At 39.9% G+C, this 115,343-nt stretch carries 112 protein-coding genes and 1 pseudogene (2 of these 113 cut by a window edge); 33 read left to right on the forward strand and 80 right to left on the reverse strand.

The genetic code is table 11. The features are described 5' to 3' along the window. Nucleotides 1-11, forward strand: the final stretch of a protein-coding gene (gene rho, locus F936_RS02665; protein WP_003655059.1) for a transcription termination factor Rho. The gene continues 1,258 nt to the left of window position 1, outside the view; 11 of the gene's 1,269 nt are visible here — the last part of the coding sequence; its start codon lies off the left edge, out of view; it ends in the stop codon at nt 9-11. A 164-nt stretch (nt 12-175) separates the two neighbouring features. Here the strand turns inward: rho and F936_RS18565 are convergent, their stop codons facing one another. Beyond that, nucleotides 176-328 carry a hypothetical protein gene (locus tag F936_RS18565; RefSeq protein WP_080595450.1) on the reverse strand — a complete coding sequence of 51 codons (153 nt, stop codon included), beginning with the start codon at nt 326-328 and terminating at the stop codon, nt 176-178. Between the two features lie 94 nt (nt 329-422). On the opposite strand from F936_RS18565, the gene F936_RS02670 reads away from it, so the two are divergent. Further along, nucleotides 423-662, forward strand: a complete 240-nt coding sequence (locus F936_RS02670; protein WP_005044712.1) for a hypothetical protein — start codon at nt 423-425, stop codon at nt 660-662. A 167-nt stretch (nt 663-829) separates the two neighbouring features. Here the strand turns inward: F936_RS02670 and F936_RS02675 are convergent, their stop codons facing one another. The 3 genes from F936_RS02675 to pheS are packed head-to-tail and all read right to left on the reverse strand — an operon-like array spanning nt 830 to nt 4,517. Next, a complete protein-coding gene (locus tag F936_RS02675) occupies nt 830-1,126 on the reverse strand; it encodes an integration host factor subunit alpha (protein ID WP_000126166.1) in 297 nt (98 codons plus the stop codon). Beyond that, nucleotides 1,123-3,504, reverse strand: a complete 2,382-nt coding sequence (gene pheT / locus F936_RS02680) for a phenylalanine--tRNA ligase subunit beta (RefSeq protein ID WP_005044715.1) — start codon at nt 3,502-3,504, stop codon at nt 1,123-1,125. Before pheT ends, F936_RS02675 begins: the two co-directional genes overlap by 4 nt. A gap of 32 nt (nt 3,505-3,536) precedes the next feature. Continuing rightward, a complete protein-coding gene (gene pheS / locus F936_RS02685) occupies nt 3,537-4,517 on the reverse strand; it encodes a phenylalanine--tRNA ligase subunit alpha (protein WP_005044717.1) in 981 nt (326 codons plus the stop codon). A 158-nt stretch (nt 4,518-4,675) separates the two neighbouring features. On the opposite strand from pheS, the gene F936_RS02690 reads away from it, so the two are divergent. Continuing rightward, nucleotides 4,676-5,668 carry a hypothetical protein gene (locus tag F936_RS02690; protein ID WP_005044719.1) on the forward strand — a complete coding sequence of 331 codons (993 nt, stop codon included), beginning with the start codon at nt 4,676-4,678 and terminating at the stop codon, nt 5,666-5,668. A 6-nt stretch (nt 5,669-5,674) separates the two neighbouring features. Here the strand turns inward: F936_RS02690 and F936_RS02695 are convergent, their stop codons facing one another. From F936_RS02695 to rpmI, 4 genes and pseudogenes are all read right to left on the reverse strand, one after another. Then, entirely contained in the window at nt 5,675-6,178 is a 504-nt protein-coding gene (locus F936_RS02695) for a GNAT family N-acetyltransferase (protein ID WP_005044721.1), read from the reverse strand. A 56-nt stretch (nt 6,179-6,234) separates the two neighbouring features. After that, nucleotides 6,235-6,790, reverse strand: a pseudogene (locus tag F936_RS02700) (NADAR family protein). 90 nt (nt 6,791-6,880) lie between these two features. Continuing rightward, the gene (gene rplT / locus F936_RS02705; protein WP_000124858.1) at nt 6,881-7,240 is read right to left on the reverse strand and encodes a 50S ribosomal protein L20; all 360 of its coding nucleotides are present in this window, start codon (nt 7,238-7,240) and stop codon (nt 6,881-6,883) included. 11 nt (nt 7,241-7,251) lie between these two features. Further along, a complete protein-coding gene (gene rpmI / locus F936_RS02710) occupies nt 7,252-7,446 on the reverse strand; it encodes a 50S ribosomal protein L35 (protein WP_003655048.1) in 195 nt (64 codons plus the stop codon). Between the two features lie 236 nt (nt 7,447-7,682). Here rpmI and nreB point away from each other — a divergent pair, with 236 nt between their 5' ends. Continuing rightward, nucleotides 7,683-8,936, forward strand: a complete 1,254-nt coding sequence (gene nreB, locus F936_RS02715; RefSeq protein WP_005044727.1) for a nickel resistance MFS transporter NreB — start codon at nt 7,683-7,685, stop codon at nt 8,934-8,936. A gap of 44 nt (nt 8,937-8,980) precedes the next feature. Here the strand turns inward: nreB and F936_RS02720 are convergent, their stop codons facing one another. The 4 genes from F936_RS02720 to thrS form a co-directional block, all read right to left on the reverse strand. Next, entirely contained in the window at nt 8,981-9,409 is a 429-nt protein-coding gene (locus F936_RS02720; RefSeq protein WP_005044729.1) for a YqaA family protein, read from the reverse strand. Between the two features lie 57 nt (nt 9,410-9,466). After that, the gene (locus F936_RS02725; protein WP_005044731.1) at nt 9,467-10,087 is read right to left on the reverse strand and encodes a glutathione S-transferase N-terminal domain-containing protein; all 621 of its coding nucleotides are present in this window, start codon (nt 10,085-10,087) and stop codon (nt 9,467-9,469) included. A gap of 228 nt (nt 10,088-10,315) precedes the next feature. Beyond that, nucleotides 10,316-10,867, reverse strand: a complete 552-nt coding sequence (gene infC, locus F936_RS02730; protein ID WP_080631695.1) for a translation initiation factor IF-3 — start codon at nt 10,865-10,867, stop codon at nt 10,316-10,318. A 5-nt stretch (nt 10,868-10,872) separates the two neighbouring features. After that, on the reverse strand, nt 10,873-12,795 hold the full coding sequence (gene thrS / locus F936_RS02735) for a threonine--tRNA ligase (RefSeq protein ID WP_003655037.1): 1,923 nt from the start codon (nt 12,793-12,795) through the stop codon (nt 10,873-10,875). Between the two features lie 394 nt (nt 12,796-13,189). On the opposite strand from thrS, the gene F936_RS02740 reads away from it, so the two are divergent. Next, a complete protein-coding gene (locus F936_RS02740; protein WP_005044738.1) occupies nt 13,190-14,827 on the forward strand; it encodes an acyl-CoA synthetase in 1,638 nt (545 codons plus the stop codon). Nucleotides 14,828-14,874: 47 nt separating this feature from the next. Here F936_RS02740 and yjgA read toward each other — a convergent pair whose 3' ends face one another. From yjgA to mazG, 9 genes are all read right to left on the reverse strand, one after another. Further along, nucleotides 14,875-15,411 (reverse strand): ribosome biogenesis factor YjgA, encoded by a 537-nt coding sequence (yjgA, locus tag F936_RS02745; RefSeq protein ID WP_003655034.1) that lies wholly within the window; start codon nt 15,409-15,411, stop codon nt 14,875-14,877. A gap of 2 nt (nt 15,412-15,413) precedes the next feature. Further along, entirely contained in the window at nt 15,414-15,683 is a 270-nt protein-coding gene (locus tag F936_RS02750) for an HPr family phosphocarrier protein (RefSeq protein ID WP_013198928.1), read from the reverse strand. Continuing rightward, a complete protein-coding gene (rapZ, locus tag F936_RS02755; protein ID WP_003655028.1) occupies nt 15,680-16,531 on the reverse strand; it encodes an RNase adapter RapZ in 852 nt (283 codons plus the stop codon). Before rapZ ends, F936_RS02750 begins: the two co-directional genes overlap by 4 nt. Before the next feature lie 23 nt (nt 16,532-16,554). Continuing rightward, entirely contained in the window at nt 16,555-17,403 is an 849-nt protein-coding gene (gene panC / locus F936_RS02760; protein WP_005044741.1) for a pantoate--beta-alanine ligase, read from the reverse strand. Between the two features lie 3 nt (nt 17,404-17,406). Next, nucleotides 17,407-18,216 (reverse strand): 3-methyl-2-oxobutanoate hydroxymethyltransferase, encoded by an 810-nt coding sequence (gene panB / locus F936_RS02765; RefSeq protein ID WP_005044745.1) that lies wholly within the window; start codon nt 18,214-18,216, stop codon nt 17,407-17,409. A gap of 46 nt (nt 18,217-18,262) precedes the next feature. After that, complete coding sequence (folK, locus tag F936_RS02770) at nt 18,263-18,745, reverse strand: 2-amino-4-hydroxy-6-hydroxymethyldihydropteridine diphosphokinase (protein ID WP_005044747.1); 483 nt, start codon at nt 18,743-18,745, stop codon at nt 18,263-18,265. After that, nucleotides 18,742-20,205 (reverse strand): polynucleotide adenylyltransferase PcnB, encoded by a 1,464-nt coding sequence (gene pcnB, locus F936_RS02775; protein WP_005044749.1) that lies wholly within the window; start codon nt 20,203-20,205, stop codon nt 18,742-18,744. The genes folK and pcnB overlap by 4 nt, the downstream gene beginning before the upstream one ends. 125 nt (nt 20,206-20,330) lie before the next feature. After that, the gene (locus tag F936_RS02780; RefSeq protein WP_005044752.1) at nt 20,331-20,735 is read right to left on the reverse strand and encodes a ComEA family DNA-binding protein; all 405 of its coding nucleotides are present in this window, start codon (nt 20,733-20,735) and stop codon (nt 20,331-20,333) included. Next, nucleotides 20,704-21,510: a nucleoside triphosphate pyrophosphohydrolase gene (gene mazG / locus F936_RS02785; protein WP_005044753.1), complete on the reverse strand. Its 807-nt coding sequence runs from the start codon at nt 21,508-21,510 to the stop codon at nt 20,704-20,706. The genes F936_RS02780 and mazG overlap by 32 nt, the downstream gene beginning before the upstream one ends. A gap of 112 nt (nt 21,511-21,622) precedes the next feature. On the opposite strand from mazG, the gene F936_RS02790 reads away from it, so the two are divergent. Further along, entirely contained in the window at nt 21,623-22,396 is a 774-nt protein-coding gene (locus F936_RS02790) for an SDR family oxidoreductase (RefSeq protein ID WP_005044755.1), read from the forward strand. A gap of 48 nt (nt 22,397-22,444) precedes the next feature. Here the strand turns inward: F936_RS02790 and F936_RS02795 are convergent, their stop codons facing one another. Genes F936_RS02795 through cysM form a run of 4 tightly spaced genes read right to left on the reverse strand, consistent with a single transcriptional unit; the run spans nt 22,445 to nt 27,946 of the window. Then, a complete protein-coding gene (locus tag F936_RS02795; RefSeq protein WP_003655013.1) occupies nt 22,445-24,751 on the reverse strand; it encodes a RelA/SpoT family protein in 2,307 nt (768 codons plus the stop codon). A gap of 30 nt (nt 24,752-24,781) precedes the next feature. After that, on the reverse strand, nt 24,782-26,173 hold the full coding sequence (gene rlmD, locus F936_RS02800) for a 23S rRNA (uracil(1939)-C(5))-methyltransferase RlmD (protein ID WP_005044757.1): 1,392 nt from the start codon (nt 26,171-26,173) through the stop codon (nt 24,782-24,784). Nucleotides 26,174-26,182: 9 nt separating this feature from the next. Then, nucleotides 26,183-27,001, reverse strand: coding sequence for a 3'-5' exonuclease (locus F936_RS02805; protein WP_005044759.1), 819 nt, complete (start codon nt 26,999-27,001; stop codon nt 26,183-26,185). Between the two features lie 12 nt (nt 27,002-27,013). Further along, complete coding sequence (gene cysM / locus F936_RS02810; RefSeq protein WP_005044762.1) at nt 27,014-27,946, reverse strand: cysteine synthase CysM; 933 nt, start codon at nt 27,944-27,946, stop codon at nt 27,014-27,016. Between the two features lie 172 nt (nt 27,947-28,118). Between cysM and F936_RS02815 the strand changes: the two genes are divergently transcribed. The 6 genes from F936_RS02815 to F936_RS02840 all read left to right on the forward strand — a co-directional run bounded on the left by F936_RS02815 (nt 28,119) and on the right by F936_RS02840 (nt 35,054). Beyond that, nucleotides 28,119-30,926, forward strand: coding sequence for a GacS-like sensor histidine kinase (locus F936_RS02815; RefSeq protein ID WP_005044764.1), 2,808 nt, complete (start codon nt 28,119-28,121; stop codon nt 30,924-30,926). A gap of 94 nt (nt 30,927-31,020) precedes the next feature. Next, nucleotides 31,021-31,809: a crotonase/enoyl-CoA hydratase family protein gene (locus F936_RS02820; RefSeq protein WP_005044766.1), complete on the forward strand. Its 789-nt coding sequence runs from the start codon at nt 31,021-31,023 to the stop codon at nt 31,807-31,809. Between the two features lie 11 nt (nt 31,810-31,820). Then, the gene (locus F936_RS02825) at nt 31,821-32,690 is read left to right on the forward strand and encodes an NAD(P)-dependent oxidoreductase (protein WP_005044768.1); all 870 of its coding nucleotides are present in this window, start codon (nt 31,821-31,823) and stop codon (nt 32,688-32,690) included. Nucleotides 32,691-32,703: 13 nt separating this feature from the next. Next, nucleotides 32,704-33,498, forward strand: coding sequence for a hydroxypyruvate isomerase family protein (locus tag F936_RS02830; protein ID WP_005044771.1), 795 nt, complete (start codon nt 32,704-32,706; stop codon nt 33,496-33,498). Between the two features lie 81 nt (nt 33,499-33,579). After that, nucleotides 33,580-33,981, forward strand: a complete 402-nt coding sequence (gene rsfS / locus F936_RS02835; protein ID WP_003654998.1) for a ribosome silencing factor — start codon at nt 33,580-33,582, stop codon at nt 33,979-33,981. Nucleotides 33,982-34,232: 251 nt separating this feature from the next. After that, entirely contained in the window at nt 34,233-35,054 is an 822-nt protein-coding gene (locus F936_RS02840; protein WP_005044775.1) for an SDR family NAD(P)-dependent oxidoreductase, read from the forward strand. A 62-nt stretch (nt 35,055-35,116) separates the two neighbouring features. Here F936_RS02840 and F936_RS02845 read toward each other — a convergent pair whose 3' ends face one another. Genes F936_RS02845 through F936_RS02855 form a run of 3 tightly spaced genes read right to left on the reverse strand, consistent with a single transcriptional unit; the run spans nt 35,117 to nt 38,037 of the window. After that, the gene (locus F936_RS02845) at nt 35,117-36,571 is read right to left on the reverse strand and encodes an NAD(P)(+) transhydrogenase (Re/Si-specific) subunit beta (RefSeq protein WP_003654994.1); all 1,455 of its coding nucleotides are present in this window, start codon (nt 36,569-36,571) and stop codon (nt 35,117-35,119) included. Between the two features lie 12 nt (nt 36,572-36,583). Next, entirely contained in the window at nt 36,584-36,898 is a 315-nt protein-coding gene (locus tag F936_RS02850; RefSeq protein WP_003654992.1) for a proton-translocating transhydrogenase family protein, read from the reverse strand. A gap of 11 nt (nt 36,899-36,909) precedes the next feature. Continuing rightward, complete coding sequence (locus tag F936_RS02855; RefSeq protein WP_004641209.1) at nt 36,910-38,037, reverse strand: Re/Si-specific NAD(P)(+) transhydrogenase subunit alpha; 1,128 nt, start codon at nt 38,035-38,037, stop codon at nt 36,910-36,912. Between the two features lie 238 nt (nt 38,038-38,275). Here F936_RS02855 and F936_RS02860 point away from each other — a divergent pair, with 238 nt between their 5' ends. The 5 genes from F936_RS02860 to F936_RS02880 all read left to right on the forward strand — a co-directional run bounded on the left by F936_RS02860 (nt 38,276) and on the right by F936_RS02880 (nt 42,878). Beyond that, complete coding sequence (locus F936_RS02860; protein WP_005044777.1) at nt 38,276-39,202, forward strand: DMT family transporter; 927 nt, start codon at nt 38,276-38,278, stop codon at nt 39,200-39,202. Between the two features lie 67 nt (nt 39,203-39,269). Continuing rightward, nucleotides 39,270-39,677, forward strand: coding sequence for a RidA family protein (locus tag F936_RS02865; protein WP_005044779.1), 408 nt, complete (start codon nt 39,270-39,272; stop codon nt 39,675-39,677). An 18-nt stretch (nt 39,678-39,695) separates the two neighbouring features. Continuing rightward, nucleotides 39,696-40,886, forward strand: a complete 1,191-nt coding sequence (locus tag F936_RS02870; protein WP_005044781.1) for an MFS transporter — start codon at nt 39,696-39,698, stop codon at nt 40,884-40,886. Nucleotides 40,887-41,027: 141 nt separating this feature from the next. Then, nucleotides 41,028-42,032: a tRNA dihydrouridine(20/20a) synthase DusA gene (dusA, locus tag F936_RS02875; protein WP_005044783.1), complete on the forward strand. Its 1,005-nt coding sequence runs from the start codon at nt 41,028-41,030 to the stop codon at nt 42,030-42,032. Between the two features lie 333 nt (nt 42,033-42,365). Continuing rightward, on the forward strand, nt 42,366-42,878 hold the full coding sequence (locus F936_RS02880; RefSeq protein ID WP_004641199.1) for a hypothetical protein: 513 nt from the start codon (nt 42,366-42,368) through the stop codon (nt 42,876-42,878). An 8-nt stretch (nt 42,879-42,886) separates the two neighbouring features. On the opposite strand, the gene F936_RS02885 is transcribed toward F936_RS02880, so the two are convergent. Next, the gene (locus F936_RS02885) at nt 42,887-43,786 is read right to left on the reverse strand and encodes a LysR family transcriptional regulator (RefSeq protein WP_080595448.1); all 900 of its coding nucleotides are present in this window, start codon (nt 43,784-43,786) and stop codon (nt 42,887-42,889) included. 96 nt (nt 43,787-43,882) lie between these two features. Between F936_RS02885 and F936_RS18575 the strand changes: the two genes are divergently transcribed. Beyond that, a complete protein-coding gene (locus tag F936_RS18575) occupies nt 43,883-44,005 on the forward strand; it encodes a hypothetical protein (RefSeq protein ID WP_080547764.1) in 123 nt (40 codons plus the stop codon). Between the two features lie 51 nt (nt 44,006-44,056). Here the strand turns inward: F936_RS18575 and F936_RS02890 are convergent, their stop codons facing one another. The 7 genes from F936_RS02890 to F936_RS02920 form a co-directional block, all read right to left on the reverse strand. Next, a complete protein-coding gene (locus tag F936_RS02890) occupies nt 44,057-44,818 on the reverse strand; it encodes a tRNA threonylcarbamoyladenosine dehydratase (RefSeq protein WP_005044787.1) in 762 nt (253 codons plus the stop codon). Nucleotides 44,819-45,170: 352 nt separating this feature from the next. Continuing rightward, the gene (gene acnA, locus F936_RS02895) at nt 45,171-47,924 is read right to left on the reverse strand and encodes an aconitate hydratase AcnA (protein ID WP_005044789.1); all 2,754 of its coding nucleotides are present in this window, start codon (nt 47,922-47,924) and stop codon (nt 45,171-45,173) included. 124 nt (nt 47,925-48,048) lie between these two features. Continuing rightward, entirely contained in the window at nt 48,049-48,861 is an 813-nt protein-coding gene (locus F936_RS02900; RefSeq protein WP_005044790.1) for a TatD family hydrolase, read from the reverse strand. Then, entirely contained in the window at nt 48,861-49,802 is a 942-nt protein-coding gene (locus F936_RS02905) for an RsiV family protein (protein WP_017390093.1), read from the reverse strand. Before F936_RS02905 ends, F936_RS02900 begins: the two co-directional genes overlap by 1 nt. Nucleotides 49,803-49,893: 91 nt before the next feature. Continuing rightward, nucleotides 49,894-50,736, reverse strand: a complete 843-nt coding sequence (locus F936_RS02910; protein WP_005044794.1) for a hypothetical protein — start codon at nt 50,734-50,736, stop codon at nt 49,894-49,896. Nucleotides 50,737-50,805: 69 nt separating this feature from the next. Further along, nucleotides 50,806-52,398 (reverse strand): peptide chain release factor 3, encoded by a 1,593-nt coding sequence (locus F936_RS02915; protein ID WP_005044796.1) that lies wholly within the window; start codon nt 52,396-52,398, stop codon nt 50,806-50,808. Between the two features lie 232 nt (nt 52,399-52,630). Beyond that, nucleotides 52,631-53,494 carry a heme oxygenase-like domain-containing protein gene (locus tag F936_RS02920; RefSeq protein WP_004641184.1) on the reverse strand — a complete coding sequence of 288 codons (864 nt, stop codon included), beginning with the start codon at nt 53,492-53,494 and terminating at the stop codon, nt 52,631-52,633. A gap of 322 nt (nt 53,495-53,816) precedes the next feature. On the opposite strand from F936_RS02920, the gene F936_RS02925 reads away from it, so the two are divergent. Next, the gene (locus tag F936_RS02925) at nt 53,817-54,389 is read left to right on the forward strand and encodes a TetR/AcrR family transcriptional regulator (RefSeq protein ID WP_003654962.1); all 573 of its coding nucleotides are present in this window, start codon (nt 53,817-53,819) and stop codon (nt 54,387-54,389) included. A 273-nt stretch (nt 54,390-54,662) separates the two neighbouring features. On the opposite strand, the gene F936_RS02930 is transcribed toward F936_RS02925, so the two are convergent. The 5 genes from F936_RS02930 to F936_RS02950 all read right to left on the reverse strand — a co-directional run bounded on the left by F936_RS02930 (nt 54,663) and on the right by F936_RS02950 (nt 61,531). Beyond that, nucleotides 54,663-55,223, reverse strand: coding sequence for a TetR/AcrR family transcriptional regulator (locus F936_RS02930; RefSeq protein ID WP_005044800.1), 561 nt, complete (start codon nt 55,221-55,223; stop codon nt 54,663-54,665). Nucleotides 55,224-55,887: 664 nt separating this feature from the next. Beyond that, entirely contained in the window at nt 55,888-57,942 is a 2,055-nt protein-coding gene (locus F936_RS02935; protein WP_005044802.1) for a bifunctional diguanylate cyclase/phosphodiesterase, read from the reverse strand. Between the two features lie 325 nt (nt 57,943-58,267). Then, nucleotides 58,268-59,284, reverse strand: coding sequence for a ketol-acid reductoisomerase (ilvC, locus tag F936_RS02940; RefSeq protein WP_004641176.1), 1,017 nt, complete (start codon nt 59,282-59,284; stop codon nt 58,268-58,270). A gap of 31 nt (nt 59,285-59,315) precedes the next feature. Beyond that, complete coding sequence (ilvN, locus tag F936_RS02945; protein ID WP_001215920.1) at nt 59,316-59,807, reverse strand: acetolactate synthase small subunit; 492 nt, start codon at nt 59,805-59,807, stop codon at nt 59,316-59,318. Further along, nucleotides 59,807-61,531, reverse strand: a complete 1,725-nt coding sequence (locus F936_RS02950) for an acetolactate synthase 3 large subunit (RefSeq protein WP_005044804.1) — start codon at nt 61,529-61,531, stop codon at nt 59,807-59,809. Before F936_RS02950 ends, ilvN begins: the two co-directional genes overlap by 1 nt. Before the next feature lie 504 nt (nt 61,532-62,035). Here F936_RS02950 and F936_RS02955 point away from each other — a divergent pair. The 7 genes from F936_RS02955 to F936_RS02985 all read left to right on the forward strand — a co-directional run bounded on the left by F936_RS02955 (nt 62,036) and on the right by F936_RS02985 (nt 71,587). Beyond that, a complete protein-coding gene (locus F936_RS02955; RefSeq protein WP_005044806.1) occupies nt 62,036-62,371 on the forward strand; it encodes a DUF4124 domain-containing protein in 336 nt (111 codons plus the stop codon). Between the two features lie 184 nt (nt 62,372-62,555). Next, nucleotides 62,556-65,180: a leucine--tRNA ligase gene (gene leuS / locus F936_RS02960; RefSeq protein ID WP_005044807.1), complete on the forward strand. Its 2,625-nt coding sequence runs from the start codon at nt 62,556-62,558 to the stop codon at nt 65,178-65,180. 27 nt (nt 65,181-65,207) lie between these two features. Beyond that, a complete protein-coding gene (locus tag F936_RS02965) occupies nt 65,208-65,717 on the forward strand; it encodes an LPS-assembly lipoprotein LptE (RefSeq protein WP_003654946.1) in 510 nt (169 codons plus the stop codon). Between the two features lie 18 nt (nt 65,718-65,735). Next, nucleotides 65,736-66,725, forward strand: a complete 990-nt coding sequence (holA, locus tag F936_RS02970) for a DNA polymerase III subunit delta (RefSeq protein ID WP_003654944.1) — start codon at nt 65,736-65,738, stop codon at nt 66,723-66,725. Nucleotides 66,726-66,832: 107 nt separating this feature from the next. Then, nucleotides 66,833-68,173, forward strand: a complete 1,341-nt coding sequence (locus F936_RS02975) for a MacA family efflux pump subunit (RefSeq protein ID WP_005044810.1) — start codon at nt 66,833-66,835, stop codon at nt 68,171-68,173. A 2-nt stretch (nt 68,174-68,175) separates the two neighbouring features. Next, nucleotides 68,176-70,170, forward strand: a complete 1,995-nt coding sequence (locus F936_RS02980) for a MacB family efflux pump subunit (protein ID WP_005044812.1) — start codon at nt 68,176-68,178, stop codon at nt 70,168-70,170. A 22-nt stretch (nt 70,171-70,192) separates the two neighbouring features. After that, nucleotides 70,193-71,587: an efflux transporter outer membrane subunit gene (locus F936_RS02985; RefSeq protein WP_080592999.1), complete on the forward strand. Its 1,395-nt coding sequence runs from the start codon at nt 70,193-70,195 to the stop codon at nt 71,585-71,587. 69 nt (nt 71,588-71,656) lie between these two features. Here F936_RS02985 and F936_RS02990 read toward each other — a convergent pair whose 3' ends face one another. The 3 genes from F936_RS02990 to orn form a co-directional block, all read right to left on the reverse strand. Beyond that, the gene (locus F936_RS02990; protein WP_003654938.1) at nt 71,657-72,460 is read right to left on the reverse strand and encodes an enoyl-ACP reductase FabI; all 804 of its coding nucleotides are present in this window, start codon (nt 72,458-72,460) and stop codon (nt 71,657-71,659) included. Nucleotides 72,461-72,597: 137 nt separating this feature from the next. Next, complete coding sequence (locus tag F936_RS02995; RefSeq protein ID WP_004641163.1) at nt 72,598-73,329, reverse strand: Bax inhibitor-1/YccA family protein; 732 nt, start codon at nt 73,327-73,329, stop codon at nt 72,598-72,600. Between the two features lie 153 nt (nt 73,330-73,482). Further along, entirely contained in the window at nt 73,483-74,049 is a 567-nt protein-coding gene (orn, locus tag F936_RS03000; RefSeq protein ID WP_003654932.1) for an oligoribonuclease, read from the reverse strand. A gap of 125 nt (nt 74,050-74,174) precedes the next feature. Between orn and rsgA the strand changes: the two genes are divergently transcribed. From rsgA to secB, 4 genes are all read left to right on the forward strand, one after another. Next, nucleotides 74,175-75,236 (forward strand): small ribosomal subunit biogenesis GTPase RsgA, encoded by a 1,062-nt coding sequence (gene rsgA, locus F936_RS03005; RefSeq protein WP_005044817.1) that lies wholly within the window; start codon nt 74,175-74,177, stop codon nt 75,234-75,236. A 98-nt stretch (nt 75,237-75,334) separates the two neighbouring features. Beyond that, nucleotides 75,335-75,751, forward strand: coding sequence for a rhodanese-like domain-containing protein (locus F936_RS03010; RefSeq protein WP_003654928.1), 417 nt, complete (start codon nt 75,335-75,337; stop codon nt 75,749-75,751). An 11-nt stretch (nt 75,752-75,762) separates the two neighbouring features. Then, nucleotides 75,763-76,020 (forward strand): glutaredoxin 3, encoded by a 258-nt coding sequence (gene grxC / locus F936_RS03015; RefSeq protein ID WP_003654926.1) that lies wholly within the window; start codon nt 75,763-75,765, stop codon nt 76,018-76,020. Nucleotides 76,021-76,047: 27 nt separating this feature from the next. Continuing rightward, nucleotides 76,048-76,500: a protein-export chaperone SecB gene (gene secB / locus F936_RS03020; RefSeq protein WP_003654925.1), complete on the forward strand. Its 453-nt coding sequence runs from the start codon at nt 76,048-76,050 to the stop codon at nt 76,498-76,500. Between the two features lie 68 nt (nt 76,501-76,568). Here secB and F936_RS03025 read toward each other — a convergent pair whose 3' ends face one another. From F936_RS03025 to F936_RS03185, 33 genes are all read right to left on the reverse strand, one after another. Further along, nucleotides 76,569-77,225, reverse strand: coding sequence for a 4'-phosphopantetheinyl transferase family protein (locus F936_RS03025; RefSeq protein ID WP_005044819.1), 657 nt, complete (start codon nt 77,223-77,225; stop codon nt 76,569-76,571). Nucleotides 77,226-77,249: 24 nt separating this feature from the next. After that, entirely contained in the window at nt 77,250-77,684 is a 435-nt protein-coding gene (locus F936_RS03030) for a hypothetical protein (protein WP_005036894.1), read from the reverse strand. Between the two features lie 11 nt (nt 77,685-77,695). Next, entirely contained in the window at nt 77,696-78,922 is a 1,227-nt protein-coding gene (locus F936_RS03035; RefSeq protein ID WP_005044821.1) for a beta-ketoacyl-ACP synthase, read from the reverse strand. Further along, nucleotides 78,922-79,647 carry a 3-ketoacyl-ACP reductase FabG2 gene (locus F936_RS03040; RefSeq protein WP_005044822.1) on the reverse strand — a complete coding sequence of 242 codons (726 nt, stop codon included), beginning with the start codon at nt 79,645-79,647 and terminating at the stop codon, nt 78,922-78,924. The genes F936_RS03035 and F936_RS03040 overlap by 1 nt, the downstream gene beginning before the upstream one ends. A 23-nt stretch (nt 79,648-79,670) precedes the next feature. Beyond that, a complete protein-coding gene (locus tag F936_RS03045; protein ID WP_000762336.1) occupies nt 79,671-80,096 on the reverse strand; it encodes a hotdog family protein in 426 nt (141 codons plus the stop codon). Beyond that, nucleotides 80,096-81,298 (reverse strand): beta-ketoacyl-[acyl-carrier-protein] synthase family protein, encoded by a 1,203-nt coding sequence (locus tag F936_RS03050; RefSeq protein WP_005044824.1) that lies wholly within the window; start codon nt 81,296-81,298, stop codon nt 80,096-80,098. The genes F936_RS03045 and F936_RS03050 overlap by 1 nt, the downstream gene beginning before the upstream one ends. Next, on the reverse strand, nt 81,295-81,840 hold the full coding sequence (locus tag F936_RS03055; RefSeq protein ID WP_005044825.1) for a DUF3261 domain-containing protein: 546 nt from the start codon (nt 81,838-81,840) through the stop codon (nt 81,295-81,297). Before F936_RS03055 ends, F936_RS03050 begins: the two co-directional genes overlap by 4 nt. Before the next feature lie 2 nt (nt 81,841-81,842). Next, nucleotides 81,843-83,138 (reverse strand): NAD(P)/FAD-dependent oxidoreductase, encoded by a 1,296-nt coding sequence (locus tag F936_RS03060; RefSeq protein WP_005044827.1) that lies wholly within the window; start codon nt 83,136-83,138, stop codon nt 81,843-81,845. A 29-nt stretch (nt 83,139-83,167) separates the two neighbouring features. Then, nucleotides 83,168-85,483: an MMPL family transporter gene (locus tag F936_RS03065; protein WP_005044830.1), complete on the reverse strand. Its 2,316-nt coding sequence runs from the start codon at nt 85,481-85,483 to the stop codon at nt 83,168-83,170. Further along, nucleotides 85,458-86,087: a LolA family protein gene (locus F936_RS03070; RefSeq protein ID WP_005044831.1), complete on the reverse strand. Its 630-nt coding sequence runs from the start codon at nt 86,085-86,087 to the stop codon at nt 85,458-85,460. Before F936_RS03070 ends, F936_RS03065 begins: the two co-directional genes overlap by 26 nt. Further along, nucleotides 86,087-86,515, reverse strand: coding sequence for an acyl-CoA thioesterase (locus tag F936_RS03075; protein WP_003654902.1), 429 nt, complete (start codon nt 86,513-86,515; stop codon nt 86,087-86,089). Before F936_RS03075 ends, F936_RS03070 begins: the two co-directional genes overlap by 1 nt. Before the next feature lie 9 nt (nt 86,516-86,524). Continuing rightward, on the reverse strand, nt 86,525-88,060 hold the full coding sequence (locus tag F936_RS03080) for an HAL/PAL/TAL family ammonia-lyase (RefSeq protein ID WP_005044836.1): 1,536 nt from the start codon (nt 88,058-88,060) through the stop codon (nt 86,525-86,527). Nucleotide 88,061: 1 nt separating this feature from the next. Further along, nucleotides 88,062-88,988, reverse strand: coding sequence for an LpxL/LpxP family acyltransferase (locus F936_RS03085; RefSeq protein WP_005044838.1), 927 nt, complete (start codon nt 88,986-88,988; stop codon nt 88,062-88,064). A gap of 2 nt (nt 88,989-88,990) precedes the next feature. Beyond that, nucleotides 88,991-89,731 (reverse strand): glycosyltransferase family 2 protein, encoded by a 741-nt coding sequence (locus F936_RS03090; protein ID WP_005044842.1) that lies wholly within the window; start codon nt 89,729-89,731, stop codon nt 88,991-88,993. A gap of 2 nt (nt 89,732-89,733) precedes the next feature. Further along, the gene (locus F936_RS03095; RefSeq protein ID WP_005044845.1) at nt 89,734-91,392 is read right to left on the reverse strand and encodes an ApeI family dehydratase; all 1,659 of its coding nucleotides are present in this window, start codon (nt 91,390-91,392) and stop codon (nt 89,734-89,736) included. Nucleotides 91,393-91,401: 9 nt separating this feature from the next. Then, a complete protein-coding gene (locus tag F936_RS03100) occupies nt 91,402-91,956 on the reverse strand; it encodes a COG4648 family protein (protein ID WP_005044847.1) in 555 nt (184 codons plus the stop codon). Further along, nucleotides 91,953-92,207 carry an acyl carrier protein gene (locus F936_RS03105; protein ID WP_080595446.1) on the reverse strand — a complete coding sequence of 85 codons (255 nt, stop codon included), beginning with the start codon at nt 92,205-92,207 and terminating at the stop codon, nt 91,953-91,955. Before F936_RS03105 ends, F936_RS03100 begins: the two co-directional genes overlap by 4 nt. Nucleotides 92,208-92,212: 5 nt before the next feature. Next, a complete protein-coding gene (locus F936_RS03110; RefSeq protein WP_000067033.1) occupies nt 92,213-92,473 on the reverse strand; it encodes a phosphopantetheine-binding protein in 261 nt (86 codons plus the stop codon). Between the two features lies 1 nt (nt 92,474). Further along, complete coding sequence (locus F936_RS03115; RefSeq protein WP_080547762.1) at nt 92,475-93,278, reverse strand: lysophospholipid acyltransferase family protein; 804 nt, start codon at nt 93,276-93,278, stop codon at nt 92,475-92,477. Next, entirely contained in the window at nt 93,263-93,877 is a 615-nt protein-coding gene (locus tag F936_RS03120; protein ID WP_005044852.1) for a beta-ketoacyl synthase chain length factor, read from the reverse strand. Before F936_RS03120 ends, F936_RS03115 begins: the two co-directional genes overlap by 16 nt. Nucleotides 93,878-94,073: 196 nt before the next feature. Next, nucleotides 94,074-95,483 (reverse strand): ribosome biogenesis GTPase Der, encoded by a 1,410-nt coding sequence (der, locus tag F936_RS03125; RefSeq protein WP_005044854.1) that lies wholly within the window; start codon nt 95,481-95,483, stop codon nt 94,074-94,076. A gap of 187 nt (nt 95,484-95,670) precedes the next feature. Further along, the gene (gene bamB, locus F936_RS03130) at nt 95,671-96,816 is read right to left on the reverse strand and encodes an outer membrane protein assembly factor BamB (RefSeq protein WP_005044857.1); all 1,146 of its coding nucleotides are present in this window, start codon (nt 96,814-96,816) and stop codon (nt 95,671-95,673) included. Then, a complete protein-coding gene (locus F936_RS03135) occupies nt 96,816-97,514 on the reverse strand; it encodes a YfgM family protein (RefSeq protein ID WP_003654881.1) in 699 nt (232 codons plus the stop codon). Before F936_RS03135 ends, bamB begins: the two co-directional genes overlap by 1 nt. Before the next feature lie 28 nt (nt 97,515-97,542). Continuing rightward, the gene (hisS, locus tag F936_RS03140; RefSeq protein ID WP_003654880.1) at nt 97,543-98,835 is read right to left on the reverse strand and encodes a histidine--tRNA ligase; all 1,293 of its coding nucleotides are present in this window, start codon (nt 98,833-98,835) and stop codon (nt 97,543-97,545) included. Beyond that, a complete protein-coding gene (ispG, locus tag F936_RS03145; protein ID WP_004641112.1) occupies nt 98,832-99,947 on the reverse strand; it encodes a flavodoxin-dependent (E)-4-hydroxy-3-methylbut-2-enyl-diphosphate synthase in 1,116 nt (371 codons plus the stop codon). Before ispG ends, hisS begins: the two co-directional genes overlap by 4 nt. A gap of 21 nt (nt 99,948-99,968) precedes the next feature. Further along, nucleotides 99,969-100,760: a helix-turn-helix domain-containing protein gene (locus tag F936_RS03150; RefSeq protein ID WP_005044860.1), complete on the reverse strand. Its 792-nt coding sequence runs from the start codon at nt 100,758-100,760 to the stop codon at nt 99,969-99,971. Beyond that, a complete protein-coding gene (gene pilW / locus F936_RS03155; RefSeq protein ID WP_003654874.1) occupies nt 100,751-101,551 on the reverse strand; it encodes a type IV pilus biogenesis/stability protein PilW in 801 nt (266 codons plus the stop codon). Before pilW ends, F936_RS03150 begins: the two co-directional genes overlap by 10 nt. A 14-nt stretch (nt 101,552-101,565) precedes the next feature. Continuing rightward, nucleotides 101,566-102,801 carry a dual-specificity RNA methyltransferase RlmN gene (rlmN, locus tag F936_RS03160; RefSeq protein WP_005044862.1) on the reverse strand — a complete coding sequence of 412 codons (1,236 nt, stop codon included), beginning with the start codon at nt 102,799-102,801 and terminating at the stop codon, nt 101,566-101,568. Between the two features lie 123 nt (nt 102,802-102,924). Further along, the gene (gene ndk / locus F936_RS03165; protein WP_003654870.1) at nt 102,925-103,356 is read right to left on the reverse strand and encodes a nucleoside-diphosphate kinase; all 432 of its coding nucleotides are present in this window, start codon (nt 103,354-103,356) and stop codon (nt 102,925-102,927) included. Between the two features lie 113 nt (nt 103,357-103,469). Continuing rightward, nucleotides 103,470-103,670 carry a Fe-S cluster assembly protein IscX gene (gene iscX, locus F936_RS03170; RefSeq protein ID WP_003654869.1) on the reverse strand — a complete coding sequence of 67 codons (201 nt, stop codon included), beginning with the start codon at nt 103,668-103,670 and terminating at the stop codon, nt 103,470-103,472. 99 nt (nt 103,671-103,769) lie between these two features. After that, the gene (locus F936_RS03175; RefSeq protein WP_005044865.1) at nt 103,770-104,321 is read right to left on the reverse strand and encodes a phosphatase PAP2 family protein; all 552 of its coding nucleotides are present in this window, start codon (nt 104,319-104,321) and stop codon (nt 103,770-103,772) included. A gap of 24 nt (nt 104,322-104,345) precedes the next feature. Continuing rightward, nucleotides 104,346-105,635: a glycosyltransferase family 4 protein gene (locus tag F936_RS03180; protein WP_080595444.1), complete on the reverse strand. Its 1,290-nt coding sequence runs from the start codon at nt 105,633-105,635 to the stop codon at nt 104,346-104,348. Nucleotides 105,636-105,773: 138 nt separating this feature from the next. After that, the gene (locus tag F936_RS03185) at nt 105,774-107,957 is read right to left on the reverse strand and encodes a carboxy terminal-processing peptidase (RefSeq protein WP_005044868.1); all 2,184 of its coding nucleotides are present in this window, start codon (nt 107,955-107,957) and stop codon (nt 105,774-105,776) included. A 192-nt stretch (nt 107,958-108,149) separates the two neighbouring features. Between F936_RS03185 and nagZ the strand changes: the two genes are divergently transcribed. Further along, nucleotides 108,150-109,169, forward strand: a complete 1,020-nt coding sequence (gene nagZ / locus F936_RS03190; RefSeq protein WP_003654865.1) for a beta-N-acetylhexosaminidase — start codon at nt 108,150-108,152, stop codon at nt 109,167-109,169. Nucleotides 109,170-109,494: 325 nt separating this feature from the next. Then, nucleotides 109,495-110,337 carry a class I SAM-dependent methyltransferase gene (locus F936_RS03195; RefSeq protein ID WP_005044869.1) on the forward strand — a complete coding sequence of 281 codons (843 nt, stop codon included), beginning with the start codon at nt 109,495-109,497 and terminating at the stop codon, nt 110,335-110,337. Nucleotides 110,338-110,394: 57 nt separating this feature from the next. Here F936_RS03195 and F936_RS03200 read toward each other — a convergent pair whose 3' ends face one another. Continuing rightward, on the reverse strand, nt 110,395-111,708 hold the full coding sequence (locus F936_RS03200) for an alpha/beta fold hydrolase (RefSeq protein WP_005044870.1): 1,314 nt from the start codon (nt 111,706-111,708) through the stop codon (nt 110,395-110,397). Nucleotides 111,709-112,007: 299 nt separating this feature from the next. On the opposite strand from F936_RS03200, the gene F936_RS03205 reads away from it, so the two are divergent. Next, complete coding sequence (locus F936_RS03205; RefSeq protein WP_003654861.1) at nt 112,008-113,273, forward strand: glutamate-5-semialdehyde dehydrogenase; 1,266 nt, start codon at nt 112,008-112,010, stop codon at nt 113,271-113,273. A gap of 121 nt (nt 113,274-113,394) precedes the next feature. On the opposite strand, the gene F936_RS03210 is transcribed toward F936_RS03205, so the two are convergent. Together F936_RS03210 and F936_RS03215 are read right to left on the reverse strand one after the other, a co-directional pair. Continuing rightward, entirely contained in the window at nt 113,395-115,023 is a 1,629-nt protein-coding gene (locus F936_RS03210) for an NADP-dependent glyceraldehyde-3-phosphate dehydrogenase (RefSeq protein ID WP_005044871.1), read from the reverse strand. A 163-nt stretch (nt 115,024-115,186) separates the two neighbouring features. Then, a protein-coding gene (locus F936_RS03215; RefSeq protein WP_005036944.1) for a gluconokinase crosses the window boundary here: on the reverse strand, nt 115,187-115,343 show its 3' portion. 356 nt of this gene lie beyond the right edge of the window; 157 of the gene's 513 nt are visible here — the last part of the coding sequence; its start codon lies beyond the right edge, outside the window; it ends in the stop codon at nt 115,187-115,189.

Consider the following 115,343-nt stretch of genomic DNA (forward strand, 5'->3'; position numbering starts at 1 on the left):
CTTCAACTTAATCGATTAATCTTCAATAAAAAGCCGCTCTTTTGAGTGGCTTTTTATTTGGTTGACAAGCTTTACACAAAAATACATTTTGCAGTTTTTTATGTAAAATTATTTATAAGATTTTGATAATAAATATTTTTGAATTAAAAAAATTAAGTTTTTTAGTGGTTTACCCCTACCTTTCCCAATGTACTCGGGCTAATTGATTGTTTTTTTCTGTTAAGAAACAGACTTTTTTTCTCTTTTTCATACGTTTTTTTGACAGATGGCAGTAGTATTTCAGCATTTGCAGTGATAGCATAGCGGCAGACCAGTTAGACTGCTCCATGCGTTGTTACCTAGCTACGTTTTAGGAATAATAAAAGCAAAACAGTCCAACTTAGGTTTTTTTAATCTCAAATCTTTTTTGTGAGAGTGATGCCATGTTATTCAAAAAATTTGCTGTTGCTGCTGCTGTAGCTGCTACTTTAGCTTTCGTTGGTTGTTCTAAGAAAGAAGAAGCTCCTGCTGCTGCTTCTGAAGCTGTAGCTGCTGCTTCTGAAGCTACTACTGCTGCTTCTGAAGCTGCTACTGCTGTAGATGCTGCTGCTTCTGACGTTGCTGCTGCTGCTTCTAACGTTGCTGCTGCTGCTTCTGACGTTGCTGCTTCTGCTGCACACTAATCTATATTCTAGATTAGATAAAAAAGAGGACATTATGTCCTCTTTTTTTATGCCTAAATTTTAAGTTCTAACAATCCCTTCGCTTACAATACCAACCCAAAGCGGCACATCATTAAAGTTAAATAAGATTATATAAAGCCATTTAAAATATAAATAAAAAAAGCAGATCAATCGATCTGCTCATTTCCAACGCGTTGTCTAAATTTCTGACCCGCTCTGAAGGTCACTACACGGCGTGCAGAAATCGGAATTTCTTCGCCTGTTTTTGGATTACGTCCTGGACGTTCGCGTTTATCTCTTAACTCGAAATTACCGAAACCAGAGAGCTTAACCTGCTCCCCTGCAATAAGCGCTTGGCTAATTTCGTCGAAGAACAACTCGACCATTTGTTTTGCTTCACGGCGATTTAAGCTGGTTAACTCACTTAAATGATCAGCCATGTCTGCTTTAGTTAATGCTGTCATGAGGCCCTCAATGTCGCTTGATAAGTGTTTTCTAACACTTGGATAATATTGTCCATACCAGATTTAATTTCAGCATCTTCAAGCGTACGTGAAGGATGTTGCCACAATAGTGCAAACGCTAATGAGCGCTTACCATCTTCGACACCCTGCCCCGTATACACATCGAATAACCATGTAGAGTCTAAAAGCTCTCCACCAGTTTGTTCGATTAACTGCTGAATATCTCTAACATTTATATTATCAGAGATTAAAAGCGCAATATCACGTCTAACCGAAGGAAAACGTGATAATTCTGTAAAATTAGATACATAAGATTGCAAAACAGCTGTTTGATCGAGTTCAGCAACCCAAGTAGTGCTTAAATCAAGCTCATTTTCTAGAGATGGATGCAAACGGCCCAAATAACCGATTGACTTACCATCTACTAAAATGTCAGCCGATTGCCCTGGGTGCAACCACGTACGTTCTGAACGAACGTATTCAACACTTACACGCCCAGCAGCTAAAATCTCTTCTACTTCACCTTTGAAATCAAAGAAATCCATTGGTTGAGGCTTAGCATGCCAAGATTCTGGTGCTTGCGAGCCGACTGCAACAAGAGCCAAAGTAGGAGTCTGTTTTAAGTCTTCAATGTTCTTAGCATTTTGATAATCAAAACGCAGTCCGAATTCGAAGAAGCGAACACGACTTTGCTGACGGTTGAGATTATATTGTACACAAGGAATTAAACTAGAAAGTAAAGTACTACGCATTGCGGCCAAATCACTTGAAATTGGATTTGCGAGCATCAACGGTTTAACTTCGGGATTTAATTGCTTTTCAAGTTTAGCATCTGCAAAGCTAAAGCTAATTGCTTCTTGATAACCTAACGTCACGATCGTTTGACGCAGCTCAGCGAGTTCAAAGCGGTCTTGGTATTTAGCAAATTTAACATCCATGCTTGGTAAGCTAATCTGGATATTGTCATAGCCATCAATACGCGCAACTTCTTCAATTAAGTCTTGATAAATTGCCATATCGTAACGATGCGATGGTGGAACTACGCTCCACTCACCTTCAGCTTTAACAGTTACCTCACACCCTAATCGAGTTAAAGCATCTGTAATGAACTCAGCCGCCACTTGATATCCTAACAACTGGTCTACCTGAACTTGTTTCAGTTCAATGGCTTCACGTTTTGGAAGTAAGTCAGTTTTTTCAGCTACAGTAATTGGGCCAAATTCACCGCCCGCTAACTCTTGAATAAGCTGCGAAGCACGGTTCATCGCTATTAACGGCAATTCAAAATCCACACCACGTTCATAACGCTGCGAAGAGTCTGTATGTAAACCAAAACGACGAGCACGACCAGCAATAGCAAGTGGAGCGAAGAAAGCACTTTCTAGGAAGATATCAGTCGTGTCATCAGTTACACTTGATGCTAAACCACCCATAATTCCAGCAATTGCTAAAGCTTTTTGGTCATCAGCAATCACCATAATATCTTCTTGCAACTCAACTTCTTGATCATTCAGAAGTTGTAACTTTTCTTGTTGCGTTGCTTGACGAACGTGTACAGTCCCTTCGATTTTAGAAAAATCGAATGCATGCATTGGTTGACCCAATTCCATTAAGACGTAGTTGGTCACATCAACCAAAATACTATGAGTACGAATTCCTGAACGTGATAAAGCCTGTTGCATCCATTCAGGAGTAGCAGCTTTTACATTAACGTTTTTAACTACACGCCCTAAATAACGCGGAGCGCCTTCAGTACTGATAACTACTTTTTTCTCATCAGCGATGGTGGCAGCAACCGTATTAATTACAGGCTCATTCATTTGTAGCTTATTAATAACTGAGATTTCACGGGCAATACCACGAATACTAAAACAGTCACCACGGTTTGGCGTAATACTGATATCAATGACATTGTCATCAAGTTTGAGGTATTCACGGATATTTACTCCTACTGGAGCATCCGCTGGCAGTTCGAGCAAACCATCAATTTTATCTTCAAGATCAATCTCAGAAGCACCACAAAGCATCCCTTGTGACTCAACTCCACGAAGCTTACCTTTTTTGATTTTAAAATCGCCAGGCAATACAGCCCCAATGGTTGCAACTGGAGCTTTCATTCCAACGCGAACATTAGGTGCACCACATACAATTTGCAGAGGCTCACCTGAACCAATATTAATAGTTGTTACACGCAGACGGTCTGCATCGGGATGCTGCTCAACAGTTAATACCTCACCGATTACAACACCTGTAAATGGTTTAGCCACAGGTGCCAACTCATCAACTTCAAGACCAAGCATCGTCAACTGATCAGACAATGTATCACTATCAATTGCTGGGTTAACCCATGTGCGTAGCCAATTTTCGCTAATTTTCATCTTTATAAACCTTATTTAATCCTGAAAAACTGTTAGGCAAATTGGCGTAAGAAACGCACATCATTTTGATAGAACATACGCAAGTCATTAATGCCATAACGCAACATTGCAAAACGCTCTATCCCTAAACCAAAAGCAAAGCCTTTGTATTTATCAGGATCAATACCAGCAGCACGTAATACATTTGGATGTACCATGCCACAGCCTAAAACTTCTAACCAACGGCCACGTTCATCCATAATATCTACTTCCGCACTTGGTTCAGTAAACGGGAAATATGATGGGCGGAAACGTACCTTTAAATCTTTTTCAAAAAATTCATTAAGCAGATTAATCAATAAACCTTTTAACTCAGCAAAGCTGGTGTTCTCTGCAACGTATAGACCTTCGATCTGATGGAACATAGGTGAATGCGTTTGGTCTGAGTCACAACGATAAACACGCCCAGGACATACAATACGAATTGGTGGCTCACTTGTTTCCATTGTACGAATCTGTACACCAGAAGTATGCGTACGCAGTAAATGAGTGGCATCAAAATAGAAAGTATCGTGCATAGCACGCGCTGGATGGTGACCAGGAATATTTAATGCTTCAAAATTGTGATAGTCATCTTCAACTTCTGGACCAGTCGCGACTGTAAAACCAGCTTTAGTGAAGAACTGACAAATTCTTTCTTGTACTTGGGTAACAGGATGGACTGTACCAACACGCTGACCGCGGCCCGGCAAAGTAATATCAATCGTTTCACTTGCTAGCTTTTGTTCAAGTGCTGCCTGCTGTAATGCTGCTTGACGTTCTGTTAAAGCAGTATTAATTGTTTCTCGAACAGCATGAATCGCAGCACCTTGTACTTTGCGTTCTTCAGGGTCCATTTTCCCTAATGCTTTCGATTGTTCTGCAAGCTGGCTTTTTTTCCCTGTAAATTGCACACGTACCTGATCAAGTGCAACAAGGTCTTGAGCTGCTGCAATGGCAGCAAGCGCTTCTGTGGTCAGGGCTTCCAGTGACATATTAACTCTCAAAGCAACAAATTAAAAAAATATAATAAAACACTGCATTCTAACAGTTTTTCATCGAATTGATGAAGTTTATCCATCATGAAAAATGTATTAGGCAACAAAAAGATAAAACGTATAAGATAATAGCATCGTCAATGAGATCAACTATTATGGCGCTCAATCAAATTTGGAAACAACAACTTACGCTTGTGACGTATGGGAATGAATACCTCCGCCAGAATTTAAGCTTTAACCAATGGCGACAACATCATATTTTTGATCACCATAGTTTTCAATTTCGTGACTTAGCTTCTCAGCATTTGCTTGCCCAACACTTTCAAGTTTGGTTGGAAGCTTTAAAAAAACAAGGCACCACTCAGCTTAGCTTACATTTATCAAGCCTTCTAAATGAAGAGCAAAATCCAAACAGCAATGTTGAGCTTTTACCTTATACTCATTTTATTGTGAGCCATGAAAATAATAAGAAATTTGCATGGATTTTCGGCCATGAACTTGCTGAATGGTATAACAATGACAATGAGTTTGAAGCCCCTCCTTCACAAACCTGCGAACTTCGTTTAGAAACTTTCTGGCGTTTTGAACTAACTGAAAAATTATCAAAAAAAATTGAAGCAGATTTAAAAAATCCGCCATGGCAAGAAATAGCGGACTTTATGGATAGTGAATTATTTCGTAGTAAATATGCAGCAGGTTTTGAAGAACCAGAGTTTCAAAAAGCTTATTTTGATGGTACAAACATTACGAGCCAAGCACCAAAACTTGCTTTAATTCCAGAGAATTATCCTGCAGATTATGCTCACCAGCTTTTATGTCGTACTCAAGCATTAACCAACTATTTAGAACAAAAGAAGCGACTTGCAAATGATCCTTTAGGAGAAGAGCTAGACCAAGAACAACTCATTAATTTAAGAAATTTTACGCAAAAAACTGATGATTTGTTTGCCAAGCTTATTGTTAAGACTGCTAATCACTACCAAACAGCTCAAATAATTCCAGTCATTAAGGCTTCTCCGTTCGAGCAATCAAATGAAAATCCACAACATTTGAAATCTCACCACCATAAAGGCACTGGTTCAGGCGTTATTAAGCTGATTGTTTTAACGATTATTATTTGTGCCTTGGCCTATTATTTTGGCCTTTAATCAAGATTACAGTTCCCATTGATAAAGTAATTCTGTTATTTCGAAGCCGAACTCAGGTAGTTCGGTTTCGCCAATTATTTTGGCCCCCATTTTTTCATAGAAGAAACGGCTTGGATTTTTATTAAAAACTTCTAAACGAATAAAAGTGTAACCTTGATTTAATGCACATTGATAGAACTTTTGAAATAACTCACGACCTATACCTTGCATTTGAATTTCTTTCAAAAGATAAAAGGCAAGAATTTCAGCAATATTATTCTCAGGGCTCAGATAACCATCGAGAAAGCCTTTTACCATTCCATTTTCAGTATAGATAAATAACTTATGATCAGGGCTTTGGGTTATTTCTTTCCACAGTAGCTCCTTATCTAGTACTTTAAGCTCATCCAATATTTCTTGCTTAAGCATACCTGTATAAGTTTCTTTCCAACACTGTACATGCACTTCTGCAATAGATAATGCATCCTTAAAGGTGGCTATACGAATTTCTCTTTCATTTAATGATTTCAATTCGTTCCCCTCATGTCACAACTTTAAAGTGAAGCACCAATTTTTTTCATACAAACTTATTGAGCTAAAAGCTGCTCCCGAACATGCATTAAAGCAAAGCCCAATAAATTTAAACCTTGCCATTGAAATGGGTCTTGAATATGTAAATGATCTTGCGCCATACCAATTCCCCAAATTCTATCTACTGGAGATGCTTCAACCAAAATACGATCTTTCGTAGCTAATAAGAATTCTTTCAATTCAGGATGCTGAGAGGATTTAGCAAAGTTCGCCTGCACCACGATATCAAAACGTTTTTCTTGCCATATCTTTTCATCATAATTGCGCACTTTGCGACCTAGTTGTTTTGCTTCATTCGGATGTTTAACTTGCAAGATCTGTGCAAAGATTTCTTCATCATTAAATAATTTTGCTTTTTGCGCCATCATATAGGGCTCAGCAGTAAGGTATTCAATACCCTCATCTTTAAATTGCTGGATACCACTGACTAAAACAACTCTTATCAATAAGATCAATTTGCTTAGGAGTATGCCCCCAAAAATATAAATATTTAAACTGATCACCTTTTTGCACTTTTTGAATTAAGTCATCTAAAAATTTTTCATCTTTCATAATTTATCTCTGGTTATTATCTTTTTTAAAACAAAACCACTAAAAATAAAAAAGACCGCTAAAAAGCGGCCTTTTTTTGAATCTCTAAGCTTATGCAGCTAATGCACCTTTAGCTTTTTCAGCTAAAGCAGCAAATGCTACTGCATCATGCATAGCGATGTCAGCTAATACGCGACGGTCGATGATCACTTGAGCTTTTTTCAAGCCATCGATCATACGGCTGTAAGACAAACCGTTTTGACGAGCACCAGCATTGATACGCGCAATCCATAGAGCACGGAATTGACGTTTCTTTTGACGGCGGTCACGATAAGCGTATTGACCAGCTTTGATTACCGCTTGGAACGCTACGCGGTAAACGCGTGAACGAGCACCATAGTAACCTTTAGCGCGAGCAAGAATTTTTTTGTGACGACGATGAGCCACTACACCACGTTTTACACGAGCCATTTATAATCTCCTTAGATGTATGGGCACATACGACGAACTGAGTTCACGTCAGAAACATGAACCATTACACAGCCGCGTAATTGACGGATACGTTTAGCAGATTTTTTGGTCAAAATGTGGCGCTTAAATGCTTGTTTGCGCTTAAAACCGTGTGCAGTCGCCTTGAAGCGTTTAGCAGCACCGCGGCGAGTTTTCATCTTAGGCATAACAACCTCTTTTGAACACCTGTTCGGAACGTTTGCACCATTGCAAAAACGACCTGCAGGTAAGGGAGCCGATATTCTAAAGCATCCCAACTTAAAACAAAAGTAAAATGCTCATTTTTTGATATTAAATTGTCTATTTTATATAAACGTTATTTTCTATAATCAATTATCAAATTACGAGAAAATCCATAAAATCATCCCCTATAATAAGTGCAATTGCTTAAATTCAAAAGAATATGAATATACAAAATGATGCTTTCGCTGCATTACGGTATCGGGATTTCTCTATCGTTACGATCAATCAATTTTGCTTAACGCTCGCAATTTTGATTCAAGAAATTATTGTTGCCTACTCATTATATCAAATCACCAAAGATCCACTGACCTTAGGTTTAATCGGACTTGCAGAAGCAATTCCATTTATTGCCCTTTCTCTTTGGGGAGGTTATTTCGCAGATAGATTTAATAAACAGGTTATTATGAAAATCTGTTTATTTTTCTCAGTTCCCCTACCCTTAGTTTTATGGTTACTTTTCCATTTACATAGTTTAGGACACATTGGTGTCGACTTCCTTTCTTGGGGTATTTATGCAGTCATTTTTGGCTTAGGAACAATCCGCGGTTTCTACAATCCTTCTGCAACATCTTTAAAACCATTTTTAATTCCACGTGAACTCTATGCAAATGGTGCGACATGGACAACGATAGGCTGGCAAAGTGGTGTAATTATCGGACCAATGCTTGGTGGTTTTATGCTTGCTTATTTAGGACGGGAAACCAGTCTATTTAGTGTTGCGGCTTTACTCGGTATTTGCTTTATTTTAATTAATTTATTGCATAAACGTAGTTTCCCTAAAATTGAAACTGACAATATTTTAGAAAGTTTAGGAGAGGGTTTCCGTTTTATCTGGAAAACTAAAATTGTTCTTTGGGCGATTTCTCTTGATTTAGTTTCTGTTTTATTTGGGGGTGTCATCGCGTTATTACCCATTTTTGCAGAAGATATATTAAAAGTTGGTCCTGAAGGGCTTGGATATTTACGTGCGGCTCCATCTATTGGCGCACTCATTACCATGATTGCTTTGACTCGTTTTCCTCCAACTCAACATGCATGGCGTAACATGTTACTTGCTGTGGCAGGTTTTGGAATATTCACTATTCTATTCGCCTTCTCGAACAATATGTGGTTATCTCTCTTTGCTCTTGCCATGACAGGTGCATGTGACAGTATTTCTGTTGTTGTAAGACAAACCATTTTGCAAATTTTCCCACCAGAAAATATGCGGGGACGCGTAGCCGCTGTAAATGGCATGTTTGTGTCTTCGAGTAATGAATTAGGAGCTTTTGAGTCAGGCTTAGCAGCTAAATATTTGGGAACTATTACAGCGACTATTTTTGGTGGTTGTATGACGCTTGTTGTTGTGACTTTCTGTTGGCTCAAAACGAATGATCTATTTAAAGTAGACATTACCAAAAGCTCAGAAGATTAATTTAAATAGGTATAAATCAGAGCATCTTCGGATGCTTTTTTATTTTAAATAAAACCCATTACCACCCAGTAAATAAACAGATAGCGCCCTCCTTTGGCAATAATGACTATACCAAGGAAGCGCCAAAAATTTTCTTTGAACAGCCCAGCAACCAAAGTAATGGGATCGCCAACAATAGGCGTCCAACTCAAAAGTAAGGAGTAAAATCCATATTTATGGTAAAAGCTCTGCGCTTGTTGTAAACGCTTTTCAGAAACTAGAAACCACTTACGATGTTTAAATTGTTCTATCTTTAGGCCTAGCCACCAATTAACGCAAGAACCCAATACATTACCCAAAGTAGCTATGCTAATTAAAAGCAAAGCTGAATATTGCCCCTTTAATAACAAGGTCGCCAATACCGCTTCAGACTGTAGAGGTAGTAATGTCGCAGCGCCAAAAGCACTAATAAAAAGCAAAAAGTAACTCAGCATAATCAATCACACCAAACGACTTTTTGCTTTAAGTATTCACTAAATCCAAGCAAGAAATTAGGCCACTTTAATCGATAGTGCTTTCTGAACTGCAGGGCGTGCTGTTAAACGTACAATATATTCTTGTACGTATGGATAGTCTTCAATCTGAATACCTTGCCATTCATAACGTAAAATCCAAGGCAAAATTGCCATGTCAGCAATAGAGTATTCACCAGCGACAAACTTCTGACCAATGAGTTGTTTGTTAAGTACACTATATAAACGTTTAGTTTCATTAATATAGCGGTCTATCGCATAGGGGATTTTTTCTGGGGCAAAACGATTGAAATGATGATTTTGCCCAAACATAGGCCCTAAACCACCCATTTGCCACATGAGCCATTGCTCGACTTCAACTCGCTCTTGCTCATCAGTTGGATAAAATAATCCAGTTTTTCTACCTAAATATTGCAAGATAGCGCCTGATTCAAATATAGAAATTGGCTCACCACGGGGTCCATCTTGATCAACGATCGCAGGAATTTTATTATTTGGGGAAATTCTCAGGAAGTCTGGTTGAAATTGATCATTTTCTAAAATATTGATTGGATAAAGAGTGTAATCCAGTCCCATTTCTTCTAAGGCAATTGTGATTTTATGTCCATTGGGAGTTCCCCAATAATATAGATCAATCATTCTATTTTCCTATTCATCATTATCATGACTGCGTCTTGGTTTATATCATGTTTTAAGAAAGACTATGAGATTTCCAACACCAAAAAACACATAAAATTCGAGAATTGAATTTCATAGAAAAATATATTGATTGTCTTAAATGAAACTGAATAGAGAAAAATTAAATCATCTTTTTTATTTGTATTTAGTTATAAAAAAGCACTGCTTTTGCAGTGCTTTTTTTGAGTATTACTTTTTCTTTTTCGGTCCAAGTAACATACCCATTTGACGGCCTTCCATTTTTGGTGCTTGTTCCACAACCCCAAACTCAGCTACATCAACTTCAATTTTTTGCAATTGAGCTAAGTCAAGCTGTTGGTGAGCCATTTCACGACCACGGAAACGTAAAGTAATCTTTACTTTGTTTCCTTCTTCAAGGAATTTCAAAATAGCACGAAGCTTAACTTGATAATCACCAACATCAGTTGCAGGGCGCAGTTTGATTTCCTTCACTTGCACTTGATGCTGTTTTTTCTTCGCATCTTTTTGCTTCTGCTTCAGGTCAAACAAGTGCTTGTTGTAATCCATAATTTTACAAACAGGCGGCTCGGCGTTTGCAACGATCTCAACAAGATCAAGTTCAACCTCTTCAGCAGCACGCAGTGCTTCACTTAATGAAACAATTCCTTTTTGCTCACCTTCAGCACCGACGAGGCGTACTTCTTTTGCACGGATCTCATCATTAATTGCTGGACGGTTGCTTTTTGCACCTTGTTGTTGGTTACGGTCAGGCTGTTTAATCTTTCTTACTCCACAATATACCGGCCACGTTCGGCGACGGCAGACTTCACTAAGTCAATGAATGCATCTACTGACATAGTACCTAAATTTTTTCCTGAGCGGGTACGTACATTCACTGTACCTTCTTCAACTTCTCGATCACCAAGAACTAACAAGTAAGGAATACGCTCTAGAGTACGCTCACGAATCTTAAATCCGATTTTTTCATTTCTCAAGTCAGAAATGGCACGAAGACCATTTTCTTTGAGTTTTGCTACGACTTTCTCACAAGCTTCAGCTTGAGAGTCCGTGATATTCATGACACATGCTTGTAACGGTGACAACCAAGGTGGCATGAAACCAGCGTAGTGTTCAATTAGTATACCAATAAAACGCTCAAAACTGCCAAGAATTGCACGATGCAACATAACAGGCTGATCACGATCATTGTCTTCAGTCACATAAGACGCATCTAAACGCTCTGGTAAGTTGAAGTCACACTGAATAGTACCACATTGCCATACACGTCCGAGACAGTCTTTCAATGAGAATTCAATTTTCGGACCATAGAAAGCACCTTCACCAGGTTGTAATTCCCATTCTAATCCTGCTGCATCTAAAGCATCTGCTAAAGATTTCTCAGCCATATCCCAAAGTGCGTCATCACCCACACGTTTTTCTGGACGTGTAGAAAGTTTCATTTGCACTTCTTCAAAGCCAAAATCTTTATAAACATCAAGCGTCAGTTTAATAAAATCTGCAACTTCTTGACCGATTTGTTCTTTAGTACAGAAGATATGTGCATCATCTTGTGTAAAGCCACGTACACGCATAATGCCGTGTAAAGAACCAGATGGTTCGTTACGATGACAAGAACCGAACTCTGCTAAACGAATTGGCAAATCACGGTAAGACTTCAAACCTTGGTTGAAAACTTGCACGTGACATGGGCAGTTCATTGGTTTAACTGCATAATTACGACTTTCAGAATGAGTCGTAAACATGTTGTCTGCATAGTTCGCTGCATGGCCTGATTTTTCCCAAAGCGTAAAGTCTACGATTTGTGGTGTTTTAATCTCAAGGTAACCATTGTCTTGCTGAACTTTACGCATGTATTGTTCAAGAACTTGGTAAATCGTCCAACCGTTTGGATGCCAGAACACCATACCTGGTGCTTCTTCTTGCATATGAAACAAGTCTAGAGCTTTACCAATTTTACGGTGGTCGCGCTTTTCAGCTTCTTCAATACGTTTGATGTATGCAGCAAGCTGTTTCTTATCAGCCCATGCAGTACCATAAATACGTTGAAGCTGTTCGTTCTTCGCATCACCACGCCAGTAAGCGCCAGAGATTTTTGTCAGCTTAAACGATTTTAAAAATTTAGTATTCGGTACGTGTGGACCACGACACATATCTAAATAATCTTGATGGTAGTACAAGCCCATTTGTGTTTCTTCAGGCATGTCTGCAATCAAGCGTAATTTGTATTCTTCACCACGTGCAGTAAATTCAGCAATGACTTCATCACGTGGTGTCATTTTTTTAACAACATCGTAATCTTGATCGATGAGCTTTTTCATGCGCTCTTCGACAGCTGCCATATCGTCTAATGTAAAAGGACGTGGCATCCAGATGTCGTAGTAAAAACCTTCTTCAATGACTGGACCAATCACCATCTTGGCTTCAGGGAAAAGCTGTTTAACAGCATGTCCGACAAGGTGTGCACAAGAATGGCGAATAATTTCAAGACCTTCTTCATCTTTTGGAGTGATAATTTGTAAGGTCGAATCTTCGGTAATTAAGTCACATGCATCAACTAAGCGATCATTCACACGTCCAGCAACAGTATTTTTTGCAAGACCAGGCCCGATACTTTGGGCAACTTCCATAACAGATACAGCGTGATCAAAATTCTTTTGATCGCCATTTGGCAATGTGATAATTGGCATAAAAAAATCCTTAAGGAGTGATGCCCTGTACGAAGGAGCATTTCACCGCGAGATTATGATCGAGGCGAACCTCAAAATATAAAAACGGTGTAAATCAAAGTTTAAAAACCTGAAAGATTTTACACTTGTTCAAGCAAAGTGAAAACCTTTGAGCCCATAAAATCATAAATACATTTTGCTTATCAGGTAAACAGCAATAAATGACTTAAAAAACATATTGAGATTATTTTTTAAACATGTTCAACACAAGTGGTTTAAGATGAAGAAAATAGCATTTCTGCTCATTTTCTGACTGGAGGGTATTTCCCTTTAAGACTAAAGCATAGATGCTTTGATGAGTATTAAGTCATATTTTCAAAGAATGAATTAAAAATAGAACACGGAGTTGTTTCACATGGTTAGTGCTTATGATGAATTGCCACGCACACCCGCAAACTTTGTTGCGTTATCGCCTCTACGCTACCTAGAGCGTGCAGCTTATATTTATCCAAATCACGCTTCGATTATTCACGGTAAACGCCAAATTTCATGGAAAGAAACTTACCAACGTTGTTGCCAGTTTGCTTCTCAGCTCAAACAACTCGGAATTGGTAAAAATGATACGGTATCAGTTTTATTACCGAATGTGCCAGCGATGATCGAAGCACATTTTGCAGTACCGATGACCGGAGCTGTGCTCAATACGCTCAATACACGCTTAGATGCAAAAACAATAGCTTTTATGTTAGAACATGCTGAAAGCAAAGTACTTTTGGTTGACCCTGAATTTGTTAATCTGGCAAGAGAAGCCCTCTCTCTTATTCCCGACCAACACATTATTGTGATTGATGTAGCTGATGATGAATATGAGGGAGAGAATCAGTTTATTGGCTCTTTTGAATATGAAGAATGGATAGCTCAAGGCGACATTAATTTCGTATGGCATTTACCAGAAGATGAATGGGATGCAATTAGCTTAAGCTACACTTCAGGCACAACAGGTAATCCTAAAGGCGTCGTTTACCATCATCGGGGAGCTTATTTAAACGCTGCAAGTAACATATTGGCCTGCGGAATGAAACCTCGCGCTGTGTATTTGTGGACATTACCGCTTTTCCATTGTAACGGTTGGTGTTTTGCATGGAGTATTGCAGCCAGCGGTGGAACCAATATTTGTTTGCGCAAGGTCGACCCAGAATTAGTCATGCAACTCATTGCAAAACATAAAGTTGATTATTTCTGTGGTGCCCCTATTGTTCTTTCAATGATTATTAACTTACCTAAAGAAAAGCAAACTGACTTTGATCACCATGTTGAAGTAATGGTTGCCGGAGCCGCTCCTCCAGTTGCTATTATTGAAGGTATGCGCAATATGGGAATTAATGTAAATCATGTTTATGGTTTAACTGAAACTTACGGGCCTTCTGCCTTGTGCGCTTCGCAATCAGGATGGAATGAGCTCTCAATTGCCGAACAAGCCCAACTTCATTCCCGTCAAGGCGTGCCCTATCCATTACAAGACAGTATGCGTGTATTAGACCCAGAAACCATGCAACCCGTACCAAACGATGGACAAACCATGGGAGAAATCATGTTCCGTGGCAATATTGTCATGAAAGGCTATTTAAAGAATCCCAAAGCGACTCAAGAAGCTTTTGCTGGTGGATGGTTCCATACGGGAGACTTAGCAGTTTGCCATCCCGATGGTTATGCAAAAATTACTGATCGCTCGAAAGACATTATTATTTCAGGTGGAGAAAATATTTCCTCTCTAGAAATAGAGGATGTGTTGTACAGGCATCCAGCTGTTTTAACCGCTGCGGTCGTTGCTAAACCCGATGCTCGCTGGCAAGAAGTACCATGCGCATTTATTGAATTAAAAATGGGTGCTACAGCAACACCTGAAGAAATTATTGCACATTGCCAAAAAGAGTTAGCACGCTTTAAAGTTCCTAAAGATGTGATTATTACTGAAATTCCAAAAACATCTACAGGCAAATTACAGAAATTCATTTTGCGTGAATGGGCAAAAGAACGTGCTGAAAATATATAAATAAAAAAAGCGACGCCTTGAGCGTCGCTTTTTTTATTTAAGTGCATTTAGCCTTGATCGGACAATAATGCAATTTGCTGTACATAGTTAACAAATTTAACTTTTGATGCCTCAATATCTGCTTCACTCGCCTGTTGAGTTTTATCGCGGTTGATTCTCAACACATGCTGACGCAGGGTGTGACGTTCCGATGCATTATAAATTTTACTAAATTCAGTAATTGCAGGATCACCCTGTTCAATCATGCGGTCAACCCAACGCATTAATTGAGCCTGTCTTTTTGCGCCTTGCTGCGGGGTTAAATAAGACAAAATAATGGTCTCATCTTCATTGCGCAATAACTTACCAATACGTTGAAATTGGCGACGACGTGCTTCAAAAGAACTAATGTTCTGCACTTCCATTAAAGCATCAATTAAACGCTCATCAACTGGAAGTTTCTGAATTTGTTTAATAGAAAGTTGTGCGAGTTGCTCACCTAAAGCAGCCATACGTTGCACTGCTTTTTTCTGTTCGGTTTTACTTGCACGTCCTTCTAAAGAACCAAAATCTTCTTCACTATAACGTTGGGAACCACGTGCCACGATTAATCTGCCTCATAAAATTTTGCTGCGAATAACGCCAGTACTTCATTTAATGCCTGTTCTTCGTCGGTACCATCAATGACCAATCGCAAAGTGGTCCCTTTACCTGCACCTAACATCAGCAAAGACATAATATTTTTTGCATCTACCAAATGATCGCCTTTTCCTATCTGGATCGACGAACGAAACTTTGTAGTGACCTCTATCAGTTTTCCTGATGCACGAGCATGTAAACCGAGTTTATTAATTACATCAACAGTTGTGTCTATCATGACCAGTGCTTCATTTCTCTGTGTAAGACCTGAACAGACCATTCTGCCTCAAGTGCTTGTTTTAGTCTATCTACGATATAAACCGAACGATGTTGACCTCCAGTGCAACCAATAGAAATCGTCATATAGTGACGATGTCCTTCAGCAAATGCTGGAAGCCATTTTTTTAAGAAGTGAAGAATATCATCAAACATTTCGTTTGCTTGTGGACTTGCTTCTAAAAATTGTCTTACTGGCTCATCCAAACCAGAAAAACGTCTTAATTCTAAATCCCAATGCGGATTTGGTAAATGCCGTACATCAAAAACATAATCGGCATCTAAAGGAATGCCATGTTTATATCCAAAGGACTGCAATATGACAATAAGCTTATCTGACTGCCCCAATTTAGACAGTAAAATATGCTTTAAATCATGAACGCTTTTATCTGTTGTATCAATATGAACCGTAGCGCGGAACTGAATTGGAAGCAGCAACTGCTTTTCTTCATGAATACATTGCAACAGACTTTTAAAACGGTTGGCTAATGGATGTGGACGACGCGATGCACTAAAACGCGCAATCAGATCCTGATCTTGCGTAGTAAGATAAATAACATCAACCGTGCCATGTCTTTGTAATTGCTCAAAAACATGATCGAACTCTTGCATATCTGCCCGAGTACTTCTTACATCCACACCTAAAGCCAATTGCTCTAGGTTATTTTCATGATCTAGCTTTGCCACAATTTCAGGCAGCAATGCCAAAGGCAAATTATCAATACAGTAATAGCCCAAATCTTCTAATACTTGAAGGGCTGAAGATTTTCCTGAACCAGACTGTCCTGTCACGATAAGTATACGCTTCATGGCATGGCTGTCCTTTGATCTATTTATTGGGGTGTAAAGGCAACTTCTAAATTGTCAATCAAACGGGTTGCCCCCAGTTTTGCCGCGACAAATAACACAATATCACGATCAAATTGAGTAACAGGTAACAAATTTGTCTGACGAGCTTCGACATAATCCACAACAAAACCATTATCTGTCAACTGAGTTTTGATATCTTCTACAACTTGTTGCAAATCTTTGCCTTGATGTAACTGCTGCTCAGCCTGCTTCAAACTTTGATAAATAACCGGAGCCACCTGACGGTGCTCATCGCTTAAATAACCATTTCTTGAGCTAAGTGCCAAGCCATCTGCTGCACGAACAATTGGCACACCAATCACTTCTAAAGGAATATTTAAATCTTGTACAAACTGGCGAATAACTGCTAACTGCTGGTAATCTTTTTGTCCAAAGAAAGCGTAATTCGGTTGCACAATATTAAAGAGCTTAGTTACCACCAAAGCTACACCATCAAAGTGTCCCGGACGTGAACTACCACATAAAGCATCTGTAATCTGGTGTACACTTATGTTCGTTAAACGCGGTTGTGTACCGTACATCTGCTCAACTGATGGCGCAAAAATAATATCACAGCCTACATCAGCCAATAGACGACTATCTTGTTCTAAAGTACGAGGATAGTTGTCAAAATCTTCACCCGGTCCAAATTGAGTCGGATTTACGAAAATGCTCACAACCACAACATCACATAACTTTTTCGCTTCACGAACAAGTGTGAGATGTCCTTCATGTAGATTTCCCATTGTTGGGACAAAACCAATAATTTTACGTGCAGCTCTAGCAGGATTTAAAGAAGCTGCAAGACCTTGTATGGTGGTTTCTGTTTTCATGAATTACAGCTCAACGTGAAAAGTATGTTCTTTAGCAGGGAATGACTGATCAAGTACCGCAGCATGATAAGCTTTAAACGCATCTAAAATAGCAGTTTCACCTGATTGTTCTTTCATAAAGTTACGTACAAAACGCGCAACTCGACCAAAAGTTAAACCTAACATATCTTGTACAACCAATACTTGGCCATCGGTTGCATTACCTGCACCAATACCAATTACAGATGTATTTGGGAATAATTCAGCAATTTCTTGTCCCAACTGAGCAGGTACACATTCAAGTAATAACACCGATGCACCCGCCTCAACTACTGCTGTACAATCAGCAATGAGTTGATCTGCCGCTTCACGTGTTCTCGCTTGTAATTTATAACCACCAAATACATGTACAGATTGAGGTGTTAAGCCTAAATGTACACAAACAGGCACACCATTACGGGTTAAAACCTGCACGATTTCACTTAACCATGCACCGCCTTCGATTTTCACCATTTGAGCGCCAGCCTGCATGACTGTTCTTGAGTTCTGCAAAGCATCATTTAAGGTTGCATAACTCATAAATGGTAAGTCGGTCATAATCATTGCATGCTGATTACCACGACGAACCGCTGCCGTATGATAAGCCATATCTTCAACGGTTACTGGTAAAGTTGAATCTCGCCCTTGAATTGCCATTCCAAGAGAATCACCAATTAAGATTGTATCAACTTCAGCAAGTTCCATTGCTTTTGCCATGCTTGCATCGTAACAAGTCAGGCAAGAGAACTTGCGTCCTTCGGTTTTAAATTTTCTTAAGTCACTTAGACTAATCATGATGATATCCTCTACAAGAGTTCGCAGAACATAATGAATCGAGAGCTTAAGCCCAAGACTCATCAGCAAGTACAGTCAGTGTCGGCTGCTGTATCAGCTCTAAATCTTTGAGTGGCTGACCATTCAGTTGTAAATCTGCATCTAAATCTAATAAGGGAATTACAACAAAATCTCGTTGTAGAATTCCTATGTGCGGCACAGTTAAGCGCTCATTTTGAATTTTTTCATTGCCATATATAAGCAAATCCAGATCTAAGGTTCGCTCACCCCAACGGCGAAGTCGTACACGACCAGCCTCTTGCTCAAAACGTTGTAAATGATCGAGCAAATCTAAAGGCGCAAGAGCCGTATTTAATTCTGCAACTGCATTTAAATAGTTTGGCTGGTCTTGAGGCCCCATAGGTGGACTTTGATAAAGTCTAGAAACTTTAACCATTCCTAAGGTTTTAAGCTTGGCAATGGCTTCAGATAAAATTTGACGTGAATCGCCTAAATTACTTCCTAAACCAATATAAGCGGTTATTGTCATTGCGTTGGCCCAAAAACAACTTGGCTTAAATCGCGCTGTACCCGCTTACGTTTTAAAATTGGATGATCGCCCATCACGCCTGCGTCCAAAGCAGTCGCTTTTTCAACAAATCGGCTTACTGCCTGATCTTGTCTAGTACGTTCTTTTTTCCCACGGCGAGTGCGTGGTTCAGGAATATCAACCAAAGGTTCAATTTCCGTCTCAACTTTATTATTTTCAATAGGCTCAGCAGCAGCTTTACGACGGTTTCTAGCTTTCTGACGATTATATTGGCTAATAGCAGCTTCTTTTTCGTCATTTGACATTTCTTGGTAGGATTCCCACCAGCTTCCCATTCCTTGTGTTGTGTCATCACCTGACTTTTCACGGAGTAATAAGAAGTCAAAACCAGCGCGAAAGCGAGCATGCCCTGCCAATGCTTCTATTTGCTGTGGTTTTGGATTGAGCAAACGAGTCTGCATTTCCCAAACTTCACGAATAAAAGTTTCTGCAAAACGAGGAATCACTGTACGTGTCGCTTGGCGTTTTAAGACGTCTAAACCAGCCTGTGCACGCGCTTCGGCCGGCACAATACCTTTAGATAAATAAAACTCACAACGCTCTAAAAACGGCTGCCACAATAACACTGCATAGAAAAATGCAGGGTTAATTGTTTTACCCACTTGTATACGTTGATCTGTATTCTTTGCTGCTCTTAAAATAAATGCAGTGAGATTAGGCTGAATATCGGCAAAAAGTTGCTTCCAGACACCGAACTCAATCAACATTGGCAAAACACGTGCCAAATGTCCCATTGTGAAGAGCTTCTGAGACTCATCATATAAACGATGCGGCGAGACATCACGCAATAATTGCGTCATTTCAGCGTCAAATATATCGAGAATATTTGAATCAATTTTGAAATTTAACTTGGCTGCAAAGCGTAGAGTTCGCAGCATACGCACTGGGTCTTCTTCAAAACGCTGTGTTGGATCACCCAATAAACGCAAAGTTTTGTTTTTAACATCGTCAATTGCGTTGCAGAAATCGAGCACAATAGCCTTACGCGGTTGGTAATATAAGGTATTGATAGAAAAGTCACGTCGAGCAAAGTCTTGTTCGATGGTACCCCAGTTATTGTCACGTAAAATCATGCCTGAGGCACTCGTAACTGCTTTTTTAGGAGGGGCACGGAATGTTGCAACTTCAATCAGCTCACGCCCTGAATAGACATGTGCCAATTCAAATCGACGGCCAATGATTCGGCAACGTCGGCCAAAAACTTCTTTAATTTGAGCAGGTGTCGCATTGGTGACTGCATCGAAATCTTTAGGATTAAACCCTAGCATTAAATCACGGACACCACCCCCAACAATATAAGCTTCATAGCCAGCTTTAGTCAGGCTATCGATCACATCTAAAATCGAAGAAGGAAGTTGGGCTGTGGACAAACCACATTTTGACGCTCGCAAGGTTTGCAAAAGACGCTGTCTCCTACGTCAGGACGTAAATAACAAGTTGTCGCTAATCATAGCTCTAACGCACACAAAGGGCAATTTGATTCTCTGTAGTTTGCGCATGAAATGACAATTGACAAACACATGATTTATAAACTCAACCGCGTTTTATTCTTTTCAAAAATGGCTGGACCAATGCCCTTTACGTTTTTAAATTCATCAATATTTTTAAAACCACCATTCTTTTGGCGGTATTCTACAATCGCCTGAGCCTTTTTCTCACCAATCCCTTTTAGCTTTTGAAGCTCATCAATATTGGCTTGATTCAAGTGAACTTGCCCTGAAGAATCAGTCATTGTTGAACTTTTTGGGGCATTAGAGTGAGAGGAATGCTGCGTGCTTAACTTCTGATCATACATCTGCTGTTTAGCTTTCCACTCCTTAAAATTTTGATCAAAAGATTGGGCCTGAATCAATGTTGATGAAATCAGGCTCCAAAATAAAACAATAAAAATATAATACTTACTCTTCCAAAGATTCATGCTGAGCGGCATGTGTTTTTTCCCCTGATTTTAACTGCTGTTTTGCCTGATCCCACAATTCATCCATTTCAGACAAGGTCATGTCTTCTAATGTTCTTTGCTGTTTTTGCGCTTGATCTTCAATAAAAGCAAAACGGCTTCTAAATTTATGTATTGTTGATAAAAGTGATGTTTCACTTGAAATCGCAAGTTTACGTCCTACATTGACTAATGAAAACAGGCAATCTCCAAATTCATCTTGAATTTCATCAATATTTTGATTTCTTAGTGCTTGCTTGAACTCGTCTAGCTCTTCTTCTAGTTTTGTATAAGCATCTTCTACGGTTTCAAAGTCGAACCCAACTTTTGCTACATTTTCTTGAATTTCTTGTGCCTGTAACAGGGCTGGACCATGCTTTAGTTCATCTAATCGTGATTGCGGCTTGCCTTGCTTTTCTTGTTGTTTAATTTGTTTCCAGAGTTCACTTACTTGTTCTGGCGTTAAGTTATTAAATTGATCTGCCTGAAAAACATGTGGATGACGGCGAATTAACTTTTCGCTTATTGCTTCAACCACATCTTGAAAATTAAAAGCACCTTGCTCACTAAACATTTGTGATTGAAACACCACTTGTAATAGCAAATCACCCAGCTCATTTCGAATTTCACTAATATCGTCCTGACGAATAGCAGCCTCGACTTCGTAGGCTTCTTCAATGGCATATTTCGTAAGAGTCATAGGTGTTTGCGCCTGATCCCACGGACATTTTTGACGTAACTCTTGCATGATTTTAAGCAATTTCTCCATGGTAACCCTCAAGTTCAAAAAGTCGGTCAGTAAAACTAAGATCTTAATTTGTTATGATCAAAATCAAAGCGATTAAATCAGTCGCACTATTGTACTGACAAAGAGAAAAAAGATGAGACACAGTATTCTGATTAGTGGTGCCGCTCAAGGTATTGGGGCAGAAATTGCACGTGTATTTTACCAACAGGGATATAAAGTAGGCATTTATGATATTAATGAGTCGCTTGCTCAAAAACTGGCAAGTGACTTAGGGCCAAATGCATGTGCTGGCTATCTAGATGTAAGTGATTACAGCCAATGGCAGCACATATTAAAAGAATTTACCGACTGGGCTGGCGAACTTAACATCTTGGTAAATAACGCCGGTATTTTATATTCTGGTGCATTTGAAACGACTGATATTAAAGCTCATCAAAGAACAATAAATATTAATGTAACCGGTGTCATTAATGGCTGTCACGCTGCCCTACCTTATTTAAAGCAAGCTTCTTTTGCACGAGTCATCAATCTTTCGTCAGCTTCTGCAATTTATGGACAAGCCGATTTGATTTCTTATTCAGCCAGTAAATTTGCTGTTCGGGGGATTACTGAAGGCTTAGATGTGGAATGGAAGAAATACGGTATTCGTGTTTTAGATGTGATGCCGTTATTCGTGCAGACCGCAATGGTTAACAACATGGATGCAGGTACTATTCAAAATATGGGGATAGATTTAACACCAAATGATATCGCTCAACAGGTTCTTACGCTCGTAGAGAAAAAGGCTCATTTCTGGACTCCGACTCATACACCAGTTGGCATAAAAACCAAACTACTTTATCAACTTTCGACTTTAAGCCCACAGTTTTTAAATCGACTCACTAACATTTATTTATCAAGAAAGTAATCCATAATAAAAAAGGCTGTCATTTGACAGCCTTTTTACTCAATTTAGTTAAACACCTTGAATCATGCGTCTCGCACTAATGATTCCAGGTTGCTGCTCCAAGCGAGCCAACAAACGAGAAAGCTGCGCTAAACCCTTAACCTCAATTAACAACTTCATATTGGCAATACCATCTGCTTCAGAAATTGTATTGACCTGACGAATATTGATTTGGTCAGAGAAAATCACTTGAGTTAAGTCTTTAAGCAGACCACGACGATCATATGCTTCAACTACAATTTGAACACTTTGACCACGCGTTGGCTGCATTTCCCAATCGGCTTCAACAGCACGCTCTGGTTCTTGCTTAATCATACGCTGATAATCTGAACAAATGACTTTGTGGATACTGACACCACGGTTCAAAGTAATATATCCAGCGATTGACTCACCATGTACGGGCTGACAGCACTGCGCGATGTGCAGCTCTACATTGTCTAAACCATCAATTAAAATTCCGTGGGCCGATAACGTATGGCTAGCACGCGGATTTAATGCTGGTTTAAGCACTAGTTCAGGTTCATCCTGATCTAGATGCATTTGGCGGTTCACCTGATTAATCAAGGCATGTAAGCTAATATCACCGCTTACTAAACTCACCAAAATGTCATCACCTGTTTTTACATTAAAATGTGATGAATAATCATTTAGGTCGATACTTTTTGGGTGAATCGCTAGACGAGCTAACTCTTTATTAAGAAGTTCACGGCCAACTTCAAGATTTTTACTACGATCTTGTTGTCTAAACCAATGACGCAGCTTGTCACGAGCACGAGAGGTCTTAATATAACCTAAAGAATTCACCAACCAATCTCGGTTTGGATCACGATCTTTTTTAGTTAAAATCTCAACCTGTTCGCCAGTTTTTAAAGTATAGGTTAATGGCACATAACGCTGGTTAACTCGCGCTGCGTAGCACTTGTTCCCTACTTCTGTATGCACATGATAAGCAAAATCTAAAACTGTCGAGCCACGAGGTAATTCCTTAATATCACCATCACGACTGAAAACATAAATCTTCTCAAAACCTTCAAAATCTTGTAGTTGATCAAAGCCTTCTGTTTCATCTTCGTTTTGATGTACCGTCGTTTCATTGCGTTCTTGATAGTGTTCTAGAACAGCACGCAATGAATGCAAACGATGGTTAAAGGAATGGTCGGTATTCTTTGAACCTTCTTTATAGTTAAAGTGCGAACATACACCCAACTCTGCTTCATCATGCATCTCATGAGTACGAATTTGTACTTCAAGCGATTTATTTTCGGCAATTACAGCAGTGTGCAAAGAGCGATAACCATTTGCTTTTGGGTTGGTAATATAGTCATCAAACTGATGCGGAATATGACGCCAGATTTGATGAACAATACCCAAAGAGTGGTAACACTCTGGGACACTATTAACCAACACACGTAGGGCACGAATATCATAGAGCTGATCAAAACTCAGGTTTTTGCTTTTCATTTTTCGATAAATCGAATAAATGTGCTTTGCCCGACCTGTGATTTCTGACTCGATTCCGTAAGACGCCAACTCATTTTTTAAACGATCAATCACGAACTGAATATAATGTTCGCGTTCTAAACGTTTTTCATTCAGTAATGACGCAATTTCTTTATAACGGTCTGGAGCTAAATAGCGAAAAGCGAGATCTTCAAGTTCCCATTTAAGCTGAGCAATACCGAGTCGATGCGCCAATGGCGAATAAATAGTAAGAATTTCACGTGCTACGCGTTCTTGACGTTCACGAGAGGAATTTGCCAGCTCTCGTAAAGAATAGGTACGTTCAGCAAGTTTAATTAAAACAACACGAACATCTTCGGTGACCGAAATCAACATTTTATAAATGCCGCTTAAATGTTCTCGTTGATTGTTATTGAAGTGGTCTTCTAACCGCTTATTTTTTTCAATGAGTTCAGATAGTTTACCCATTGCCAAAGCGCCTTTGACAAGGTTATAGACCTGATCTCCAAATTTCTTTTTTACTTCTTCTATATCAGTAATGTCTTCACGCACACTACGATAGAGCATAGCTGCCGATAGAGTATCTTCATCTACATGGAGATGTGCCAAAATGTCGGCCATTCCAACGCCAGTAGCGAAAGTATTGGACCGATGATTAACCGTTGATTCTAACTCTTTTTGCAGGGTTTCATTCGCAACTTTTTCAAGCTGTTCAAGCTTCGCCCCATCTAATATTTCACGCACCCGATCCAACCATGAGGCTAAACCGATTTGCGTTTCGGCGGCATGCTCTACAGTCGTTTCCTCGGACAACTCAGTTAGTTGTTCAGGTAACTGTTCACGTACTGTGACCATACCATTCTCCTCAATATGTAACTCATGTTTTTAATCGTTTATCTCTTGAATTTTTTCAAATAGTGCAATGGATTCAACATGTTCTGTGTGCGTAAACATGTCCATCACAGCTGCTTTTTTTAACTGGTAACCATATTGGACCAAAACACCTGCATCCCTTGCCAGTGTAGCTGGATTACATGATACATAAACGATTCTTTTTGCTCCAAAATTTGATACATACTGCATAATTTCATATGCACCAGCACGAGGAGGATCAATCAATAATGCATCAAATCCTTGATTTGCCCAAGAATGATGCGAAAAATCTTTTGTTAAATCTTGTGAAAAGAAGGTTGCCTGCACCAAACTATTGCATTTTGCATTAGCTGTTGCGCGCTTCACCATTTCTTCACTCCCTTCCACACCAACAACCTGTCCACTCTCACCAACACATCGTGCTAACGGAAGCGAGAAATTGCCTAATCCACAAAATAGATCAAGTACTTTTTCACCTGATTGCAATTGAAGCAATTCACATGCCAATTGAACCATTTGTTCATTTACTGTGGCATTGACCTGTGTAAAATCCAATGGCGAAAAAGCAAAATTTACATTAAACCTCTCTAAAGCATAATGTAAACGTAAAGCACCTTTTTCATCATCAATACGATGAATACTTTCAGGACCCTTAGGTTGCAAATACAACTGCCACCCTTTGTCTAACGCAAATTGCTTTAATTGGTTGACATCAGAGTTGTTTAATTTTTCTACATGACGAACCAATAAAGAAATTTCATGATCACCTTTTGCTAATTCTACATGACCAATATGTGCTTTGCCTTTTAGACTTTGGAGTAAAATACGTAACTCAGGCAAACTATTTGATAAATTTTTATCCAAAACGCTACAGCTATGGATAGAAGTTAAGCGATTACTATGATGTTCACGAAACCCCATAATTAAGCGATCTGGCTTCGGCAAATAGCGCACACCAATTCGTGCTCGGCGGCGATAATCACTTTGTAAAGACCGAATCGGCTCTAGCCACTGTTCAGGTTGAATACCTGCAAAATGCTGTAAATGTGATTGGAGCACACTTTGCTTTAAACGGATTTGTTCATCAGGATGGATATGCTGCATGCTACAGCCACCGCAAATACCATAATGAGGACAAACTGCATCTATACGATGAGTTGACGGTTCTCCTAACAACTGCACCATCTCAGCCTCTTCCAGACGCTTTGCTTGATGGGTAATCTTGGCCTTTACAGTTTCTCCGGGCAATGCATAACGAATAAAAACTTTCTTGCCATGCTTATCTGCGGGATGATCAGGATGAGAACCATAATGCGCAATTCCCCGCCCCTCATGAGAAAGTGTTTCAACCTGAAAAATATATTCAGGTTGTTGGGGCTTGCGAGATTTGGCTTGTTGTTTCAAAGGATGAACCTAAAAATCTGAAGGATTAAAATAATGTGAAGTAAATTCAGTATGTTTTGAGGTACGTTCCCATACTTCAAGAAAATCTGCTTGCTGAGGAATATTTTTCAAGTAATCAATACTAGAGTTTACCCAATCATTATGCTCATCTACAGTTAATTGTCCTTTTAATAACAACCAACGTACATAGACGAACCATGTATTAAGTACATCTCCTTCACAATAGCTGGTCAGTTTTAACCACTGCTGCGTACGGACATATTCCGGCACATGATAACCCGACTCGCCGCGCTTACCTGGCAAACCTAAAATGCAGGCAATATCATCAAGCTTTTGAAAATTACGCCCGTTAAACATTGCCATCACATCCATTAAATCAATGTGGCGATGGTGATAACGGTTTTGGTAATTATTAAAACGCTTTTGGCTATCAATTTCACCTTGATCAAACAAGCCCGGTGCAGAAAGCCCATGATACATGGCACGGAATAGAATGACGGGTAAATCAAATTGCGAGCCGTTCCAACTCACTAAAGTCGGATGACGTTTATCAAAAATTGACAAGAATTTCTGTAAAATTTCGGCTTCAGAATAGTTTTCCCGACTAAAAGAAAACAATCTAAAACCAGACTCATCAATCCATAGGCCAGAAATACAAACAATTTCGTGCAAAGGTAAGCGCTGAAAATCCATGCCTGATTCTTGACGGCGCAGTTTAGTCAACGCTTGCTCTACATCAGCCTCTGGCAAATCAAGATGATATAAATGCGCTCCCGCTTTTAAATCAGTTAAAGTTTCAATATCAAAAACTAAGGTTGGGAAACGCATTATTTCTCTCAATTATGAGTTATCGTCCTGTACTGAAAACAGTCCTGTAGACAAGTAGCGGTCGCCACGGTCACAGATAATGCAAACAATAACAGCATCTGGATTTTCTTCTGCAATCTTGATGGATGCCCATACCGCACCACCCGAAGATGTACCAGCACTGATGCCTTCCATGCGTGCTAATTTACGCATGGTTTTTTCAGCATCAATTTGTGGGATATCAATGGTACGATCCACACGGCTACTATCAAAAATAGTAGGTAAATATTCTTTTGGCCAACGGCGAATACCAGCAATACTTGATCCATCTGCTGGTTGTAAACCAACAATCTGAATATCTGGGTTTTGTTCTTTTAAATATTTAGAAACACCCATAATAGTACCGGTTGTACCCATTGAGCTTACAAAATGGGTAATTTTCCCACCTGTTTGTTTCCAAATTTCAGGACCTGTCGTTAAGTAATGAGCTTCAACATTATCAGGATTACCAAACTGATTTAAAACGTGACCTTTACCTTCTTTTTCCATTTGCAAGGCTAAATCACGTGCACCTTCCATCCCTTGCTGTGACGTTACTTCAATCAGCTCAGCACCATAAGCCAGCATCGCATCTTTACGCTCCTGACTCATATTGTTCGGCATAATAAGTTTCATTTTATAGCCACGCATTGCAGCAACCATTGCCAAAGCAATACCCGTGTTCCCACTGGTTGCCTCAATCAAAGTGTCACCTGGCTTAATTTGACCACGTTTTTCTGCCTGCATAATCATGTTATATGCAGGACGGTCTTTTACAGAACCTGCCGGATTATTACCTTCCAATTTTGCTAAAACCGTCGCTTGCGTATGAGAAGCCAATCGCTGCAAACGAACTAGAGGTGTCTTACCTACATAGTGATCTAACAAAAATTCGTCGGCTAAAAAGTCAGGTTGTGTATTACTCATGATCAACACCTATATCGAGGTGGGCCTATTGTATGAAAAAATGCTCGGTACTGCACCCATTTCAATATGCTTTTTCATGAAAGCGATTAAAGCTCGGTCATTTATAAAATGCCGTCTGTTTTAAAATAAAGCGTGATAAGATGCCGTACAGAGAGATAAATCTGATGTAGCCATGTCTAATTTCAATAAAACCATATCGAAACGCTTACGTCTGAATCATGCATATGGGCAATTGATTGCTCTAATTTTTGTGCCGATTATGATTTTAACAGGGGTCGGTGCTTTTCTGGTTTTAACTGAAACGTCACATTCGGTAAAACAACAACAGCTACATCATGCCTCAGCAATTTTAGCTCGCTACAATCAAATTGCGAAAGATTTGTATACGCTGGTCGAACTACAGCCCGATGAATACGATCATGCTCAGCACATCATGCAAAGCATGTTTAGCGAAAAAAATCTTAAACGCGCGGTACTCATCGATAACAACGGACAGACTTATTTAAGTATTGGTTATCGTGATAATCGTTATTGGCCTAGCTTTCCCAGTAGTAATAATTTTTTTGGTCCAATCTCTTATAACCACAACAATATTTATGGACTACAGATTAGTAATAAAGCTGGAAAAGCGCCAGTCTGGTTAGTGATTGAAATGGATAACCAGCCTCTAGAGTTGGCACGTTATCGCATTATGATTGCCCTCGTCATTACTGGATTAATGACCTTACTGCTACTTTTACTATGCTTGAATTTTTATTCTCGTCGCTGGATTGCGCCGATGTATGAAATTCGCATGCAGTTACAACGTCTAAATGCAGATACTCTAGACCAGCACCTAGTCATTAATAGTACTGGGGAGCTACGCTTACTACAGCGAGACATCGCAAACGTTGTTAAGCGATTGCACTTTAGCTTTTTGGAATTAAAAGAACACACTGAACAAACAGAAGAAGATTTACGCAGAACATTAGATACCTTAGAAGTTCAAAACATTACCTATCGTCAAGCACGTGACCAAGCGATTTCATCAAATCAGGCAAAGTCAGTTTTCCTTGCCAATATTAGCCATGAGCTTCGAACGCCTCTCAACAGTATTGATGGTTTTATTCATTTATTGCTTCGTCAACAAAATTTAAATAACGAACAGAATCTTTATTTACAAACCATTCGCAAGTCATCTGCCCATTTATTGGCATTAATTAACGATGTATTAGATTTCTCAAAAATTGATGCAGGCAAGTTAGAGCTTGAAACAGCGCCCTTTGATTTAGAAGAAGCCATTTTTGATGTTATGGATATGCTGTCTCCTTTGGCCGCTCAAAAACATATTGCCATGGCTTTTTACTATGCGGACAACATTCCACAACAAGTGATTGGTGATGCTTTACGCTTCAAGCAAATTCTGACCAACTTGATTTCTAATGCAATCAAGTTCACTCCAGATGGTGAAATTATTGTCCGTGTTCGTATGGAACATGATGATATTGGGCAATGTCTGCTTCATTTTAGTGTTCAAGATAGTGGTATTGGCTTAAGTGGTACAGATCGTAAAAAATTATTTGAATCATTCTCGCAAGGCGATGCATCAGTTACACGTCAATTTGGAGGTACTGGTTTAGGCCTTGCCATCTCTAAACAGCTTGTTCATCTGATGCATGGTCAAATTGGCTTTGAGGACAATCAAGAACGTGCACCGACAGAAAAAGGCTCAACGTTCTGGTTTACCGCACAATTTGTGGTAGATGAAGATTACGAAATCGAACACCCGCACTTTGAGCATTTACAAGTGGTGTCTTATCTTGCTCACCCTGCTACAGCAAGTGTTTTACGTTATTACCTTGAAAACTACCATGTTCCTCATATCGAAACACAATCGATTCTAGACTTGTTTAGTCGTTTAAAACATCTTGATCAGAAAGATAATACATGGCTTATCGTTGATCATAGCGGTGATACAGAAGCATTATTAAAAGAAATCCGTAGCCGTTATCAAGGCAATTTAGCCGTCTATGGCTATCAAATGACGCTTGAACCAAACATGCTCAGTGAATATCGTGCTCGTCCTCTATATCAACCATTAAGCCGTAGTGGACTCATTCAATTATTAAGCAACCAACCTATTTTTGAAGAAGAACAGCAAGATTTTAATGGTCAGGGTTTACACATTCTGGCAGTAGATGACCATTTACCAAACTTAATTGTTTTAGAAGCTTTGTTGGGTGAACTAAACGTTAAAACAACTAAAGCGTTAAGTGGTCAAGAAGCGCTTAACCTTATTCAAGAACGAATTGACCAAAAACTCAAACCATTTGATTTGGTGTTTATGGATATCCAAATGCCAGTTATGTCAGGCATTGATACCACACGTGCTATCCGTTCTTTAGAGTCAACGCTCGATGGAGAAATGCAGCTTCCAATTATTGCGTTAACGGCCCATGCACTTGCCGATGAAAAGCAAAAGCTTCTTAAAGTAGGCATGAATGACTATGTCACCAAGCCAATTCAAATGGAGCAAATCATCCAGATCTTAACGCAATGGACTAAAAACAACTTTACAGCAAAAGCCATAGATAAAGACCACCTTGTAGTTGCAGAAGCTTTAGACCCACAAATTTTAAACTGGCAACAAAGTTTGCAACTCGCAGCAAATAAAGAAGACTTAGCACAAGATCTCCTCAAAATGTTAGTTGATAGTTTTCCAACTGAGCTAGACGAAATGCAGCAGCTCATTGAGCTTGAAGACTTCCCTCAACTTGAGCATGTTTTACATCGCCTGTACGGTGCCACTCGCTATGTAGGCGCCCCGAAACTACAACAAGTTACAGGTGACTTTGAACAATTTATTTCAATGCTACGTAAAGAACGCCGTATAGCAGATGAAGGCTTCATTGAAGAGGTTATACAGCGCTTTGATGAATTAGGTCTTGTCGTTAAAGAAGTAGAAAGTGCTGCTCACCAGATCTTGGTGATACCTGACTAACATATCGACCAAATAGGTATGACTGAGCTGTCATGTTTCCAGATTACAGCCATGTTATGCTCCGTTCATCTATAAAAAAAGAAGCGGGAATCTCATGGCACTCTTACGTATTGAAAAAAATAATGGCATTGCAACGGTATATTTAAACCGTCCAGACAAACGCAATGCGATGAGTTTTGCCTTATTAAAAGAGTTAGTTTCAACTGCAAAAGCAATTAAAAAGGATAGAGATATTCGCTGTGTTATTTTGACAGGCGAAGGAAATGTGTTTAGTGCTGGCATTGACTTATCTGACCTCAACAATCCCAAAAACTCTGCTTTTGCCATTTGGGAACTTGTAAAACCAAGACAAAGCCTTTTTCAAAAAGCATTTCTGACTTGGCAGAATTTACCTGTACCTGTTATTGCGGCATTAGAAGGATATTGTTTCGGCGCGGGTATGCAACTCGCCTTGGCTGCTGACATCCGAATTTCTCATCCAGAAACAAAAATGTCGATTATGGAAAGCCGCTGGGGTTTAGTTCCTGATATGGGACTTACTCGCTCATTAAAAGGTTTAATTAGCGTTGACCTTGCGAAAGAACTTACCTTAACTGCCCGTGTTTTTGATGGGAATTATGCAAAAGAAATTGGTCTTGTAACTCATTTAAGTGACACTCCTTTAGAGAAAGCAAATGAGATTGCATCTGAAATGTTGCAGCGCTCACCTGATGCCCTCACTGCGGCAAAACGTGTACTTGACGCAATGGAACATCAACCAGAAAAATCATTACGTCTAGAAAAAATCTGGCAACTTAAATTATTACTTGGTAAAAATAGCAAACTTGCTCGTAAAAAAGACAAACATCCGGAAGTTAATTTTTTGCCACGCCAATATAAATAAGAGCTTAGATTATGAATTTTGATCGCAACACCCCTATTGCTTTTTTAGGCATAGGGCTTATGGGAAGTCGAATGGCAACCCGCCTTATTCAAGCTGGCTTTCAAGTTGCTGTTTGGAATCGAACCGTCGCTGCATGTGACGAACTTATTGATATCGGTGCACAAGCTTTAGAACTTTCAGATATTGGTGAATATCCAGTTATTTTAATCTGTCTGGCAGATGACAAAGCAGTACAAGCTGTATTTGAGCAAATTCAGCCTAACTTAAAAGCTAAACAGGTTATTGTTGATTTCTCGAGTTTATCTGTTGCTGCAACGAAAACGCTTGCTCAAGCAGCTGCTACCCATGAGGTCACATGGATTGACTCACCTGTATCAGGTGGGACAGCGGGTGCAGAACAAGGCACACTTGTCATTTTTGCAGGCGGTGATGCTCAAACTATTACAGAATTAACTGCTATTTATAATGTTCTGTCTCAACGCGTGACTCGCATGGGAGATACAGGAACCGGCCAAGCCACCAAAATTTGTAACCAACTTATTGTTGCAGCCAACAGCGCTCTTATTGCAGAGGCTGTCGCACTTGCTGATCGAGCTGGTGTAGATACAACTTTGCTTGCTCCTGCCCTAGCCGGTGGATTTGCTGACTCTAAACCCTTTCAAATTCTAACTCCACGCATGGCAACTCATACCTTTGAACCAATTCAGTGGAAAGTTCAAACATTATCTAAGGATCTTAACAACGCAGTAACATTGGCTAACAATGTTAATTTAGACATCCCAGTTGCACAAAAAGCTCTACTACAGCTACAAACTCACCAAAAAAATGGCTTTGCTGAGAAAGATTTAGCTACTATGATTCAATTAATAGAGCAAAAATAAACGGAGTTTGAGTATGGGTCGTCTTGCAGTCAATTTATCCATGATTTTTACCGAAGTTCCTTTAATTGAACGCTTTGCTCTGGCGCATGCACAGGGCTTTGAATATGTAGAAATTCAATTTCCTTATGAATTGGCTATTTCCGATATTCAAACTCAACTCGAACGCTACAAACTTAGCCTCTGTCTAATCAATGTGCCTGCTGGTGATCTTATGCAAGACGGAAATGGTTTAGCTGGTGTACCCGGTCAAGAAACAGCTTTTCGTGAAGCATTAGAATTAGCAATTAGCTATGCCACTGCTTTAAAAGTTCCCCGTGTTAACATTTTGGCAGGGAAACAGCCCCTAGATGCCGACCTACTCCCTTGTTTGAAAACATTAGCAGCTAATTTAAAACTTGCCAGTAACTTACTTAGTGAACACGGTATAGAACCCGTTTTTGAAATGATTAACGGTACAGATATGCCACGCTTTTTGGTGCAGAACATTGCGCAAGGACAAGAAATGCTAGAAGCGGTCAATCATCCTGCTCTAAAAATGCAATATGACTGCTATCACATGGCGATGATGGGCGAAGATGTACTTGAGGGTTTGCAAGAAAATATTAACTTAATTGGACATATTCAATTTGCGGACTGTCCGGGTCGTCATGAACCAGATACAGCCCAAATCCCTTATGAACAAATATTTTCTTGGTTAAAGCAAAGCTCTTATCAAAACTATATTGCAGCAGAATATAAGCCTGAAAATACTTCAAATCAGTCATTTACTTGGAAGAAAAAGTATTTTTCCGATGATGTAAATATATAAACTGTTACGACTTCTGATTGAAATTTAGCGCGAAAACCACTATATTAGATAGTGAGTAATTGTCAGGAAAATATACCCTATATGAATTTAGAACCATCGCCCAGCGTGTCTAATTCTCACGATTTCGCAATGAACACCTCAAATAAAGACGTACAGACTTGTCTCAAAGTTGTTCATGACGCTTTAGTTGATGTAAAAGCAAAAGATATTCTCCAGTTAGATGTTAGCTCAATTAGCAATGTCTCTGATGCTATTGTAATTGCAAGTGGTACTTCTACTCGCCATGTCAAAGCACTCGCTGACAATGTTGCAGAAGAAGCTCGAAAAGCCGGTTTCCGCCCGATTGGCGTTGAAGGTGAACGAGATGCAGAATGGATCTTGATTGATCTCGGCTTTGTTGTAGTACATGTGATGCTACCAACAGCTCGTAAATTCTATGATTTAGAAAGCTTATGGCGTACCGCTCCAGAGTCGGTTGCTTAAAATTTTGCTTTTAAAAAAAGCGGCTCTTTTGAGCCGCTTTTTTAATTCTTTATAAAAAGTATGCCCCCTTCATAAAGTGGTATTTATATTTTTTAAATAACAAAATCTTTAAATTTCATCGAATGCTTTATTAGCCATTAAAAGCCAATCATCGTGCACTTTTAAATTTGACATGACAAATTGTCAGATTTGCAGCAATATACAAACTCTTGAAGTCCCCACCAATAAATAGCATAACCGGAGTACAGAAAGTGAGAATATTAATTACGGGCGCCAACACAGGTATTGGTTTCGCCACGGCAGAACAACTCGTTAAACAAGGGCAACATGTTATTTTAGCGTGCCGAAATCCAGAAAAAGCGCAAGATGCACAAAACAAATTACGCTCACTCAACCAAGGACAAGTCGATTTAGTTTCTCTCGATCTAAACAGTCTTGAATTAACTCGAAAGACAGCCGACGAGATTGCAGATCGCTATGGTAGCCTTGATGTACTCATTAACAATGCAGGGTTATTTGCCAAAACCAAACAACTGACTGTCGATGGTTTCGAACAGCAATTTGGTGTTAATTATTTAGGCCATTTTTTACTAACTCAAAAATTACTTCCAGTTTTACAACAATCGTCTGAAGCACGGATTATTCATCTCGCATCCATCGCACACTGGGTGGGCTCCATTAAACCCAACAAGTTTCGAGCAGAAGGTTTTTACAATCCCTTGTTCTATTATGGGCAATCGAAGCTTGCAAATTTATTATTCAGCAATGCTTTAGCAGAACAACTAGCAGGTAGTTCAATTACCAATAATGCATTGCATCCAGGTGGTGTCGCTTCTGATATTTATCGCGACTTACCAAAACCAGTTTATGCAGCAATGAAATTAGGCTTAGTCCCAACCTCAGTTCCAGCAAATCTCATTACAGAAATGGCAACTGGAGATGCATGGCAGAATCGTAATGGTGAATATGTCAGTGCGCATATGCCAGACTGGAAATCTTCACACGCAAAAAATCAGAAACTTGCACGTGACCTCTATCAACAGTCAATGGACCTTGTAGAAAAATTTCTTTAAACAAATAGGCCAAATAAAAAAGCCACCCGAGGGTGGCTTTTACAATCCTGATTAAGGTCAGATTAGTGACCGCCACCATTGATTGCTTTAGTCATATCTTCAACAACTTTCTTGGCATCACCAAAAATCATCATTGTTTTTTCGTTATAGAACAAATCGTTGTCCAGACCTGCATAACCTGTTGCCATAGAACGCTTAATCACCATGATCGTACGCGCTTTATGCGCTTCAAGAATCGGCATACCATAAATCGGTGAAGTTGGATCATCTTTCGCAGCTGGGTTTACTACGTCGTTTGCACCAATTACAAGCACCACATCAGTTGCAGGGAAGTCTGAGTTAATCTCATCCATTTCCAAGATGTCTTCATATGCTACGTCTGCTTCAGCAAGCAATACGTTCATATGACCAGGCATACGACCAGCAACTGGATGGATAGCAAAACGAACGCGAACACCTTGCTCTTTTAGAATTTCACACAATTCTTTTACAGCATTTTGTGCACGACCTTGTGCCATACCATAACCCGGTACAATCACAACGCTGTCGGCATTTGACATCAAGAAACCGGCATCATCAGCAGAACCAGAACGGTGATTACGCTGAACTTGCTCACCTTTAGCAGCTGTAGCAACCGCTGCACCACCCATTGCACCGCCAAACAATACATTGATGATCGAACGGTTCATTGCTTTACACATGATGTACGACAGAATCGCACCAGATGAACCTACGAGAGAACCCGCAACGATCAACATGTTGTTTTCAAGAGTAAAACCAATACCTGCTGCTGCCCAACCCGAGAATGAGTTAAGAAGCGATACCACTACAGGCATATCACCACCACCAACTGGTGCAATCCAAACCCAGCCAAATGCAAGTGCAAGTGCTGTCATCGCCCAGAATGCAGTCATATTATTCGTTAAGAAGAACATGATGCCTGCTGCAAGCATTGCAATAAATATAAGCGCCTGAACCGGTTTAACCCATGCACCAGAAATCGTTTTTGCCCATTTTTTTGCAGCCAATTTACCGTATGCAAACACTGATGCAGTAAAGGTAATCGCACCAACAAAACAACCCACAAACAATTCAAATAAGTGGACTTTGCTCATGTGCACATGTTGTACACCAGCCGCCGTTAAAGCTGCCTCATTTTGAGCAAACAATGCAGTGAGTTGGTTGTTATGCAAAATTGCAGCAATTGCAATTAGGACAGCAGCCAAACCAACTAACGAGTGCATCAATGCAACAGTTTCAGGCATTTGAGTCATTGGTACAGTACGAGCACGCGCAATACCAACGATTGCACCCAACACCATTGCACCAACAATCATCCAGATGACTGGGTTATTTGCAACAAAGAAGGTCGTAACTACAGCAATCGCCATCGCGATCATACCGTAACGGTTACCTTGAATTGCTGTTTTAGGGCCAGACAAACCACGAAGCGTCAAGATAAAGAGAATTGCGCCTACAAGGTACAACCAATTTGCATTTGCTTGAATAAATTCCATGTCAAAGCCCTCTTATTTCTTTTGCTTAGGCTTGAACATTTCCAGCATGCGTGCAGTTACTGCAAAGCCGCCGAAAATATTAATGCTTGCCAAAAATACCGCAATCGCACCCAGTACGCTCACCACATTCACACTTTGAAATGCAACGTTAGCATCTACACCCAAAATAGGCAGACCCACAGTTTGCAACATTGCACCCACTACAATAATAGATGACAACGCATTGGTTACTGCCATAAGTGGTGTATGTAAAGCTGGTGTAACACCCCAAACTACGTAATAACCTACAAAGATGGCAAGGACGAAAATTGTAATAGTTTCAACCATGAGAAATCTCCTTAACCACGCTTAAGCAGTACTTGACCGCCATGAGTGACCAATAGGGCTTTTTGGATTTCGTCTTCTTGATTAATCGCAAAGTTTTTCTCTTTGTCGAATAAAGTTTCTACGAAATTGAATACGTTACGCGCATATAGTGCGGAAGCTTCTGTCGCTACAGTTGCCGGAATATTTGGAACACCCAAAATTTTCACGCCATTTTCTGTAAACACAGTCTCGCCCACTTTAGAGCCTTCAACGTTACCGCCAGTTTCAACAGCCATATCTAAAATGACAGAGCCTGGTTTCATCTTGGCAACAGTTTCAGCCTTAATCAGACGCGGAGCATCACGACCCGGCAACAATGCAGTTGTAATCACGATATCAGCATTAGATACAGCTTTATCTACAATCGCGGCTTGGTCTTTGATGTATTGCTCACCCGGCATCCATCCATAACCATTTTTAGCGGCGTCAGCTGCACGTTGTTGCTCTTCTTCAGACATTGGTACGTCTAACCACTTACCACCTAAAGATTCAACTTGATCTTTTGCCGTAGGACGTAAATCAGTTGCTTCAACAATTGCACCTAAACGTTTTGCCGTTGCAATTGCCTGAAGACCTGCAACGCCCACGCCCATAATCACAACACGAGCAGGTTTTACAGTACCAGCAGCTGTCATAAGCATTGGGAACATGCGCTGATATTCAGCGGCAGCAAGCAAAACTGATTTATAACCAGAAAGGTTTGCCTGAGAAGACAATACGTCCATGTTCTGCGCACGAGAAAGCGTACGAGGAAGCAATTCCAATGCAAAAGCAGAAACTTGCTGATTCGCAAACTGATCTAGCTCGGTATTACGATAAGGATCAAACATTGCTACAACAGCAGTATTTGCTGGAAGTTTTTGAATTTCCCCGCCTTGTGGCGCACGAACTTTCAAAATAATTTGACTACCCGTATAGGCATCATCCGTAATGGTTGCACCGACCTGTTCATAAGCACTGTCAATGTACGCAGCCTTTACACCGGCACCACGTTCAATCACAACGCTATGACCAGCGCTAATCAACTTCTTTACTGTCTCTGGCGTAGCAGCTACACGATTTTCACCGACGACAGTTTCGGTTGGGATTCCGATTTGCATGAGCGTTCCTCAAGCTAATTTCTCATTGTCAAAAACATTGCAACCTGCAATGTTTCCCCCATGTGTATTCTTTGTACAGAATTTGGATTCTAATTGAACTTTTTTAAAATACCACCCAATATTTATTTAATAAATACCCATATTTTGAACTGATGATTCACGATATTTAATTTGAGGTGTAACATAGGAAGCTTTTTCTTTTTTTGCAGACAACAGTCTCTCTTATACAGTCTTGTATATGAAAATTTCTTTATCTTCGTTTCAAATCGGGTCTTTTTTTGCTCTTTGCTCTGCTTTTCTATTCAGTACAAAAGCAATCTTTATTAAACAGACTTATGCCCTTTCTCCATTAGTAGACGCCACAGTCCTGATGGCTTTACGCATGTTAAGCGCTTTACCGTTCTTTCTATTAATTTGCTGGTTTAACAGGCATCATAATCAGGGCATAAAAAAGAAGGATTGGCTAATTTTAATTTTTGCTGGTCTATTAGGCTACTACTTTGCCAGCTGGCTCGATTTTATGGGTCTGATGTTTATTAGTGCTTCACTCGAACGAATTATTCTATTTTTATATCCCACACTCACAGTCATTGTCTCAAGCTTGCTCTACAAACAAAAATTAGATGCAAAAAGTTTATTTGCCATTTTTCTTAGTTATGGTGGAACTGTATTGGTCATGCTTCAAGAGCACAACAATGCACCAATTCAGGGCAACTTCTGGTTAGGCACAAGTCTCGTGTTTGCGAGTGCTGTGGCTTTTGCAGGCTATTTACTACTGACCCCGCCATTAATTAAAAAATTTGGTTCTTGGAATTTCACAGGTTTAGCTTTAACAGTCGCTTGTATCGGTACATTAACGCACTATGTATTAAGCACTCCTCAGCCTATCCAACTTCTATTACAACTTCCATCTAATGTAATTTGGTACGGCGTCGGACTTGGCTTTTTGGTCACTGTTTTACCTACCGTTATGCTCATGCAAAGTATTGAGCGACTTGGTGCCTCTCAATCTGCCATGATTGCTTCAATAGGACCAGTTTTAACTATTTTGCTCGCGGTTACTTTTTTAAATGAACATCTCAATATGTGGCAATGGGTAGGCTGTATTTTAAATATTGCAGGTGTCATGATAATTACCCTCAGAAAGAAAAGATTAAAATACTAATTTCTCTTGACCTCAACTTAAGTTGAGGTTGGATACTCATCTAAATTTTACTGAACGGTTGAGTCTCATGAATCAAGAAACTTTTAAAATAATAAATCCATCAACTTTATACGACCCTACTCCAAATGCTTATAGTCATGTTGCTGTGGTAGAAAACTTTAAAAAGATTATTCATATTGCAGGTCAAGGAGGCGAAAACTCAAAAGGTGAATTAAGCCCAAACTTTGAAGAACAAGTTTCCCAAGCTATTGATAACATTAAACATGCTTTGATTGCTGCCGATGCAGAGCTTAGCAACATTGCCGTATTAAGAGTTTTAGTTGTTGACCATTCGGTCGAAAAACATGAAATTTTGATTAAAGTTATGCAGAATTTATGGAAAAATCATCCTTTTCCAGCCTGTACACTCATTCCTGTACCACGCCTTGCATTAGAGCATATGCTCATTGAAGTCGAAGCAACCGCATACACCTAATAAAATCGAGAGAACATCATGTCTACCCCTGAAGATATCAGTCAAAATAAACCTTTACTTTGGTTGATGGCAGCAGCATGTGGCTTATGTGCAGGTGTGAATTATTATTGCCAGCCTCTTATTCACTCCATTCAACAAGACTTTGCTGTTACTCAAGCACAAGCCGCATTGACCGTTACATTTGCTCAGGTGTCTTATGCCCTCGGACTGCTCTTTATTGTTCCGATGGGTGATATCGTCAATAAAGCCAAGGCTATTCCGTTTTTGATGGTGCTTTGTGCAGTTGGCTTATTTACTTCTGCTTTTGCTATTAACTTACCCATGCTATGGATCGGTACAATTTTAGCAGGATTGTTTTCGGTTGCAGCTCAAGTGTTGATTCCACTTGCCACAATGACGGTAAAACCTGAAAAAACTGGCGAGATCATTGGTTTTTTAATGAGTGGCCTATTGGTTGGTATTTTACTCTCTACCAGTCTGGCTGGCCTATTTTCTAACTTATTCCACTGGAAAGTGGTTTATGTGGTAAGCGGCATATTAATGCTTCTGTTGGCATATACCTTAAAAAGTCGCTTGCCTTATGTTTTACGCATGAAAATGAACTATGGGCAAATCTTTGGTTCCATGGGTCAGCTTTTAAAACAAGAGAAAAGACTATTATTAAGAGCGCTTACAGGTGCTTTCGCCTTCGCATCTGTGAGTATTTTATATTCCACCATCGCATTACTCCTCACCTCAGCACATCATTTACCTGATCTATTTATTGGACTAGTGCCTTTAGTCGGTATCTTTGGTGCCTTATCAACCCGTTATATTGGTAAATATGCTGATCAGGGACGTACCACTCTACTCACATGGATGGGCTGTGGTTTATTCCTGTTAAGCTGGCTCTGCTTTTATTATGGGCAAACTTTGCTTGCGAGTTATATTACTGGTTTTGCTTTAATTCAGTTAGCGCTAGCACTCGTACACACGAGCAACCAAAGCATTATTTTCCGTTTACGACCAGATGCTAAATCTCGTATTAATGCCATCTATATGACCACTTACTTTATTGGAGGCGCAGGAGGTTCAGCATTAGGAATTTTTGCGTGGAACCGTGGCGGATGGACCATGACTTGCCTTGCTGGTATTGGGTTAGTTGTACTTTGTATTTTGTTTAGCTTGTTTGATGCTATCTTACAAAAAAAGAAAATGATTTCCCAATAAGGTAACTTGTTATAAATCATCTTTCTATATCCAACACAAGGGTGGTTATAAATTACTCGGCTAAATGCCTCTGTCGATTCAAGCATAAACCTCGTATAATGCTGCCCTTTCATTAATTTAGCGACTTTTGGGCTATTGGTTATGCAATCACTTCAATCGTTACAACCTCGTATTTCTGTCGCACCCATGATGGATTGGACAACGAAGGATTATCGATTCTTTGCTCGCTTGTTTAACCCAAATGTTGTGCTATACACCGAAATGGTCACCACAGGTGCAATCCTATTTGGTGATGCAAAACGCCATTTAGACTACAGTGCACAAGAGCATCCTATCGTATTACAGTTAGGCGGTTCAAACCCGCAAGAGCTTGCGACTTGCACAAAAATGGCTGAAGACTGGGGTTACGATGAAGTTAACCTCAATGTAGGCTGCCCAAGTGACCGTGTACAGAACAATAAAATCGGTGCTTGCTTAATGGCAGAACCAGATTTGGTTGCTGAATGTATTCATACTATGCAAAAAGCAGTAAACATTCCGGTAACGGTGAAACACCGTATCGGGATTGATGATATGCACTCTTATGAAGAGATGCTTCATTTTGTAGATACTGTCGCAGCAACAGGTTGCACCCATTTCGTAGTTCATGCCCGTATTGCTATTTTGAAAGGCCTGTCACCAAAAGAAAACCGTGAAGTTCCACCTTTACGCTATGAAGATGTCTATCGTTTAAAACAAGAGCGCCCACATCTCACCATTGAAATTAACGGCGGGATTAAAACGTTTGCTGAAACTCAAACACATTTACAGCATGTTGATGGCGTCATGATTGGCCGTGAAGCCTATCATAATCCGTACTTACTCGCGGAAATGGGTCAGCTTTGGAATTTGGAAGCTCCAGATCGATTCGAGATTATGGAACAAATGCTACCTTATATTGAACAGCGTATGGCTGAAGGTGCTCCACTCTCCATCATTACACGTCATATTTTGGGTTTATTCCAAAATTTACCAGGTGCGCGTAAATGGCGTCAGGCGCTAAGTGGCGGAAATGCAAAAACTTTAGGTGATGTTGAACAGGCTATTAGCAACATGCAAGCAGCTTTAATTCGTACTGAGGAATATTTAAAAGAACATCAGGCTTAAGCATGTGATGGCTTCTTAAATTGTAAGAAAATGTGGCATTTTAAATCAGGGACTTAGATTTTGAGTATATTCGCAATGACTGAATTAAAATATTCAAATTTAAGCTCTGATTAATTATTTTTAAATAAAAATATCAATAACTTAAGTTAAATTTTTTTGTGTTTCATTTTAATGAGTATCTTTTTATCTCTAGGTAGCAATATTTGGAAAAAAGATACGTTATTACATAACGTAAACAAAACTTTTAAGGTACGCCTATTAGTATCTCTGAACGCCACAGGTAGGTGGTGATTTTTTTAATATGGATATAGATAGTACGGTAGAGATTTCACGATGATTATTTATGACGGACAAGTAGCTGATAATTATATGTATCAGGATTCAAATCAGGCAGCCATTGTTGTATCCCACAGCACTCCAAGTCTCCCTTATCCTTTCACCATGAAACCTAGTAATCATCAAACTGAAACTTCCGATACTCCAGCAATAGATGTTGATAGATTCGTAGCTAAATTAGAAAGTATTACCTCAAGACGCAGCAAAGCCCGTTGTGCACGTAGTATCCGCCTTGCTCTCGAATCTGCTGGTGCAGATATTCGGAATCACCCCATTGCAGCTTCAGACTGGGGAGACACTCTCAAAAAGATTGGCTATAAAGAAATTAATCCAGCCTTTGATGAACCACAAGAAGGTGACATCTATATCATTCACAGAACCCGCAACCATGTTTATGGACATATTGCTGGATACACAGGAAGTGAATGGGTCTCTGACTTCAAACAAAATAGCTATGATGTCTACAAAGATGATAGCGTCACTTATACTTACTATCGTTTAGAAGCTTAATCAATTTTCTAAGATTGAAACATTTGATGAATGAGTTCGGCACAATGCTGAATAATTTCATCGTTCTCTTTTCTATAGACTAAAACTACCTCTGAAAATAATAGAGGATCTGCCAACGGTAACAATTTTACATTGGCAGGCAAAATCTGCTCAAACTCTTCAGGAACAATGCTCACACCTAAATTTGCAGCAACAAGCTGCAATTGTGAGACCTTACGAGATTGGATAGAAGCCTTCTGAGGTGTAAACCCAGCAGCCAAGCATAGATTTGAGACCAAATAGCTTAAACCACCTCTTTTAGAATGTGGCGTAGAAACGAAATATTCATCTTTTAAGTCTTTAACTTGAATCTCTTGTTTATTTGCAAATTTAGCGTGATCAACATGCAGAGCTACCATTAAGGGTTCGTCATATAACTTAAGAACATTGATGTCATCTAATGTGTGCCGAACTGGTGGCCTGATAAAACCAATATCAATTTCTCCATTCATTAAAGCTAAGATTTGCTGCTCCGATGACAAGGTATTCACCTCAAAATTTATCTGCTTAGCTAAGCTAATTTCTTTTAATATCTGAATCTTTTTATGATCCATGACAATACTGCTTGAGTGAGCAATTTTAATCTGGCGGTTTTTCCCTTCCGAAACACTTTTAGAAAGATCAATAATTTCATTTAAGTAGAGCATGTTATCTTTTATTTTCTTATAAAAGACCTCTCCCGCTGTTGTAAGCTTTACTTTCTTGTCAGTACGATCAAATAGCTGAAATTTAATCTCTTCTTCTAATAATTTTATCTGCCTACTCAAAGCTGATTGAGCAATAAAGAGCTTTTCTGAAGCAGCCGTAAAACTGCCTTCTTCAACAATTTTTATAAAATATTGAAATTGTTTTAAAGTTAGCATTCCCATCTCAAAATTAGATCATTAAGCCTATTTTCTATATTAGATTAGATAGATTACCTTCGCTAGAATTTTATTAAGGCCATTCACTTAATTAAATTATTCATGAAGTATTTAAAAGGTTTCACCATATTCACTGTCGTTATTTTAATTTTATGGTGCTTTAAATTTTACGATCAGCAGCTTCCAACACAGCCCAAACACGACACGATAGAGTTATATGACTAAAAAAGAAAAAGGCATGCCCAAACATAAGAGCACGCCTTTTTAATATTTAAACTAAACTTTCTTTAAATCAAGTTTCTTTAAAACTTCAGCTACGGCAATCATGGCAAAACTTGAAGTCACCACTACTGCAGAACCATAGCCACCACAGCGTAAACCTGCCGATGGACACACATCTGCACTTGAGAATGGGTTATCAATCGAATAAATACAGGTAATTCCAAATTTCTCTTTTGGCTTTTTACAAATACCACGAGCTCGAAGTTGGCTACGTAACTTCGCCAACATTGGGTCTTGTTCGGTTTTTGATAAATCCGCGACACGAATTTTAAGCGGATCGAGCTTACCGCCTGCTCCACCAGAAACAATCAAAGGAATTTTGTTAAAACGGCAATGCAGCATTAAAGCCAACTTCGCTTTAACGTCATCAATACAGTCTAGAACAATGTCCGGTACAGGATTTAAAAGCTCTGTGACATTCTCAGGTGTAAGGAAGTCATCAATAATATTTACTTTAATACGCGGGTTAATTTGGCGACAGCGCTCCGCCATGATCTCCACTTTTTCAGAGCCTAATGTAGAGGTCATCGCTGGTAGCTGACGGTTCACATTTGATGCCGCAACAACATCCATATCCACTAATGTGATTTCCCCAATTCCGGTACGAGCCAAAGCTTCTACAGCCCAACTGCCCACACCACCAATACCAATCACCATTACATGACTTTGCTCGTAATGTTGAAACGAGGAATCACCATAAACTTTGGCTACACCTGCAAAACGACGTTCATATTCATCTTGTTGGAGATCGGTCATTGTTACTCTTGGGGGGATATAAAACACGGTGACTATTTTACTGCTTTTCAGAAGAAAGTGTATTTCAGATCAAAGAAAACTTGAGATCGAGATATTTGAATTCACGGTAAGTCTTGTCATTATAAGTCAAATTATATTATTTAAGATTTAATTCATCATTTACTAGCGTGACAGGCGGCATGGATGCCGCCCAGTTGGGCTGCGGTATAAGGACATACCGTCAGCCCGACAAAGGATTTTTGCCTTGCGCTGTTTTAGTCACAGCTCATTATCCTTAAAAAGTAAAGATACGCCTATAAATCCAATTTTGGCTAATGCACAGTCATTATAAGGCCGTGCTAAGTTTATCGATTTATGAAGCAATCAAATTCCGAAGTACATAATGCAAAATACCACCAGCCTTAAAGTACTCGACCTCATTTAACGTATCAATTCGGCACAACACATTAAAATGACTCGCTACCCCATCCGGTCCTTTTACATCAACTTCAAGAATTTGATGAGGTTGAATCCCGTCCAGTAAACCACGGATTGATATCACTTCATGACCCGTTAAATTAAGAGATTGACGAGTTTGCCCATCAACAAACTGTAATGGTAACACTCCCATACCGACTAGGTTTGAACGATGGATACGCTCAAAACTCTCTGCAATTACTGCTTTCACACCTAATAAATTTGTTCCTTTTGCAGCCCAGTCACGTGAAGAACCTGTTCCATATTCCTTACCTGCAATAATCACAAGAGGTGTGTTTTCTTGTTGATAAAGCATCGCTGCATCATAAATGGCAAGCTTTTCACCACTTGGAATGTAAATAGTATTACCACCCTCTTCACCACCAAGCATTTCGTTTTTAATACGAATGTTGGCGAAAGTTCCTCGCATCATCACTTCATGATTACCACGTCGAGAACCATACGAGTTAAAGTCTTTTGGATCGACCCCTTGCTCTTGTAAATACCGACCCGCAGGACTATCTTTTTTGATATTCCCCGCTGGTGAAATATGATCGGTTGTAACTGAGTCACCTAAAACAGCCAAAATATGCGCCTGTTCAATATTTTTAATTGGTTTCGGTGGCTCTCCAATTCCTTCAAAGAAAGGAGGATGGCGAATATAAGTCGAGTCATCGGCCCATTCATAAGTCTTGCTCTTTGGAATCTGAATCGCTTGCCAACTCGCGTCACCATCAAAGACCGCTGCATATTCTTTGTGGAACATCTCTGTATTTACTTTCTGCAAGACAACATCAATTTCTGCCTGACTTGGCCAGATATCTTTTAAATAGACGGGCTGTCCATCTTTGCCCTCACCAAGAGGCTCTGTTGTCAGGTCGGTACGAATATTCCCAACCAAACCATAAGCAACCACAAGAGGCGGTGAAGCTAACCAATTGGTTTTAACTAATGGATGTACTCTTCCTTCAAAATTACGGTTACCAGAAAGTACAGATGCAACATTCAAATCATGACATTGAATTGCATCTTCGACTGGCTCGGGTAATGGGCCTGAGTTACCAATACAGGTTGTACAGCCATACCCCACCAAGTTATAACCCAACTCATCTAAATACGGCGTAAGCCCAGCAGCCAACAAATAATCAGTCACGACCTTAGAACCAGGTGCAAGAGAGCTTTTCACCCATGGTTTTCGTTGTAAGCCTTTTTCAATAGCTTTTTTAGCAAGCAAGCCGGCCGCTAACATCACGCTTGGGTTAGAGGTATTGGTACAAGAGGTAATGGCTGAAATTACGACATCACCATGATTTAACGGATATTCTTGCCCTTCAATCACGCAAGATGGACTTTCATGTTGAATATTTGCTTTTTTTGCCTCTACAGCAGTACCACCACCTTCATTTTCTAGACGTTCTTTTGCTTCTTTTGCTGGTTTTAGCGTTAACTCCATGAGCGCATTAAACGTTTTAGGCACCTCTGATAACAGCACTCGGTCTTGCGGGCGTTTTGGTCCAGCCAAACTTGCTTGCACCGTGGTCATGTCTAAACTTAAAGTATCTGTGAAAACAGGTTCATCACCAACATTACGCCATAAACCTTGAGCTTTACTATAAGCCTCAACGAGCTCAATACGGTCTTCATGACGCCCTGTCAGTTTCAGATATCCTATAGTCACTTCATCTATTGGAAAGAAACCACAAGTTGCACCATATTCTGGTGCCATATTGGCAATTGTTGCACGGTCAGCAAGAGGCAAATCTGCTAAACCATCTCCATAGAATTCTACGAATTTACCCACTACACCTTTTTGGCGAAGCATTTGAGTAATGGTGAGCACCAAGTCAGTTGCAGTGATACCTTCTGGTAATTTTCCTGTAAGTTTAAAACCGATGACTTCAGGAATAAGCATAGAGATGGGTTGGCCCAACATTGCAGCTTCAGCCTCAATACCGCCTACGCCCCAGCCTAAAACACCCAAGCCATTAATCATGGTCGTATGCGAATCTGTTCCCACTAAAGTGTCAGGAAAAGCAAAAGTTTTGCCTTCATCCTCCCCCAACCACACTGCTTGGGCCAAATATTCTAAATTGACCTGATGGCAAATCCCTGTACCTGGCGGCACTACACTAAAATTATTAAATGCCGACTGTCCCCAACGTAGAAATTGATATCGTTCGCCATTACGCTGCATTTCAATATGTACGTTTTCTTCAAAAGCCTGATCATCGGCAAAATAGTCAACCATCACCGAGTGGTCGATCACCAAATCGACAGGAGATAAAGGGTTAATCTTCTCTGGGTCTCCACCAGCTTGAGCCATGGCTGCTCGCATTGCGGCCAAATCGACTACAGCAGGCACCCCTGTAAAATCCTGCATTAAAACTCGAGCAGGTCGATATTGAATTTCCTGTTCAGAACCTTTGGTTTTTAACCATTCTGCTAAGGCATAGATGTGTTCAGTTTTAACGCTAAGTTGGTCTTCGAACCGTAATAAGTTTTCCAATAATACTTTTAAAGATTTCGGTAGTTTGGCAATATCCCCTAGCGTTTTCTCGGCTTGGGCTAAGCTAAAAATCTGATAATTGCTGGAACCTACTGTTAGCGTCTGTAAAGCATTAAAACTATTGATATTGCTATACTTAGCCATTGGGTTATCCTCCCATGTCTGGCAATGTTATTTTTCACGTTTTTACATGTTGTTTTCTTACTTTAAGCTTCTTTTTTAATCGCTGTGTTTTGTTTTAGTTAATATTTCTAATCTTTGATTTTTATTACGATAATTTCAACGCCGAGAGCGAGTTTTCCCAAAGCTGTACGGCCAAATCTGACGCTGATATGTTTAAGTTTTCTGCCAAACTTTGCAAAACATAAAGCAAATTAACTGGGGTATTACGGGTACGCTCTTCAGTTGAGGTTTGGCAACAAAGTGGGGTCATATCGGGACAATCTGTTTCAATCACCAAGTGCTCTGCACCTATAGCCTGCACAACCGTATGAAGTTTTTTTGCATTCGGATTAGTAATTTGCCCTGTCACACCAATTTTAAACCCAAGTTTAATTAAGCCTTTCGCTTCTTCTATGCCACCACTAAAAGCATGGGCAATTCCACCCAGTTTGAATTTCTGAGCTTTTAACATTGCGAGTACATCACCATGTGCTTTTCTAATATGGAGAAGTACTGGTTTTTGATATTGGGTTGCCAGCTCTAACTGATCAGCAAAATATTGTTTTTGCTTCGCATAGATATCAGGGTGCTTATGCTCTTTTAAGAAAGTATCTAAACCAATTTCACCTACTGCCACACATTCTTCTTTCTGCAAAATTTGCTCAAGATGAGAAAGATGTTCTGGCTGATGTTGCTCAATATAAAATGGGTGTAAACCGGGTGCTAGATATGAAGTCGGTACATTTTCCCAGCTATTTAACTGATGATGGGTTTGTAGCAATTCATCAAAACGTGACTGCACAAAACCAATTAAAACCAGTGCATCAACCCCAGCTTTTTTGGCATTAAGCGCTAACTGTTGCCGATCTTCATCAAAATCGGCAACATCAAAATGCGTATGTGTATCAAACAGACGCATTAGCTTCCACTTTTTACAACAGGTGTTGAAGCTGGTTGCGCTTTAGGCTGCGGCAAATACTCTTTTTTCAAGACTTCCTGTAATTGATCATACGGAATGACTAATCGAGGTAATCCCACCACATATGGTCCAATTTCATATTCACCATATTGAAGAATTAAACCTTGTTCACCCAATAAGAAATTATCGGATAATTTAAATGGCCAAGCTTGTTCATAATCAGCGACATTATCAGCCAGTTTAGAGTCTGTAACCCAAGTCTTAAAGGCTTCATGCGCCAACTTCTCTAACGCTGCTTTTTGCTGTGGACGTAACAAGTCTTCAAGCTTGATCTGCTTTTGTTCTTTTAAATCAAAATTATAATAATGCTGTGCAGCAGAACCATGAGCACCACCTAAATAGCTACTGCTATTAAGTACAACAGTGACCACTTTACCTTGAGCCTGCAAGATCTTAGGTTTAACTAAAAGATTAATTTGATGACTACTACTTAAAGCTTTTAATTCATTGTCCAAACCAATAAATGAATTTGCATAACGTTGAACCTGGGCATCAAAGCTATTTTTTTGCTCTGCACCCGCAACCGCTGAAGCTTCTGTTTTTTGATCTGGTTGCTTCACTTTAGTATCAGGCTCAGCAATCTCTAAAATTTGATCTAGAGCCTTTAAGATTTGCTGATCTACAATTTTATCAATAAATGGAAAATTACTCTGTAAACGCTCAACTGTAAATTCGGGACAAGTTTTACCATCACAATCAGGTAAAGCAACCTTACTCGGAATTGTTTCACCCTTCAAAGTCAGTTCTACTGGCTTTTGTTCTTCGACTGCTGGTTTCTGCTGTTCTTGAGAATCCTTAGGATCGGCTTTAGGTTGGCATGCCACCAAAAATATAGCCGAAGCAAGCAAAGTTAATCGCAGTGAAACTTTAGAAGATAACATCATATTTTGCCTTTTATTCTAAGGAGATTACGCAGTGCCTTTTCTAAGAAATTAGCGCATATAAATAGAGGTTGCAAATTCTGCTACCATCTTAAAACATTTGTTCATAAACCTCGGGTTGTAATATTTTTTTTGTTTGTTCTGTAGATAAATAAATATCGAGCTGTGGTGCCTCTTTAGTAATTTGGTTTGCCTGATAATGCAGTCCAATGCCTTCACCATCAAAGAACCAATCCGCTTGCCCCCAATATAAAGTTTTTGGTGCTTCTTTTTTTATTTCAACAGTCTGCTTTTTTAACCAGTCTTGATAGGCTACCTGCACCATTTGATGCATAGCTGTTTGCTGATCTTTTTTTAAAACATCTAATAAACTTAAACTTTTATGCAATTTTCGGTCGGCCACGAAAAAGTAATAACGATCTTTAATCGTCAGCTCTTCTTGCTTGGTATCAAGCCCCAATTGCAATAAAACATATTGATTACGCTGCGAAGCAATACGTGTATGAAGATGCAATTCATAAGCCCGATTCTTTGAATATTTATCTTGCCACTCATCAGACTTTTTTACATAGGCATTAATCGCCTGCTGCAAGCTTAAGTCTTTTTTCAAATCAATTTGATCTTGAATCACTTTAGCCTGACTTTTGGCGATCCATTCATTTAACCATGCGTCTTGAGTCTTTATCGTTTGAATATCAACATCTATACAATTTTTCTTCTCACAAAATGGCAAAGCATAATCGGCTTTTACTTGTTGTAAGTTGAGAAATGGCAGTACTTCAGCTTTTTCAATATTTTGAGTTTGTGTACCGGCTAGTTTCGTTTGAGAAGAGGATGAAGACTGAGAGCTTTTCCAGACAAAAATAGAAATAGCAGAAATTAATGTTATGACTGCAACCACCAGCGCAATAATTGTCTTTTTACTCAAGTTCATTTCATCATCCTTTTTTATTTTTCAAAACAAAACAGCTTCTATTCGAAGCTGTTTGTCACATTAAAATGATCAGTGTTCACGTGTGTTACGGAACTGAATATCAGGCCAACGCTCTTGCATAATCTGCAAGTTCACTCGGCTTGGAGCAAGATACGTTAAGTGTCCGCCGCCATCGATAGAAAGTTGGTCATGTGCTTTCTTCTTAAATTCATTCAGAATTTTTTCGTCATCACAATGAATCCAGCGAACTGTATTAACGCTTACAGGCTCATAAACACAGTCAACCTTATATTCTTCTTTCAAACGATACGCAACCACGTCAAACTGGAGCACACCTACCGCCCCAACAATCAAGTCATTGCTGATTTGCGGCATAAATACCTGAGTCGCCCCTTCTTCAGACAACTCTTTCAAACCTTTTTGCAATTGTTTTGACTTCAATGGATCTCTTAAACGCACACGACGGAACATCTCTGGTGCAAAGTGAGGAATACCTGTGAAGTGCAGATTTTCACCACTTGTGAAAGTATCACCAATTTGAATCGTGCCATGGTTATGTAAACCAATAATATCGCCCGGCCATGCTTCTTCTAAATGTTCACGCTCACCAGCAAGGAATGTCAAAGCATCACTAATGCGGACATCTTTACCAAGACGCACGTGGTTCATCTTTAAACCTTTTTCATATTTACCAGAGCAAATACGCATGAAGGCAATACGGTCACGGTGTTTCGGGTCCATGTTGGCTTGAATTTTAAATACAAAACCAGAAAAACCTTCTTCTTTCGCGTCAACTACACGCTCTTGTGTAGGGTGCGCTTTAGGTTCAGGTGCCCAGCCCATGAAAGCATCTAGTACATGGTCAACACCAAAGTTGCCTAATGCCGTACCAAATAGAACCGGAGTTTGTTTACCTTGTAAAAATAATTCGCGGTCTAATGGCTCATTCGCCATTTGTACGAGCTCAAGCGACTCTTCAAAAGATGCCCAAGCCAAATCACCTACTTTTTCACGAATATCAGCATGATCATAGCCATCACGTACTTCAATATCTGTAATGGTTGAACCAAAACCTGCTTTATAGACATACAATTTATTTTCAATAATGTTGTATACACCAGCAAAATCACGGCCCATTCCTAATGGCCATGTAATAGGTACACAGCGAATATTGAGGACATTTTCAATTTCATCAAGTAACTCAAGTGGCTCACGAATCTCACGGTCCATCTTGTTTACGAATGAAATGATAGGCGTGTCACGCATACGACACACTTCCATCAATTTGATGGTACGTTCTTCGACACCTTTTGCACCATCAATCACCATTAACGCTGAGTCAACTGCGGTCAAGGTACGATACGTATCTTCCGAGAAATCTTCATGTCCCGGTGTATCGAGTAAGTTAATGGTATGACCTTTATATGGGAACTGCATAACAGACGTGGTAATAGAAATTCCACGCTCTTTTTCCATTTCCATCCAGTCAGATGTAGCTGCGCGGTCAGATTTACGGCTTTTTACCATCCCTGCAACCTGAATTGCTTTACCCCATAACAGTAATTTCTCTGTCATGGTGGTTTTACCGGCATCGGGGTGGGAAATGATGGCAAATGTGCGGCGTTGAGCAACCTGTGCCGCTAACTCATCTTTAAAACTCATGAAATACACCTACTGCGGAGATTGCAGTGCCAAAGATCTAAAGTCGATCAAAATAAAAATTGGCGTAATTGTAGCAGATTTATAGAACTGTTTAATGATTGTTGATATGCCATCAGTCACTCATAAGATTTTTGAACATTTTTTGAGAATACAACTTCGTTCATTAGAGATTTTACAATCAAAAAAGCCCATCCGATTGTGGATGGGCTTTTTTAGTACTTAGCGGAATATCTTATGCCAGTTTCTTTTCTTCAATAAATTGGACATCGGCAATTTGTACATCCCAGAACTCATTCCATAAAGCACAATAATCAATACATAGCTTGGTTAAGCCTTCATAATCATCTTTTGTAATCGCTTGCGCTAAGGTAAACCAGAGGTCATCCTGATGGTCATCATCAGCGGCCTCAGACGTTTCATCAGTAGATACACCATGCACATGGTAATATCCACCGCCTTCAACATCGATATTCACAAATTTAGTCGCTTCACGTAATGGAGGACTAAAAAGAATAACCTCTTCTTCGGCAACTGCTAACAATGCAACTACATTGATATAACTATCATAAGAAGATTCTAAGAATGAACGGACCTGATCTGCGGCTTTTGATGGTTTATAATTACGACGATCAGCCTCTGTCAAACCATAATCATTAAGTAAATCTTCATACAATGGATAATGAGCATATTCAGGATTCCCCAAATAATAATCATCTTTACCCAATCCCGGTCTAAAACCGAATTCATCAAGTACATTTAAACTTAATAATACCCGTGGAAACATTTTAGCTCCAGAATGGAGTTTTGGTTCCAGTTGTTTTGTTTGGAACTGCGCTTGTAATAAAGCATCAGTAAAAATCTGTACAATTGCATGACGATATTCTAAATGAATATGAGTTAAAGTATCCTTATCTAGATATCCATGATTTAACATTTCGATTGCAGGATGTTTACAAACTGGTAATTCTGCAATTTTATTTCTTAACTGTTTGAGAAAATTTAAATTTTCATCCCATTGTTTTGCAGGAATACTATTTCTCATCCCCTGCAATGCTTTTTGTCTTGGATTATTAAAATCTTCAAATTTTTTTGACATAATCATTCTCAATAAAAAGTTTTTTCTTATAGTTAAGCGGGGGATTCCCTTATTTCAATTTGCATTCAATTGCTAAAATAAAATCCATATACCCTTCCTTAACAACCTGATATTATGTCTATTAACTCAACAAATCAATGGATTAATTAATAATATTTAAAAAAGTAAATTATTGCCAACCAAATATATAAAATATTATTTTTTAAGATTAACCAAACTATTGAATAAATATAGTTTTTTAAATATTATAAAATAAGTTTTATTTAAGCTTTAACACTTACAATAGCAAAGTTAATCAAAAATATTCGCGACGGTGAACCCGATGACAAAAAGAGAAAATATTATAACAACAGCAACATCCCTTTTTAACCAGAAAAGCTATACATCTGTTGGTGTTGATAAGATTATTGCTGAGTCCAATGTGGCAAAAATGACTTTTTATAAGTACTTTTCTTCTAAAGAAAACTTAATTGAAGAGTGCCTTCATGAAAGAAATTTAGAAATCCAATCTTCAATATTAGGAAAAATTAATAATATTAACAATCCGTTAATTAGACTTAAAAGCATTTTCAACTGGTATATCGACTGGATTAATGCAGATGATTTCAATGGTTGTTTATTTAAAAAAGCCACCATTGAAGTTCTACAATTGTACCCATCTATTAAAGATCAGGTTAATAAATATAGAGAATGGATTTACAAATTGGTTTTCTCAACATGTGTAGAATTAGAAATCAAAGATGCCCATACACTTACCAGTCTTTTCCTTAATATTATTGATGGCATCATTATTGATGGCACAATAAATAAATCAAAAATTAATTCTGAACAAACATGGTCTTATATAACAAAGCTTATTAATTTTGAGGAAACTCAAGCGTGTTCCGCCGCTTAATATATCAATTTAATAGTTTTAGGTGTTTTGTAGAAGAATTAAAATATCATTAAAAAACGAGTAGAGCATGAATTACAGCTCTATTAATAAAATCTATCTAAATTATTGTTACACCCCTACAAAAGCAAAGCCCCTGCTGGTTTAACCACAGGAGCTGCTCTCATTTTATTTATTTTAATTTTATAATCTATATAAATTTAATGAGTTTTAATCAGCGGTTTATTAAGAATAACTACATTTTTACTGTGTATAACCCTGCACGTTAATATATTATTAATCCACCAAGATATTCTTTAAGAAATACTCCAATAATACATCTCTATCATCCACACTATTTTCACCTAAAAGCTGAACCATAGCCCCATCTACCACAAATAAAAACATATGTGCATCTTCTTTTGAGGCCTCTGAGCTCTTTGTTAAAAGCAGCCTATAAATCTCGCTAATGAGCCAGTTTCTGTACTCAACCACTACTTGATAGGCCTTTGGGTAAAGCTTTTCAATTTCAAAAATGGCTTTAAATAGCAGATGATAAAGGCCTTCTAAATCTGCATGTAAGAAGTAAATTTTGCGGAGTTTTTCAATTACGGTTAAGTCTTTCTGAACATAAATGATTGAAAGCACCTCTTCTTTTAAACCATCTTTTTGAAAGGCTAAGCTCATTTCAATGAGTCTTTCTTTTGAGTAAAAGTAATTATAAAAGGTAGCTTTGGGGAGTTTTGCTGCTTCAATAATTCGGTCTACCCCAACTTTGTGAAAACCATAATTATTAAAGAGATATCTTGCAGAATGAAGCACGCTTAAAGCACGAAATGGGAGATCTAAATGTTGCATAGTTTTACCGTTATAAAAATAAGTTCTTGTTGTGTCTCAATGAGATAAAACTGCCTAGGCTCTTGTTTTAAGCAAAAAAAGGCATGCAAAGGCCCTCGAAAGACTGCCTCAGCGCATCTCAAGTTTTATTGTTGATATGATTTTTTTGGTCGTGACGAGCTAATGCTTGAAAACCCAAAGGTCATCAAACCGCGCTAAAGACTAGTCTGGAGGTATAAAAATAGAATGCATAGCCAACTCCTTTATATTGGGAGTTCTGCCAAAGCATTAATTTAGAATTATGGTGGCAGAACGAGCAAGGGTTAGCAGACTGATAGTAAGAATCAGCACACCCGAAGGTGTCCCTCACTCGCCCTACCGCAACAAGCGAGGGACGATTGATAACATAAGACTACTCCTCAGAAGGAATAATCTGATGCTCTTACTATGCGGTCTGCTAAAACCGGCTGGCAATGTAGGCCAGCTTGCAAAGCTTAATCTGAGAGTTTAGAAGTGTCAATGTGGAATTTATAACAAGTTTTTAAATTTCTTATTGTTTTTCATTAGATTAAATAAATTATTATTTTAAATATTATATACAATCAAATAGTTTTAATTGAAAATTTATTAAGAAATCGGTCATCAGTCGTTTAAAAATTGGAGTAGCTTAATCTATCCATTAAGACTAAGCAAAATGAGCGCCTTGGGACTCAATGAGTTGATCAACTTGAACAGGCATTCCCAATAAATAACCTTGGAATTGCTGACAGCCTAAACGGGTTAAAATCTCAACCTGCTGCTGAGTTTCGACCCCTTCTGCCGTTACGGTTAAACCTAACTTTTTCGCTAAATGAATAATACTTTCTAGAATAACTTCTTCTTTTGAACCCGGTTTTAAATCAACAATAAAGCCACGGTCAATTTTCAGCTCATCTACGGGCAAATCTTTTAAATATAAGAAGCTCGAATGCCCTGTTCCAAAATCATCAATGGCAACACGAATTCCCATGTCACGTAATCGCTCACAAGCTCGGATACTCAAGTCTATATGCCGCATTGCAGTTGATTCAGTAATCTCAACAATTAAGTGATGAGGTTGAATTTGATATTTTTTTAATAATGCTTCGAGTGTACTAAATAACTTTTTATTTTCAAATTGTAGTGCCGATAAGTTCACAGCGACTGGATAAAATGGCGTGTTACTGCGCTCCCACTCCTGAATTTGCAGGCAAGCTTGCTCAAGCGCCCAATATCCCATTGGAATGATCAAACCCGTTTTTTCCGCACCTTCAATGAACATATGCGGAGTAAGTATTCCTAAAGCTGGGTGATTCCAACGGATTAATGCCTCAACTCCACAAACTTCAAGATTGGTATTAAATTTTGGTTGGTAATATAAGATGAACTGTTTTTCTTCTACGGCTTTATAAAGATCATTGATCAGTTTCGACTGACTTCTCGTTTCTTGTTGATGGGTTGAATAACTAAAGATGGTATACGTATTTCGGCCTTGCTCTTTAGACATGAGCATGGCGGCATCAGCGTTCATGAGTAAGTCCTGAACATTCTGTCCATGCTCAGGAAATAGCGCCACACCCAAACTTGCAGAAATATTAATTTCCTTGCCAGAAATTTGATAACTTTCCTGAATCAGTTGTAAAACTTTCTCGGATAAAACAACTGCTTCGTCTGCATTTGTATTTTCTGCAATAAGCAAAAACTCATCACCACCAATTCTAAGTAGCTTACATTTTTCATTGAGTTGCCAATGCAAACGGTTCGCCATTTGAATGAGTAATTGATCACCGACATGATGTCCAAAAGCATCGTTAACCGATTTAAACCGATCTAAATCAATATATAAAAAAGCAATTTTCTGGTCTTTATAGCGATGATCTGAAAGTAATACTTCTGCATAATCAACTAAGTAAAGACGGTTTGGTAGTTTAGTTAAATTATCTTGTATAGAAAGATTAGCTAATTCTTTATTTGCCTTACGCAACTCTAAATTTTGTTGAGTGAGGCGCTGTTCCAACATCGCGACAATAAAACTTGCGACCAGTACCAGACACGTGACCAAGATAATCGTAAATAATAATAGGTCATGTTCAGCCTGATATTGGCTAATAAATTTATCAGTAATATTCGTCGCAATGAGCGCTGTATAGTGCATTCCCATAATACTTAAGGTCATCATTACCGAAAATGCGATTTTCAAAGTTAGACGATGACGTTCGGTATCTTTTAATTTATAGGCTAATAAAAATGCCAGCCCTGAACCGCTCATCGCAATTAATACAGAAAATAATAGCAAGAAAGAGGTGTAATCTTTTTTGTAGATATTAATATTCCAGCCCAACATACTAATGTAATATGAAGCTGAAATTCCGATTCCCATAATAATAGAACTTAAAATGAGCCGGAATAAAGGTAGCGTAAAACGTGAAGTCAACCACATGGCGATGCACGATAGCAAAGCACTAATGGCAAATGAAACGGTAATTAAAGGAATATTTGAGTTGACTGTTTCAAACAGATGATAAGCTTGTATACCAATAATATGAACAATGCTAATTGCTGATGCCAGCAATAATCCATTGATAAATAAAATTAAAAACTCAAACTTTTTATAGATTTGCTTGAATATTAATTGTTCCATGGAAATTACAAGAAAGCAAATGATGCCAGCTGCAATAAAAGAGCCGACGATCAATGTGCTATCGTAATCAACATGACCCATATTGGACTTCCATGATTATTCAATACTTTTTTTTATTTTGTTCAACTCATTGCCCAAAATACAATTAAACATGTTAAAAAATTTAGTAAATTTGACTTATTCAGTCAGTTATAAACAATAACATTATCTATCTTTTGGTCAAGTATTTTTTACTTTATAAATCAATAGAGTAACCAAAAATTAAGCAGCCAATTATATGAAAAATATAGAATTTCTTTAATCCAATTGAGTTATTTCAATGACTCTTTTCATATTCAAACAAAAATAGTATAAAAAAAGAACCCTGCTTAGTGCAGGGTTCTTTTGAAGCTTTAGAAAAAGAAAATTAGTTCTTTTCTTTGTCTACGATTTTGTTTGCTTGAATCCATGGCATCATTGAACGTAACTTATTACCAGTTACTTCAATACCATGCGCAGCATTTTGACGACGACGAGCAGTCATAGATGGGTAGTTTAATGCACCCTCTTGAATGAACATCTTCGCGTATTCGCCAGATTGAATACGTTTCAATGCATTACGCATTGCTTCACGAGACTGTTCGTTAATTACTTCAGTACCAGTTACATATTCGCCATACTCAGCATTGTTAGATACTGAGTAGTTCATGTCAGCGATACCGCCTTCGAACATCAAGTCAACGATCAATTTAAGTTCGTGTAAACATTCGAAGTAAGCCATTTCTGGTGCATAACCAGCTTCAACTAAAGTTTCGAAGCCCATTTTCACGAGTTCAACCGCACCACCACAAAGAACTGCTTGCTCACCGAATAAGTCAGTTTCAGTTTCTTCACGGAATGAAGTTTCGATAATACCAGTACGGCCGCCACCTACACCTGAAGCATAAGAAAGAGCAACGTTACGTGCATTACCAGAAGCATCTTGGTGAATTGCAATTAGGTCAGGAACACCTGAACCACGTTGGTATTCTGAACGAACTGTGTGACCAGGTGCTTTCGGAGCAACCATGATTACATCTAAGTCTTTACGTGGAACAACTTGGTTATAAAGAATTGAGAAACCATGAGCAAATGCTAAAGTTGCGCCTTCTTTGATGTTTGGCTCAATCACGTCACGGTAAAGTTGTGATTGGAATTCATCTGGAGTCAAAATCATTACGAGGTCAGCTTGCTTAACAGCAGCAGGAACTTCTGCAACTTTAAGACCAGCATTTTCAGCTTTCTTCCAAGAAGCTGAATCTGCACGTAAACCTACAGTTACGTCTACGCCTGAGTCTTTAAGGTTAAGTGCATGAGCATGACCTTGAGAGCCGTAACCAACAATCGCTACTTTCTTGCCTTGGATGATTGATAAGTCACAGTCTTTATCGTAAAAAATTTGCATTTGTGTTCTCCGCTAAAATACTTTTAAAAAATTAAATGGCTAATACTTTTTCGCCACGGGCGATACCAGATACACCTGAACGAACGACTTCTAGAATAGTGTTTTCTGCAAGCGCATCGATAAAACCATCTAATTTTTCAGTTGTCCCTGCTATTTGAATGGTATAGGTAGTTGGTGTCACGTCTACAATTTGCGCACGGAAAATATCCGCTGTTCGCTTAATTTCAGCACGTGAAGCACCTAAAGCTTTTACTTTAATCAACATCAGTTCACGCTCAATATGTGAACCTTCTGATAAATCTACTACTTTTACAACTTCAACAAGTTTGTTGAGCTGCTTTGTAATCTGTTCAATCTTATGGTCATCGCCATAAGTAGTTAACGTCAGACGTGATAAAGTTGGGTCTTCGGTTGGAGCTACATTCAACGTTTCAATGTTGTAGTTACGTTGACTGAACAAACCCACCAAACGAGAAAGCGCACCAGCTTCGTTTTCAACGAGTACAGAAATAATATGTCTCATTATGTACGCTCCCCTTTACCTAACCACATATCCTTCATTGACTGACCTGCGATCAGCATTGGATAAACATGTTCTGTACGATCAACCATGACATTAATGAATACACATTTATCATTAATTGCCATTGCTTCAGCAAGCTTCGACTCTAGTTCATCAGCATGATCAATTTGGATACCAACATGACCATATGCTTCCATTAACTTGCCAAAATCAGGTAATGATTCAACATATGAGCTTGAGTGACGGCCTTCATAGTTCATATCTTGCCATTGTTTAACCATACCTAAAGCACGGTTATTCAAACACAAGATCTTCACATTCATACCGTATTGCTTACAAGTTGAAAGCTCCTGAATACACATCTGAATTGAAGCTTCACCGGTAATACAAACTACCTGTTGATCAGGGAAAGCTAACTTAGCCGCCATTGCATAAGGTAAACCTACGCCCATGGTGCCTAATCCGCCTGAGTTAATCCATTGACGTGGACGTTTGTACTTGTAGTACAACGCACCAAACATTTGGTGTTGGCCCACATCCGAAGTAATGATGGCATCACCATTGGTCGCTTTATATAAAGCTTCAACAACTTGCTGTGGCTTCATTGTGCCATCAGCCAGTGTTTCATACTTCAAACCATGAACTTTACGCCATTCATTAATTTGATCCCACCATGCAGCAATTGCTTCAGGGTTAGGCTTACAAACATTCAACTGTTTCAATTGCGTCAACATTTCCTGAAGTACAGGCTCAACCGCCCCTACAATCGGAATGTGCGCCATGATCGTTTTTGAAATGCTCGCCGGATCAATATCAATATGAATAACTTTGGCATTCACACAGAATTTTGCAGGATTATTGGTTACTCGGTCATCAAAACGTGCACCAATTGCAAGAATGACGTCAGCATTATGCATCGCCATGTTTGCTTCATAAGTACCGTGCATACCCAACATGCCCACAAACTGTGGATCATCGCCAGGGAAGCCACCAAGACCCATAAGTGTATTTGTCACTGGGTAGCCCAACAAATGAGCCAACTCAGTCAATAATGCAGATGCATTACCTTGAACAACACCGCCACCAGTATAAATTACAGGGCGTTTTGCACTTAAAAGTTCATCAATCGCTTTGCGAATTTGACCAGAATGACCACGTGAAGGTGGCTGATAAGAACGCATCTTCACTTTTTCAGGATATTCGTACGCAAATTTTTCCGCAGGATTTGTCGCATCTTTTGGAATATCGACTACAACTGGGCCAGGACGGCCACTTGAGGCAATATAAAATGCTTTTTTGATAATTGCAGGAATTTCACTTGCGTGACGAACTTGGAAGCTGTGTTTCACGATAGGACGTGAAATACCCACCATATCAGTTTCCTGGAAAGCGTCTTCACCAATAAGATGTGATGCAACCTGGCCAGACAAAATCACCATTGGGATTGAGTCCATATAAGCTGTTGCAATTGGGGTCACAGTATTAGTTGCGCCAGGTCCAGAAGTGACCAGTACTACGCCAGTCTTACCTGTAGCACGTGAGTAAGCATCTGCCATATGACCAGCAGCTTGTTCATGACGTACGAGGTAATGATTAATTTTGTCTTGTTGAAATAGCGCATCATAAATATGTAATACAGCGCCGCCTGGATAACCAAAAACATGTTCAACGCCTTCGTCCGCAAGAGCACGAACGAGCATTTCACCACCAGATAAAAGTTCCAACGTGATTCACCCTAAAATCTTTATCACTATTTATGGAAGGCACAAATAGTGTTTCATTCATTGAATTGTCTGCACTGTTATAGCACACATATTGTCTAGTTTTCGTTGCAATAGAAAAATTTCTGTTTTTCAGCCGTATAAGCTTTTTTAACATTAATAAAGCATGTCTGGATATACATACTTTAAGTAAAATCAATCTCTCGGCTAGAGAGAATGTCTATTACAAAACATGACGGTTATTCGAAGGGTGATCAAATAATCGCATATAAAACTAAAGGAAGCATTTTTGTTGTTTAATTCACTAAAGTCAAGATTAAAGAAAAAGTTTTTCCATAAAATTTTTTAGCTGCTTCTTTTTTAATCTAAAATTAAATCGTAAATTTGGTAGTTTCAATCCCTATTTATTAAATAATGATTATTCTTTTTTATATAAAACCATACATTGTAAATTGCTTATTTATAAACTTTATTTAAATATAGTCAGCTTTTTGGGGAAGATCCAATATGAATTTATCTTATTTAAAAACAAGCTTATATACAGCAGTAACAACAGTAATTTTAATTTGCCCAAGTCAAAGTCAGGCACAGCAATATTATAAATGGATGGATAAAAGTGGCTCTACACATTACACCACGACTTCGCCACCTAAGAGTGCAAAACATTTGAACAAAGTTTCAACTTACGGCAGCCAACCATCCGTAAAAAATTCGACACCCACCTCAGAACAACAACCTCCGGATAAAACAGATAAAGTAGTGCAAGAAACAGCTAACGTAGAACAGGAAAAAGGTGTACCCGCTGTACCAGTTCCACTCGCCCCATCCGCAGCAGCACGATAACCAAAATGAGAGTGGTGAATATTTTCACTACTCTTCTATTATTTAAAATGAAGAATAGATTGAGAAATGTTTATTGCTCATATTAAAAGATAAAATCCTGATCTAAAAACTGACATTTCCTGTTATTTTGCGCTATGCTGTGCAGCAATCTTTCATTTCAATTTTCGTTGTATAGCTTACGTCTATGACTATTTCTCACATTGACCCCGAATATCAAGCAAACACGATTGAACCATCAGTTCAACAAGATTGGGAAAATCGTAAAGTCTTTAAAGTTGCCGACACTGTCGAAGGTAAACATCGCTACATCCTGTCAATGTTTCCTTACCCAAGCGGCAAGCTGCATATGGGGCATGTGCGTAACTATACAATTGGCGATGTTATTAGCCGTTTTTACCGTTTAAAAGGTGAAACTGTGCTACAACCTATGGGTTGGGATGCATTCGGTTTACCTGCTGAAAATGCAGCAATTGCCCATAAAGTTGCTCCGGCAAAATGGACATTTGAAAACATTGCCTACATGCGTGACCAATTAAAAAAATTGGGTCTATCTGTAGACTGGGATCGCGAGTTCGCGACTTGTACACCAGAGTATTATCACTGGGAACAATGGTTATTTGTTCAGCTTTATAAAAAAGGCCTGATCTATCGTAAACTTTCAACAGTAAACTGGGATCCGGTTGACCAAACAGTTTTGGCAAACGAACAAGTTGAAAATGGTCGTGGCTGGCGCTCAGGTGCATTGGTTGAAAAACGCGACATTCCAATGTACTACTTCCGTATTACGGACTATGCACAAGAATTATTAGACGATCTTGACACCCTACAAGATGGCTGGCCTCAACAAGTGTTGACCATGCAACGTAACTGGATTGGTCGCTCTACTGGCATGGAAATTACGTTCCCATCTGCCAATACTGAAATTTATGCTGACGGTTTAACTGTTTATACAACTCGTGCTGACACTTTAATGGGTGTGACTTATGTTGCAGTTGCAGCAGAACACCCCCTTGCGCTTAAAGCTGCTGAAACTAACCCTGAATTGGCTGCATTCATTGAAGAATGCCGCATGGGCTCAGTTGCAGAAGCGGACTTGGCAACAGCCGAGAAAAAAGGCATGGCAACAGGCTTGTTTGTAAAACATCCTGTAACTGGTGAAGAGCTTCCTGTTTGGATTGCAAACTACGTATTAATGTCTTATGGCTCTGGCGCTGTTATGGCTGTGCCTGCACATGACGAACGTGATTTTGAATTTGCTAACAAGTTTAATTTATCAATCAAGCAAGTCATTGATGCTAAAGGCGCTGACGATGCAGACTACTCTGCAACCCAGTGGCAAGAATGGTACGGTTCTAAAGAAGGTAAACTTGTTAACTCTGGCGAGTTTGACGGTTTAGAATTCCAAGCTGCTTTTGATGCATTCCTTGCAAAATTAGAACCACAAAATTTAGCAAATTCTAAAGTTCAATTCCGTTTACGTGACTGGGGTGTATCTCGTCAACGTTACTGGGGTTGTCCAATTCCAATGATTAACTGTGATACTTGTGGTCAAGTCACAGTACCTGAAGATCAGCTGCCTGTTGTATTACCAACAGACGTTGTACCAGATGGTTCAGGCAACCTGCTTAATAAAATGCCTGAATTCTATGAAACTAAATGTCCTTGTTGTGGCGGCGATGCACGTCGTGAAACAGATACTTTAGATACGTTCGTAGAGTCATCTTGGTACTACGCACGTTATGCTTCTCCAGACTTTACTGGTGGTATGGTTAAACCTGAAGCTGCTCAAAACTGGCTTCCTGTGAACCAATACATTGGTGGTGTTGAGCACGCTATTCTTCACTTACTTTATGCACGCTTCTTCCACAAATTAATGCGTGACGAAGGCGTTGTACAAGGTAATGAACCATTTACCAACTTGTTAACTCAAGGCATGGTGCTTGCAGATACCTTCTACCGTGAAGCAGAAAATGGTAAGAAAACTTGGTTTAACCCTGCTGATATTGAGCTAGAACGCGATGAAAAAGGTCGTATTCTTTCTGCAAAATACTCAGGTGATGGCCAAGAAGTTGTGATCGGCGGACAAGAAAAAATGTCTAAGTCGAAAAACAACGGTATCGACCCGCAAGCGATTATTGATCAATACGGTGCAGATACTGCTCGTGTATTCATGATGTTTGCTGCTCCACCAGATCAATCTTTAGAATGGTCTGATGCAGGTGTTGAAGGTGCAAACCGTTTCTTGAAACGTGTATGGCGTCTTGTAGCAGGCTTCCTTGAAAAAGGAAACTCAACTTCTACAATCGATACTGCAAACTTGTCTAAAGATGCTCAAGATTTACGTCGTAAAACACATGAAACCATTCAAAAGGTAAGTGATGATATTGAACGTCGTCATGCATTCAATACTGCTATTGCTGCTTTAATGGAGTTATTAAATGCGAGCAACAAGTTTGAAGCAAAAGATGACAACGACATTGCTGTAGAACGTGAAGCGATCACAACACTATTAACTTTGCTCGAACCGTTTGCACCACATTTAAGCCAAACTTTATTGGCTCAATTTGGTACAGATGTTACAGCAGCAACGTTCCCTGAAGTCGATACTTCTGCGTTAACACGTAATACGCAAACGATTGTTGTACAGGTTAACGGTAAACTTCGCGGTAAACTTGAAGTTTCTGTTGATATTTCTAAGGAAGATCTATTAGCTCAAGCTAAAGCTCTACCAGAAGTTCAACAATTCTTAACCGGACCAACAAAAAAAGAAATTGTGGTTCCAAATAAACTAGTTAACCTCGTGGTTTAATTAAAGTTATTAATGAGAGGATCAAGCATGCACTTAGCCAAACGTTTAGCCGCTGTTGTTTTAACCTTAGGCCTTAGTGCAGGCTTAGTCGGGTGTGGATTTCATTTAAAAGGAACCAACCCGACTGCGACTCCGCTTGTTTATAAAAAGTTAAGCCTTGAGTTACCAGCTAAAACTGATGATTTGGAAACGCAGTTAAAAGTGTATTTGGCTGCCAATGGTGTTCAATTCAGCAATGATAATGATGCGTATGTACTTCGTGTTTTAGAGTACACGCCACGTCGTCAGCTTTTAAATGGGAAACTGACAGAAGTGTTATTACGCTTAACGGTAACCTTCCAGATTGAAGATCGTCAGGGTAATAAAATTACTGAACCACGCTCATTAACTGCATCTCGTAGTTACCAATATGATTTGGCAACAGTCAACACTGAAAATCAGCAAGAAAGTTACTTACAACGTATTGTGATTGATGATATTGCACAACAGATTACTCGTCAGATTTCAGCAAATCGTTTACCAAAAGCTCAGCCTTAATCTGTATTTCTACTATTAATGAAAATTGACTATTTACAAGCTTTAAAACGCACTTCGGAAGCTCGGGGTGCGTGGATTTTGCATGGGCAAGAGCCCTTATTAGAACAAAATTTACTAGATGCTTTTCGAAAAAGCTGGCAGCAACAAGAGGTTGAAAGACAGCGCTATGATATTAGTAGCGTGAGTGACTGGAAAAATGTCTTTAATGCACTTAATAGTTTATCTTTATTTTCTCAACAGCTTGCTATTGAAGTACATGGCAACATCAAACCTGATGCAAATGGTTTAAAACAACTCAAAAGTTATATCCAAAATAACGAACATAACCTGCTGTTAATTGTATTACCCAAACAAGATAGTAGCAGCTTAAAATCTGCTTTTTTTCAAGTTGTGGAAGCAAACGGCGTTGTTGTTGCCCTAACAGCAAATTATCCGCAAGACCGTCAACGTATTTTAAACGTAGAAGCCGAAAAGCTTGAGATCCAGCTCGACAACGATGCTTGGCAATGGTTAATGCAACATCATGAGCACAACTTATTAGCTGCTAAAAATAGCTTGATGCGTGTAAGAGATACTTTCCCAGATCAGAAGCTTATTCAGATTGAGCAATTGTATGCTTGTTTACAAGATCAATCTCGTTATACCACTTATGATTTAAGTGATGCGTTATTAGAAGGCAACCTCGGCCAATCTATTAAGATTTTTCAATATTTAATTGCAGCAGGCGAACCAGATAGTCTGATTTTATGGACTTTAAGTAAAGAAATGCGCTTGTTGATGCAATTGTTTGAACAACCTCATAATGCCCTACAGCTTGGTATATGGAAAACAAAGGTTGGTCTATATCAACAAGCCTTAAGAAGGCTAAATCCACAACAGTTTTTAGGCTGGTCTACCCTTCTATTGCAAATTGATGCAGCAATTAAAGGAATGTCGAATGAAAATGCAGAACATTTAATGCAGCAAGCGATTGCTGAATTATGTGGAAAAACACTATTTATACAATAATTCGGCTGAATCATTTTTCATCATTCCGGAAATATCATAAAAATTCACGTTTTATCCTCATTTCGCTTTTATACTAAATTAAATTTTAAACTTTTCGACCTCTCACCATGCCAAAAATAAAGCCAATCAAACTTGTTATTATCATCGTCTGTATAGTAATTATTGCTGTATTAGCTTGGAAGTTTTTCAAGCCAAAACAGCAGCAGCCACAATATATTACTGCCGAGGTAACACGCGGGGATATTGAAAATAATGTACTTGCAACGGGTACACTTGATGCAACCAAACTGATTAGTGTCGGTGCACAGGTATCTGGTCAGGTTAAAAAGATGTATGTACAACTAGGCGATCAGGTTAAGCAAGGTCAACTTATTGCGCAAATTGATTCAACCACACAAGAAAATAGTTTAAAAACTTCTGATGCGAATATTAAAAATTTAGAAGCACAGCGCCTTCAACAAGTTGCTTCTTTGAATGAAAAACAACTTGAATACCGCCGTCAGCAACAAATGTATGCGCAAGATGCAACACCACGCGCAGATCTAGAATCGGCTGAAGCAAGCTATAAAACAGCTCAAGCACAAATCAAAGCATTAGATGCGCAAATTGAATCTGCAAAAGTGACTAGATCTACGGCGCAAACCAATATTGGTTATACACGTATTCTTGCTCCAACTAATGGTACGGTTGTCGCAATTGTGACGGAAGAAGGTCAAACGGTAAACGCAAACCAAAGTGCGCCAACAATTGTCAAAATTGCAAAATTACAAAATATGACGATTAAGGCACAAGTCAGTGAAGCTGACATTATGAAAGTTGAGAAAGGCCAACAGGTTTATTTCACTACCTTAGGTGAAGACACTAAGCGTTACGCAACCTTACGTCAAATTGAGCCGGCTCCAGATTCAATTTCTAGCGAATCAACAAGTACGACAAGCTCAACAACGAGTTCAGCTGTTTACTATAATGCCCTATTTGATGTGCCAAATACCGATGGTAAATTGCGTATTGATATGACTGCTCAAGTTTATATCGTTTTAAATTCAGCTAAAAATGCCCTGCTCGTTCCTTCTTCAGCGCTTAGCTCTAAACAATTTTCAGGTCAAAGAAAATCAGGTCAGTCTTCTGATAAAGCAAGCTCTACACCTGAAGCAGCTAAAAAATCTCAAGGAAATGGAGCTCGTTTAGAGCGTCTTAACCTAACTGCTGAGCAAAAACAGTTAATTGAACAAGGTAAATTAACTTTAAGTGTTGTACGCATATTACAAGCCGATGGCACAACTAAACCAACTCAAATTTTGGTTGGTATTAACAACCGTGTAAATGCACAAGTTCTTGCGGGCTTAAAACAAGGTGATCAAGTTGTCATTGCTGATAGTGCAGACACTTCTGCGGCATCAGCAAATAGTAGTAATAACCGTCGCCGTAGTGGCCCAATGGGAATGTAAGCATGACAAAACAAGCTCTGCTTGAAGTCAGCAATCTGGTCCGGGAATTCCCTGCTGGCGAAAGCACAATACAAATTTTAAAAGGGATTGACCTTACCATTTATGAAGGCGAACTGGTTGCCATTGTCGGCCAGTCTGGTTCGGGTAAGTCAACGCTCATGAACATTTTGGGCTGCTTAGACCGCCCTACCAGTGGTAGTTATAAGGTCAGTGGGCAAGAGACTGGTAAGTTAGAGCCAGATCAGCTCGCTCGATTACGCCGTGAATATTTTGGTTTTATTTTCCAGCGCTACCATTTACTTGGTGACTTATCAGCTGAAGGCAACGTTGAGGTTCCAGCAGTTTATGCAGGTGTTACGCCTTCTGAGCGTAAACAACGCGCAACAGCTCTACTTACCGAATTAGGGTTAGGCACTAAAACACTCAATCGACCAAGTCAGCTTTCTGGTGGCCAGCAGCAACGTGTTTCTATTGCTCGTGCCCTCATGAATGGTGGTGACGTTATCCTTGCGGATGAACCAACAGGAGCACTCGACTCACATAGTGGCGTTGAAGTTATGCGTATTTTGCGTGAACTCAATGCTGCTGGTCACACTATTATTCTGGTGACACATGATATGCAAGTTGCAAAAAATGCGACTCGTATTATCGAAATTAGTGACGGAGAAATTATTAGTGACCGTCCTAATGTTCCAGATCAAGCAGCCGAACCAATCAAGTCTGATCCTGATGCCGCTCCTGCTTTACAAGGTAAACAGAAGAAAGGCAAAAGTATTTCCGCATGGCGTTCAACTTTAGATCGTTTATCTGAAGCCTTCCAAATGGCTTTACTGTCTATGAATGCCCATCGCATGCGTACTTTTTTAACCATGCTTGGCATCATTATTGGTATTGCATCTGTTGTTACCGTGGTCGCTCTAGGTAAAGGTTCTCAACAGCAAATTTTAAGCAACATTAGTAGTCTGGGAACAAATACGATTACGGTGTTTCAGGGTCGTGGTTTTGGTGATAATTCTAAAACTGCAAGTTTTAAAACCTTAGTCCCTGCCGATGCTGATGCGTTAATAACCCAACCTTATGTAAGTGCTGTAAGTCCAATCGTCAGCACTTCAAAAACAATGCGTTACCAACAAAATGAAGCAAATGCGACCATTAATGGGGTGAGTAACGACTATTTCGATGTAAAAGGTTTAGTCTTTAAAGATGGGCAAACTTTTGATCAACGTAGTGTTCGTGATCGCTCACAAGATGTGGTGATTGATACCAATACGCAAAAACAATTCTTTGGCGATGGTAGCAATCCAATTGGTCAAGTAGTACTACTCGGTAGTGTACCAGCACGTATTATCGGGGTTGTAGAACCGCAAACAAGCGGCATGGGATCTGATGATACCTTAAATGTCTATATGCCTTATACAACCGTAATGAGCCGTATGCTAGGTCAGTCCAATGTCCGCAATATCGTGGTTCGTATTAATGACAAATATTCAACTACTGCCGCAGAAAATGCGATTGTAAACTTATTAACCCAGCGCCATGGTGCACAAGATATTTTCACTATGAACAGTGACAGTATCCGTCAAACCATCGAGAAAACGACCAGCACGATGACCCTTCTGGTTTCAGCAATTGCCGTAATTTCACTGGTCGTTGGTGGTATCGGGGTTATGAATATTATGCTGGTTTCTGTGACTGAACGTACTCAGGAAATTGGTGTACGTATGGCTGTAGGCGCACGTCAAAGTGATATTTTGCAGCAATTTCTTATTGAAGCAATTTTAGTCTGTTTAATTGGTGGTGTGCTTGGTGTCTTACTATCACTTGGCCTTGGACAACTTATTAATAAATTTGCTGGCGGTAACTTTAGCGTGGCTTATTCAAGCACTTCTATTATTGCAGCATTTGTGTGTTCAACACTGATTGGTGTCGTTTTTGGTTTCTTACCAGCCAAGAATGCGGCAAAACTCGACCCAGTTGCAGCACTATCACGAGAATAAGGAAAATTGCATGTCTTTCTCTATGACTAAACTCAGCACAGCACTTCTCCTCACAAGCTCTCTTGTTGGATGTGCTGCTGTGGTAAAAACACCTTACGAAACACCTGCGGTACAAGTTCCGGGTAGTTTTCAGTATGACGCCACAAAAGCAAAAACCATGTCTGCCGATCAATATTCTGACCGTTGGTGGACACTTTTTGGTGATGCACAGCTTAATCAGCTCGTAAGCAATGTATTAGAACGTAACAGTGACTTAGCTGTCGCAGGCATTACCTTAAAACAAGCACGTTTACAAGCTGACCTAACAGCAAACAAGCAAGGCTTACGTACTAGCTCTAGTGTTTCAACTGGGCATTCTTTTGATTTAAATTCGGGAGATGACAGCGCTAAAGGTCTATCAATGAGTGCGGGCGTAAGCTATGAAGTTGATTTGTTTGGTAAGCTTGCACGCCAAACTGAAGCAAGTAAATGGGAAGCTTTAGCGACTGAACAAGACCTACAAGCCACTGGACAAAGTTTAATTGCAACCACGGCTAAATTGTATTGGCAACTCGGTTATTTAAATGAACGTTATGCGACTGCTCAGCAGAGTCTGGCGACCTCACAAAAGCTATATCAACTCGTACAGATTCAGTATAAAGCTGGTGCTGTTTCAGGTGTAGATCTTACTCAAGCAGAACAATCTGTACAAAGCCAAAAAGCAAGCCTAAGCCAGATTGAGCAACAACTGGTTGAAACACGGACTGCCATTGCCGTGCTCTTACATGAACCATTGCAACAGTTAAACATTCAAGAGCCTAAACGTTTGCCACGCAATGCACTACCAGCAATTGGTGCGGGCTTACCTGCCGATATTTTATCGCGCCGTCCCGATTTACAAGCCTCTGAGCTTCGTTTGAAAAAAGCGCTCGCGACTAAAGATGCTACTAAGGCGAGCTACTATCCATCGATTAGCTTAACCAGTAGTTTGGGATCAAGCAGTACATCGTTAACGGAGTTATTACGTAACCCTGCCCTAACTTTAGGTGCAAGTTTAAGCTTACCGTTTTTACAATATAACGATATGAAAAAGGATATTGCGATTAGCAATCTGGATTATGAAAAAGCGATTATTCAATATCGCCAGACGCTTTATCAAGCTTTTGCTGATGTCGAGAATGCTTTATCAAGTCGTACAGAACTCGACAAACAAGTAGCGTTACAAGAGCGTAATGTTGAACTTGCAGAAAAAACTGAACGTTTAACCGAAGTCCGTTATCGTTATGGTGCTGTCGCATTAAAAACACTTCTTGATGCTCAGCAAACTACACGTACTGCACGCTTAAGCCTTGTTGAAACTAAACAAAGCCAATACAACGCGTATGTCACCCTCATGCAAGCTTTAGGTGGTTCACCTGTAAAAGAACTTCCTCAATAAATTGCGCCCAGTAAAAAAGCCGTAGTCCTTCAACTACGGCTTTTTTTATGTCCGAATAAATTTTAAAACTTATTCATCATCCATCATAGATTGGCTCATACCAACAGTATTGAAGCCAGCATCTACATATAGAATTTCACCAGTAATACCTGAAGCCCATGGTGAGCAAAGGAAAAGCGCTGCATTACCCACTTCGTCAATGGTTACATTACGCTTTAACGGTGCAACTTTTTCATTAGCATCTAACATTTTACGGAAAGATTTAATACCAGAAGCAGCCAAAGTACGGATTGGACCCGCAGAAATCGCGTTTACACGAATACCGTCAACACCTAAGCTTGATGCCAAGTAGCGAACACCCGCTTCTAAAGAAGCTTTTGCCATGCCCATAACGTTATAGTTAGGCATAACGCGCTCAGAACCTTGGTAAGTCAAAGTCAATAAACAACCTTGGCGAGCTTGTAGTAATGGTTTTGCAGCACGTGCCATCGCAATAAAGCTGTATGCACTGATGTCATGAGCAACTTTAAAACCGTCACGGTCAGTCACGTCAGTAAAATCACCATCAAGTGTATGTGCAGGAGCAAAGCCGATAGAGTGAACTACACCATCTAGACCATCCCAATGTTTTGCAAGTTCTGCAAATGCATTGTCAATTTCGCTATCAACTGCAACATCACATGGGAACACAAGCTTAGAACCGAATTGCTCAGCAAATTCATCCACACGTTTTTTTAATTTTTCGTTTGGATAAGTAAACGCAAGCTCTGCACCTTCACGGTGTAATGCTTGGGCAATACCAAAAGCAATTGATAATTTACTAGCAACGCCTGCAATCAAAAAGCGTTTACCTGCTAAAAGTCCTTGTGTCATGCCGATCTCACTCAAAACAATTTAAAGCATAATGCCAATATTCAACGGTTTTCGAAATTGCATAATGCATCTTTTTTCAAAAATCGCACGAAAAAAAATCGCCCCTCATGAGGAGCGACTTCTAAATGAATATAATTTTAGTCGTCAGATAACAAACCAATCAAACGTAAAAAAGAGATATACATCCAAACTAAAGTTGAGAGTAATGCAATTCCACATAACCACTCCATAAATTTTGGAGCACGATAAGCTGCGTTGGTTTCAATTAAATCGAAATCTAAAATCAGGTTTAGTGACGCAATCACAGCAATAAATGCAGCAAAACCAATCCCTAACCAGTTACTTTCAAAAATATAAGGAATGCTTGAACCAAAGGCTAAGCGCATGATCATCTGCACGATAAACACAAGAAAAATAGCCAGAGATGCAGATATCACAACTGACTTAAATTTTTCTGTTGCACGTACAATCTGAAATTTATATAAGCCAAACATCACCAATGTTGTCACGAACGTGGCAAGTAATGCTTGTAAAGGCACACCTGGGTACTTCATTTGAAAAGTAAAAGAAATACCGCCTAAAAATGCACCTTCAAATAAAGCATATGGAATTGCTAAGGTTGGTGCAGTTGTCGGTTTAAATGTGGCAATCAAAGCTAAAACCAGGCCACCAATTGCACCAACAATAGCACCCGCATAGGCAATAGCAACATTTGCAGTAAAAGCTGCGTAGAAAAATAAAGCAATGCCCACAGCCGCTGCAATGACCGTCAACATAACAGATTTTTGAATCGCACCTTGCACAGTCATTGGTTGACTATAGTCACTGACCGTTTCAACACGTGTCAGTATCGGGTTATTACTTTGCATAAATGCTCTCTTTTTATAATAAAAATTTAAAACATCATTTTAAGCAAAATGAATATGAAAGCCAAATCAGGCTCTCGGCATTATTGTAACAATGTCCTTTAAGCAATAAAAAAAGGGGCAGCAGCCCCCTTTCATATTACATATACAACGTAATCAATCTTTACCATCAGTATTCATAATAAAGAAGTATTCACGGTAATATTTCAACTCAGAAATTGAGTCACGAATATCATCCATTGCCAAATGCGATGCATTCTTTTTCAGACCACTCATAATTTCAGGGCGCCAGCGTTTTGAAAGTTCTTTTACGGTAGATACATCAAGATTACGATAATGGAAATATTGCTCTAGCTCAGGCATAAGACGATGTAAGAAACGGCGATCCTGACAAATCGAGTTACCGCACATCGGTGAAACTTTTGGGTTGACCCATTTTTTTAGGAATTCTAAAGTCTGTAGCTCAGCATCACGAGCTGTCAATTTGCTACGACGAACTCGTTCAACTAACCCAGATTGTCCATGTTGGCGGGTATTCCACTCATCCATTGCATTTAAAATACGATCAGGTTGATGGACAGCCAAGACCGGACCTTCGGCAAGTACATTTAAATTATCATCTGTAATAATTGTTGCGATTTCAATAATTTGGTCATTATCGGTATCTAAACCGGTCATTTCCAGATCAATCCAAATTAATCGTGTATTTAAAGTACTGCTCATGTATGTACGTTCTAAAATGCCGTAAAAACATCAATAGTAGCAAATTTCTTGCATCTGCGCTGTAATTCTATAGCCGCTTCATGCTATTTTTGCCATCTTCAAACAGTGGTTTTTTTGGGATATGAATGGCTTTAATTCGTAAGCGTCGTTTAACTGAACAGCAGCAACGTCGTATTGAAAAACAGCACAAAACTCGCCAAGAAGAGGCCGATACTTCACAAGATCTGGACGGACTCGTTGTACAACATTATGGGCGCCAACTCGAAGTACAGGCACTCTCTGTACCTGAGCATCACCCAGAAAAACTTCAAGTTGCCGAAGGAGAGCCAGAACCATTCTGGAAACCTATCGAGCTCAAAAGCGTATGGCGCTGTCATACTCGAACTAACCTTGAGTTACTTGTGACTGGTGACCGAGTTAAATGGCAAGCAGACCCGAACACGGGTTTAGGCATTATTACTGCCATTCATCCACGCAACTCATTACTTACCCGCCCAGACCGTTATCACAAGGTTAAACCAGTTGCAGCAAATATCAGTTTGATTGTAATTGTATTTTCTCCCCTTCCTGAACCAGCTCCGACATTAATCGACCGTTATTTAGTGGCTTGCGCAGACGCTAACATTCCTGCACTTTTAGTCTTAAATAAATCAGATTTAATCACTGAAAATGACCCAATTCTTACGCTATTAGAAGAATATAAAACTTTGGGTTATGAGGTGATGATTTGTCAGTCTAAAAAGGGAGATATCTCTGCTTTATCTGAACGTTTAGATGGCGAAACGGTAGCTTTCGTTGGCCAATCGGGTGTAGGGAAAAGTTCTTTAATTAATGTATTAATTCCAGATGCAGAGCAAAAAACAAATATTATTTCTGAAAACTCTGCACTTGGTCAACACACAACAACCTCTACACGTTTAATGAATTTCGGTAAAAATGGCGCGTTAATCGATTCACCGGGAATTCGTGAATTTGGGCTTTGGCATCTTGATTTAGAAAAAATTCGTATGGGCTTTCCAGAAATTGAAGCACATTTAGGTTCTTGCCAATTCCGTAATTGTACCCATACTCATGAAAAGAACTGTGGGCTAAAACACGCTGTAGAATCTGGTGAAATTTTGCCACGGCGCCTAGATAGCTTTTTGCGTTTAAATGATGAGATTCAAGAAGCACAGCAAAAAAACTAATTTTCTGTCCGCTTTGCACTTGAAGTGGTGATTTTGATCACCATCTATATACGCTATACTCTAGGTCAATTTTGTTTTTAATTTTTTTTAGGTGACTTGTGGAACGCTGGTTAGAGTTTATGGGGAATCACCCCATTTTGTTTGGTACGCTCGGAGTCTTAGTCGTGTTGTTCTTCATTTTTGAAGGTCAACGTAACGGTCGTAAAATTTCACCACAGTCGCTTGGTATTTTAGTGAAAGCGAAAAATGCCATACTGATCGACTTGCGCGATAGTAAAGACTTCCGTGAAGGTCATATTAGTGGCAGCCGCAATATTCCTTTCAGCCAAATTGCAAGTCATGCTGATGAATTAAAAGCAAGTGAGCGTCCATTGGTATTTATTTGCAACCTCGGGCAAGTTGCTGGTAGTGCTTTGCAAAAAGTTGCTCACCATGACAGCTATCGTCTTGATGGTGGTATTAGTAACTGGAAAGCACAAGGCTTACCTCTTGTAAAAAGCAAACCAAAAGCTTAAGGAGAATTATTATGACTGCAAATGTCATTGTTTACTCAACTTCTGTATGCCCGTATTGCGTTCGAGCTAAACAGTTACTTGAGCGTAAAGGTATTGCTTACAAAGAAGTAAATCTTTCCGTTGAAGCACCGGAAGTACGTGTTGAATTAATGCAACGCACGAATCATCGTACTGTCCCACAAATTTTTATTAACGATCAGTTTATTGGCGGTTTTGACCAACTTTATGCTTTAGAGCGTGAAGGTAAACTCGACGAATTATTGGCTTAACATCGCATCCATATTAAGGAAAAAACAATGAGCGAAGAACAACAAGTTCAACCACAATTAGCTTTAGAGCGTATTTATACAAAAGATATTTCTTTTGAGGTTCCTGGGGCGCAGGTTTTTACTAAACAATGGCAACCTGAACTCAATATCAATCTTTCTTCTGCTGCAGAAAAAATTGATCCAACTCATTTTGAAGTTTCTTTAAAAGTTGTGGTACAAGCCGATAACGACAACGAAACAGCGTTCATTGTAGATATCACTCAATCAGGTATTTTCTTGATTGATAACATCGAAGAAGATCGCTTACCGTATATTTTAGGCGCTTATTGCCCAAATATATTGTTCCCGTTCTTACGTGAAGCGGTAAATGATTTAGTGACTAAAGGTAGCTTCCCACAGTTACTTCTTACACCAATCAACTTTGATGCAGAGTTCGAAGCAAATATGCAACGTGCTCAAGCTGTTGAAGGTCAAGCTTAATTTTTTAGCTTGTTCTAAACTAAAAAACCGCGTAATTCGCGGTTTTTTTATGTCTGCTATTTCACTTATTAAGAATCAAGTGAATGAAGCTGAATAGTTGGAAATTGAAAACCGCGGCAAGATAATTCTGAGCGCCATGCCACTGTTAGCATCATATTACCCAGAACGAAGTTTTGATAAGCAAATGTCCCAATAAGTGGATGAGAACATATTCCGCCATTGTCTGTAGGATGTGCCTGAGTATTTAAAGTATTTAAATCTAACCTTATGCCGAGGCCCGAGGCTTTTAGAACAGCCTCTTTAGTCGTCCAAACTTTAAACCAGTATTCTCTGTCTTGCTCTAAGCTTAGCCACGTTTCATATTCATCAGGGTGAAATGCATGCTGGGCTAAAGCTTCTAAACGAACTTTACGGTCTAGTTCTTCAACATCGACACCGATATCTTTAACATGCTGACTCATCGCTAAAGCATAATATTGTTGGCTATGAGAGTGATTGAAATCTAAATCGTGATTCAATAAATATGGCTTGCCATGCTCATGCTTTGCAAACGCTAAATCCGTTATTGTAATTTGCAATTTCTGTGCTATCAGCTCGTTTCTAATGTTATGTATTTGCTGTTTTTTATAATGATTAAATGTACGAAAGTCAGGGAAATCTTGTTTAGATTTTAAAAGAAGCTGGGACAATGTCTGGGTGTAGACTTCAATATTACGCTTAGACATTATCCCGACCTTATTTAAAATTAATTAGAATTTAACCACGTCGCCTTTTAAGGTAACCCCCGCCATCATGGCACCTTTATAGCAATCGTAAGTTGTCGTACTTGTGGTTTCATTGGCTTTAAAATAGCTCACAATATTAGTAACAGCGTTTGCACCTTGTGCTTTAGCATTGTTTTGCATTTGGATGAGTGCTGAACGTAAAACCCAATCACAAGACGTTGCTGCTGACTTACCAAAACCATTGGTCTTTTTATTGGTCACCGCATCTTTTTGAATGACTTTACCACCAGACTTTGTACCCTTTAAATAAAACTTTACTGAACCATCTAAAGTGCCATCTGCAACTGCACGGTCTACAGCTTCTTTAAAATTCAACTGATGTACTTCATCTCCAGCCTGAACAGTGGCAGTAAAACCCGCACTTAGCATTGCTACAAATAAAAGTTTTTTATTTAACATTGTTGTGTTCCTTATTGTTTAACACGTTTAAAAATAAGCGAAGTATTAATTCCGCCAAAAGCAAAGTTATTGCTCATAATAATGTCAGCATCCAGAGTTCTTGGCTGCTGAACGATATAATCCAGATCGCCGCACAGTGGATCGACTTTATCTAGATTTAAAGTTGGAATAAAACGGCCACGATTCATCATTTCAATGCTCAGCCAAGCTTCAATAGCCCCACATGCCCCTAGCGTATGTCCAAAATAGCTTTTTAAAGAGCTGATAGGCTTACGTCCCAAAACTGCTGCTGTCGCCTGACTTTCAGCCACATCACCCTGATCAGTTGAGGTGCCATGCGCATTTACATAAGCAATGTCTTTAGCTTCTACAGATGCATCTTTAAGTGCCAATTGCATACAGCGACCCATCATTTCTGACTCGGGGCGAGTGACATGTTGACCATCAGTATTGCTACCGTAGCCAATCACTTCTGCATAGATATGGGCACCTCGAGCTTTGGCATGTTCGTATTCTTCTAAAATTAAACAGCCAGCCCCTTCACCAATCACCAATCCATCTCGCTTAGCATCAAATGGGCGTGGTGTTTTTTCTGGTTGGTCATTCATTCCACTGGTCGCGAACAATACATCAAAAACCGCAGCACCTGCCGCACTGAGTTCCTCTGCACCACCTGCAATCATGACCTGTTGTTTGCCATATTTAATTGCTTCATAGGCTTGCCCAATGGCCATAGAGCCAGAAGTACATGCACTTGAGGTCGGTAAAGTTAACCCTTTTAGACCAAAATACACGGTCATGTTCACCGCACTTGTATGGGCCATCATGCGGATATAGGTTGTTGCATTGATCTTACTCATGCTCTGATGAAGCAACATGCTTGCAAACTCACCCACGGCCTCTACGCTACCCGCAGAAGAACCAAATGCAACACCCGCTTCACCACTAGACAAAATTTCGTGTCCAAGCAAGCCAGCATCTTGCAAAGCAGTTTCGGCACAAACCACAGACATAAGCGCTACACGCCCCATACCACGAGTAACCTTACGGTTAAAATGTTTTGGAACATGAAAAGTTTCAACAGGTCCAGCAAGCTTAGTCCGAAGGTCAACATACTGTTCCCATTCCGGCATGTAACGAATACCACTTTTGGCAGCTTCAAATTGGGCAAAAATCTCATCAGAGGTTTCACCTAAAGAGGTAATTCCAGCCATTCCTGTCACAACAACACGTTTCATCAAATGAGTCCCCCATTCACAGAAATAACCTGTCGTGTCACATAAGAAGCTTCATCTGAACACAAGAATTTCACCACGCTAGCAACTTCATCGACTTGTCCCATGCGTTGTAACGGAATCATTTTAAGTGCATGCTCTTTGACTTCATCCGTAACCATTTCCGTTTCAATCAGGCCGGGTGCTACACAGTTCACGGTAATTTTTCGCTTGGCTAATTCGAGTGCCAAGGCCTTGGTCGCACCAATCAATCCTGCTTTTGCAGCACTGTAGTTAACCTGACCACGGTTACCCATAATGCCAGAAACCGAAGATAACGTGACGATACGACCGCCTTTACGCAAATGGATCATTGGCATAACTAATGGTTTTAATACGTTATAAAAACCATCTAAGGAAGTCGAAATAACTTCATCCCAGTCTTGATCTGTTAAAGCTGGGAAAGCACCATCATGGGTAAGACCAGCATTCAATACAACACCATAGAATCCACCATGCTGTTCTACATCTTGTTCTAAAATCTGTTGAACGGTTTGGCGTTCAGTGACATCAAACATTAAATAATGGCTATTTTGTCCTAACGCTTGAATCTCTTGTACAACTTGTTCTGCATCTGCCTGACGCGAACGGGCATGCACAGTTACATCAAAACCCGCCTTTGCAAGTTGTAATGCAATCGCTTTCCCAATTCCTCGACTTGAACCCGTTACTAAAATTCGTCTTGTCACAATGTATTCCTAATTCTTTGTGGTTATTCAAATGGTGTTTCTGTTGGCTCAAATACACTTAACGTTGCCTGAATGCAGTGTTCAGCATATTGGATTTCACAGGAAAATTGCCCAAGTCCTTCATGAAAATATTGTTGTTCTATTTGAATGATCAATCGTGAACCTAAAGCGAAATAAGGGATCGGTAAATTTAACTTACGTGTTCCCAATAAAAAACCGACTTTTGGCGCTTGTTTTGACTGCTGACCTTGCCAGCCTGAATAAGCGCTGATGGTTTGTGCCATAATTTCAATACTTGCCCATGTCGGCAAACCTTCTGCTTCACAGAACATCAGCTCGGGTGTAATCGTGAGTTCTGCTTGTGCCCGCCCTTCCGCAACATCAGTTAAATGGTCAATAAAAACCATAGGCTGCTCATGAGGAATATATTGAATTGCATCAAGTTTCATCAGGGCTTCACTCCAAAAACAAGACTAATATTACTTCCCCCAAAAGCGAAAGAATTACTCATCACATAGCGAATGGGTTGTTTTAGTTCAGCATCTTGCACATAGTTTTGGTCAGCCAAATCCGGATCAATCTCAACATTTTGATGCAATGGCAACCAACTTTGATCTTTTAGAACTTGTTCACAAATAAAAGCTTCTATAGCACCTGCTGCACCAAGACAATGTCCAGTTTTGTGTTTGGTACTACTTAAAGCAACTTGATAATCACCAAAAACTTGTCGTACAGCCTTAATTTCCATCGCATCATTTTGTGGAGTTGCTGTGCCGTGCAAGTTGATATAACCAACTTCTTGAGCTGAAATATGAGCCATATCTAATGCGCGTTGCATGGCTAATGCTGCACCTTTGCCTTCTGGATGTGGAGCCGAAATATGCCATGCATCCATCGATTCACCAGCACCCATTAACATCACAGGAGCAGTGGCTTTACTTAATACAAAAAATGCAGCAGCTTCACCAATATTAATGCCATCACGTTTCACACCGCAGGGTTGGCAAGTCTGTTCAGATAAACTTTCTAGGCTATTAAATCCATTGAGTGTCAACTGACACAAGGTATCGACGCCCCCCACCAGTACAACATCAGCTAAATCTGCATGAAGTAATCTCTGACCCGCGGCTAATGCTTTAGCGCTTGAAGAGCAAGCGGTTGAAATAGTATATGCAGGCCCTTCCCATCCTAAGTACTGCTGCAATGCTTTTGCTAAACAGCTCATTTCCTGAGGATAGTGAGATATTGAAAGATCAGTTTTCCCTTGAAAATATTGCTTAAGTAATAATTCATTATCTGCAATACCTGAAGTGGATGTACCCACCACAATGGCCAAACGTTTATTTTCAAAGGATGCCGTATAGTCTCTTAACGCTGCTTCGACTTCGAATAATGCAGTTAATGCAAAACGTAGATTACGTGAATCTACAGACTGTAAGGTGTCTGGTACATTCGAGCATAAGGGATGTGTATATTGCCCCACCCAAACATTACGATCAGCAATTAAATCATCTCGCAGACTTAAGGTTTGCTGTGGCTGTTGTAATGCCTGTTTGATTTGATTAAGTTCGCAACCTAATGCAGATAAACCGACACTTAATTGTATGCCTACTGCCATTGTGGCTGCATTTTCTGAAGGTAAATGTTTCATGGTGTAGGACTTTCTTCTGTCTGCAACGTATTTTCAATCGAACTCAGCGTCATGGTATAAGGGACTTGTTGATTAATCAATTCAATGCTTCCTTGCCCTTGTTTAAGCTGCAACACAGGCTGCTTTTCAATATAGACAACTTGCATGCCAGCTTGGTGTTTCATCTCTACGGCTTGCTGCCCTAAATGCGAAAATTGAGGGTATGTCGCAAACAAAAGGTCACGTACCACAAACTCAAAAGGCAATAAACGCATTTGATTAATACGTTGTTCAACATGAACACGATGTCCATCAAACTGTAGCTTAAACAATTGTTGACCTGTCAGGCTCAAAGCCACCATATCCAGTACAGCACCCTTTTGCTGTTGGTATAACAAGAAGCTAAAACTTTGCTGCTTCCACTGAACTTCAACCTGATCTTGCCGTTGATAAGCTTGTGCCTGCCATAGTGGGCTTTGCAGCCCTTTGGCATGTGGCATGACCTGACAACCATTTAAAAATAAAAAGCTACTGAGTAATATCGTTGCCCATTTGCGTTGCATGATTAGCCCTCAAGTGCCTGTTCTTGCGCCAAGCCCTCACGACAATATTCTGCCAAAGTAGTAAGTCTACGTTTGGCATTTTTATGGATTGGATTTTTTTCATCCCACGCATAACCAGCCAGTAATGAAGAAATCATACGGCGAATGCCTTCATTCTGATTTTGTGAGAACACTACATCTTGAAACTCGCCTTCATACCATGACTCAACATAGGCACGAAACACCTGAATACCACGGCGTAATGGTTTTTCATATTCTTCTAACCAGTCGACTTGCTCACCTTGTAAAACTCGTTCAACCAAAGGTACAGCCAAGCTGGAAGATTTTAGAGCAATTGTCACACCCGATGAAAAGACGGGATCTAGAAACTCACCAGCATTACCCAATAGTGCATAGTTGTGACCTGCCAAGTGTTTTACATTCGCTGAGTAACCCACCAAGGTGCGTACTGGTGTATCAAATCTTGCACGGCGCAATACATGTGACAAGCTTGGCTCATCGGCTAAAATACGCTTAAGCATTGCCTCAGGTTCATTATCTTCAGCATTTTCGACTGTGTATTTGTCAAAAAAATCTTGTTCTGCAACGACACCAAAAGAAGCACGTCCATCTGCAAATGGAATCAGCCAATACCATGCGCGATGATCTTTTTCGTGCACAGTAATTAAGATTTTATTGCGGTCAAACTCAGGGTCGTCTGTAATACCATCTTCAATATGGGTAAACAGCGCACGTCGTACTGGAAAATTTGATGGGCTCTCTAAATCTAAAAGCTTTGGTAAAATCCGCCCAAAACCACTCGCATCTAACAAGAATTTAGTTTGAATCTGATAACGCTGTTGTTCTTCATCTAATACAGTAAGTACGGGCTGTTCAGATGCAACATCAACATCTAAGACTTCATGCCCGAAGCGTATGTCGGCACCATAAACTTGAGCCTGCTTTGCAAGCAAATTATCAAAATCTGCACGGCGAACCTGCCAAGTAGTTCCCGGTCCATCCGTAAATTTTTCTGTAAAGTCATAAAAGCTACGTTGTTTACCGCGTAAAAAAGCCGCACCATTTTTAAATTGAAAAGCGTATTGATCAACATGCTCACGGACCGTTTCAAGTAAACCAGCCTCTTCTAAAAATGCCATGGATTGCGGTAACAATGACTCACCAATCGAAAAACGTGGGAAATGCTGTTTTTCAATGACCGTAACGGTATAACCCTTTTTTCGAAGAAGTGCCGCAGCAGAACTACCTGATGGTCCAGCCCCAATAATTACGACGTCAATTTTTTCTATAGTGCTCATAGCACAATTTCCTTTTTAATTTATTCAAATTATGAATGGTCTTGTAAATTCACGATATGTTTTTCATCTGCGGGGGTTAACAAAGTCGCATAGATAAATGAGAAAATAACCCCGAATAAAACCGTTAAGCCAAAACAATGAATTGCATAAGTATGGCTAAATGAAAGTAATCCAAAGCCAAGTAAAGTCGACATCATACATAAAAATAAAGCCATTCCAACCACTTGTGGATGGTCATGTCCATGTCGGTAGAAAATTGCATAATCGACACCAATCCCGATAATTAGGAAAGTCGCCATAATACTAAACAGATTAATCTCGACACCTAACCATGCCTGAACAGCAAAAGTGCTCAGTAATGCCAAGCTTACTGGCAGAACCAAAGGCACAATCGAACTTAGACCATAAATAAGCGCTAAACCAACCGCCAGACCAATTAAGGCATAAATGAGGAGATGTTGAGCCTGCACTCGATGTTCAGCAAACATTTCCGACATTGCAGTAATCGGTTGCTGGAAATGTATGTGATCATTCTGAAGCTGCTTCAACACTTCAGGTTGTTTCACCCCTGTCACCATCACTAATCGTTCATTGGCTTGAGGCTGTAAAAAAGCTAAAGGATGATCTTTAAATACCGAAAAATCTAATAGTGGTTGTGTTGCCAGTTGCTGTTGCCACTGTAAAACATCTGTGACATTTAGCCCCATGCTTTGGGCATATTGCTGCAAAGTTGCTTTTGGAATATTTCTTAATAGTTGTACATTGTTTTGCTGCTCTGCCAATGGTGGAATCCATTGCCCCAGAGCTTGAAATGCACTGATTTTTCCTTGTGACTGTAAGTGTTGCAAGTGTCCAATCAGTTGCTTCTCTTGTTGCTGCATTTCATTTGCAGATGCTGCTCGTACTACAAAATAATCACTGCTTTGTTGTTGGCCAAATTGCTCACGAACCGCTTGGTCCTGCTGCTTTAAGCTGGCGTCCATACCTTGTAAGTTACGGATATCATCGTTACTTTTGAGATAGAAAAGACTCACCGTACCCACTGCTAAAATGGCTGCAATTAAGCCATAACGTATTTTAGCTCGTTGTTGAAACCATAACCGTGCTTGTCCAATCCACGATAATACTCGTATGGCTGGCTGAGCATTTAGGGCAGGTAACCTTGGTAATAGCAGTACACTACTGATCCAAGCCGCAGTTAAGCCAACAATTGAAAAGACTGCAATCTGCTTGAACCCTGGAAATGGGGTAAAACTCAAGAAAATGTAAGCAACCAATGTGGTCATTAAGCCCATAAACAAGCTTGGCAATAGTGGTTTTAAAATTTGAAAACCGCCAAGCTGTCTGTGCTGCGATTGCATCGCCATAAAATAAAATGAAAAATCGACACAAACACCAATCAGGCTCGCACCAAACACTAATGTCATGAGGTGAATTTCACCAAACATCCAATGCGTGACTGCAAATGCAACAAAGCTTCCAGTCGAAACAGCAATAAATTCGGTTGCCAAGGGTCGCAATGAACGAAAGCCAAACCAAACCAGAAAAATTAAGCCCAATGTAGAGCCAACACCAATAGTTGAGATTTCCTGTTTAGCTGATTGCGTCCCAAAATTTGAAAATAAAATAGTTCCAGTCCAATGAGATTTTAATCCAATTGCAGCTAACTTTTGCTTAGTTTGCTCAATCCAGTTCGATATCTGTTCTTGATAATCAATATTGTATGGGCTTTGGGTTAACTGTAATACGAAAAGCCGAGAGATACCTTGCTCATGGTGAATGGTTGCAAAGCCCTGCTCCATTTCAATATCTTGTTGTGACGGATTCACCAACTGCATCGCATAACGAGGGAACAATAATAGCGGGTCTTGCTTAAGTGACTCAGCAGTGACAGGCATGCCGGGACTCATCATCTGCATCAGACTTTGTTCCGTCAGTGCCTCGTAATCCAGCTTTTGTAATAAGGCTTGATCTTGAGCACTCAATAAACCTGCTCGATGTTGATACAACTGTTTTGCAAATTGATCAAAATCAAGCTGTGGTTTGAGTGGCTGCCATAGCGCACTTTGCTTAGCTTGCGCTGTTAAAAAATTGGTTGCCTGTTGTATCGCAGTCTCATCTTTAGCATCTATAACGACAAATACTTTATTGTTAAGTTGCTCATTCATGTACTGCTGAGTACGTGCAAGTTCTGGGTCTTGCTGAACTTTAGGCAATAACGCAAAAATATTGGTTTGAATATGAATATCTTTATTCAGCCAAGTCACGCCTAACCCCACTGCAATAAGCAGGAGAGCAATTAACCAAAGCGCGGTGAACTTATTTTGCCAGTTGGAAAAGCGCATGCTCAGCAGCCGTTAGAGTCGTCGGTTGAGAAGTCTGGTGACTAAAGCGAATGGTCGTCAAATTATTGGCTTTTTCGGTAATCACAATTTGGTTAACGTACTGTTGCCCTTGCGCATCAACACGCACAAACAGCTTTTTAAACAGACTACTTTTCGGAGTTAAGCTCATGCTCCAACCCGCTGGACTATAGTTCACACTTACTACATTAAAATTCTTTGCCAAGGCCTGTTCATTGCCAGACATGAGCTGCAAAAATAATGTCGCGACCGAACTATAAGGTGATTGATCCACCTGAATTTGGCTAAATGTACGCTGCGTTTTTTGCACTAGCTTGGTTGGGGTAACAATCAAATCTGCTTGTACTGGGCGTTTGATTTGCCATGCCACGCCATAAGATTTTGCGAACAATAACGAGCCGTTCGACACAAATGTTTTATTCAACGACGGCAGTTTTTTTTGCTGTTCAAAATCAGCACGAACGGTAGGAGACTGTGACAATTGCTGAAAAATTTGAGCAATCTGTGCCGGTGCTGCATAGACAGCACTTAAACTACCCATCCAAACAGCAGTACCTAAACCTAAAGTTTTGATGAATTGAGACATCACGTATTCCTCTTCGGTTGAAACTCAGACCACGCATTTAAACGATCGAACAAAACCTGAGGCGACTGAAAACACATTTCACGGGCTTCAATATTCACCGCCACCTGTGTGGTATAACCTTTGGTTAAGCGTTTCCCAGACTCAGCATCAAAAATCAAATAATCAATTTTTAAGCGGTTTTCCCATTCTTTTAAAATGGCGCGAACCCGAATCTTTTGTTCAAACTCAATACCGTATGCATAGCGAACATGGCTTTCAATCACAGGCCATGCATAGCCTGATTCTTTCATCTGCATATAGTTGTAATGAAATTGATCGAGCAATTTACAGCGCGCAATCTCAAAGTATTTTAAATAGTGTCCATGCCAAACCACATTCATGGTATCGACATCATGAAATGGAATTTCAATGATTACATCTGCATGCATTGGCTCACCTTATCCCATAAATTCTGGTTGATTAAACAATTCAAGTTGGTCTAAACGATCAACAATCTGTTGTAATTCGGTTTGTAATGGTCGGTCTTCTTCGACAAATGCAAAGCTTTGTAAGGTCCATTGCATAAATGCCTGCAATGTTGGGCTTAACTGTGCTGTTAAACCTTTCAGATGAATCGCCTGCACACTAGCGCAGCAGAGGGCTGCAATTACTTGCTGGGTTAAGGTGATCACACGGCTCGCATCACGTGCAGCAATGGTTCCCATACTGACTTTGTCTTGGTTATGACATTCGGTTGAACGTGAAAAAATTGAAGCTGCCAAAGTGTTTTTCAAGGCTTCAGCCGTCCACGCGGACACCCCGATTTGTACGGCTTTAAAACCATGATTGAGTGGTAAACGTTCAGCCGTTGCACCTGTTAAATTCCGTGGTAAACCATGATTCATTTTATGGTCGACTAGCTGTGCAATCTGTCTATCCATCAAGTCAGCAATATTGGCAATCATAATTTTTAAGCTATCCATTGCTTGTGCAATGTGCCCGCCGTAAAAATGACCGCCATGCAACACACGCATGCCTACAGGATCAATCAATGGATTGTCGTTACTTGAGTTCAGCTCATTTTCAATAAACTGACGTAACCATACTTTTGAATCTTCAAACACACCAATAATATGCGGTGCACAACGCAACGAATAACGATCTTGTAGGCGCGGGCTTTGATGTGCTGTTTGTACTTCACTGTTAAGCCAGTCACGTAATTGCTTTGCAATTTGCTGCTGCCCCGGATGAGGTTTTTGTGCAAACAGTACTTCATCGAAATGACTAGGATTACCTTCCAAGGCCAGCACATTTATAGCTGTAATCAAAGTACTTGCGAGTGCAATCTGCTCTGCTTTTTTATAATTTAAACAAGCAATCGCTGTCATCACGGCAGTGCCGTTCATAAGCGCCAAACCTTCTTTAGGTCTGAGTGTTAATGGTTGCAAACCTTTTTCGGCATACACTTGAGCAACAGGAGTAATTTTTCCATCAATATAGACATCACGCTCCCCGATTAACGTTCCAGCAATGTAAGACAACGGCGTTAAATCACCGCTTGCCCCCACCGAACCTTCAGATGGAATGACTGGAATCACATTTTCATTGAGTAGCCAAACCAATCGTTCAAGCAATGCCAAAGACACACCTGAATAACCACGAGCCAACGAACATAAACGCGTCACCACTACTGCACGTGCAGTGATCACATCTAGGTTTTCACCTAAACCACAACCATGAAAACGTGAAAGATGCAGTGGTAGTTCATTAACCTGATGTAATGGCACTTCAACTAAACACGAGTCACCATAACCCGTGGTCACACCGTAAATGACACCTTCTTCTTCAAGTAACTGATCAAGAAAATCAGCGCCTTTTTGAATTAGGCCACGCCATGAAGATGACTCAGGTAAAGCAACCTGACATTCGCCTCTTGCGACCGAAACGACATCTTCAATACTCAGTGGCTGTTCACCTACGGTTAACACACGCATGTTATTTCGTCCAAAAATTATAAAAATTAAACCATTGATAAGGGGCACGCAGACAATGCTGTTCTAATACGGCAACATACGTTTTAGTTATGGTTTGCATACTTTCAATACGGTTAGCGCGGGGTAAATTTATCTGCTCGGCAATTGAATGAATATGAACTTGGAACTGTTGCTGCACTCGGTAACAAAACACTGCAATAACAGGTACTTTCAGTAAATTTGCCAAGATCCATGCGCCTTGTGGAAAGGCTGCTGATTCCCCTAAAAAGTCAACATGCTGTACACGATCTGACTGCACGGGTACACGGTCCGCAGCAACAATCACCCACTCACCCTGTTGCATTTTGTCTTGTAAAATCATAGCGGTTTCAATACCCAACTCATCGACGGGCAATAAGCAAACATCGGCCTTATCATTTAGCTTTTTCAAAAACTCATTAAACTTGGTCGCATGTTTTTGATAAACCAGTACGTTAATTTTCTGCGGATGTTCTGACTTAATTGCCCGAAGCAATTCAATATTGCCAAAATGGGAAACCACAATCAGCGCCCCTTTTTGGTAGTGCCGAGAAAAGTTTTCATGCCCAAAAACTTCTAGATTTTGCTCTGAGATATGACCTAGCCAACCTTCAATCTTATCTAAAATACATTCACCAAATTGCATAAAATGCGTATAGCTATTTGCCCAAGTTGGTTCGTGGGTAAAGGGAGACTGTGTTCCAGCAAAATGATGCAGTTTTTGTAAATAAATTAAGGAAGCTTGTCGTGCTGTGGCGGCAAACAGCCAATACCACATAATGACAAAGTACATCACCAACTTGCATAACCAACGTCCACCAAAACGGTAAAACCACAACATGAGCATGAGGGGCACCATGCCTCCTCGCTCTTTAATGTCATTCCATTTTGGAGAAGCTGAATCTGACATAATTAACCTTGCAGCTTTTGTTTTAACAGCTTCGGTAAGCGAATTAGCATACCCATAAACAAGCTTGCATGCGCTTTGCTCAGCCCTAAGTTATCTCGCCAGACATGAAAATGAGAGATGCCCTGCTCTGGATAAACCACAGGTGTCGGCACATTAATAAATTGGGTATTTTCCCATTTTAAACGCACCAAAATTTCGCTATCAAAGCCCATACGTGGCTGAAACTTAGCACTGTTCAAAACTTTAATAGTGCTCTCGAGTGGATATACTCTAAACCCACACATACTGTCTTTAATTTCAAAAGATAAACTATTAAGCCACACCCAAAAATGGGTAATGTAACGACCATACAACCGTTTTTTAGGGATAGATTCATCAAAGTACGGCTGACCAATCACCATAGCTTTGGGATGTTGCTGGGACTGTTCAATAAATTTAGGAATGTCATCCCAGTGGTGTTGCCCATCTGAATCAAGTTGTAAGGCATGGCTTAAGCCCAATCGATGTGCAGCACGTAATCCTGTAATCACAGCTTGCCCTTTGCCCTTATTCACTTCATGTTCAATTAAATGAATTTGGGAATATTGATCGGCCAATGCCCGTAAAATCTGGCTACAAGCATCATCACTTCCATCATTTACCAATACAATCGGCAAATGAAAGCGATCAAGATAGGCAATCAAGTCAGCTAAATAATGGGGATGGTTATAAACTGGGATAACAAAGCCATAGTTGGTCTGCATTTTTAACCCTCTACTTCCGTTTGCAAAGCGAATAATAAACGCCCAGAAGCCAAAACCTGTTCTGAATCGCGTAGCTCAAAACCCACTTTATGCTCTTTTCGAGAAAGCTTAAGTTGTACAATTGCATAAGGACGGATCAGATTTTGAAATTTTAGCTGTTCATAACCCTGACACCAATTGAAGTCCGACCAAATTGATTTAGCAAAATGTTGTAAAAAACCTATTTGCCCGACCCCAGGATAAATAGGTTGTGTTGGGAAATGCCCTTTAAAACAAGCTAACTCTGGTGGAAACTCAAGGCTAAGAATATAGTCATCTGAACTTTGAGACTGCGACAAAACCACAGGTTGCAACATAGGCTTAAATAGAGTCTGTAAATAGCTTTTATTGAGTTTAGACTGCGAGTTTTGCGGTAGCTGACTTAAGAAGCGCCATTGACGTGGAATCGCTATAGTTTCCAAACTGTCTTTCAACTGTTGTTTTAAATGACCAACAAAAGCCGACTTACCTAGTTGCTGTAACTGTTCCCGTGCATCTTCTTTTAAAACAGCAATACATCCCAATATTTGACGATGCTCATGTTCAAGTACCAGTACATGACATTGCTGTACTGCATCTAAAGCTTGAATGCTTTGCTCGATCGCATCTAGGCTCAGACGCTTTTCTTCAAGTTTAACAATTCGATCTGTACGTCCTAAAAGCCTAAAAGGCTGACACGTTGCATCTGACCATGCTGCACCATCACCTGTGGTAATCCAATCATCCTCAAAGGCATGATTACTTTTCACCATGAGCTGTTGGTCTTCAATCCGAATAGCCACATTACTAAAAGCAGTCCAAGCATCTTCATCTTGAGCACGATGGGCAATACCACCTGTTTCAGAACTTCCCAAAACTTCAATAATCGGACGATTTAATAAAGGACGAACACCACTTTCCAGTTTGCCACCCGAACTAAAGACCATCTGGCATTCTTGTAAAATGACATCTGTGGTCCAGCGTTTTAATAATGCAGGACTTGAGATCAAATAATTGCTTAATCCCAATTTTTCTAATTGTTTTTGAGCCTGTACTACATCTTCAGGAAATGCCATTTGAGGGGAATAAAAACTTCGACCCGTCACTAGTGGTAGCAATAATTTAAACAGTAATCCATAAATATGCTGATGACTGACCGTTGCGATCGCAATTGCATGCTCATTGAAAGTAAAGCTCTGGCTTAATCCTTGAACTTCGTTGAGTAATTGTCTGAGTGTTCTTGGGATTCTTTTAGGCTCTCCCGTTGAACCTGATGTATAAAAATAGAGTTGTGCCTGCTTTAAAAAGTCATCATCCAAAATTAAAGATAAAGGAACAACTTTTTCAACATCTTGACGCTTTAAAAAATAAATCTGCTGTGCTGCGAAATCTTGTTCTAATTCGCGTACCCGATTTGGTGGTAAAAGTACCTGTTTTTCCGCTAACAAAGCGGCAAATAATAAAACCAGAAATTCATAGCTGTCTGCTTCCCATAATGCCCAAGTCAAATTTTCAATTTGAGCAATTGCAGCGGCTTGCAAAGCAACATCCTGCCAAAATTGAGTAAAACTGCTCGAATGTAGAGCAGCATCTATACAAAGTGGATGAGCTGAATCGATAAATTTTTGAAAATGACAGTGCATAGTTTTTAATTAATAATTTGAAGAATGTAAACGCTGATGTCGCTTACGCAAAATAAATTCACCAACGAACAAAATGCCCATTAGTACATACGAAATAAAGCCATTATAAATGACCCAAACCTGAGTCGATGTAAAAAGTACGGTACTTAAAGCAATCAATGCATTACAGAAAAAGAAAATGCACCATACCTTAGTCACCTGTCTGGTCCACTGCACACCAGAAAGAGGTAAATCAGGTTCAACGAGTCGGGCAAAGCGTTCAATCATAGACGGCGGTTTGATGAGTGTCAGTGCAAAAATAACCAATGCCCCCAAACTCATGCCAACAGGATATAACTTTAACCAAGCATGATTATGTGACAGCAAGCTAAGACTGCCACAAACAATGGCAAAACCAGTTAAAGGCCATAATAATGAGTTGCCTTTACTAAAAAGTCTGACCACACCTAATCCGATGAGTAACACACTCACCCAAACAAATTGACCGTGTGTCAAACTCCAACCCACAATAAAGGGATACAACACAAAAAGTGCTGTAATCATCCCTTTAATCACGAGCTTCATTCAGCAGTCATCTTCCGAATAACCGTCACAACATCCAGTACGGTTCGCACATTTTTAAAATCTTCAGGTTTTACTTGCTTACCCGTTAACTCTTTAATTTTTACAACTAAATCAACTGCATCAATACTGTCTACATCAAGATCTGAATATAAGTTTGAATCGAGTTGAACAGACTCTGGTTCAATTTCAAACAAATCTTCCATCCATTCGCGGAGTTTAGTTAATACTTGCTCTTGAGATAACATCATCATACTCCTTATGACTTCTGCTGTGCTTCAACTAAAGCAACTAAACTCTGGATTGATTTAAAATGCTGTTTGGTTTCATCCGACTCCGCATTTAAATGAATGTTGTAACGCTTTTTCAAAGCTAGTCCCAACTCCAGTGCATCAATCGAGTCTAATCCTAAACCTTCTCCAAATAATGGAGCTTCTGTATCAATATCTGCAATAGTGATATCTTCTAGTGCCAAAACATCAATAATCATTTGCTTTAGTTCATCAGCAAGATTGCTCATTTCACGATAACTCTTCATCAAAAATTTTATAAAAACTACGACTTAACTGACGAACTTGTTTAGGTCCTACTGTTAAATCATCTAACAAATCTGAAACTTGTACAGCATCGAGTACTTTCACTTCGATATGAAATGGTCGAGATGGTACGTGGTACCATTTTTCATTCTTGGTTAATGTCGATGGTGTACAGGTAATAATTACTGGGCGAATTGGTACATTTGCACGAATGGCAATGTTGGCTGCACCGCGCTGAAATTCGTTTAGGGTCATCCCTTTTTCAGTACGCGTTCCTTCCGGAAAAATTAAAAGAGAAGCCGCATTATTTTCTTTCAAACGCGTCACACAGTCTTCAACAAATTGCTGAGATCCTGCGTTCAAAATATAACCCGCGCTTTGTACAGGTCCTTTGGTAAAGGGGTTCGACCAAAGAGACTGCTTCACCACACAATTAGCCTGCTGCATCATACCAATTAGCACTACAACATCAATCAAACTCGGATGATTGGCGATGACTAGCTCTTGGCGACTATTCTGTAGCTTTTCCAAACCTTCAACCGAATAAGTCATGATGCCCAGTTTGACCATCATTTCGGTAAAGCCTTTAAAGCTATACTTAATCACATTCTGTGCACGCTGCTGACGCTTTTCAGAATCAGAGGTTGTGGCATTTAGTACTGGGGCGATAACTGAGGCAATTGCCATACCACCCAAACCGAAACTGGCAAAACTAAAACCAGTTGCAGCCACACGCCAGCAATAATTACCCTTTTGTTTGAGATTTTTAAGATTTAGCATTTGTTCCACCCAAATGCAGATATTAACTGGTCAGCATCCTGCCAAAAATGAGCAAAACTAGGACCATCTGCTTCATCTGTATGCGTCCACGCAGTAATTTGTAAATTAGGTTGCTCTAAAGTAACGACAGCAGCCATCGCATAGGCAGGGAAATTGACTGCCTCAGCATAAATTTGCGGTAAGGGTTCATCATAGGCAACGACCAATACCCGCTGGATATCTTTCATTGACTTTAAAAGAGCATAGGCCTCAATCAAACTTTCAGTCCACGAACAACTTAAGCTGGTAGATGGCGTGTCATCCTGGCATAAAATAGAATAAAGCCCAGAAATTGCATTATGAACAGACGTTGAGAATTGTGTAGGTGATGGAGTTTGCTCACTTAAAACATCTTGCAAGATATTCAACGTTTTAGACTCGTCACCATATCGTGACACCCAAACTATATAATCAGCTTTACTGCCATCTAATGCACCAAGCGCACTATTTAAAGCAAGTTTAGCTAATGGCGATAACCGTCTACGCTGCATAGCTGGAATACAGTCAAGGGCTGTATATGAGGGCTGAGCATGTGTAAATGTGAGCTGAGCAAGATGTAATGTTACCATGCTAAAAGTGAACCCTAAGCAGCATTATTCTGTCGAAATATAAATTATTTTATAAAGATGCTGATTATAGCATTCGTTATGAAATTTACAAAAAATTACGTTTATCATTCACACTTTTTCATAACTCTTGGCACATGCTCATTTATTTGCAATAAAAAACCCAAAGAAGACTTTGGGTTTTTGAACTTTAAAAAGCTTAACGTTTAAACTTTTTCTCAGCTTTTTTGAATTTCTGTATATAACGACGTTTACGTGCCGCAACGCGCTCATCCACTTGTGACTTACGTCCTTCAAATGGGTTTTCCGACGTTTTAAAATCGACACGTACTGGCGTTCCTTCCAGTTTGTAAACTTTGCGGAACACATTCTCAAGGTAACGACGATAATCCGCTGGGGTTTTGTCGACTTTATTACCGTGAATTACGATCGTTGGTGGATTTTGTCCACCCATATGCGCATAACGCATTTTAATACGTTTGCCACCCACCATTGGCGGTTGATGTGCATCAGTCGCATCATTTAAGATTTGGGTTAATTTCGCAGGTGAAACTTTTAAATGTGATGAATCATAAGCACGATGGATGGTTGGGTACATTTCCCCTACGCCAGTGCCATGCAATGCCGAGATTAAATGGACTTTCGCCCAAGGAATAAAGTCAAAACGACGATCAACATCCAACTTACACTGTTTACGATCGTATTCGGTCATGTTGTCCCATTTGTTAATGGCGATCACCATGGCACGACCAGCTTCAAGTGCATAACCAATCAAATGTAAATCTTGTTCTACTACGCCTTCACGGGCATCCAACACCACCACAATCACATGTGCATCTTTAATGGCTTGTAGTGTTTTCACAATTGAGAATTTCTCAATCATTTCATCAACTTTACCTTTACGACGCACACCTGCTGTATCAATTAATGTGTACTGACGACCATCACGTTCAAATGGGATATAAATAGAGTCGCGAGTTGTACCAGGTTGGTCAAATGCCACTACACGGTCTTCGCCTAGCAAACGATTGACCAAAGTCGATTTACCCACATTTGGACGACCAATAATCGCTAAACGCAAACCTGTTGCTTTGTCATGCTCTTCTGGATTTTCATCTTCAGGTACGTCTACCAAGACATCCTCAAGCATTTGCTGTACACCACGTCCATGGCTTGCAGCAACTTGTAAGGGTTCACCCATACCAAGTTTGTAGAACTCAACCAACGCAGCTTCTGCATGAACACCATCAACTTTATTGGCAACCAAGTAAACTTTTTTACCTAAAGTACGTAGTTCACGGGCAATTTGTTCGTCCGAAGCCAATAAGCCAGCACGCGCATCAACCACAAAAATGATGATATCTGCTTCATTGATCGCTGTTTTTGACTGCTCAGCCATGTAGTTATCAATACCGCCTTCATTTTCACCAATACCGCCAGTATCAACAACAATGAAAGACTTATTCTGATAAGTCGCATCACCATATTTACGGTCACGAGTCAGGCCCGCGAAGTCGGCTACAAGTGCATCACGACTCTTGGTAATCTGGTTAAATAACGTTGATTTTCCGACATTCGGACGACCAATGAGCGCAATAACGGGTTTCATACAATAACCTTAATTCAAGACCAGCCATATCTCATGGCATGAGCATTAAAAACAGTACAGGAGATATATTTTAAGGTCAGAGATGACCATAATAAAAGACGGGGCTTTGAACCGATTTAATTCAAACACCCCGATATTTTTAACAGCGTAATTTGTTAAGCGCTTATTTTAGCACAAGCGAACGAAATTAACGATTCTGCCAAATACTTAAATCACCTTTTCTGGTCGAAACATAAAGTTGGTTCTCGATAACACGTAATGTATTAACTTCACCACTTGTTTTTGAACGACCAATTAATTTACCCGTTGCTGGTTCAACAAGATGCAATACGCCATCTAAATCACCTACAACAAGATCTTGTCCTAGCACAACCGGATTACTTAAATGGCGGTTTAACAAACTATCATTTTCCCAGATTTTTTCACCAGACCCTAAATCGTAAGCTGTCAACTTACCATCTGTTGAAGAGACAAATACTTTATTGTCATAAACTTCTGGACGTTTGCTACTGCTTGAATCTTCACTCCAAACTACACGTTGAGAAGCAAGATCGGTTACAGTCACTTGACCTTGGAAACTGGTCGTTACCATAAACTGTCCAGCTACAGTAGGATCACCTTCGATATCGACTAAACGTTGAATATCAGAACGACCTTCGCTTACTGCAACACGACGTTGGAAACGTGGAATACCACTAATAGTATCAATTGCATAAACATACGCATTCGCAGATGCAATTAATACAGTACGAGGATCAAGGCTCACTGGTGATGCCTGACCACGCAAACTAAATTGGACATTTGGTAATTTATAAGCCCAAACTTGTTGACCTGAAGTAGCATCATGCGCAAATACAGTACCATCATTCGCAACGGTAATAACGCGTCCAGATTGAACCAATGACGGGCTTAACAATGCGCCCGATAACTGTGCAGTCCACTTCTGTTCGCCTGTTGCCTGATCTAGTGCAAAGAGTTGCCCTTTACTATTACCAACAACAACAATTCCTTCAGCAGCTTCAACACCAGAGCTCAAGCCTAATTTGCTGACTTTCTTCTCCCAAATACGTTGTTTACCACGATATGCAGCTACTTCGCCTTTTGGATCAAGCGTGAAAACCACACCATCGCTTGCATCAAGTTGCAAACGTAATGGATCAGCCTTATCAGAGGAAGAAACACTACGCGAAAACACTGGCGTTAAGGTCTTTTTCGACTCGGTCAATTTCGGTAGTGGATTAGGTTTAACTTCTTTTACTTTATTACTCGAACATCCCACCAGTACAGCCGATGCGATTGCAATTGCCAAAGGCAGTTTGAATTTATGATTCATTAAGACTCTTCCACCTGTGTTTCCAAAATTGGGCGCTCAATCTGTGGATCTTCAACTAAAACGCCAACACTTTCGAGTTTAATTTGTAAAATTTGTCGCTCTTGTTTACGTTCTAGTAACGAATTCCAGGCTGCCTGATACGCTTTTTTAGCAGAATCAACATCTTTCTTAGCAACAAAGATATCACCACGTAACTCTTCTACTGTTGCTTTAAATGCTGGATCGACGTTACCAGACAAGGTTTTTAGTGCTTCATCATATTTATTTTGCGCTAATTGTGCATCTGCTAAACGCAATTTTACAACTTGAATCAAACCTTCATCTTTTACTTTTGAATTTTCAACTTTCTTTAATGCTTTTTCAGCAGCAGCATAGTCCTGTTTTTCATAGGCTAATTTTGCTAATACAAACTGAGTCTGTATTGCCTGAACAGAGTCGATATCATCTTTTACAATTTTATCTGCCGACGCAGTTACCGAACTTAAGGCATTAGGATTATCAGCACTTGCATTTGCCTCATCCATTAACTGCTGTACTTTTGCAGTTTCTACTTGGCTAGTTGCCAGATTCTTTTTTTGCCAGTATGTCCACCCAAAAAAGGCAATCAACGCAATGAGAATTCCGCTAATCATGGCAGAACCATATTTTTTGGCGAACGACTTTAAGCTGTCGAATTGTTCTTCATCACCTACGCTCATGTGATTGTCCTTTTCCAGATGTTTCAGTTTATTTTGTAAATTTTTGGATTAAAAATGGTACGAGGTCAGCAATTGCGACTTGTGACTGTTCAGCTGTTGCTAGTTCTTTTACTGCAAGCTGCTGTGCATCCCACTCTCGTTCCCCTAAAATCAAAGCAAAGAGTGCTCCAGCCTGATCAGCTTTTTTCATCTGGCTTTTCATGCTGCCTTGCGAACCTGTTTTGATTCGAATACTGCTATTTGCAGCTTCTAACTGGTCACGTAATTGTTCCGCTAAAATCAAAGCTTTGGTTTGATAAGCAGGCTCTGCAACCAAAAAGACTTCACAATCACGAATAACTTCGGCCTGTTCAACTTGCTCAAGTAGAAGCAATAAACGCTCCATACCCATAGCAAAACCAACAGCTGGTACTGATTGATCTGGCTTACCTTTTAACTGGCCAACTAAACCGTCGTAGCGTCCACCAGCACATACTGTACCTTGTGAACCAAGTGCCGTAGTCGTCCATTCAAAAACAGTCTTGTTGTAATAATCCAGACCACGCACTAACTTCTGGTTAATTACAAACTGGATACCAGCAGCAGTCAAATAATCTTGTAACTGCTTAAAATGATCCAAACTATCTTCTTTTAAGAAATCATGCAATTTCGGTGCATTTTCCAGAATTTTCTGGGTAGATTCAATTTTAGAATCTAAAATGCGTAACGGGTTTGTTGTTAAGCGACGCTGAGAATCTTCATCCAACGCATCTTTATGCTCGTTTAAAAAAGCAACCAATGCATTGCGGTATTCAGTACGCTCATCAGCCTCACCTAAAGTATTCAACTCAAGTTGAACCTTATCGGCAACACCCATACGTTTCCATAAACGTGCAGTCAACAAAATCAATTCGGCATCAATATCGGGTGTTGCCACGCCAAAAGTTTCCACGCCAAACTGGTGAAACTGACGGTAACGGCCTTTTTGTGGTTTTTCATAGCGGAACATAGGTCCCATATACCACACACGCGGTGTAGCACCACGCAACAAATTATGTTCAAGCATAGCGCGAACACAACCTGCCGTACCCTCTGGACGTAAGGTTAACGACTCAGGTGGATTACCTTTGTCAAAAAAGGTATACATTTCTTTTTCAACAATATCGGTTGCATCACCAATAGTACGTTTAAACAATCCCGTTTGTTCAATAATCGGCAAACGAATTTGTTGATAACCATAAGCATCCATTAAAGATGCTAAATATTGCTCGAGACGTCTCCACGCTACTGTTTGCGTTGGCAAGACGTCATTAAAACCTTTGATTGCGACAATTGAACTCATGATGAACTACGAATAATTTCTTTAGATTTAGCTTCTTCAAGCTCTTGGACACGTTGACGAACCATTGTTTCGATTTCATCAACCAATTGATCGGTATCGATTAAATGGCTTTTTTCACCATTACGATAAACCAGTGAGCGAGGCGCAGCCCCAACAACCCCGATATCGGCTTCTTTTGCTTCACCCGGGCCATTTACCTTACAACCAATCACAGACACATCCATTGGAGTACGAATATCTTCTAAACGCTCCTCCAAAGCTTGCATCACTTGAATAACGTTAAATTCTTGGCGCGAACAACTCGGACAAGCAATAAAGTTAATCCCGTTAGAGCGAAGTCCTAATGATTTTAAGATATCAAAACCAATCTTGATTTCATCTTCTGGTTCGGCAGCAAGCGAAATACGCATCGTATCGCCAATACCTTCCATCAATAATCCGCCAAGGGCAATCGCTGATTTCACAGTACCAGTACGGTAAATACCTGCTTCAGTTACACCAAGATGTAATGGATTATCGATTTGTTTTGAAAGTAAACGATAAGCATCCATTGTTAAAAATACATTAGATGCTTTTACGCTGACTTTAAATTCATGGAAATTGAGTCGATCTAAAATATCAATATGGCGTAATGCAGACTCAAGCAGTGCTTCACCTGTAGGTTCGCCATATTTTTTTTGTAAATCTTTTTCTAAAGAACCACCATTGACGCCAATACGCATTGAAATGCCATGATGACGTGCAGCAGCAACGACTTCACGAACTTTCTGGTCGGACCCGATATTCCCCGGATTAATGCGTAAACAGTCTGCACCATAATCTGCAACTGCTAAGGCAATTCTATGGTCAAAATGAATATCGGCAACTAATGGTACTGAAACGCGCTTACGAATTGCGCCAAATGCTTCAGCAGCCTCCATAGATGGGACCGAAACACGCATAATATCAGCACCTGCTTCAGCGCAACGTTCAATCTGAGCAACGGTTGCATCGACATCGCAAGTTTCAGTGTTTGTCATACTTTGCACGCTAATAGGTGCATCGCCACCGACATACACCGACCCAACACGGATTTTACGTGTTGGTCGACGTTTAATTGGGTTCTCTATCATTGTATCGCTCAACTCATGGTATTAGCGGGATAAACGGAATTCAGCTTTACCGTTTACCGTATATGGAGACAATGAAATCTGTTCTTGGTTTAAACTTAATGACACAGCAGTTGCATCATCAAGACGAATCTGAAATGGAGACTCACCATTTAAATTTAAAATTGATGACTGACGACCTGTCGCCAAAACTTTACCTGTTGCATCAACAATATGAACAGAAGTTGGTCGGTTAAAGTTTAGCACCAATTGATCACCCACTGTTGAAGTGGCATTTCCTTTCATAGGTAAAACTTCAACATTAGATTGATTTGCTTTAGGTAAATCAGCATCTTCTTTCTTTGAAGTCCATTTTTGAATACCCATAACAATCAATGACACAACAGCAATAACCAAAATTGCAAGCAGTGCACGCTTCAACCATTTCTTATTACGGTCACTATTAGAACCTGGGAGTTTACCCATGATTTTAATTGGTGAGTTATTTAAAGCATGGTTCGGTAAAAGCCCGGTATCATTTGCATAAATCTCATCAAAGCGCTGAATAATTGCCGTCGCATCTGTATTTAGATATTTTGCATATGAACGGTAATAACCCTTGATAAAAGTCGCTTCTGGCAATGACTTATAATCATCTTGCTCTAAAGCGGTTAGAGTTTTGACCGGCATGTTTAGATCTGAAGAAACTTGCCCTAACTCTTTATTCTGAGCAACTCGAATTTGACGTAAATACTCACCAGGACGTTGAATATTTCCTAAAGCAGAAGTCGGTAAGCTTGAGCCAGTTGGCTGCTGTGAATTAGGATTTATTTCCATACGGCCTCAGTACTATACTGTAATTGCAAATAACGTTGATATTCTGGACTTTCTGGGAACAAGGCACGTAATTGGTTTACTAACACTTGCATTCCCATTTTATCCGCATTGGCTCGAGCCACTCTTACACCAATCCAAAGTGCTCTTGCACCCTGATTTTTCTGCCCCACTGTACGAACATATTGCTCATACATTTGTGTAGCAGCCGGAATCTGCTGCTGCAAATAAAAAATTTCCGCTAACTCTAACATTGAAATATAAGAGTCGCGGTTAGCAAGGAGTGATTGCTTGAATGTTTTTTCAGCATTCGCAACATCACCCAATTTTAAATAAATACGCCCCAGATTTTCTAACGCCTGATAGCGTTGGTCATAACCTAATGTTGTGCCAGCAATACGGAATTGCTCGATCGCATCATTATAGCGTTCCATTTGGTATAAATAAGTACCATAGTTATTATGTGCTTGAGCATTATCTGGTTCAGATGAAATTGCTCGTTTAAAATAATGTTCTGCTTTTTCTAAGTTCGGCTTACTACCTTCTTGCTGTAGTAAAATACCCATCATCATATTTGCCGTTGCATCACGGCTATCTACACTTAAAGCTTGATCAAGAGCTCGCTTTGCCGAATCCAAGTCACCTGAACGGATATGTTCAGCAGCAAGTTGTGTACGCACCTTTACCGCTTTTTCTGGGTCTTTTTTTTGCGTATGCGTTGTCTGGCAACCACTTGCCAAAAGCGCAACTGCAACTCCCATACAAAATACCGTTTTTAACTTTGGAGTACTCAAAGCCTGCCCTCAATTTATCCTTGTGTCCGCAAAATCTCTTGACGCTGTGTGACTTTTTTCTGCCACTGTTCAGCACGACGAGTTCTATCAGCCACTTGACCGACTAACTGTCCACATGCAGCATCAATATCATCACCACGTGTTTGACGAATCGTACACACAAATCCAGCATCAGACAAAGTTTTTTGGAACGAGATAATTCGATTTCGGCTTGAGCGACCATATGGCGCATGCGGGAACGGATTAAATGGAATTAAATTAATTTTACTTGGTAAGTTTTTTAATAATTTAATCATTTGCTGTGCATGTTCAGGATGATCATTTACGCCCTCCAACATCACATACTCAATGGTCACATGTTTACGTGAACTTTCATTACCATCTTTGGCAATATAACGCTGACATGCTGCAATCAACTGAGCCAATGGATATTTTTTATTAATTGGCACTAATTCGTTACGTAATTCATCGTTTGGCGCATTTAAAGAAATTGCTAAAGCAACATCAATGTCTTTTGCAAGTTGGTCAATTTTTGGTACAACACCTGACGTTGATAAAGTCACACGGCGCTTAGACATGCCATAGGCAAAGTCATCAAGCATAATCTGCATTGAGCTTAATACGGCATCATAGTTGAGCAATGGCTCACCCATACCCATCATCACAACATTGGTCACTGAACGCTCGCGCTCGGCAACAGGCACTTCTTCCATATAAGAATAGTTTGCCATCCAGAGTTGTCCAATGATTTCATCTGGCGTTAGATCACGTTGGAAACCTTGTTTACCTGTTGAACAAAATGAACAGTCCAATGCACAACCTACTTGTGACGAAATACACAAAGTTTTGCGCAAGCCTGTTTTATCTTCAGCAGGAATTAATACCGTTTCAACCAAAGATCCTGCACCATCACCCACGCGAAAAACCCACTTACGTGTGCCATCTTTTGAATAATGACGGTGAACAACTTCAGGCGCCTTGATTTCACAAATCTGTTCAAGCTTCTCACGTAATTTTCCTGAAATATTGGTCATTTCAGCAAAATCAGTAATGAAGTATTGATGCATCCATTTCATGACTTGTCCGGCACGAAACTTTTTCTCACCAATGTCTTCAAAGAATTTTTCTAATTCAGTACGAGACATGCCGAGTAAATTCACTTTATTTTCGGCAGCAGGGATTACCAGCGTGGACGAAGATTGCTGCTGTCCATCAAGATTTTCAGATGAAACGACCTCTGCAGAACTCATGTGTATTTACCTAAACCATGTCAAAAAACTGAAGATATTGTTCAAGAATCAAACAATATTCTCTTGAGAGAATAAAAAAACCAGATAAGTAGTATACCACTTATCTGGTTTGAATGCTTTCGATTAACGAGTGCGTGGGCAGATCTCGTTGTCAGCAAAGAAGTAAGCAATTTCACGCTCTGCAGAAGCAACTGAGTCAGAACCGTGAGCAGCGTTTTCGTCGATGCTTACAGCAAAGTCAGCACGGATAGTGCCAGGAGCTGCTTCTTTAGGGTTTGTAGCGCCTAAGATTTCACGGTGTGCAAGAACTGCATTTTCGCCTTCAAGAACAGATACTACAACTGGACCAGAAGTCATGAATGCAACTAAGTCACCAAAGAAACCACGTTCTTTATGCTCAGCATAGAAACCTTCAGCATCAGCTTGAGAAAGGTGTTTCATTTTAGTCGCAACAATTTTTAAACCCGCTTTTTCAAAACGAGCAAAAATATCACCGATGTGGTTTTTAGACACTGCATCAGGTTTTACGATAGACAAAGTACGTTCAATAGCCATGAGTGGCTCCTTTATTTTAAGATTTAAACTTTAAAAAATTTGCCGCATTATACCGATGTCATAGGCAATAATCAGCTTTGTATGTGTAAAAGTTGCGATTTTTTCTACTGTTTTTAGCGAACTTCGTCTATCCAGGCCATTTGGATCCCTTCTAGCAAACCTTCTGTCGATTTATTTGGGTCATCATTAAAATCTGGTAAAGCACATACCCATGCATGTAAATCGGTAAAACGAATCCATTGCGGATCAACTTCTGGATGTGCTTCTGACAATTCAATGGCAATATCAATCGTATCTGTCCAACGTAAGCCCATAGCGGCTCCTATCTGTTTAATCTGCTAAATCAAGAACTGTGTACTTTAGCAAATCCACAAACCTAATCGTTAGCTTAAGCTGATAAAAATTACCGATGCTTATAAAGCGATGTTCAATAGTGGAGCAATAAAAATAATTAAACTTGCCACAGCAGCGCCAATTAAAGCCCCTACAATCACATCACTTGGGTAATGTAGACCAAGCACCATTCGAGACAATGCTACGAGCACCATGAAAGGAAACATCGCAGCAAGCAGGACTGGCTGGATATAGCCCAAGACAATTGTCACCATCACGGCATGAAGCGTATGGCCAGATGGAAAGCTAAAATGATCGAGTGGTCTCTCACCTAGCACAATCACCTGATGCACCTGATAAGGACGAGGTCGCGTTGTTTTATGTTTTAAGAATTTATAGATTGCCGTCCCAACAGAACCACCCAGTAACAAGTAGATAATTTGCAAGCTATAGGTGATGCCTTGCATCCCCCATACGATTGCCAGCATTAGATACCAAAATGGACCATCACCTACACGACTGATGATTTTAAAAAAAAGGGCAACACGTTGTGAATGAGAGAAATTGTTAAGATATAAACAGCCTCTCAAATCTAAATCGAGTATTTTTATTTTTGCATTCTTAAGTTTCATGGTCATTCTCCTATTTTAGGATACTTAGGTGAAGTCCACAGAGGGCTCCTTCACTACCTGATAAAATGCCTGCTCCAATTGCTGAACCGGAAGTTGCCAACCGCTTTGCTGTACTTTATGACAGGCTTGTACGCCCATTTCTCTAAGTTGTTGTACTGAAGGAAGCTGATAAATTTGTTGTATAAAGTGGCTTTTTTGTCCAAGTGGGCTTAACCAGCCATTCACACCATGTGTTAAGTATTGATGTGCACATGCATAATCATACGCGATAACTGGCAAACCGCTTGCCATTGCCTCTAAAACTACGTTACCAAACGTTTCAACTTGACTCGCAAATACGAATACATCTGCACTCGCATAGGCAGCTGCCAAATCTTGACCTCTCAGACTTCCAGTAAAGATAACCCCCTTCGCTTCAGGCAATGATTTTAAGCGAGCAAAATCTGGGCCATCTCCCACAATAACTAACTTAGTTTTATGTGGCTGAACAGTTTGTAAGTTGGCATAGCTTTCAATGAGCACTTGCACTTCTTTTTCAGGCGACAAACGCCCCACATAGAGCATAACGCGAGTATTCTCATCGGCATCCCATTGCTTTCGCAAACTTTCAGAACGGTGCTTTGGTGAAAACCTTGCCGTATCTACGCCACGCCCAACAACAACCAGTGGACACGTAATACCGAAGCCTCGTAATGCTTCTTGTGTATCTTTACTCGGCACACAGGTCACTTGAGTATTGTTGTGAAACCAGCACAGGTATTTTTGAATCGGTTTGACTAAAAAAGCCAAATCAAAGAATCGGCTAAAATCTTGAAATGGTGAGTGAAAGCCGCTAGAAACCGGAATAGCTTTTGCTTTTGCGGCCTGCATGGCAGTTAAACCTAAAGGCCCTTCTGTCACAATGTGGACTACATCTGGCACAAACTTTTCAAAAGCTTTCGATACTTTTAAATATTGTGGCCAGCCAAACTGTAAAGTCGGATATTTTGGAATCGCTTGCGACATCACCAGACATTCTTGCTCTGGTGTAAAGTCATGGCATTTTGCTTTTTGTTCTGGGCGAATCAGTAAAATCTTATGCCCCTGCTTTTGTAAGCCTTGGCATAACTGTAATAATGAAAGTGCCACACCATTAATTTCAGGTGGCCATGTTTCGGTAACAATCGCAATTTTTAAACGCGGGCGAACCAACTCATGTAATGAGTGAGTATTAGACAACTGCTGCTTTTGTTTAAAATAGAATTGGAAGCTTTCAGGAAGTTGCTGTTGTTTTAATAGTGCTGTCGCGTATGAGCTTTGCATAGCGCCATCCATCAATGTATTTATTTTCATGCTTAAAGATTAAGCATTTTTTTTGACACTTTGATGATAAATGCATGACAGTTTACTGACATGAAAAATAAAAAAAGCACACTGATGACAGTATGCTTTTTTCTTAAAACTTAATAACGCTTAGCGATTTTGCAATTTTGCATAGTCCATGAGTACATTTGCAGCTTCAGTCACAAAAGTTTCTTCTTCTGGCAATGCAGGACGTTGTGAAGCCTTCATTTTAGCGCGAGATTCAGCTAGAGCATCTAATGAAGCTTGATAGCTTTCCCAGTTTGCAAAAGGTTTTTGACCACTTGCTGCACGGCGTTCATTTTCGGCATCTAGAGTCTGCTTCTCTAAACCAAGCAATTCTGCACGGCGTTTATCAATATCAAGTAGGACTTGCTTTTGCTCACTTGTTACCTTGGCAATTGCAGTACGTTTATTTAAATATTTAAACTGAGGATCGACAGCAACACGTTGTTCAGAAGACTGAGATAACTTTGTGACATAAGGTTGAACAGAACCTTCACGCTTAAACGGTGCAGTCGGAATCGTATCCCACTTCAATGCATTCTTCGATTTACGTTCACCAAACTCTTCGTTATAGATATCGACGAGTTTAATGTCTGGCACTACACCTTTATTTTGTGTACTACCACCGGTAATACGGTAGAACTTACGCTGAGTTAAAGTCGCTTGACCGTATGCCAGAGTATCAAGTTGTACCTGAGCTGTACCCTTACCAGTTGTTGTACTACCAATAATAATACCGCGCTCATAATCTTGAATTGCAGCAGAGTAAATTTCACTTGCGGACGCAGATGCCAAGTTCACCATTACAGCAAGGGGGCCAGTGTAAATTTGTTGACCACCGTCGTTGTCTTCAAAAACACTAACGTTGCCATTACCATCACGAATTTGGACAACTGGACCAGACTTAATCACTTGACCCAACATACGTGCAACTTCTTCTAATGAACCACCTGGGTCATTACGTAAGTCAATGATAATACCTTCTACTTTCTTCGCTTTTAACGCTTCAAAAGCATTTGCAGTATCTTCCGAAACTGAACGGTATTGTTGGCCTGCACGGCGTGAACGATAGTCAAAATAGAAAGAAGGGATTTCAATTACACCCAACAGGTGCTTTTTACCATCACGGTTAACTTCAACTGTACGTGAACGAACATCAGCATCTTCTTCTTGAATGACATCACGCACTAAGATCACATTACGCGCTTGACTCATTGATGCGCCAGCACCAAGAAGTTTTAAAGTTACTTTCGTTCCGCGTTTACCACGAATAAGCCCAACAATTTCAGAACTTGACCAGCCAACCACATCAATCATTTTCTCGCCTTCTTGGGCGACACCAACGATTCGATCTCCTGATTTCACTTGGCCAGATTTACTAGCAGGACCGCCTTCTACAATGGTTTCAATCTTAGTGTAATCTTCATTTCCACGCTCTGGACGAATCGACACACCAATACCCTCTAATTGCAAGGTCGTTTGGCGATTAAGTTCTATCGCATCAATTGGCGGGTAATAGTTACTATGTGGATCATAGGTCGCCAACATTGCATTTAATGTTTTGTCCAACACATCATCGCTTTTCACACGACTAATTCTTTCAAGCTGACGTGTATAACGTTTAGTTAAAGTCTGAGCTGGCGTTAAATCTTCTGGGCCTGTTAAGTCTTGACCATCAGCAAGTGAAGGGTTTTCTTTAAGCGCTTTTTGTTTAGCCTGCTCTTCTTCACGACTAATGGTTAAGTTGATTAACTGCGAAACCAGCATTTTACGCCAGTGGTTTTGTTGCTCAGCTGTCGTTTTAAAATACGGTGCTTTTTCACGATCAATTTCAATATAGCTATTTGGCTGTTTTAAATTTTGCTGTTGTTTCAACTCAGCCAACATGAACTCATAAAATTGTTTTAAGCGTTCACGATATTGCTGATGAATTGCAAATGGCCCTGTTAAGTTCCCCGCCTTTAATGAAGCACCAAAATTTGAACCATATAGTTTTTTATAATTTTGAACTTCAGCGTCTAAAAATAATGAGTGATCTGGATCAAGGTTATCTAAATACATATCGAGAATACGATTTGATGTTGTTGCATCCAGACGCATATTCAAATAATGTTGGCGATCAACTAAAGTTGCCAGTTGGCGGGCTACCAAAGCCTGCTCTTGCGTTGGCTGGATCGATTGAGAAACCACAGCAGTATTCGTTGCTGCTCTCGCTTCATTCATCGTATGAGAGAAGAATAAACCGCCAGTCGCGATCGCTACTGCACAAGCTATAGTTTGAAGTTTCATAAATTTTTAATACTTCCTTGGGTGTTCCTATCTTACATGCTCTGTTTTCGATATGAACTAAGCAGATTCAAAATCTTAACCAACTAAATTGTTTATACCGTGTAGTTTTATCATATTCTGTACTGACAAAATGTAGCAAAACATTGCAAAATTCGCTTATTGTTTTTCAATCAAAATTCAAATGGAACCAATATGATTGGCGCATTGATGCTGGATATCGCCGGCACAGAACTTACTCAAGAAGATATTGAACTATTACGCGCTCCGCAAGTCGGTGGCATGATTTTATTTGCACGAAATATTGAATCTCCGCAACAAGTGCGTGCTTTAACAGACCACATGCGTCAAATTCGTCCAGATATTTTAATTGCTGTCGACCAAGAAGGTGGTCGAGTTCAGCGCCTAAGATCTGGTTTCACCTTATTACCGGCCATGGGCCGTTTTGGTGAACTCTATATTACCCAACCTCAAAAAGCACTTGAGCTAGCTGAACAGTGTGGTTGGCTCATGGCAACCGAAGTCCTTGCAGTCGGCATCGATTTTAGTTTTGCACCAGTTTTAGACCTTAATGCAATTAGTGATGTCATTGGTGACCGAGGTTTCTCTAAAAATATTGAGGATATCGCACCTCTTGCTGGCGCATTTATGCAAGGCATGAAAAAAGCAGGAATGGCAAATACGGGCAAACACTTCCCTGGCCACGGTTCAGTGAAAGCAGATTCACATGTTGCAGCCGCAATTGACAGCCGTAGCTATGACGAAATCTATAATCATGATATGCAAAGCTTTATCAAGTTAATGCCTCAGCTTGATGCACTCATGCCAGCACATGTTATTTATGATCAGATTGACCCAAATCCAGCTGGTTTTTCACCTTTTTGGATTCAAGAAGTTCTACGCAACCGTTTGAAGTTTGATGGTGTACTTTTCTCTGACGACTTAACTATGCAGGCCGCATGTGTAGCGGGTGGTGCAGATGCACGTATTCAAGCCGCGCTTTCTGCGGGTTGTGATATGGGGCTTGTGTGTAATGACCGTGATGCGGCATGCACAGCACTAGAAGGTATCGAAAAACTTGCTCTGCCAAACCAAGAACGCTTAGAACGCATGCGCGGTCAAATTCCACAAATTCAGATTGGTGAAACCTTATCGCTAGGAGATGAGTGGCAAGCTGTCAAAACAGCCATTGAAGAGTTTAAGAATTCGTTTTAAGTTAGTATAAATTTCAATTGGCTACAAAAACCTATTCACTATCTGATACGCGGTTAAGTCATACGCAACCTGCTCATCTTATGAAATATATTGATTGCTTCAATATATTCGATAGATGCAGAAAGTGAACAGGTTTTGCGTATGACAATGGTTTTGGTTACTTTTCCCGAAAGAAAAGTAACTCTAACTGAAAGTTCATCCCAGAATGCCAACCTAATTGACAGGACTCCGTCATGCAGGTTCATTCAACATCAATGCATTAAAACCTCTTCATTGTTATGAATAATGAAGATCACACAAAAACAATAAACCGAGTTCAGGACGAATGACACAACAACTTTCTAAACACCGCCATATTTCTTTTACAGCCCACTATACCGGCTATATCTGGTACCAAATGGGGATCTCTCACGAAGCACTTGCTACCGCTAAAGGCAAATCACTGGCATATTTGGTTCACCCAATAGAATCTTGGGCCGAGAAATATGTGGGTGGCAGCATGCGTACTACGCTCAAACAACGCCATACCATGCTTGACCATCATTTAGAGAAGTTAATTCAAGAAAACCCTGATCTACAAGTCTTAGAAATAGCATGTGGTCTTTCCCCTCGCGGATGGTGGTTTAGACAGCATTACCCTTCTATTACCTATCGGGAGCTTGATTTACCCGATATGGCACAAACTAAACAAAATGCACTTCAGCAAATTGAAAAAAATGCGCCTGAAATTCTCTCAGTTGATTTATTTACAGAAGCCTTTGCACAAGCATTTGAAGTGTTTGACCCGAACCGCCCACTGGTTGTAATTAGTGAAGGTTTAATTAACTATTTTGATAAAGATTTATTAAAACAACTCATTCAATCGATCGCGCACTACGGTGCTGCTTTTAAAACGTTCCATTATTTAACGGATCTGTACCCTGAACCAATTAAAAACAAACTGGCAACCCTGATTTGGAACAGTAGTAAGCTACTTAAATTAATGTCCCGCAGCTCTTTTAGTTTTCATTTTAAAAGTCCTCAAGAGGTGCAAGATTTTTTTAAAAATGCAGGGTTTCAACATGCCACAGTTGAACAGCCACAAATATTTTTTGGGCAAGTTCCTTCCAATGATCATGAGCAACATTTAGGTGATCTTGTCTGGATAATCCACAGCCAAACAAAATAATAAGCATAAAAAAATTGGAAGCTCGAAAATTACGAGCTTCCAACCATAAGGAATAGATTAAGCAGTTTGTTTTTGACGAACAATAAAACGGCTTAAACGATCAGCAAGTTCAAAACTACCATGCTTAAATAAAGCTCGAATTCCCTGCTCTGTACTTTCAAAAATTAAACATTCAATTGAAAAAGTACCTTCTTCATCTTCTAAATGCAGTGCCAAATCACGTGGATGTTCATTTACAAAGTCAAGCTTCGAAACATCATCCATTTTTAAATACATACCAAAGAATGTGACATCAACGATCGTCACCGGCACCTGTACATCAGATTCGCGATGAGTAAGTTGAGTTTTTGGCTGTAAAACCCGAACCCGTTCTTCACCACGGCGTTCCATCTTCGCTATTTGTTCACGTGTCATGGGAATAATACCATCCAGATTATGGATAGATTCCCCCTTCAAGAAAGTAGTGAACAAACTCATAGTTTCTTTACGGCGTTGCAACTGAGGTACATGATCAGCATTTGCAATAAGTGCAAATTCCATATCTGGACATTGCAAAGCAAAATTTGCATTTTCATGTGGCAGAGTAAAACTATCGTACTGCCCTGCAGCAACGAGAGTTTTACACGCCGGAATTGGCACATCAGTTAAACGCAAAAGACGATTACAGTTAATTTCATAACGCTCTCGCTCTGTGCCCGTAAACTCAGCCATTTGCCTAAAAAATAATTTTTTGGCTGTAGGCGACATGCGGGTTTTATCTAATTTGGCATGATTCACCAAATATAAAATCACGGCTTGCCCAAACTCTTCCATGCGGTTTTCTTGCATGAGCTTAAGAGACTCTTCCAAAATCATTTGCCAACTTTTTCGGGTCTTTTGCATGACACCCATCAAAATCATGCGATCCATTAATTCTGGGCGATGATAAGCAAAGCAAGAGGCTATTACTGACCCCAAAGACATTCCCATAACGGAAACTTTTTGTAGTCCAACAATATCCAGCCAACGTCCCAACATTTTAGATAAATCAGGTAATTCTAAAGTACCAGCAGATACTCCTGTGTCCCGATTGGTAATTTGCTGATTTGCGCCCATAGAAGGTAAATCAATTAAGATTACCGGACCGCTTTCAAACAATTGTTCAACACAATATTTATAAGAATTAAAATTCTGGAAAGCACCGCCCACAATCACAATTGGCGTATTGTGAATCGTTTTTGGGTCGGCAATTGCCATATATTCAATCTTCCAGCCGTCAATCCATGTTGTACGAGCAGGTTGTTTAAAACTATCTCTATGGTAGATATCGAAAAAGCCAAAACCGGCATAAGCTTGGTTTATCTCCGAATCCATTTGAATAATGGAATTCATATCCTTGCTTCCTCCTTGCTGTAATTTTTTTATGCTGCAAGAGTTCCTTCTTGAACACGTAATCTTTTATGCACAAAACTTTAAAATTTGTATTAGTTTGTATTGCACAATAACATTCTAAACAATTGTGTGAAATATACGCAATCGCTCAAATGACCGCTCATCTTGTTTAAGTCGCTAATAGTTTGCAAAATATTTAAATGTTTTTTTATGGCGGTCACATTTTTCAAAAAAAGCCATTCATTGTTCCGCATTTGACTGCTACTATCGTAGTCATTGGTAAACGATTAAAAACGGCTATGCAAGATTCAATTGAACAATATATGCAAAAAGTCGGGCAACAAGCACGTGACGCCTCACGCGTCTTAACAAGTGCTTCTACCTCGCTTAAAAATCATGCACTCTCTGCTATTTATACTGCTTTGGAAAATAATCAGGCAGCAATCTTGGCAGCGAATCAAGTGGACATGGATAAAGGTCGTAGCAATCAGCTCGATAGCGCATTGCTTGATCGTCTTGAACTTACGCCCGCACGTTTTAAAGGAATGTTGCAAGGTTTAAAAGATGTGATCGCGCTTGTCGATCCTATTGGGGAAATTACTGATCTTGCATACCGCCCAACAGGTATTCAAATTGGCAAAATGCGTGTACCTCTAGGGGTCGTTGGGATGATTTACGAATCGCGTCCAAATGTCACGCTAGAAGCAGCATCTTTAGCCATCAAATCGGGCAATGCCATTATTTTGCGTGGTGGTTCAGAAGCGCTCGAGTCAAATAAAGCAATTGCAGAAGCAATTAAGCATGGCTTAAAAGTAGCAGGCTTACCTGAACATTCAGTGCAAGTAATTGATACGCCTGATCGTGCGGCAGTTGGCCATCTTATTACTATGGCTGAATATGTGGATGTTATTGTTCCACGTGGTGGTAAAAGCTTAATTGAGCGTGTGACGAATGAAGCACGTATTCCTGTTATTAAGCATCTTGATGGTAACTGTCATGTATTTGTCGAAGCGCAAGCAGACCTCCACAAAGCCTTACCTATTACATTGAATGCAAAAACTCATCGCTATGGTGTGTGTAATGCGATGGAAACTCTGCTTGTTGATGAAAAAATTGCAGACGTTTTCTTACCACGCATTGCCGAACTTTATGCAGAAAAGCAAGTTGAACTACGTGGCTGCCCAGAAACACGCCGAATTTTAGGCCCATCTGTTAAAGCTGCAACGGAAGAAGATTGGTATACCGAATATTTAGGGCCAATTCTTGCAATTAAAGTTGTTAGTGGTTTAGACGAAGCAATTGACCATATCAACAAATATGGTTCACATCACACCGATGCGATTGTGACAGAAAATTATAGTTTGGCGCGTCAATTCTTGGCTCGTGTAGATTCGAGTTCAGTGGTTGTCAATGCCTCGACTCGTTTTGCTGATGGTTTTGAATATGGCTTAGGTGCAGAAATTGGTATCTCTACAGATAAAATTCATGCACGTGGTCCGGTTGGTTTAGAAGGTTTAACTTCTCAAAAATGGATTGTGTTAGGTGACGGTCAGATTCGTCAATAATCGATCTATTATTCCAAACAAAAACGCCTGATCAATATCAGGCGTTTTTGTTTATTTTATTATTCAAATTTTATAATCAAAAAAAACCAGCCCGATGGCTGGTTTTTTAACTACATACCACTTAGAAAATAAAGTCGGTATTCACAAATTTAGAATAGTGCTCAGACACCATAGAGGCCAGCATGCCTTTACTGTCATCAGTCTGTTTAGCAGCAATCATAGAACGAATAGAGAATGCACGCAGCGCATCATGCACAGACAGTGTACCTTCCGCAGAATCTTTACGACCACCGAATGGAAACACATCTGGACCACGTTGGCACTGACAATTAATGTTCACACGACAAACCTGATTGACCAGCGGATCAACCAAATGACCAATTTGCTCAGGGTCACTACCAAAAATACTCACCTGCTGACCATGATCAGAAGTAGTGACATATTCCAGCACAGTTTCAATGTCATCATAAACAGAGACTGGTACCACTGGACCAAACTGTTCTTCACGATACAGTCTCATGCCTTCAGTCACTGGATAAACTACGGCTGGATAGAACATAGTTTTGCAGAATTCACCACCTTCTACATTAACCACTTTTGCCCCTTTAGCCACGGCATCTTCAATGACTTCAGTCATATAGGCCGTACGGTGCATGCCTGGCAGCGGAGTAATAAACACACCTTTTTCCCACGGCATACCCACTTTCAGCTTGGCCAGTTCAGCCGTTAAGCGGTTAACAAATTCATCGGCTATCGAGCGATGTACCATCAACATCTTGAGCGCAGTACAACGCTGACCATTGAATGACAATGCACCCAGCAGACACTCTTTTACTGTCAGATCCAAGTCGGCATCTGGCAGAATAATGGCTGCATTCTTCGCATCCAGCCCCAAAATCGCACGCAGACGGTGAGATTTAGGATGTTGCTTTTTCAAGTAATCGGCCACTTTGCTAGAACCAATCAGCGCCAATACGTTGATTTTCCCAGATGCCAACAGATGCGGCACCACCAGTGAGCCTGGTGCATAGATGGTATTGATCACACCTTTCGGAAATGATTCACGGAATGCTTCCAGCAATGGTTCAAACAATAAGGTACCAAATTGAGGTGGTTTGAAGACGATGGTATTGCCCATTAGCATAGCTGGAATCAGGGTGGCAAAGGTTTCATTCAGCGGGTAGTTATATGGCCCCATACACAACACTACGCCCAAGGGGGTACGACGGATTTGACCAATGGTACCTTCAGCAATCACAAAGCGGGAGTTGGCATTGTCTAGGTCTTTCAGGGCATCAATAGTTTGACGCATATAGGTGACAGTACGGTCAAACTCTTTCTCAGAGTCAGCCAAGCTCTTGCCAATTTCCCACATGATTAGTTTAACAATCAGGTCTCGCCGCTCCACCATACGCTGAATGAAATTCTGCATACAGGCGATGCGCTCACCAACTTTCATCATTGGCCATTCACCACGACCATTGTTGTAGGCCCGTACTGCTGCTTCTAGTGCTTCGTCGCTTTCCTTCTCACCCATGATTGGATAACTGCCAAGCTCAACTTGCTGCAAACTACCATCAGGCTGCTGAGTCCAGATTGGGGACAATGTTTTCTTGGTTGCACCAGCCCACAACTTCAGCTCACCATCTACTAATGAGACACGCTGATGAATCTGGGATGGCAGACGCACGTTCTCAGGAATACTATCTACTACGGGAAATTTCTGCTGCAAATTATTTGAATGACTCATTCTTCTTATCTCCAAGTATTTATATATTTATGTATTTATATATTCGAACCTAGCCCGCTATGATCAGGCCTTGTTCCTGTGAATACCAGTACCATTACTGGTATTCACCTTGCTTGAGCCGCACCACAAATCAATCAAGACTTTGCAATGTTTCTAAATGAGGTTACCCCCTACACACACTGTCAGTTACCCCTAGTTTCTGCATGACCTGCACAACTATTTGTTCAGGTGTCAATGCGATATCAATCGTAATTGCCTCATGAACATCAGGCTCTTCTAAAGTATCAAGCTGAGTCTGCAATAACGAAGGGTCGAAAAAA

The sequence above is a fragment of the Acinetobacter calcoaceticus DSM 30006 = CIP 81.8 genome (genome assembly GCF_000368965.1).
Classification (GTDB): domain Bacteria; phylum Pseudomonadota; class Gammaproteobacteria; order Pseudomonadales; family Moraxellaceae; genus Acinetobacter; species Acinetobacter calcoaceticus.

Coding starts and splice junctions, on each gene's coding strand:
- F936_RS18565 (WP_080595450.1), bottom strand. CDS start 328: ATGGAGCAGTCTAACTGGTCTGCCGCTATGCTATCACTGCAAATGCTG.
- F936_RS02670 (WP_005044712.1), top strand. CDS start 423: ATGTTATTCAAAAAATTTGCTGTTGCTGCTGCTGTAGCTGCTACTTTA.
- F936_RS02675 (WP_000126166.1), bottom strand. CDS start 1,126: ATGACAGCATTAACTAAAGCAGACATGGCTGATCATTTAAGTGAGTTA.
- pheT (WP_005044715.1), bottom strand. CDS start 3,504: ATGAAAATTAGCGAAAATTGGCTACGCACATGGGTTAACCCAGCAATT.
- pheS (WP_005044717.1), bottom strand. CDS start 4,517: ATGTCACTGGAAGCCCTGACCACAGAAGCGCTTGCTGCCATTGCAGCA.
- F936_RS02690 (WP_005044719.1), top strand. CDS start 4,676: ATGGCGCTCAATCAAATTTGGAAACAACAACTTACGCTTGTGACGTAT.
- rplT (WP_000124858.1), bottom strand. CDS start 7,240: ATGGCTCGTGTAAAACGTGGTGTAGTGGCTCATCGTCGTCACAAAAAA.
- rpmI (WP_003655048.1), bottom strand. CDS start 7,446: ATGCCTAAGATGAAAACTCGCCGCGGTGCTGCTAAACGCTTCAAGGCG.
- nreB (WP_005044727.1), top strand. CDS start 7,683: ATGAATATACAAAATGATGCTTTCGCTGCATTACGGTATCGGGATTTC.
- F936_RS02720 (WP_005044729.1), bottom strand. CDS start 9,409: ATGCTGAGTTACTTTTTGCTTTTTATTAGTGCTTTTGGCGCTGCGACA.
- F936_RS02725 (WP_005044731.1), bottom strand. CDS start 10,087: ATGATTGATCTATATTATTGGGGAACTCCCAATGGACATAAAATCACA.
- thrS (WP_003655037.1), bottom strand. CDS start 12,795: ATGCCAATTATCACATTGCCAAATGGCGATCAAAAGAATTTTGATCAC.
- F936_RS02740 (WP_005044738.1), top strand. CDS start 13,190: ATGGTTAGTGCTTATGATGAATTGCCACGCACACCCGCAAACTTTGTT.
- F936_RS02750 (WP_013198928.1), bottom strand. CDS start 15,683: ATGATAGACACAACTGTTGATGTAATTAATAAACTCGGTTTACATGCT.
- rapZ (WP_003655028.1), bottom strand. CDS start 16,531: ATGAAGCGTATACTTATCGTGACAGGACAGTCTGGTTCAGGAAAATCT.
- panC (WP_005044741.1), bottom strand. CDS start 17,403: ATGAAAACAGAAACCACCATACAAGGTCTTGCAGCTTCTTTAAATCCT.
- panB (WP_005044745.1), bottom strand. CDS start 18,216: ATGATTAGTCTAAGTGACTTAAGAAAATTTAAAACCGAAGGACGCAAG.
- folK (WP_005044747.1), bottom strand. CDS start 18,745: ATGACAATAACCGCTTATATTGGTTTAGGAAGTAATTTAGGCGATTCA.
- F936_RS02780 (WP_005044752.1), bottom strand. CDS start 20,735: ATGCCGCTCAGCATGAATCTTTGGAAGAGTAAGTATTATATTTTTATT.
- mazG (WP_005044753.1), bottom strand. CDS start 21,510: ATGGAGAAATTGCTTAAAATCATGCAAGAGTTACGTCAAAAATGTCCG.
- F936_RS02790 (WP_005044755.1), top strand. CDS start 21,623: ATGAGACACAGTATTCTGATTAGTGGTGCCGCTCAAGGTATTGGGGCA.
- F936_RS02795 (WP_003655013.1), bottom strand. CDS start 24,751: ATGGTCACAGTACGTGAACAGTTACCTGAACAACTAACTGAGTTGTCC.
- F936_RS02805 (WP_005044759.1), bottom strand. CDS start 27,001: ATGCGTTTCCCAACCTTAGTTTTTGATATTGAAACTTTAACTGATTTA.
- cysM (WP_005044762.1), bottom strand. CDS start 27,946: ATGAGTAATACACAACCTGACTTTTTAGCCGACGAATTTTTGTTAGAT.
- F936_RS02815 (WP_005044764.1), top strand. CDS start 28,119: ATGTCTAATTTCAATAAAACCATATCGAAACGCTTACGTCTGAATCAT.
- F936_RS02820 (WP_005044766.1), top strand. CDS start 31,021: ATGGCACTCTTACGTATTGAAAAAAATAATGGCATTGCAACGGTATAT.
- F936_RS02825 (WP_005044768.1), top strand. CDS start 31,821: ATGAATTTTGATCGCAACACCCCTATTGCTTTTTTAGGCATAGGGCTT.
- F936_RS02830 (WP_005044771.1), top strand. CDS start 32,704: ATGGGTCGTCTTGCAGTCAATTTATCCATGATTTTTACCGAAGTTCCT.
- rsfS (WP_003654998.1), top strand. CDS start 33,580: ATGAATTTAGAACCATCGCCCAGCGTGTCTAATTCTCACGATTTCGCA.
- F936_RS02845 (WP_003654994.1), bottom strand. CDS start 36,571: ATGGAATTTATTCAAGCAAATGCAAATTGGTTGTACCTTGTAGGCGCA.
- F936_RS02850 (WP_003654992.1), bottom strand. CDS start 36,898: ATGGTTGAAACTATTACAATTTTCGTCCTTGCCATCTTTGTAGGTTAT.
- F936_RS02855 (WP_004641209.1), bottom strand. CDS start 38,037: ATGCAAATCGGAATCCCAACCGAAACTGTCGTCGGTGAAAATCGTGTA.
- F936_RS02860 (WP_005044777.1), top strand. CDS start 38,276: ATGAAAATTTCTTTATCTTCGTTTCAAATCGGGTCTTTTTTTGCTCTT.
- F936_RS02865 (WP_005044779.1), top strand. CDS start 39,270: ATGAATCAAGAAACTTTTAAAATAATAAATCCATCAACTTTATACGAC.
- F936_RS02870 (WP_005044781.1), top strand. CDS start 39,696: ATGTCTACCCCTGAAGATATCAGTCAAAATAAACCTTTACTTTGGTTG.
- dusA (WP_005044783.1), top strand. CDS start 41,028: ATGCAATCACTTCAATCGTTACAACCTCGTATTTCTGTCGCACCCATG.
- F936_RS02880 (WP_004641199.1), top strand. CDS start 42,366: ATGATTATTTATGACGGACAAGTAGCTGATAATTATATGTATCAGGAT.
- F936_RS02885 (WP_080595448.1), bottom strand. CDS start 43,786: ATGGGAATGCTAACTTTAAAACAATTTCAATATTTTATAAAAATTGTT.
- F936_RS18575 (WP_080547764.1), top strand. CDS start 43,883: ATGAAGTATTTAAAAGGTTTCACCATATTCACTGTCGTTATTTTAATT.
- F936_RS02890 (WP_005044787.1), bottom strand. CDS start 44,818: ATGACCGATCTCCAACAAGATGAATATGAACGTCGTTTTGCAGGTGTA.
- acnA (WP_005044789.1), bottom strand. CDS start 47,924: ATGGCTAAGTATAGCAATATCAATAGTTTTAATGCTTTACAGACGCTA.
- F936_RS02900 (WP_005044790.1), bottom strand. CDS start 48,861: ATGCGTCTGTTTGATACACATACGCATTTTGATGTTGCCGATTTTGAT.
- F936_RS02905 (WP_017390093.1), bottom strand. CDS start 49,802: ATGTTATCTTCTAAAGTTTCACTGCGATTAACTTTGCTTGCTTCGGCT.
- F936_RS02910 (WP_005044794.1), bottom strand. CDS start 50,736: ATGAACTTGAGTAAAAAGACAATTATTGCGCTGGTGGTTGCAGTCATA.
- F936_RS02915 (WP_005044796.1), bottom strand. CDS start 52,398: ATGAGTTTTAAAGATGAGTTAGCGGCACAGGTTGCTCAACGCCGCACA.
- F936_RS02920 (WP_004641184.1), bottom strand. CDS start 53,494: ATGTCAAAAAAATTTGAAGATTTTAATAATCCAAGACAAAAAGCATTG.
- F936_RS02925 (WP_003654962.1), top strand. CDS start 53,817: ATGACAAAAAGAGAAAATATTATAACAACAGCAACATCCCTTTTTAAC.
- F936_RS02930 (WP_005044800.1), bottom strand. CDS start 55,223: ATGCAACATTTAGATCTCCCATTTCGTGCTTTAAGCGTGCTTCATTCT.
- F936_RS02935 (WP_005044802.1), bottom strand. CDS start 57,942: ATGGGTCATGTTGATTACGATAGCACATTGATCGTCGGCTCTTTTATT.
- ilvC (WP_004641176.1), bottom strand. CDS start 59,284: ATGCAAATTTTTTACGATAAAGACTGTGACTTATCAATCATCCAAGGC.
- ilvN (WP_001215920.1), bottom strand. CDS start 59,807: ATGAGACATATTATTTCTGTACTCGTTGAAAACGAAGCTGGTGCGCTT.
- F936_RS02955 (WP_005044806.1), top strand. CDS start 62,036: ATGAATTTATCTTATTTAAAAACAAGCTTATATACAGCAGTAACAACA.
- leuS (WP_005044807.1), top strand. CDS start 62,556: ATGACTATTTCTCACATTGACCCCGAATATCAAGCAAACACGATTGAA.
- F936_RS02965 (WP_003654946.1), top strand. CDS start 65,208: ATGCACTTAGCCAAACGTTTAGCCGCTGTTGTTTTAACCTTAGGCCTT.
- holA (WP_003654944.1), top strand. CDS start 65,736: ATGAAAATTGACTATTTACAAGCTTTAAAACGCACTTCGGAAGCTCGG.
- F936_RS02975 (WP_005044810.1), top strand. CDS start 66,833: ATGCCAAAAATAAAGCCAATCAAACTTGTTATTATCATCGTCTGTATA.
- F936_RS02980 (WP_005044812.1), top strand. CDS start 68,176: ATGACAAAACAAGCTCTGCTTGAAGTCAGCAATCTGGTCCGGGAATTC.
- F936_RS02985 (WP_080592999.1), top strand. CDS start 70,193: ATGACTAAACTCAGCACAGCACTTCTCCTCACAAGCTCTCTTGTTGGA.
- F936_RS02990 (WP_003654938.1), bottom strand. CDS start 72,460: ATGACACAAGGACTTTTAGCAGGTAAACGCTTTTTGATTGCAGGCGTT.
- F936_RS02995 (WP_004641163.1), bottom strand. CDS start 73,329: ATGCAAAGTAATAACCCGATACTGACACGTGTTGAAACGGTCAGTGAC.
- orn (WP_003654932.1), bottom strand. CDS start 74,049: ATGAGCAGTACTTTAAATACACGATTAATTTGGATTGATCTGGAAATG.
- rsgA (WP_005044817.1), top strand. CDS start 74,175: ATGGCTTTAATTCGTAAGCGTCGTTTAACTGAACAGCAGCAACGTCGT.
- grxC (WP_003654926.1), top strand. CDS start 75,763: ATGACTGCAAATGTCATTGTTTACTCAACTTCTGTATGCCCGTATTGC.
- secB (WP_003654925.1), top strand. CDS start 76,048: ATGAGCGAAGAACAACAAGTTCAACCACAATTAGCTTTAGAGCGTATT.
- F936_RS03025 (WP_005044819.1), bottom strand. CDS start 77,225: ATGTCTAAGCGTAATATTGAAGTCTACACCCAGACATTGTCCCAGCTT.
- F936_RS03030 (WP_005036894.1), bottom strand. CDS start 77,684: ATGTTAAATAAAAAACTTTTATTTGTAGCAATGCTAAGTGCGGGTTTT.
- F936_RS03035 (WP_005044821.1), bottom strand. CDS start 78,922: ATGAAACGTGTTGTTGTGACAGGAATGGCTGGAATTACCTCTTTAGGT.
- F936_RS03045 (WP_000762336.1), bottom strand. CDS start 80,096: ATGAAACTTGATGCAATTCAATATATTCCTCATGAGCAGCCTATGGTT.
- F936_RS03050 (WP_005044824.1), bottom strand. CDS start 81,298: ATGAAACATTTACCTTCAGAAAATGCAGCCACAATGGCAGTAGGCATA.
- F936_RS03055 (WP_005044825.1), bottom strand. CDS start 81,840: ATGCAACGCAAATGGGCAACGATATTACTCAGTAGCTTTTTATTTTTA.
- F936_RS03060 (WP_005044827.1), bottom strand. CDS start 83,138: ATGAGCACTATAGAAAAAATTGACGTCGTAATTATTGGGGCTGGACCA.
- F936_RS03065 (WP_005044830.1), bottom strand. CDS start 85,483: ATGCGCTTTTCCAACTGGCAAAATAAGTTCACCGCGCTTTGGTTAATT.
- F936_RS03070 (WP_005044831.1), bottom strand. CDS start 86,087: ATGTCTCAATTCATCAAAACTTTAGGTTTAGGTACTGCTGTTTGGATG.
- F936_RS03075 (WP_003654902.1), bottom strand. CDS start 86,515: ATGCATGCAGATGTAATCATTGAAATTCCATTTCATGATGTCGATACC.
- F936_RS03080 (WP_005044836.1), bottom strand. CDS start 88,060: ATGCGTGTGTTAACCGTAGGTGAACAGCCACTGAGTATTGAAGATGTC.
- F936_RS03085 (WP_005044838.1), bottom strand. CDS start 88,988: ATGTCAGATTCAGCTTCTCCAAAATGGAATGACATTAAAGAGCGAGGA.
- F936_RS03090 (WP_005044842.1), bottom strand. CDS start 89,731: ATGCAGACCAACTATGGCTTTGTTATCCCAGTTTATAACCATCCCCAT.
- F936_RS03095 (WP_005044845.1), bottom strand. CDS start 91,392: ATGCACTGTCATTTTCAAAAATTTATCGATTCAGCTCATCCACTTTGT.
- F936_RS03100 (WP_005044847.1), bottom strand. CDS start 91,956: ATGAAGCTCGTGATTAAAGGGATGATTACAGCACTTTTTGTGTTGTAT.
- F936_RS03105 (WP_080595446.1), bottom strand. CDS start 92,207: ATGATGATGTTATCTCAAGAGCAAGTATTAACTAAACTCCGCGAATGG.
- F936_RS03110 (WP_000067033.1), bottom strand. CDS start 92,473: ATGAGCAATCTTGCTGATGAACTAAAGCAAATGATTATTGATGTTTTG.
- F936_RS03120 (WP_005044852.1), bottom strand. CDS start 93,877: ATGGTAACATTACATCTTGCTCAGCTCACATTTACACATGCTCAGCCC.
- der (WP_005044854.1), bottom strand. CDS start 95,483: ATGAAACCCGTTATTGCGCTCATTGGTCGTCCGAATGTCGGAAAATCA.
- bamB (WP_005044857.1), bottom strand. CDS start 96,816: ATGAATCATAAATTCAAACTGCCTTTGGCAATTGCAATCGCATCGGCT.
- F936_RS03135 (WP_003654881.1), bottom strand. CDS start 97,514: ATGAGCGTAGGTGATGAAGAACAATTCGACAGCTTAAAGTCGTTCGCC.
- hisS (WP_003654880.1), bottom strand. CDS start 98,835: ATGAGTTCAATTGTCGCAATCAAAGGTTTTAATGACGTCTTGCCAACG.
- ispG (WP_004641112.1), bottom strand. CDS start 99,947: ATGATAGAGAACCCAATTAAACGTCGACCAACACGTAAAATCCGTGTT.
- F936_RS03150 (WP_005044860.1), bottom strand. CDS start 100,760: ATGGAAATAAATCCTAATTCACAGCAGCCAACTGGCTCAAGCTTACCG.
- rlmN (WP_005044862.1), bottom strand. CDS start 102,801: ATGAGTTCTGCAGAGGTCGTTTCATCTGAAAATCTTGATGGACAGCAG.
- ndk (WP_003654870.1), bottom strand. CDS start 103,356: ATGGCTATTGAACGTACTTTGTCTATCGTAAAACCTGATGCAGTGTCT.
- iscX (WP_003654869.1), bottom strand. CDS start 103,670: ATGGGCTTACGTTGGACAGATACGATTGATATTGCCATTGAATTGTCA.
- F936_RS03175 (WP_005044865.1), bottom strand. CDS start 104,321: ATGAAACTTAAGAATGCAAAAATAAAAATACTCGATTTAGATTTGAGA.
- F936_RS03180 (WP_080595444.1), bottom strand. CDS start 105,635: ATGGATGGCGCTATGCAAAGCTCATACGCGACAGCACTATTAAAACAA.
- F936_RS03185 (WP_005044868.1), bottom strand. CDS start 107,957: ATGAAACTTCAAACTATAGCTTGTGCAGTAGCGATCGCGACTGGCGGT.
- nagZ (WP_003654865.1), top strand. CDS start 108,150: ATGATTGGCGCATTGATGCTGGATATCGCCGGCACAGAACTTACTCAA.
- F936_RS03195 (WP_005044869.1), top strand. CDS start 109,495: ATGACACAACAACTTTCTAAACACCGCCATATTTCTTTTACAGCCCAC.
- F936_RS03200 (WP_005044870.1), bottom strand. CDS start 111,708: ATGAATTCCATTATTCAAATGGATTCGGAGATAAACCAAGCTTATGCC.
- F936_RS03205 (WP_003654861.1), top strand. CDS start 112,008: ATGCAAGATTCAATTGAACAATATATGCAAAAAGTCGGGCAACAAGCA.
- F936_RS03210 (WP_005044871.1), bottom strand. CDS start 115,023: ATGAGTCATTCAAATAATTTGCAGCAGAAATTTCCCGTAGTAGATAGT.